Consider the following 115,343-nt stretch of genomic DNA (forward strand, 5'->3'; position numbering starts at 1 on the left):
CCCACCGGCCGAACGGCCCGGTGCGGCCGAGCTCGGCGGCTCCCCGGGTCATGCGGTCCATGGCGAGCCACGCCATGATCTTCGAGTGGACGAAGTGGCGGCGGGGGCCGCGCACCTCCCACAGTCCCTCGTCGGGCCGGTCCCAGTTGTGCTCGAGGAACTCGGCGCCCTTCACCAGCAGCGACCAGGTGTAGTCGTCCCGCGGCATGCCCCGCTTGCGCGCCCGGTAGAGGGCGTTGACCACCTGGCCGTAGACGTCGAGCTGGAACTGGCCGGCGGCGCCGTTGCCGATCCGCACGGGGGCCGAGTTCTCGTAGCCGGGCAGCCAGTCGAGCGTCATCTCCGGCAGCCGCCGCTCGCCGGCCACGCCGTACATGATCTGGTGGTCCTCGGGGCGGCCCGCGATGGCGCGCAGCAGCCACACGCGCCAGGCGTCCGCCTCCTCGACGTACCCCGCCCGCAGGAGCGCGTCGAGGGTCATCGCCGCGTCGCGCAGCCAGCAGTAGCGGTAGTCCCAGTTGCGCACGCCGCCGAGGTGCTCGGGCAGCGACGTGGTCGGGGCGGCCACGATGCCGCCGGTCGGGCTGTAGGTCAGCGCCTTGAGCGTGATGAGCGAGCGGACGACGGCGTCGCGCCACGGACCCCGGTAGCCGCACCGGGAGACCCAGTGCCGCCACGCGTCGACGGTCAGGCCGAGCTCGGCGAGGGGGTCGATGGCCGGGGGCTGCGGCTGGTGGGAGGGGTGCCAGGTGAACACGAACGGCAGGCGTTCACCTGCGGCGACGGTGAACGTCGCCTCGTGCCGGTAGTCGCCGCCGCGCAGCGGGACGGGGGAGTGGATCCACACCGAATCGGGGCCGCCGACCGCGTGCAGATGGGCACCTGTCCGGCGGGCCCACGGCACGATGCGGCCGTAGTCGAAGCGGATGCGGATCTCCGTCGTCATCTCCACCGTCCCCGACAGGCCCTCCACCATCCGGACCAGGTCGGGGTTGCCGGAGCGGACCGGCATGAAGTCGACCACCCTGACCGTCCCCGTGGGGGTCTCCCAGTCGGTCGCGAGCACCAGCGAGTCCTCGAGATACGCCCGCCGGGCGGCCGTGTCCCGCCCCACGGCGGCCATCCGCCAGAAGCCGTTGGACTCGTCGCCGAGCAGGCGGGCGAAGCACGAGGGGGAGTCGAAGCGCGGCAGGCACAGCCAGTCGATCGAGCCGTTCCGGCCGATCAGGGCGGCCGACTGCGTGTCGCCGATCAGTGCGTAGTCCTCGATCCGCATGCGCTCACCTCCCCCGCGCCGTACGGCGTGTCCCCTCAGCGCCGGGCGTGGGCCTCCTCCCTGGGCAGCGGCCCGGCGCCGGTGTGCCGGCCCGGGCGCGTCCGCGCGTGCCGCTGCCCGGGGCCCGGTCCCGTACGGCCGGCCAGGGCGTCGGCCACGACCCCCGTCGCGAAGGCGTAGACGGCCTTGTGGAGCAGGTCCACGCCCAGTTCGAGGCGGGGCCAGGTCGGGGGCGGCGCGCCGACCCCGGTGGCGTTCTCCAGGATCTGGTCGTTGGTGAGCCGCACCACGGCGAACTTCACCGACGACCACGGGCCCCGCAGCCCGGCGTGGGCCATCACGGACCGCAGGATTCCCAGCAGCGCGCCCTCGCCGTAGTGCATGGCCCAGTTGACGGCGTCGGACGCGCGCCCGGACCGCTCGGCCATGCCGGTCAGGCGTTCGAGGACCCGTGCCGGGACGTAGGAGTTCGGCCGTCCGGTCAGCCGCTGCTCCAGCTTCTCGCCGAGGGTCATCACGGCCGCCCCGGCCGCCCCGGCGACCAGGCCTTCCCACAGCGCTCGCCTCATCATGCAGGCTTCGTACCCGGTGGCCGGGCGGAGTCCCCGGCGGGAGCCCACAGCTTCATGAAGACCTGCGTCGCCGGGCCGATCGTCAGGGCGAAGACCAGTGTGCCCACGCCCACCGTGCCGCCGAGCAGCCAGCCCACGGCGAGCACGGTGATCTCGACGACGGTGCGGGCGGCCCGGATCGACAGGCCGAGCCGGTTGAGGCCCGTCATCAGGCCGTCGCGCGGCCCGGGGCCGAAGCCCGCGTGGATGTAGAGCCCGGAGGCGGCGGCGATGGCGAGGATGCCGCCCAGGAGGAAGGCCCACTGCACCGGCCAGGCCGCGGGCGCGGGGACCAGGGCCATCACGCCGTCGGCGCTGGTGCCGACCACCAGGACGTTGCTGATCGTGCCGAGGCCGGGCCGCTGCCGCAGGGGGATCCACAGCAGCAGCACCAGCGCGCCCACCAGGTTGATGCACAGGCCGATCGACCACCCGGTGCGCACCGACATGCCCTGGTGGAAGACCTCCCAGGGGTCGAGGCCGAGCCCGGACCTGACGAGCAGCGCGATGCCGCCGCCGTAGAGCACGAGGCCGGCGTAGAGACGGACGAGCCGCAGCGGGAGCGAGCGGGGGCGCGGAAGGGAGAGTTCGGTCATAGTCGGCCCATCGTGCAGGCCGGTGGGGTTGCGAGGAAAGGGCCAATCAGAGAAATTGGCCTTCATGGATCGGTATCTCAGCGCTCCCCAGCTCGCCCGGCTCGTCCGGGTGCCATCGGACGCCCGGCCCTACTACCGGGCGCTCGCGCAGGCGGTGCGCGGCCTGGTCCTCGACGGGCGGCTCGCCGTCGGAGTGCGCGTGCCGGCCGAGCGGCATCTGGCCGAGGCGCTCGGTGTGAGCCGCACCACCGTGACCGCGGCGTACGACCGGCTGCGCGAGCAGGGCTACCTGGAGAGCAGGCAGGGGTCCGGCAGCCGTACGGCCCTGCCCGACGCCGGTGCGCTCGGGACCGACAACCCGTGGCTCGCGTCCGACGACGACGGGCTGCTGCCGCTGCACGCGGCCGCGCCCCCGGCGACCGCCCTGCTCGGCGAGGCCCTCGAGGAGGCGGGCCGGGCCTATCACCGGTACGCGCTGGGCATGGGCTACCACCCGGCCGGGCTCGCGCCGCTGCGTGAGGCGATCGCCCGCAGGTACGGCGAGCGGGGGCTGCCCACCCGGCCCGAGCAGATCCTCGTCACGGCCGGGGCCCAGCACGCTGTCCACCTGCTGATGTCCGCGTTCGCCGAGCCGGGCGGCCCGGTGCTGGTCGAATCGCCGACCTACCCGCACGCGATCGACGCGGCGCGGCTGCGGGGAGCCCGCCTGGTGCCGGTGGGCGTCCAGGAGGACGGCTGGCACCTCGACCTGGTGACCTGTGCGATGCGGCAGTCGGCGGCCCGCCTCGCCTATGTCATCCCCGACTTCCAGAACCCGACGGGCCACCTGATGTCCGACGCCGATCGCGGCGCGCTGGTGGACGCGGCCCGCCGGCACGGGGTCACGCTGATCGCCGACGAGAGCTGGGCCGAGATCGCGCTGGACGACACCGCGCGCGCGGCGCCGCTGGCGGCGTTCGACACCGACGGCCGGGTGATCAGTGTGGGGTCGGCCTCGAAGCTGTGGTGGGGCGGCCTGCGGGTCGGCTGGATCCGGGCGAGCGCCGCGACCGTGCGCCGCCTGGCCGTGCTCCGCGCCGCCGTCGACATCGCGGGCGGGGTGTTCGAGCAGCTCGTGGTGGCACGCCTGTTCGGGCGGATCGAGGAGGCGCGCGCCGAGCGCCGCCGAGGGCTCGGCGCGTCGTGCGCGGCGCTCGCCGGGGTCCTGCGCGAGGAGCTGCCGGGCTGGGCGTTCACGGTGCCGCGCGGTGGCGGCTCGCTGTGGGTGCGGCTCGACGGGCCGGTGGCGGACGCGGTCGCCGAGGCCGCCGCCGCCCGGGGCGTACGGCTGGCCCCGGGACCGTGGTTCGGCGTGGACGGCGCTCTGGAGCGGTATCTGCGGCTGCCGTTCACCCAGCCCCCGGCCGTGCTGGAGGAGGCGGTGCGCCGCATCGCCCGCGATCCCGCCGGTTACCGGCCGCGCGAGCCGCTCACGCCGATCCTGTGACCGGTCCTCAGCTGGGCGCGGGCACGGGCGGCACGTGGTCGTGCTCGGCCATCAGCACGCGGAGTTTGCGGACGAACACCAGCATGACGAGCCCCGCCGCGATCGCGGCGAGCGCGAGGGCGAGGTAGTACGCCGGCATCGGCACGACCCTGGTCAGCCGGTAGGCCTGGCCGCCGACGGAGTCGCCGAGGGCCATGGAGAGGAACCACAGGCCCATGAGCTGGTTCTCGAACGCCCGGGGGGCGAGCTTGTTGGTGACCGACAGCCCGGCCGGGCTGAGGAACAGCTCGCCGACGGTCTGGATGAGGTAGACCGACAGCAGCCACATGACCGAGACCTTCACGCCGCCCGAGGCGATGCCGGCCGCGACCGACATGACGACGAAGCTCAGCCCGACGACCACCAGGCCGACCGCGAACTTGAGCGGCGTGCTGATCCGGGTGCCGGCCTTGAGGAACATCTGCGCGAAGAGGGGGGCGACGAGGATGATCGCGAGCGAGTTGACGTTGCCCACCCAGCCCGGCGGGATCGAGAAGCCGAACACGTCCAGGTCGGTGTCGTGCTTGGCGAACAGCAGCAGCGCGCTGCCGGCCTGATCGTAGACGAGCCAGAAGATCGCGGCGGCGAGGAACAGCCACACATAGGCGAACAACCCGGTCCGCTCCTCGGCGGTGATCTCGCGTGAGGAGAAGAGGAAGGCGAAGTAGGCGATCGGCACGGCCGCCGTCACGACCGTGAGCACGAGGGCGAACCGGTCCACGGTCAGCGTGCCGCTGAGCGCCCACAGGGCCAGCGCGGCCGTTCCCGCGCTGAGCCCGACGCCCGCGACGAGCTTGAAACGCCGCTGCTCCTCGGGTGTGAGCCGGTGGTCCGGCTCCTCGCCGGCGCCGCACAGCGTGGCCCGGCCCCGGATGTACTGCGCCAGGCCGATGGCCATGCCGACCGCCGCCGCCCCGAAGGCGAGGTGCCATCGGCCGCCCGTCTGGAGCCAGGGCACGACCATGATGCCGAGGAACGCGCCCAGGTTGATGCCCATGTAGAAGACCGTGTAGCCGGAGTCGCGCCGGGCGTCGTCCTCGTGCCGGTACAGCTCGCCCACCAGCGCCGACATGTTCGGCTTGAGCAGCCCGCTGCCCAGCGCGATCAGCACGAGGCCGAGCCAGACGAACCCCCCGGCCATGGGCATCGCCATGCTGACGTGGCCGGCCATGATGATCAGGGCGCCGGCCAGCACGGTCCTGCGCGCGCCGAGCAGCCGGTCGGCCAGCCACCCGCCCACGAGGGCGAGCAGGTAGACCGAGGCGATGTAGACGCCGTAGACGCCGACGGCGGTCGTCTCGGGCAGGCCCATGCCGCCGCGCGCGACGGGCGCGGTCAGGAACAGCACGAGGACGGCGCGCATGCCGTAGTAGCTGAAGCGCTCCCACATCTCCGTGCCGAACAGCGTGGCCAGCCCCCGTGGATGGCCGAAGAAGGTCCGCTCTCCCACCGGCGGACCCGATCTTCCGGATGCCATGCGTTCTCCCCCCCGCATCGTTCTCGTACCTTACCTGCCTTTATGTCTTATTTGTCCGATTGTGGTGGCAGGCCATACCACATCCGGTCGCGCTTCTCGCCACCGGGGTCTTGTCCGGAGCTGATCTTTTGTGATGCGATGCATGCCACGCGTGCGAGATGCCCCTTGGGAGGCGCGATGACCGGCGTACTTGAGGACCGGGCGGCGATCGAGCGGGAGATCGCGGGCAGAACGGTGTGCGAGCAGCTCAGCTGGGCCGCGCGGGAGCATCCGGACGCGCCGGCGTACTCCGATCCCGCGGGAGACGAGTGGACGACGCTGACCTACGCCGAGGCGCACGGGCGCGTGCTGGAGATCGCCGCGGGCTACGCCGCGCTGGGCCTGCGGCCGGGCGACGCCGTCGCGCTGATGCTGGTCAACCGTAGCGAGCACGTGCTCGCCGATCTCGGCGCCGTCCACGCGGGAGCCGTCCCCTGCTCCGTCTACGCCACCTTCGCCCCCGAGCAGGTCGCCTACGTCGCCCGCGACGTCGGGGCGCGGATCGCGGTGCTCGGCGGCCCGGCCGACCTGGCCCGCTGGGAGCCGATCCTCGGCGAGCTGCCCGCGCTGAAGAGGATCGTCATGCTGGAGGGCGCCCCCGAAGACGACGAGCGCTTCCTGAGCTGGGAGGCGTTCCTCAAGATCGGCGCCGACGCGCTGGCCGCCGACCCGGCCGCGGTGGACGCGCGCTGGCGGGCGGTGACGCCGGAGGACACGCTGAGCGTCCTGTACACCTCGGGGACGACGGGCAACCCCAAGGGCGTCCCGCTGACCCACACGAACGTGCTGTTCGAACTCGCCACGACGCAGCGGATGATCGACCTGCCCACGCACGGCACGCAGATCTCCTATCTCACCTACGCGCACATCGCCGAGCGCGTGCTCAGCCTGTACCTGCCGCTGGTCAAGGTCAACCACGTGTACTTCTGCACCGACATGGCGAACCTCGGCGCGACGCTCGGCCAGGTGCGCCCGGTGCTGTTCTTCGGCGTCCCCCGCGTCTGGGAGAAGCTGACGGCCCGGCTGCAGGCGCTGCTGGCCGGGCAGCCGCCCGAGCAGCAGGAGAACGTGCGCGCCGCGATGGCCGCCGGGCTCGCCTACATCGAAGGGCTGCAGTACGGCCACACGGTCACGCCCGAGGTGCGGGAGGCGTACGAGCGGGCCGACGCGGCGCTGCTGTCGCTCATCCGCGGCATGATCGGGCTCGACCGGGCCCGCTGGTGCGCCACCGCCGCCGCGCCGATGCCGATCGAGGTGCAGCGGTTCCTCGCCGGCCTCGGCCTGAAGGTCATCGACGTGTACGGCATGACCGAGACGACCGGCGCGTTCACCGCCAACTCGCCGGACGTCTTCAAGCTCGGCACGGTGGGCCGGGCCGAGCCGGGCGTCGAGGTGCGGATCGCCGAGGACGGCGAGATCCTCACCCGCAGCCCCCTCAATACGCGGGGCTACCTCGGCCTCCCCGAGGCGACCGCCGAGCTGCTCGACGCCGACGGCTGGCTGCACACCGGCGACGTGGGGTCGATCGACGAGGACGGCTTCGTGCGCATCGTCGACCGCAAGAAGGAGCTGTTCATCACCTCGGGCGGGGAGAACGTGTCCCCGGCCGTCATCGAGGGGCACCTGAAGGAGCACGCGCTCATCGGGCAGGCCCTCGCGTACGGGGACCGCAGGCCGTACCCGGTGGCGATCCTCACCCTGGACGGCGAGGTCGCGCCCGAGTGGGCGCGGGCGCGCGGCATCCCCTTCGGGTCCCTGGCCGACCTGGCCGGGCATCCGGACGTGCTCGCCGAGATCGAGGCGGCCGTCGAGGCCGCCAACCGCAGGCTCGCCCGGGTGCAGCAGATCAAGAGGTGGCGGCTGCTGCCCGCCGAGTGGACCGCCGAGACCGAGGAGCTCACCCCCAGCCTCAAGCTCAAGCGCCGCATCGTCCACGCGCGGTACGCCGACGTGATCGAGGAGCTGTACGCGGCCGGCTGAGCGCGGGGAGGTTCTCACCGGGCCGCACGACCGGACCGGGTTTCACCGGCCGTCTTTTTACCTGCCCGGGAGTGTGTCGGGGGCGGGGCGGCCCCCGGTCGTGCGTACGGTCACGGGGCATGATGAGACCTCTGTTCGCGACGCTGGCCCTCGCGGCCGCGACGACGGCGGCGGCCGCGCCGGCCCCCGCCCCCGGTGACCTGGCCATCCGCTCGGTCGAGGTGCGCCCGTCCGATCCGGTGGTCGGCCCCAGCGGGTCGGTGCGGCTGGTCGTCGACGTGGTGGCGCGCGGCGCGGAGCGCGTCTCCGTCGTCCTGGAACCCGGCCGTGCTCCCGCGGACGAGGACGAGCCCGGCAAGGAGCCGCCCGAGCCGGACGTGTCCCCCTCGCCGCCGTCGGGCGACGCCGTGCCGGTGCCGTCGGCCCCTCCGGAGTCCGGCCTCCCGGCTCCCGGCGTGCCCGGTTCGGTGCCCGGTTCGGTGCCCGCTGTCGGGCCCCTGCCGGGCTTGGGCGGGCTGGCGTCCGCGATGCCCGGAATGGTGGGGGTGTCGCGTGCGGGGGGCCGGCCGGCCTGGCGCGTCTCCCCGGCGTCGCCGGGGGAGTGGGAGACCTGGCGGTTCCTCCCGGACAAGCCGTTGTCGCGGTGGTATCGGAGCGGCCCCTGGACGGTCACCGCGACGGCGGTGAACGCGCGGGGCGAGCGGGCCGTCGCCCGGGCGGGCTTCAACCTGCGCCGGGCGACCGAGATCGAGGGACTCAAGGCGGTGCGCGACGGCGAAGCCGTCCGGGTCACCGGGACGCTGCTGCGGGTGGACCCGGTCGGCAAGGTCGACTACCGGCCCTTCGCGGGGCAGCGGGTCGAGGTACGCTTCCGGCCCGCCGGGTCGCCTCGCTGGAGGACCGTGGGCGAGGCGGTCACCCGCAGGGACGGCTGGTTCAGCGCCCGGGTCCGGGTGGACGGAGAAGGCGCGTGGCGTGCCGAATATGCCGGTACGTCCAGATATGCCGCCGACACAAGTCCGCAGCGCGAGGCATAAAAGCCGCTCTATGTCTTGTGAGAGCATAAAGTCGGACATAGTGGTCAGTTACCATTTTGTAATCTTTTAAGCCCAAGAGTGAGGCAACTTTTCTCCTCCTTGTGACGTCTATGACGTAGGTGCGCCCCAAACCGGGGCGCGATCCTTGAAACGGGGAGAGGATTTAGCCTCATGGAGAAACGAGTCGCTACCGCTCTGGTAGCGGTCGCCATGGGCGCCACGGCGCTCGCGACTGCGCCCGCGTACGCGGACCCTGTCGCGCCTTCGCCGACGCCCAAGTCGGACTCCACTCCTTCGGACAACGCCCGCAAGCCGTACACGCCGGACCCGCGCATCCTGTCGGTCGACGTCGACCCGAACGTGGTCGTGGTGAACAAGGGCCGGTCGGCCCAGGTCACCGCCCGGGTCACGACCAGGGACGTCAAGAGCGTCGACATCGACCTGTGGGGTCCCAGGGGCCGCAGCGACCACGGCGGCGACCACTGGTTCGGCAAGCGCAAGGGCGGCCCGAACGACGGTCCGAAGTTCGACCACGCGTCGCGGTCGTGGCGCTTCGACTGGAGCGACCGCACCGGCACCTACAAGGTGCACGTGGAGGCGATCGGCCTCGACGGCAAGAAGTACACCGCCGACCGGACCTTCACGGTGAAGCGCAACGAGTGGCACGCGCCGCGCCCGTCGGGCCCGAAGGCGACCCGCATCGCCGGCTTCGACGCCACGCCCGAGCCGGTCCGCAAGGGCCGCTCGCTGACCCTCAAGGGCACGCTGCAGGTCGCCAAGTGCTGGGGTGACTGGTACTACGACGACTGGAACGACTTCTCCGGCCGTCGCGGCGGCGACCGCTACTGCTCCGACAGCCGCAACTACTGGAACGACTGGCGCTGGCTGGGCTCCCAGGACGTGGAGGTCTACTTCCAGCCCTCGGGCTCCCGCCGCTGGCAGTACGTGGACACCATCGAGACCGACGGCGACGGCGACTTCGCCGCCACGGTCCGGGCCTGGCGGTCCGGCACCTGGGCGGTGCGGTTCGACGGCAACCGCCGTCTCAAGGGCTCCGAGGCGACCGACTACGTGAAGGTCTGGCGCCACTAGGAATCCCTCCGCGACGCCCGGCTCCCGTACGGGGGCCGGGCGTCGGCTTTTTCTCTGACGTGGTTCCTGATTAAAGGTGACAGTTGGGGTAGAGAGGTCCCGGCGTGCGCGTGAAACCTGCATAGTGAGTGGAGCGCCGCGGTCACGAACGGCGAGCACCCGCTCGCACCGCGTGTAGGGGGGTCTGGCTTGATCCGACTGATGCTCGCCGAGGACATGCACCTCATCCGCAAGGCGCTGGTCGCTCTGCTGTCGAGCGAGGACGACCTCGAGGTGGTGGCCGAGGCGGACAAGGGTGAGGACATCGTCCGGCTCGGCTGCCTGCGGCGTCCGGACGTCGCGGTGCTCGACATCGGGATGCCCGGTGTCGACGGCCTCACCGCGGCGGCCGAGCTGCACCGCCGATTACCCTCCTGCAAGACCGTCGTGCTCACCGGTCTCGGCACGCCCACCGCGCTGCGCAAGGCGCTGGACGCCAACGTGCGCGGCTTCGTCGTGAAGGACGCCTCGCCGGGCCACCTCGTGGACTGCATCCGCCGCGTGTCGAAGGGGGAGCGCGTCATCGACCCCGAGCTCGCGGTGGCCGCGCTCGACGCCGACGCCAACCCGCTGACCGCGCGCGAGCTCGACGTCCTGGAGACCGCCGCCGGCGGCGCGACCGTCGGCGAGATCGCCGACCGCCTGTCGCTGTCGCGCGGCACGGTCCGCAACTACCTGTCCCGCATCCTCACCAAGGTCGGCGCCCGCTCACGCGTCGAGGCGATCCAGATCGCCTCCGAGTGCGGCTGGCTCTGGCCCGCGGCCGGGCGCGACATCGGCATCCTGCGCTACCGCTCCCGCCGGTAGCGGCCCCGGCGCCTCCCAATGGCCGACCAGGTCCGCGTACAGCGGCGAGGCGGCCACCATCTCCGCGTGCGTGCCGAGCAGGACGCGGGTGCCGTCCATGACCAGCACCCGCCGGGCCCGCAGGGCCGAGGAGATCCGGTGCGCCACGACGATCAGCGTGCCCTCGCGCGCCGCGAACGCCGCCTCCGCCCGCGCCTCCGCCGCCGGGTCGAGATGGCAGGTCGACTCGTCGAGCACGACCAGCCGGGCGGGCGACAGGTAGGTCCTGGCCAGCGCGACGAGCTGCCGTTCGCCCGCCGACAGCTCGGCCGGGTCGAGCGGGCCGCCCGCCGTGCGCCGCGCGAGATCCGCCAGCCCGAACGCCGCCACCGCCTCGTCCACCCGCTCCGGCGGCGTCCCCGGCGCGAGGTAGGTCAGGTTCTCCGCCAGGGTGCCGGGGAAGACGTACGCCTCCTGGGGGATCAGCGCGCGGGCGGCCGGATGGACCTGTGCGGCCGGGACGCCGCCGACGAGGACCTCGCCGTCGTCCGGGCGCAGCAGGCCGGCCACGAGCGCCGCCAGCGTGGACTTGCCGATCCCGCTCGGGCCGACGACCACCAGGTGGTCACCCTCCGGCACGACGAGGTCCAGGCCGTCGATCACCGGCTCGGCGGCCTTCCGGCCGGCGGCGCCGTAGGCGAAGCGCACCCCGCGCAGCTCCAGGCGGACGCCGCCGGGCCGCCGGTCGCCGTGCCGCACGGGCGGGCCGGGGGCGTGCAGGATGCGCTCCAGCGTGACGGCCAGACGGACGCCGCTGACGCCGAGGCCCTGCACGAGGCCCCCGAGCGCGGGGGCGAGCGACTGCATCACGTAGGTCAGCGAGCCGAGGATCACCCCGCCGGTGACCCCCTGGCGCACCAGCCAGGGCGCGCCCGCGAGCAGGAGCACGACCGGCAGCCACGCGCCCACCGCCAGCGACAGCGTCCGCGACGCCGTCACCCGGGCCAGCGCCCGCGCGGCCCTCGCCTGCCGGAAGACCTCCCGTCCGACGCTCGCCGCGACGCGCTCCTCGCCGCCGCAGGCCGTCACGTCCCGCAGGCCGCTCGCCATCGCCGCCACCGCGGCCGCCGTACGCTCGTCGGCGACGATGAACTCGCGCTGACGCCGGGCGAGGGCGGGCAGGGAGACGAGGAACAGGCCGAGGCCCAGGGCCACCGGCGGCAGCACGAGCGGGACGACCTGGGGGGCCAGCGTCGTGAGCCCCACCGCCACGCTGACCAGCGTGAACACGAAGGTCCTGACCACGGTGATGATCGCGCCCAGGGCGTCCCTGGCCAGCTCCACCTGATGGTTCATCCGGGCGACGGCCGCGCTGTCGCCGCCCCGCCCGGCCCGCAGCGCCCCGGTCACCACGCGTTCCAGCAGATCGTCGCGGAAGGGCTCGACGATTCCGGCGATGAGCAGCAGCACCCGCCGGGCGGCCACCGCGGCCACCGTCCACGCGGCCGCGAGCACGCCGAGCCAGGCCAGACCCGCCAGTGGCCGCCCGGCGGCGAAGCCGTCGTCCACCGCGCGCGCGACGGCGTACCCGCCGCACAGCGCGGGCAGGGTCTCACCGACCGACCAGGCGGCCAGCAGCAGCAGCCGGGACGGCTCTCGCGTCAGCGCCCCCGTGACCACGCGCCGCGCGCCGGCCCTGCGCGTATCGGCGCCCCGCATATCGGCCTCCTGTCTGTCGGCCCCCTGTCTGTCCGCGCGGCGCGTGCCGGCCTGCCACGCGTCCGCCTGCCGCGGCATCCCGGCGAGGGTGCGCCGCCTCACGAGTCCTCCTCCGCCTGGAACACCGCCCGGTAGCCGGGGTCGCGCCACAGCCGCTCGTGTGTGCCGGTCGCGCGGACCCGCCCGTCCTCCAGCCACACGACCTGGTCGGCCTGCGCCGCCGTCGTCACCCGGTGGGCCACCACCAGCCGGGTGCGGTCGGACAGGCTCCCGGTGAGGGCGCGCGCCACCTGCCGCTCGGTCACGGTGTCGAGGCTCGACATGGCGTCGTCCAGGATCAGCAGCCGACCGGCCTGCGCGAACGCACGGGCGAGCCCGACCCGCTGCATCTCGCCGCCGGACATCGGCGCGTCGCCGACCGGAGTGGCGTACCCGAGGGGCAGCCGCCGGATGAAGGCGTCGGCGCAGGCGGCGGCCGCGGCGGCCCGCACGGTGTCCTCGCTCCGCACGGTGTCCTCGCTCCGCACGGTGTCCTCGCTCCGCTCGCCGGGGGCGTCCCGGGCGCCCAGCCCGAAGGCGACGGCCTCGCCCAGCGTCTCGCCGAACAGCGCGGGCCGCTCGAACGCGTACCCGACCGCGCGGCGCAGCGGCTCGCGGCCGATCTCCCGCAGGGGCACCCCGTCCAGCAGCACGGCGCCGCGTTCGGGATCGACGAGCCGGCCGGCCACGGCGGCCAGCGACGACTTGCCCGAGCCCGAGCGGCCCACGACCGCCGTGCACGTGCCGCCCGGCACGACCAGGCTGACGCCGCTCAGCAGCCGCACGCCGTCGGCCCGTACGGTCACCTCGCGCAGCTCCAGGGTGCCGGGGCCGGTCGGCAGCGTGCGGTCCCCATACGCGGGGGCCGGCACGGCGAAAAGCTGCTCCAGCCGCATGGCGGCCGACCGGGCGCGGGCGATGCGGGCCGCGTAGCCGAGCGCCGACCCCAGGCCGGCGCCGAGCACGACGTAGCGCGCGGCTGCGAGCAGCTCGCCGACTGTGAGGCCGCCCGCCGCCAGGCGCAGTCCGCCGACGCCGAGCACCGCGATCTCCAGGAACGGGATGACGACGGCGGCCTGGACACCGGCCCGCGCCTGCAGCCGCCACAGCGCCAGCCCGTGGGCGCGCAGTCGGGGGAGCGGGGCGAGCACGCGCGCGGCCTCGCGGTCCTCGCTCCCGGCCGCGGTGATGGTGCGGGCCCCGGCGAGGGCGCCGACGAGCATGGCGGCGATCTCCCCCTGGGCCTGCTGGTAGCCGCCGGAGGCCGCCGTGGTCCTGCGCATGAAGGCGCGCAGCACGGCCACGATCAGAAGCAGACCGGCCACCAGCGTGACCGCGAGCCACGGGTCGATCAACGCGAGGGCGACGACGCTGCCGGCCGCCGGAACGATCAGCGTGGCGGCCGTGACCACCGCCTCGGGGGTCCGCCCGGCCTCCTCCACGTTCACCCCGGCGCGGGTGACGAGCTCGCCCGGCGTGAGGTGGCGGGTCATGCCCGCGCCGACGGACAAGGTGTGGGCCACGACCCGGGAGCGCAGCCACTGCGCGGCCCGCGCGCCGCTCACGCCGGCCGCGAGCACGCGCAAGGTGTCGCAGGCGACCACGAGCGCGACGAGCAGCGCGGCGGCCACGAGCGGGCCGGTGAGCCCGGCGCCGGCCCTCGGTCCGCTCCCCGCCTGGGCCCCCACCACGGCGTCGACCGCGCGGCCGAGCGCCGCGGGGAGCAGCAGGTCGGCGGCGGCGCCCAGCAACGCCGCCGCCGCCAGCGCCGCCAGCCACGGGCCGCCGCGCCGTACGGCCCGCGCGATAAGCAGGTCCGCCGAACGAGAGCTCACGTGGTCCTCCAGGAGTGCGAGGGCGGGACGGGGCCGCAAACGCGGAAGCCTGGGCGGCCGCGACGACCGCCCAGGACTCCGTTGCGCGTGCTATCAGCCGCAGATGAGGCTGAGGCTGCTGTTCTCGTGCGGGGTGCAGGCCAGCAGGGACAGGTTGCTGCCGCCGCCGCCCTCGTGGCCGCCGGGAACCTCGAGGGTCTGCAGGTCGAGAAGCGCCATTTCGATCATCTCCTTGTATGAGTGCCGTCAGCCCCGGTTGAGGCCGATGTTCGTGGTCCGGATGGTCGTCAGCCGCAGACGATGCTCAGGCTGCTGTTCTCGTGCGGGGTGCAGCCCAGCAGGGACACGTTGCTCCCGTGGTCGCCGCCGCGCTCGGTCGGGGCCTCGAGGGTCTGCAGGTCGAGAAGCGCCATTTCGATCATCTCCCTTGTATGGATGAGCCAGCCCGGATGAGGCTGAAGATCGTGTTCGCCGGAGGGTCCGTCAGCCGCAGACGATGCTGAGGCTGCTGTTCTCGTGCGGGGTGCAGCCGAGCAGGCTGATGTTGCTGCCGGGGTAGTCACCGCCGCCGCCGGGGGTCTCGAGGGTCTGAAGGTCGAGGAGCGCCATGGGTGTGTTCACCTCCTTCCGGTGCTGGTCGGGATGCGGGACCCGGCGGCGGTACGCAGGGGGGCCTGCGCCTGGGGCCGTCCGGGGGGCTCGAGGAACGGGAGACGGACCGGCTCGTCGTGCAGCGCGGTGCCGAGTGCGAGCAGCACTCCGGCGCTCCCTGTGGCGAGGTCCATCGACAGACGGAGCAACTGGGCCCCGGGGAAGGCCAGCCCGCCCCGATGGGGAAGCTCGTGCCAGGCCAGCCGGGCGATCTGCGCCTCGGCGGCCCGCGGGTCGGGGCTGCTGCAGGACGCCAGGCAGGCGATCATGCCGGCCCGGCCGGCGAACAGGCCCGACTGGACGTAGTACGGCAGCGTCAGCACCGACCGGATGGCGGCGAGCGACTCGGCGAGGGTCTCGTCGTGCCGGTGGGCGAGATAGCGGTCCAGCACCAGGCCGATGCCGGCCGACCCCTCGTCGAGGTAGGGGTTGGTGCGCCAGCCCTGCTGCACCTGGAGCTGGCCGTCCTCGCGGCCGACGCACCGGCGCAGGTCCTGCCGCAGCGCGGTGGCCGCGAGGTCGAGCAGCCCGGGGTCGCCGGTGCGCTCGTAGGCGTGCAGGAACATCAGGGCGGGTCCCGACGAGCCGTACATCAGGCCCGCGTGCGGGTACCGGCCGCCGCTGATCTCGGGCACGTCGTCCGGGCCGCCGAGGCGGTCGGCCACCTCCGCCACGACGCGCGCCGCCCGGTCGCGGAACTCCGGCTCACCGGTCCTGTCGTGCAGGTGCATCAGGGCGAGGGCGATGCCGGACAGGCCCCGGTAGAGACTCAGGTCGAGCCCTTCCCCCGGCTGCCGCACGCAGCGCTCGGCCACGTCGAGCGCGTCCCGGCGGCGGCCGAGAGCCTCCAGCGCGTACGCCACGCCGTGCAGGCCGTTGTAGAAGCCGATCCCGACGCCGGGCTTGGCGGCCTGCCGGACGAGCCACTCCTCGTGCTCGGGGAACCGTCCGGCCCCGGTCGCCGCCAGCGTGTACAGGACGCCGGCCGCGCCGTTGGCGAAGCTCACGCCGCCGCCCGGCTCGAACTGGACGATGTCGCCGGGGAACAGCCGGTCCTCGCGGTCCGGTGTCGCCGAGGCGAGGATCGCCCTGGCCAGCGCCTCCCGGACCGCGGGCCAGTCCTCCCTCATCCGGCCCGGCCGCGGGAGCAGACTCGGCTCGGCCGCGGGCGGGTCCTGCCCGAGGATGGTCCGTACGGCTCCCTCGATCAGCGCGGGAGGCACCGGGAACGTCTCGGTGATCAGCCGGCCGAGCTGGGCGGCCTTGGGCCGGTGGACCTGCAGGAGCATGGTGGTCATCGGGGCGAACACGCCCAGGTGCAGGCAGGCCAGCGCGTACTCGTCGGCCTCGGCTCCGGCCAGTCCGCGTGGCGGCATGAAACCGGGGTTGGCGAGCGTGGGCCGCCTGCGCTCCTCGATCGGCGAGGAGACCTCGAAGTCGATCAGCACCACCCGCTCGCCCTCGACCAGGATGTTGAAGGGATGCAGGTCGCCGAACACCACGCCGCGCTCGTGCAGCGCCGAGACCGCCGCGCGCACCTTGGCGAGCATCCCGACGGCCCACCCGGCGTAGTCCGCGGTCATCTCGGGCGTGCGGTCGGCCCGGGTCAGGGGGTGCTTCTGGGCGATGAGCTGGCTGAGCGAGGTGCCGTCGATGTACTCCTGCACCAGGAAGTGGTGCTCGCCGACCGTGAAGTAGTCGCGCAGCGCCGGCACGGCGTCGAGGCCGGCCAGGCGTTCCATGATCGCGGCCTCGTGCCGCAGGCGGGTGACGGCGTCACGTCCCTCGACGTCGAGCCCGGCGTGCGGACGGGCCTCCTTCAGCACCACCTTCTCGCCGGTGCGCCTGTCGCGCCCGAGGTACACGCCGCCGCCGTTGGAGAAGTGCAGCACGCTCTCCACGTCGTACGGCACGCCTTCGAGCGTCACCGCGTTGCGGGCGGCCAGGTGTGGTTCGAGGAACGCCGGCAGGGTCACCCAGGAGGGCAGGGCGAACGCCGGGCCGCGCACGTCGGGGACGAGGTTGCCGTCGGCGTCCTCGATCGCGAGCACCCGCTCGCCGCTGTCGTCCAGGCAGTGGCGCTCGGCGAAGCCGCCGTACCGGACGAACAGGGGGCCGTCGCCGTAACGCAGGTCGCTGAGGATGTACGGGCCCTCGACGCCGTCCAGGATCTCGGCGAGCTCCTTGAGCGTCAGCTCCAGCTGGGCCTCGTCGACGGGGTAGATGGTGACCAGCTTGCCGCTTGACCCGCGGAACGCGTACTTGGAGTTCTGCATGGTCATCACGCGCCGGCCGCGCAGGAATTTGAAGGCCAGCCCGCGCGGCGCGCAGTAGTCCCAGGCCGCCGCTATCACCCGCTCCGCCTCCGCCAGGGAGGACGAGATGTGGATCTTCCATCCCTGGCTGGGCAGCCTGGCGCCGATCGGCGCGTAGTGCAGCCAGGTGTCGGTCGCAAGATGGGCCCATCCCTCGGGCGCGGGCCGGGCGGCGATCGCGAAGTCGGGATGCTCCGCGCGCTTGCTGTCGAGCTTGTCGTAGAACAAGGGATCTGCGAGGCAGTAAATCTCGTACTTACTAATCACCAGATGTCCCCTTAGGCCGGTCACGTCAAAGAATTCCGGAAATAACGAGAAGGGCCAAGTTACGCCCGTCAACTGCGCTATGTGAAATCTGCACATAACGAACCGTGACGTGGTCATGGGTGGGTGGTGATGCCATTCACGGCCGTGTCCGGGACGTCGCGGGGACCATCTGGTCAGATCGCTGGTCAAGGGCGCGCGGCGCCCGCCCGCCGCCGAAAGGGGTGGCGCAGGGCGGCGATCAGGCGCCGGGCGCCGGGTCCCGTCGCCGCGCGCACGGCGGCGATCGGAGTCGCGCAAAGGGGCCCGGGCCGCGGATGGGCCGGTGGACTGCCGGGGCCCCGGAAGCCGGGAGCGGGCGCGCGGGCCGCACGCGACTGGACAGGAATGCCGGCGCGCCCGGGTTCGCGGAGGCCCGGGCAGGGGGCGGCCGGAAGGCGGCGCGCGGCGCGGCGGAAGCCGAGCGAGGCGCCGTGGGCGCCGGAGGCGGCGGGCCGGGTGATCCCGGCCGCCGTCAGCGGCGGTCTCAGCCCCTGCGGGGAATCTCGACGATGATGCGGAACCAGCCGTCCGGGTCGAGGATCGTTCCCACCATGCCGTCGAGCGCCGCCGCCCGGTTGCGCAGGTTGTCCAGGCCGTTGCCGTCGCCCGGCGGGACGGAGGGATCGACGCCGTCGTTGGCGATGGTGAGCGTCACCACGCCGCTCCGCACGACGATCTCGATCGTGCACAGGGTCGCCCTGCTGTGGCGCAGGACGTTGGTCACCGCCTCCCGCACCGTGATCGCGAGCACCGCGCTCACCTCGTCGCCCAGCTCCGCGTCCGCGACCTCGATCTTGCAGTCGGTGCCGTACGCCCGGAGCACGGCCCGCGCGTTGGCCAGTTCTGAGGCGAGTGAGACGTCCCGGAAGGAGCGGGTCACGTTGCGGATGTCGGCGGACGCCTGGCGGATGGCCTGCACCACGTCGGCGAGCGCCGGTCGCAGGGGGCTGTCGTCGTCGGCGAGCCGGTAGGCGAGTTCGCTGCGCAGGGTGGCCAGCCACAGGCGGCTGCTCACGAGGTCGTGCACGTCGCGGCCGAACTGCTCGCGCGCTTCCGCCGCCGCCTGCCGTACGGCCTCGGCCTGCATGGTGCGCAGCCGGCGCAGGCGGACCGCGAGGATCACCAGCGCGGCGATCAGGAGCGTACCGAGCAGGACGAGCAGGGCGATGAGGGCGAAGTGAGGCAAGTAACGACCCTCCAGTCATCCTCGCCGTAACATCGGCCTCGCCATTAGATGCACACGTTAGATCTTTGCATACCGGTCACGAAATATGGCTACTTCATTGGTGTCGAAGGAGGTTCTATTACCACTGCATATAGGGGTTGCCAGGGGCGTCCTAAAAACGGGCGTTCATCAACTGTGAATCCGGCTGTAACAATTCCGGGCCCCTGCCTGTTTCGGTCACACCGGGGTCAGGCGAGCGCCCGCACCGCCGCCTCGAAGACCACGGGCAGGCGCCGCGCGGCCGGCACGATCATCCGGGCCGCGAAGGGCTGCCGCCGGGCCCGCACGAGCGCGGCCGTCAGCAGCCGGGAACGCCACGACAGGCGCCGCCAGGCGATCTCGTAGTCCTCGGGGCGGCCCGCCCGCAGACAGCCGACCAGCGCGCGGGCCGACAGCAGCGCGAGAGAGATCCCCTCGCCGGTGAGCGCGTCCACGTAGCCCGCCGCGTCGCCGACGAGCAGCACCCGCCCGGCCACCCGCCGCCGCACCCGCTGGCGCAGCGGTCCCGCCCCGCGCACGGGGGTGACGGGCGGGCCGTCCAGCCGGGCGAGCAGACCGGGGAACTCGGCCAGGTGCTCGTCGTAGGTCCGCCGCTCGCCGCTCAGCACCGCCACGCCGACCAGGTCGTCGCCCACCGGCGTGACGTACGCCTCGCCGCCCGGAGCCCAGTGCACCTCCACGAAGTCCGTCCACGGCGCGACCCGGTAGTGGCGGCGCAGGCCGTACCGGCGGGGACCCGCGGCGGGCAGTTCCAGGCCGAGCCGCGCCCTGATCGGCGAGTGCAGCCCGTCGGCGGCGACCAGCCACCGCGCGCCGAGCACGGCTCCGCCCGTCAGCTCCACGCGGACGGCCTCGCCGGCGGCGTGCGGCACCTCCACCCGCCCGGGCACGACGCGGACGCCGAGCTCCCGCGCGCGGAGGGCGAGCGCGGCGTGCAGCGCCGTGCGGCGCACGCCCAGCCCGGGGCCGTCCCGGAACTCCGCCTGCACCCGGTGCCGCCCGTCCACGTAGCGGATGCCGAGGAACGGCCTGCCGTCCGGCATCGCCACCCCGAGATCGGCCAGCGCGGCGGCGCCGCTGGGCATCAGCCCCTCGCCGCACGCCTTGTCGACCGGGACGGGCCGCGGCTCGACCACGACCGCCTCCATGCCGGCCAGGGCCGCGTGGACGGCGGTGGCCAGCCCGGCGGGCCCGCCACCGGCGACCAGCACGTCGATCACGCCGCGGTCCCCGCCCCCGCGTCACGGGCTGCGGGACCGGGGGCGGCGGTGGCGAGCGCGGCGTTCTCGCAGCGCAGGCGCACGGCCATGAGCGGCACGTTGAGCACGGTGAAAACCAGTGCGGTCAGCCAGGCCGAGTGCACGAGCGGCAGCGCCGCGCCCTCCACCGCCACCGCGACGTAGTTGGGGTGGCGCAGCCAGCCGAACCGGTACGGCCCGCGCCGCACGAGCGGCATGCCGGGCACGACGACGACCTGCGTGTTCCACTGCGGGCCCAGCGTGGTGACGCACCACCAGCGCAGCCCCTGCGCGGCCAGGACCAGCCCGAACATCGGCCAGCCCAGGCCCGGGACGAACGGCCGGTCCGCCAGCCACACCTCCAGCAGGCATCCGGCCAGCAGGCCGGTGTGCAGGGCGACCATCCAGGGATAGTGGCCCTGCCCGTACACCACCCCGCCCCGGGCGAGGCTCCAGCGGGCGTTGCGGCGCGCGACGACGAGTTCGGCGAGCCGCTCCACCGCGACGAGCGCGACGAGCAGCGCGTACGAGAGCGACACGGGGGTCTCCCTACCAGCGCAGCAGGACCAGTTCGGAGCAGAATCCCGGGCCCATCGCCAGCAGCAGGCCCGGGGTGCCCGGCGGCGGTGGCCGCAGGGTGAGGGTGTCGCGCAGCACGTGCAGCACCGAGGCGGACGACAGGTTGCCGTTGGCGGCCAGCGACCGCCAGGTGAGGTCGAGCGCGCCGTCCGGCAGCGCGAGCGTCTCCGCGACGGCCTCCAGCACCTTGGGGCCGCCGGGGTGGCAGACCCAGGCGGTGACGTCGCCGGCGGTCAGGCCGTGGTCGGCGAGGAACCCGTGCACGTCGTCGCCCAGGTGCGCGCGGACGACGTCGGGCACCCCGGCGTCGAGCACCACCCGGAAGCCGCTGTCGCGGACGTCCCAGCCCATCACGCGTTCGGAACCGGGATACAGACGGCTGCGCGTCGCGACGACCGCGGGTCCCGCGACGCCGTCCGCCACGGGCGGCTCGCGGTCGTCCCCGTACGCGACCACGGCGGCGGCGCCGTCCCCGAACAGGGCGCCCGCCACGAGGTTGGCCGTGGAGGTGTCGTCGCGCTGCAGGGTGAGGGAGCACAGCTCGACCGAGAGCAGCACCGCCACGTGAGCGGGCCAGCCGCGCAGGTAGTCGTGCAGCCGGCCGATCCCCGCCGCGCCCGCCACGCATCCGAGGCCGAACACCGGCACCCGCTTGACGTCCGGGCGCAGCCCGATCCGGTTCACCAGCCGGGCGTCCAGCGACGGCGCGGCGACGCCGGTGACCGACGTGCACATGATCATGTCGACGTCCGCGGGGGTGAGGCCGGCCGCGTCCAGCGCCGCCGTCACGGCCTGCGCGCCCAGGTCGAGCGCGGCCTCGATGAACAGGTCGTTGGCCGCGCCGAAACCGTCGAGCTTGCCGTACTGGTCGAGCGGCAGCACCAGGTTGCGGTGCTCAACCCGGGCGCCGGCGTGCAGCCTGTCGAGAAGCCGGCGGTCGGCGCCCGGAGGAAGACACACCCTCGCCAGGGCGTCCGCGATCTCCGCCTGCGAGTGGCGATGAGGGGGGACGACACCGTGGACGGCCGCGATCCGCGTCATCTCACATCCTCGGGCTGGCGAAAATCGTGACAAGTCCCTCTTGCCCGTTGAGGGCCGCCGCATACCCTCCGAGCTCGATGATGATCCGCATCCGTAAGGTCCGGTTACGCTCGGGGTCGTGACCGGCTCAGGGGCCCTTCCCGACGAAACGGCGCCCGCGACCGGCCCGGGCGCCGCCGCGCCGGGTCGCGGCGCGCGTCCCGGCGGCACCGCCCCGGCGGACGCCGCGGGCGAGCCGCCGGCCGGGCCGCGGCGGACGGTGACCGGGCTGGCCCTGGCGTGCCATCCGGGTCCGGCCGCGGCGGTGACCGCCCTGGTCACGGCGCTCGTGGCGCTCGCCGGGTGGGGCCCGGCGGGGACCGCGCTCGCGGCTCTCGCCGTGCTGAGCGGCCAGTTGTCCGTGGGCTGGTGCAACGACGCCGTGGACGCCGCCAGGGACGCCGCGGCGGCGCGGGCCGCCAAGCCGATCGTCGCGGGCCTGGTGACCGCGCGCACGGTGCGCGCCGCGGCGTTCGCCGCGCTGGCGGCCTGCGTGCCGCTCTCGCTGGCCTGCGGCCCGGTCGCCGGGGCTACGCACCTGTTCGCCGTGGCCGCGGCCTGGGCGTACAACCTGTGGCTCAAGGGCACGGCTGCCTCGTGGGCGCCGTACGCCGCGGGGTTCGGCGTGGTGCCGGTGTTCGTGACGGCAGGAATGCCGGGCGCCGTGCCGCCGGCGTGGTGGGCGGTGCTCGCCGCGGCGCTGCTCGGCTGCGCGGCGCACCTCGCCAACGTGCTGCCCGACATCGAGACGGACGTCGCCACGGGAGTGCGCGGCTGGCCGCAGCGTCTCGGCGCCGCCCGGGTGCGGGCCGTCCTGCCGCTGCCGCTGCTGGCCGCGTCCGTGCTCCTGGTGGCCGGGCCGCCGGGACCGGCCGGCCCGGCCCGATGGCTCGCGCTCGCGGGGGTGGCCGCGTGCGCCGCGGCCGGCCTGCTGCTCGGGCGGCGCGTGCCCCGGGCGCCCTTCGCCGCCGCGATCGGCGCCGCGGGCATCGACGTCCTGCTGCTGGCCGCCACACCGGGCGTCGTCACCGGAGGCTGAGGCGGGCGAGCGCCCGGCGGGCGTCACCTTCGGGGGAGGAACAGCCCCAGCGCCACGGCCGCGACCGGCACCACGCAGAGGATCGTGAAAACGCCCTGCGGGCCGTACGCCTCCGCCGCGACGCCCAGCACCGGTGCGGCGAGCCCGCCGACGCTCACAGCGAGCCCGAGCGTGACACCGGCCGCGGTGCCCGGCCGGTTCGGCAGGTAGTCCTGTCCCAGCTTGACCAGCACGGCGAACGGGATGTTGATCGCGATGCCCGCCAGCACGGCGAACAGCAGCGGCAGGTAGGGCCCCGGCAGCAGACGCAGCCCGGCGAGCGCCGGTATGGCCAGCAGGCCGCCGATCTGCACGGTCCGCACGAGCCCGATCCGGTCGGCGAGGCGCCCCCCGGTCAGCGTGCCCGCGACCCCGCCGACCAGGAAGCAGGCCAGCGCCGTGCCCGCGACGCCGCGTCCGGCCCCCAGGTGCCTGATCCAGAACAGCTCGATGAAGGTGAGCACGCCGAAGAACGTCACCGACCTGACGATCTCGACGCCGGTGAGGACCATGAAGGGCGCCCACCTGTCGGCGCCGGCGCGGGTGCCGGCGGCGGCCGCCCGGGCCGAGGGCCGCTTCCTGAGCAGCGCGAACGCGACGAGCAGCGCCGGCGGGATGAACAGCGCCGTGGCGCCGACGCCCATCGAGATCAGGGCGGGCGTGGCCAGCACCGGCGCGAGGAAGAAGCCGACGCTCCCGCCCGCCGCGAAGACGCTCATCGCCGTGGCGCTGTCTCCCGCCGTCTCCCTGGCCCCCTTGCCCGCCGCCGGGTGGAACATGGCCACCCCGAGCCCGGACAGCAGGACGAGGGTCCAGACCGCGGCGTACGGCTCCACCAGCCCGGACAGCCCGAGGCCGAGGCCGGCCAGCGCGACGCCGGCGGCGGCCAGCCAGCCGAGGCGGAAACGGTCGACCGCGAGGCCGATGAACGGCTGCGGGATCGAACTGCCCAGCGCCGCGGCCAGCGTCAGCCCGGAGGCCGCCACGTAGCCGTAGTGCCGGTCGAGCACGAAATAGGGCACACAGGCCGGCACCAGTCCCTGGTAGAGGTCGTCGACGGCGTGCGCGGCCGCCCACAGCCACATGCGCCGCCACGCGGACGTCGCCCGCGCCGCCGGCGCCGAAACGGTTGTCTCTGTCACTGATCGTCTCCTCGAGAGGCTCCGTCGAGCATCCCGGAGGACCGAGTCGGCGAACTAGCGATACTCTGCCGAGTCATGTCGGCAACCCGCCATCCCGCGAGCGGCGGCCCGTCCCGCGTGCCGCTGGCCCACCGCCAGCGCATCGACTGGCACGACCACGCCTCGCACCAGCTCATCCATCCGCACCGCGGAGTGTTGCGGATCTCGACCCCGCTCGGCGACTGGGTGGTGCCGCCGCATCGGGGCGTGTGGATACCGGCGGGGGTGGCGCACGCGCACGAGGCGTACGGGCCGACCGAGATGCGGGCGCTGATCTTCGATCCCCCGGTCAACCCGCTGCGGCTGGACCGGCCCACGGTCCTGGCGATCACGCCGCTGCTGCGGGAGGTGGTGGTCGCCCTGACCGGCGACGACGAGCCGACCGAGCGGCAGCGGGCCAACCTGGAACGCGTGCTGCTCGACCAGCTCCGCGAGGTCGAGGCGCTGCCGCTGTGCCTGCCGACGCCGTCCGATCCCCGGCTGCGCGACGTGGCCGCGATCCTGGAGGCGGACCCGGCGGACGGCCGGACGCTCGCCGCGCTCGGCGCGGTCGTGGGCGCGTCCGAACGCACGCTCAGCAGGCTGTTCCGGGCGGAGACCGGCATGAGCTTCCCGCAGTGGCGGACCCAGCTGCGGCTGCATCACGCGCTCATCCTGCTGGCCGGCGGCCGATCGGTGACCTCGACGGCCGCCGCCTGCGGTTACAGCGGTCCGAGCGCCTTCATCCAGTCGTTCAAGCACGCCTTCGGCACGACCCCGCACGCGTACGTGCGCGCGTGAGGCGGCCGGCTACGGCCGGGTGAGCACCACGTATCCGGCCTCCCGGAACACCACCCGGTAGCCCCGCTCACGCAGGGCCTCGACCCGGGCCACCTGCGCGTGGACCGAGCCGAAGGGGAACGCCCTGGCGCCCACGTCGGCGGCGACCCACGGCGCCCCGCGCGGCGTGCGGTCCCACAGCAGGGTCCGCGTACGCGGCGACAGGGCCGCGGCGAGGGAGTCGGCCGCCTCGACCAGCGCGCCGTCCGGCACGGCCGCGACGGCCCGCCCGGCCGCCCGGGTCCGGGCGGTCTCCACGTAGAAGCCGGGCGTGAACAGCGCGCCGAACGAGAAGAACGGCACGAGCGCGAACGCGACGGCGAGCGCCAGCAGCGCCCACCCCCGCAGGAGCACCCCGGCCCTTCCGGGAGAACGCGAGGCCGCCCGCAGCGCGCCGTCGGCCCCGGCGGCGAAGACCACCGCGACGACGAAGGCCGTGTAGTGGTACCGCGGCGTCCACCAGTTCGGGTAGGTGCTGGCGAGCATGCGTTCCACCAGCGGCGGCAGCAGAGCCAGCCCCAGCGGGGACAGCGCGGCGGTGAACAGCACGGGAGCCAGCGTCAGCACGAGCGTCCGCAGCTTCAGCGGCGGGTCGGCGAGCAGCGCGGCGACGTCGCCCGGGCGCGTGACGGCACGCACCACGGCCCGGGGGAGGTCCGGACCCAGCGTCCAGTACGCCCAGTAATAGTCGGCCCTGCCCCCGAAGTGCGGGATGAGGATGCCCGTCGCCACCAGGGTCGCGGCCGCGCCGCCCGCGACGAGCAGCGCCCCCGTGATCCGGTCGCCGCGGCGGGTGAGGAGGAACAGCCCGAACCCGGCCAGCAGCAGGCCCATGTCCTCCTTGACCAGGAGAAGGGCCAGCCCCGCGAGGAGCGCCGCCCGCCTGTGCCCGGCCCGGTGCCGCTCCAGCATGGCCGCCGTGAGCAGTGGCACGAACGCCACCTCGTGGAAGTCGAAGGCCACGGCCTCGATGATCGGCCACGACAGGGCGTAGGCGACCGCGACGGGATGGGCCACGCGCCGTCCGGCCGTGACCGCCGAGGAAGCGCGGAAGGCGTACGCCCACACGAACGGGATCGACAGCGCGAGGAGAACGGCCTGCGCGACGAGCAGGGTCGCGGGCCCGTCGTGGATCCGGTACAGCGGCGCCAGCAGCGCGAGCGCCGGAGACCAGTGGTCGCCGAGCACGCAGAACCCCGGCCCGAACCCGTTGTGCACTCCCTTCAGCATCGAGACCGGCGGCTGGAGACGCGCGTACGAGCGGATCGCCTGGTCGAATATCACCAGGTCGTAGGCGCCCGCCCGGAAACGCGCCAGCCTCAGGCACGAATAGAACGCGTAGAGCGCCGCCGCCGCGACGGTGAGGGCGCAGACGAAGGCGAGGTCCGCGCCGGTCCACCTCACGCCCGCCCGTTCTCCGGCGGTGGGGCCCCGGCGGGCGAGGCCTCGATCCCGTGCCCGCGACGGGCCTGCAATCATCCAGGTGACAATCCGCGCGATCCCGGGCATTGGTGTCGTCCGCTTCCGCCTGCTTTCCGCGCAGGCTATCGGCGGCGCCGCCGCACGGACCGGGACCGCCGCCCCGTTTCCCCTCATCGGCCGGCAAAGCTCCGGCCCGCCTCACCGGTGCGGGGTCAGGACGGAGAACCAGCGGCCGGCCTCGCTCCACGTCTCCACCGGGCGGAAGCCGGTGCGCCCCGCGAGCGGGCCGATGTCCGACACGCTGACCCGCCCCCAGGCGAACCACGCGGTGGCCCTGCCCTCCCGGCGCAGCCGGACCCGCTCCGTACGGGTCGCGGTGCCGGGTGAATCGAGCTCGGCGACGACCTCGCCGCCGGGCCGCAGCAGCTCGCGGACCCGGCGCAGCAGGGCGTCGGGGTCGCCGCCGATGCCGATGTTGCCGTCGGCCAGCAGCACCGTGCCCCAGCGGCCGGCGCCGGGCACATGCCCGAAGACGTCACGGCACAGGGCCCGCCCGCCGGCGAGACGGGTGAGCCGGACCGCCCGGGGAGTCACGTCGATGCCGAGCGCCCGCACCCCCCGCCTCGTCAGGGCCACGGTCAGCCGCCCCGGTCCCGAGCCCACGTCGAGCGTGGGGTCGGCGCAGCGGGCGAGCATCGCCTCGTCCCCCTCCGCGCCGTCGATCCACCGCCACGCCTCCAGCGGCCACGTCCCGCCGTCCGCCGACTCGACCTCGACCCGCGCGCCGTCCAGCGACTCGGCGTACAGGGGCCCGATCACGCGGGGACGTCCGTGCCGAGGGCCGCCAGCGTCGCCGCGAACCGCGAGGAGGGGGCCAGCGCGGCCACCGCGCGCGCGTCGGCGGCGGTGTCCACGTCGGTCAGCTCGGGCAGCAGGGCGGCCCGCACGCCCGCGGCGCGGATCCGCTCCATCAGCAGCGCGCCGGTGTCGGGCCGGGACATCGGCAGCCCGGCCAGCAGGGCGGGGTCGGGCCTGCGCTGCCCGAGCAGCCAGAACCCGCCGTCGGCGGCCGGGCCGACCACGACCTCGTGCTCGCCCAGCAGCCGCCCCGCCTCGGCCAGCAGAGCGGGAGTGACCTGCGGGGTGTCCATGCCGATCAGCACCGGCGGGACGGGCAGGGCCGCCCAGGCGTCGGCGAAGGCGGCGGCCAGCCGTGCGGCCAGGTCGTCCCCGCGCTGCGCGACCACGTCGCACCCCGCGGGCAGCCACGGCCCCGGCTCGCCGAGCAGGGCCAGCACCCGGCGCGCGGCGGGGGCGGCGGCGACGGCCGCCAGGGTGTCGCGCAGCGCCGCCTCCGCGAGCGCGGCGGCCTCCCGCGCGCTGTAGGGCGGCGTGAGCCGGGTCTTGACCGCCCCGGGCACGGGCGACTTGGCGATGACGACGAGCTGCGCCGAGGCCGCGGCCCTCACGCCGCCCGCCACATGTCCCGCACGGTCCTGACGGTGCCGCGGACGGTCCCGGTCACCTTGGACCGGCCCACCCTCGGCAGGTAGTCCACCTCGACCTCGCCGACGCGCCAGCCCGCCTCGCTCGCCCGCAGCACCATCTCCAGCGGGTAGCCGAACCGCCGGTCCCGCAGGTCCAGGGCGAGCAGCGCCGTACGGCGGGCCGCCCGCATCGGGCCGAGGTCGTGCAGCGGGGCGCCGGTGCGGCGGCGCAGCCGCCAGGCGAGCACCCGGTTGCCCAGCCGGGCGTGCGCGGGCCACGCCGACCCGGTGACGGGCCTGCGGCGGCCCAGCACGAGGTCGGCGGCGCCGCTCACCACCCCCTCCGCGACGTACGGCACCTGCCGGGGGTCGAGGGAGGCGTCGGCGTCCATGAAGCACACGACGGGGGCGGTCGCCGCGGTGAGGCCCGCGTGGCAGGCGGCGCCGAAGCCCGGCCGCGGCTCGGTCACCACGAGCGCGCCGTGCCGGGCGGCGACCTCGGCCGACCCGTCCGTGGACCCGTTGTCCACCACGATGGCGCGGCAGCCGTCCGGCATCCGGCCGAGCACCCAGGGCAGCGCCGCCGCCTCGTCGAGGCAGGGAAGCACCACATCGATCTGCATGCCGCAGAAGCTAGGGCCGCCGGCGCCGCGCAGTTCTTACGAAGTGACTACGGCGGGGGTGGGCGGCCGCCGGCGAACCTAGCCTGTGGGCCGTGACGACACGACGGCGGGCACTGGCGGCCTGGGCGGCGCTGGTGGCGGGCGCGTTCGCGGTGGGCGGCCTGCTGCACGCCCGAGGCGTGCTGCGCATCGACCACCTCCCGCCGCTGCACGCGCTGGCGCGCCTGCCCACGGCCGCGCTGCTCCCGGCGGCGGCCTTCGCCGTGGTCGCGGTCCCCGTGCTGCCCCGGCTGATCGCGCATCTGCCGATGCGCGCCGCACTGGCGGCGGCCTTCGCCGCGTCGCTCGCCTGGACGGTCCTGCTGGCCGTGTCGGGGGAAGGGCTGGCGTGGCCGTTCACCCACCCGCAGGAGTACCTGGCCGGGCTCGGGGCCGTGGGCGACGACCCCCTCGGCTGGCTGGCCCGTTTCACCCGCGACCTGCCGGCCTACCCCACGCACGTGCGCGGCCATCCGCCGCTGCCGGTGCTGGTGCTGTGGACGCTGTCGGCCGCCGGGCTGCCGGGACCGTTCCGGGCCGCCGTCCTCGTGGTCGTGACGGGGTGCTCGGCCACGGCCGCGATCGGGCTGGCCGTGTGGCGCGTCGCGGGGGAGGAGGCGGCCCGGCGCGCGCTGCCGTACCTCGCCCTGTCCCCGGCGGCGGTGTGGATCGCGACGACCATGGACGCGTTCTTCGCGGGCGTGGGGGCGTGGGGGACGGCGCTGCTGGTGTTCGGCGCGCGGAGCCGGGCGGGCCGGGTCGCGCTCGGCCTCGGCGCGGGGCTGGCCCTGGGCGCGCTGCCCTACCTCAGCTACGGCCTGGTGCCGTACCTGCTCGTCCCCCTCGTCGCGGCGATCGCGGTGGGAGTGCCGCGGACGACCGTGGCCGCCTGCCTGGCCGGGATGGCCGCGGTGAGCGCCCTGTTCGCCGCCGGGGGGTTCTGGTGGCCCGCGGGGGTGCTGGCCACCCACGCCGAGTGGGCGGCCGACCCCGGCGCGGCCCGGCCGTACCTGTACTTCCTGGTCGCGAACCTGGCCGTGCTCGCCCTGGTCACCGGTCCCGCCACCGCCGCCGGGCTCGTGGCGCCGGGACGGTCCCGCGACGCGATCCTGCCGCTGACGGCGCTGGCCGCGGTGCTCGCCCTCGACGTCAGCGGCGTGACCCGGGGCGAGGTGGAGCGGATCTGGCTGCCGTACGCCCTGTGGGTCGCCGCCCTCGGAGGGCGCACGCGGGACTCCCGCCTGCTCGCCGCGCAGGCGGCGGTCGCCCTGCTGCTGCAGGGGTTCGTCCGGTCGCCCTGGTGACTCAGCCCGCCGTCCCCAGCGGGGCGTGCGCGAACTCCCGCATGCCGTCGGCGAAGCGGATCCGCGCCCGGAAGCCCAGATCGGCGGCGGCGCGGTCCGGGGAGGCCACGATGTGCCGCACGTCGCCCAGCCGGTAGCGGCCGGTGACCTCGGGGGCGGGCCCGCCGCGCGCCGCGCTGAGCGCCTCCGCCAGGTCGCCGATCGTGCGGGGCTCGCCGCTGGCCACGTTGTACGCGCGGAGCCCGCCGGCTGGGGCGGACTCCAGCGCGCCGAGCGCGGCGAGGTTGGCCGCCGCCACGTCCCCGACGTGGACGAAGTCCCTGCGCTGGCCGCCGTCCTCGAACACCAGCGGAGCCCGCCCGGCCTCCAGCGCGGACCGGAAGATCGCGGCCACGCCCGAGTAGGGGGTGTCGCGCGGCATGCCCGGCCCGTACACGTTGTGGTACCGCAGGGCGATCGCCGCGCCGCCGGTCTCGCGGGCCCAGCCGGCCGCCAGGTGCTCCTGGGCGAGCTTGCTCGTGGCGTACGCGTTGCGCGGATCGGGCGGGACGTCCTCGTCCACGGTTCCCGGCGTCACCGCCCGCCCGCAGCGCGGGCACACCGGTTCGAACCGGCCGGCCGCCAGGTCCGCCACGCCCCGGGGGCCGGGGCGCACGGCGCCGTGCTCCGCGCAGTCGTAGACGCCCTCGCCGTAGATCACCATCGACGACGCCAGGACCAGCCGGGCGACCCCGTGCCGCGCCATCGCGGCGAGCAGCACCGCGGTCCCGAGCGCGTTGACCGACACGTACGCCGGCAGGTCGGACACGTCGACGCCGAGGCCGACCTTGGCCGCCTGGTGCACGACGGCGTCGGCTCCGGCGAGCGCGCGGCCGACGGCGTCCTCGTCCCGCACGTCACCCGCGGTGACGCCCGCGCCGCCGCGCAGGTCGAAGCCCCGAACCTCGTGCCCGGCGTCCCGCAGCAGAGCGGCGACACGGCTACCGATGAAGCCGGCCGAGCCGGTGACCATGATCTTCATCTCGCCACGGTAGCGACGGCCCGCCCCGCTGAAAGTTTCACAATTCTTACGGAACGAGCGGCGGGGACGCGGGCGGTCCTTTGACCGGCTCCTTGGGCCGGCCGATCATCCGGTCTACATCGTTGGCGGACTTCGTCTCCGGAGGTTCGAACCGTGCCCAGACTGTCCTGGCCGGCCGCGTGGGCCGCGGCGGGCGCCGTCGCCGGCGCGCTGCTGGGGGCAAACATCGCCGCGCCGCCCGTGCTCGCGGGCGGCGCGGCCCAAATGCACGCCGCCCGCGCGCTCTACACGACACCGCCGCACCCGTCGCCCTCGCCGGGGTCGGACGTGACACCGCCGACGGCGCCGGGCGACCCGCGGGCGTGCCCGCCGCCCCCGCCGCCGAGCGGGAGCTTCCAGGGCGTGGCCGGCCTGTGCTGGACGGCGTCCTCCGACGCCGTCGGGGTCGCCGAGTACAGGGTGATGATGCTCACGGCGGACGGCTTCATCGAGGTGGCCTCCACCTCCCGCACGACGGCGGTCGTCACCGGGCTGGGCGGCGACCGGACCTACACGTTCTACGTCGTCGCCAGGGACGTCGCCGGCAACGTCAGTCCGCCCAGCGCGCTGGTCAGCGCCCCGGCGCTGGGTGCGGGACCGACGCCGACCCCCGCCACGGGCGACACCACGCCGCCGACCGGGCCGGCCGGGACCCAGGCCGACTGCGTGCCCGACTTCAACGGGACGTCGTTCTGCTGGACGCCGTCCACCGACGACGTCGGCGTCGCGGGCTACGACGTCTACCGGCGTGCCGGCACCGGCTGGACGCGGGCGGGCCGGGACCTGCCCGGCACGGCGCGGTCCTTCATCGAGGCCGGCTACAGCTCCGTCCCGGGTCAGCAGTACACGTACTTCACCCCCGGTAACTCGTACGTCTACTTCGTCGTGGCCAAGGACGCCGCGGGCAACGTCAGCCTGCCGTCCGACCTGGTGACCTCCACGGTGCCGGCGGACTACCCCACGCACTCGGCCTCTCCGTCCCCTCCGGCGACGTGCCGGGTCGATTACGACACCTGGACGTGGCCCGGCGGCTTCGCGGCCACCGTGAAGATCACCAACATCGGTTCCGCCGACATCGACGGGTGGGAGCTGCGCTTCGCCTTCCCCGAGCAGGGCCAAGAGCTCACCAGCGGATATTCGGCGACGTGGTCGCAGTCGGGCAGGGACGTCAAGGCCGTGAACGCGGACTGGAACGCGAGGATCAAGCCCGGTGCGTCCGTGCAGATGGGGTTCAACGGCGCCCACACGGGTGCCAACCCCGATCCCCGGAGCTTCACCCTCAACCTCCGCGACTGCGTGGTGAGCTGATCCCCGCCGCTGAAAGTTTCACAATTCCTACGGAACGACCGGCGGGGACGGGGCCGGTCCTTTGACGGGCCCGCACGGCCGACCGATGATCCGGGCGACATCGTCGCCGGATCATCGTCTCGGAGGGGTGGAACCGTGCCCAAAGTGTCATGGCAGGCCGCGTGGGCGGCGGCGGGCGCCGTCGCCGCCGCGCTGCTCGCGGCCAACATCGCCGCGCCACCCGTGCTCGCGGGCAGCACGGCCGGAACGCAGGCCGTCCGCGCGCTGACCACGGTCTCGCCGACGCCGTCGCCCTCGCCGGGGGCGGACGTGACGCCGCCGGCGGCCCCGGGCGACCTGCGGGCGTGCCCGCCGCCCCCGCCCCCGAGCGGGAGCTTCCAGGGCGTGGCCGGCCTGTGCTGGACGGCGTCGTCCGACGACACGACCGAGTACAAGGTGTTCCTGCTCAGGAGCGACGGCTTCTCCGAGGTCGCCTCCACCTCCCGTACGACGGCCGTCGTCCCCGGGCTGGTCCACGGCCGGACCTACACCTTCTACGTCGTCGCCAGGGACGCCGCCGGGAACACCAGCCGGCCCTCCGAACTGCTCAGCACCCCGGCGGTCTCCGGCGCGAACGCGACGCCGACCCCGCCCACGGGCGACACGACGCCGCCGACCAGGCCGACCGGCATACAGCCCAACTGCCTGCCCGACTTCAAGGGGACGTCGTTCTGCTGGACGCCGTCCACCGACGACGTCGGGGTGACGGGCTACGACGTGTACCGGCGCACCGCCGTCGGCTGGACGCGGGTGGGCACGCCCATCGGCACGCATTTCACCGAGGGCAATCTCGTCACCGGCCAGTCGTACGTCTACTTCATGGTGGCCAAGGACGCCGCGGGCAACCTCAGCCTGCCGTCCGACCTGGTGACGGCCACGGCGTCGGGCGGCTACCCCACCTACTCGCCGCCCCCGGCGACGTGCGCGGTCGACTACGACACCTGGACGTGGCCCGGCGGCTTCGCGGCCACCGTGAAGATCACCAATCTCCTCCCGGTGGACGTCGAGGGCTGGGAGCTGCGCTTCGCCTTCCCCGAGCCCGGGCAGAAGATCACCAGCGGCTATTCGGCCACGTGGTCCCAGTCGGGCAAGGACGTCAGGGCCGTGGGGATGCCCTGGAACAGGGTGATCAAGGCCGGCGCGTCCGTGCAGATCGGGTTCAACGGCACCCACACGGGCGTCAACCCCGACCCCCGGAGCTTCACCCTGAACCTCCGCGACTGCGTGGTGAGCTGATCCGGCCGCCGTACGGCCCGCCCGCGATGTGGGAGGGCCGTACGGCGCAACCAGTTTCTCCGCAACGGACGCGGGCAGTCAGGACGTATGCCGCTGCTCGACACCACGCTGCTCCTGCTGCTCGAGGGCTACGCCTGGCTGCCGGCCCGATGGCGGGAGACCCAGGGAGAGATGGTCCACACCCGGCTGATGGGCCAGCGCGCCGTCGTGCTGCGCGGGCCGGACGCCGTCCGCTTCTTCTACGACGACAACCACGTCCAGCGGGCACCCGCGCTGCCCGAGCCGATCAAGAGCACCTTGTTCGGCCACGGCGCGGTGCACACGCTGGACCAGGCCGCGCACCGGGCGCGCAAGGGCATGTTCATGTCGCTGATGACGCCGGAAAGCGTCGCCGCCCTGGTGGACGGAACCACCGCGGCCTGGGACGCGGCGGTCGCGACGTGGCCGGACAGGGGACACGTCGTGCTCTTCGACGAGGCCGCCCGCGTCATCACCCGGGGAGCGTGCCGATGGGCCGGCATCCCGCTCACCGAGGAGGAGACCGGGCCGCTCGCCGCCGACCTCGTCGCGCTGGTCGACGGCTTCGGGTCGCCCGGCCCGCGGCACTGGCGGGCCCGCACCGCCCGCAGGCGCCGCGAGGCGTGGCTGGCGGGACTGGTCGAGGACGTGCGGCGCGGCGCCCTGCGGGTGCCGGACACCTCGGCGCTCGCCGTGGCCGCCCGCCACCGGGAGCCGGACGGAGAGGTGCTCGCGCCCCGGATCGCGGCGGTGGAACTGCTCAACCTGGTGCGCCCCACCGTGGCCGTGAGCTGGTTCCTCACGTTCGCCGCGCACGCGCTGCACTGCTGGCCGGTCAACCGCGTCCGCCTGGCCGAGGACGCCGACGGCACGTACGCCGAGGCGTTCGCCCACGAGGTGCGGCGCTTCTATCCCTTCGCGCCGTTCGTCGCGGGGAAGGCCGTCAAGGACCTCACCTGGAAGGGCGAGCCCATCCTGGCCGACTGGCTCGTGCTGCTCGACATCTGGGGCCAGAACCACGACCCGGCGCTCTGGCCGAACCCGTGCGCGTTCGACCCGCGCCGTTTCGCCGGGCGGGAGATCGGCCCGTACGACCTGATCCCGCAGGGCGGGGGCGACCCGGCGGCCGGCCACCGCTGCCCGGGCGAGCCGGTCACGGTGGGCCTGCTGGAGGCCCTCGCGCCGCGGCTGGCCCGGCTGGACTACACCGTGCCGGAGCAGGACCTCACCGTCTCGCCGTACCGGATCCCGGCCCGGGTGGCGAGCGGCTTCGTCCTGCGTCCGGCCGGCGCCCGTCCGGACGGGTCGGCGCCCCGCGAGACCGTGGGCGCGGAACGGCGGCGCCCCTCCGTTCATCCCTTGTAGTTGAAGACCTGGCGCAGCGTGTGCCGGACCTCCACGAGGTCCTTCTGGTCCGCCATCACCTGGTCGATCGGCTTGTACGCCTCGGGGTGCTCGTCGACCAGCGCGGCGGCCCGGTCGGAGTTCCAGGTCCGGCCGCGCATCGCCTCTTTCAGCGATGCCGGCGACAGCTCGCGCTTGGCCCGGCTCCTGGACATCCTGCGTCCCGCGCCGTGCGAGCAGGAGTTGTACGACAGCGGGTTGCCCCGCCCGCGCACGATGTAGGACCGGGTGCCCATCGAGCCCGGGATGACGCCCTCGTCCCCGGCGTCCGCCTTGATCGCTCCCTTACGGGTGATCCACAGCTCCTTGCCCTGATGGCTCTCCATCTGGGTGAAGTTGTGGTGGCAGTTGATCGTCCGGACCCGGGCGCCGGCGCCGGCGACGCGGAACAGCGCCTCGCTCAGCACCCTGTCCATCCGCGCGCGCGAGGCCATCGCGTACCGCTGTGCCCACAGCATGTCCTCGATGTACGCCGTGAACTCCCGGGTGCCCTGGGTGAAATAGGCGAGGTCGTAGTCCTCCAGGCCGATCGCCAGGCTGCGCATGAGCCGCTTCGCGCCGTTGATGTGCGCGGTGGCGAGCTGGTTGCCGATCCCGCGCGAGCCCGAGTGCAGCACGGTCCAGACCCGGTCGCGCTCGTCGAGGCAGACCTCCACGAAGTGGTTGCCCGAGCCGAGGGTCCCGAACTGACAGGCCACCGTGTTCTCCTGCTTCGGGGTGAGCGAGGTGTGCGGCCGGCCCAGCTCGCCGAGCGCGCGGTCCACCGCGCGGTCGTCGTGCCCCTTGCCCACGCCCGCCGGGATGCGCCGCTCCACGAGCCGCATCAGCGGGTCGAGCGAGTCGGGCAGGTCGGCGGCGGTGAGCGTGGTCTCGGTCGCGACCATTCCGCAGCCGATGTCCACGCCGACGGCGGACGGGATGATCGCGCCCTCCGTGGGAATCACGGAACCGACCGTCGCGCCGATGCCCACGTGCGCGTCGGGCATGAGCGCGACGTGACCGGGCACGAACGGCAGGCGCGCCGCCCGGGCGGCCTGGTCGATCGTCCCGTCGTCGATCTCGCTCGCCCAGGACAGCACCTTCGGGGCGATGTGCTTCGGCATGGTGGTTCTCCTCCTCGATCGAGATCCACTGTGCCGGGCAGCGGCCGGAATCCCAACCGAATATCGCGCGGAAAGTCGTTTGCCGCCCTACCCGCCCGCCGCGCATCATGCCGCAATGCGCGACGATTCCCGGGAGCCCGGAGACCAGGGGGAGGAGCGGCGTCGCCGTCGCGGTGAGGACGGCCCGCCTCCGCCCGCGAGAGGCGTGCGACTGCCGTGGGCCGCGGTGCCCGCCCGCCTGCGGCTGGCCGTCGAGACGCACCTGGGCGACCGCGTGACCGAGGCCGTCACCCAGCCCGGCGGCTTCTCCCCGGGTGTGGCGGCCCGCCTGCGGCTCGCGGGTGGCGGCAGGGCCTTCGTCAAGGCGGTCGGGACCGAGCCGAACCCGCTCAGCCCCGGCATGCACCGGTCGGAGGCCCGGGTGGCCGCCGCGCTGCCGGCGACCGCGCCCGCGCCCGGGCTGCTCGCGTCCTTCGACGAGGACGACTGGGTGGTGCTGCTGTTCGAGGACGTCGAGGGGCGGCAGCCTGCCCAGCCCTGGGTCCCGGCGGAGCTGGACCTCGTGCTCGGGGTGCTGGCCGGGCTGGCCGAGTCGCTCACCCCCGCGCCCGTGGCCGTCCCGTCCGCCGCCGAGCGGCTCGGGGAGGACTACCGAGGCTGGCGGCGTCTGGCGGCAGGGCCGGACGGCCTCGGCATGGACGGAGCCGATGCCGAGTGGGCCCGGCGCCACCTGGACCGGCTGGCGGAACTGGAATCCGCGTGGGAGGCAGCGGCGAAGGGCGACACGCTCGCCCACGCCGACCTGCGGGCCGACAACCTGCTGCTCACGGCGGACGGCGAGTGGTCGTCGTCGACTGGCCCTGGGCGTGCCTGAGCACGCGGTGGTTCGACCTGCTGCACATGCTGCCCAGCGTGACCATGCAGGGGGGCCCGCCCCCGGCCGAGGTCTTCGACGGCCACCCGGTCGCGACGAAGGCGGACGGCGACGCGGTCACCGCGGTCCTGGCCGCCGTGACCGGTTTCTTCGTGCAGCGGAGAAGCCTCCCCCCGCCGCCGGGCCTGCCCACGCTCCGCGCGTTCCAGCTCGCCCAGGGCCGGGCGGCGCTCGCCTGGCTGCGGCAGCGGACCGGCTGGCGGCGCGCACCCTGACGCGGGCACCGGGCGGGACGCGTGCGACCCTGGGCGAGGGCGGCGGCGCACGCCGTAGGGACGACGCCAGGAGTGCCCCCGCCGATTCGCGCGTGCGGAAGGAGAGCGACGATGAACCCCGCCTCGGCCGCCGTGGGCGGCGCGGCCACCTTCGTCTGGCTCGGGATGGTGCTGGCGATCTCCTTCCTGGAGGCGCCGCTGAAGTTCCGCGCGCCGGGGGTGACGATCCCCATCGGGCTCGGCATCGGCCGCCTCGTCTTCCGCGCCCTCAACGCCGCCGAGGCCGTGCTGGCGGTCGTCGTCATCGCGGCGGTCGCGACCGGCTCGCCCGGTCCCGCCGTGGTGGCGCTCACGGCCCTCGCGGCGGCCGTCCTGGTGGTCCAGATCGCCGCCGTACGTCCGCCGCTGAACCGCAGGTCCGACCGCGTCCTGTCCGGCGAGGACCCGGCGCGGCACAGGTCGAGGGCGCACCTGTACTACGTGGCGCTGGAGGCCGTGAAGGTCCTGTCGCTGCTCGCCCTGGGCTGCTTCCTCCAAGCCGTGTAGCGGTTCCTCCCGCCCGCCGGCCGCGTGCCCGGGGAAGACCGCAGGGCGGGCGCGATCAGGGACGTCGGGCGACGGTGAGCAGGACCGCGCTGTCCTCGACGGCGTCGAGCGCGTGCCGTGCGTCGGGAATGGCGAGCAGGTCCCCGGGCCGCCCCTCCCAGACGGCGTCGCCGCTGCTCAGCCGTACATGGCCGCGCAGCACCAGCAGGGTCGCCTCGCCCGGGCTCTCGTGCTCGGCGAGGCCGCTCCCGGCGGTGAGGGCGAGCAGCGTCTGGCGCAGCGCGCGCTCGTGGCCGCCGTGCACGCTGTCGGCCGCGCGCCCGCTGGAAGCGGCGGCGGCGCGTTCGAGTAGTTCCCTGGCCCGTACGTCGAGGGAGATAGGCTCCATGCCCCCAGTCTGTGCCCCCAGTCTGCCCCGCGTTCCGCGCGGTGCCCGGAAAGGCGATGGCCGTTCCGGGGACGGCGCCGTTAGGCTGGGGCACGCACACGAAAACGCGGTCCCGGTTGGTAGCCCGGGCGCCCGCCGGCCTTCGGGCCCGGTGGTTTCCGTATCCGCCTCTCGTGTCCCCTCGGGGAGCCTCGGAGGATGTCCGGTGTGCCGGAAAGCGGCTTCGCCAAGCCGCCTGTCGGCATACCTGTGGAGGGCACCCGTGGCATCCCTGTCCGTGTATTTCGAGAACCCGTTCTGGGTGGGCGTACTGGAGATCGTCGAGGACGGCGAGCTGCGCGCGACCCGGTTCGTCCTCGGCTCCGAGCCCACCGACCCCGAGCTGTACGCGTTCCTCATGCGGCACGGGGTCGCCCTGCTCGAACGCGCCGAGGCCGCCCCCGCCGTGCCGGTGGACGGGCGCGGGGAGCGGCGGGTCAATCCGAAGCGCGCGGCCAAGCTGGCCGCGCGTGCGGCGGAGCGGGTCACCCGGCGCGGCACGGCCGCGCAGGAGGCGCTGCGACTCGAGATGGAGAAGAACAAGGGCGAGGCGCGGGTGGACCGGCGCGAACGCGAGCGGGCGCTGGCCGAGCACCGGCGCGAGGTCGCCCGGCGCAAGCGGATCGAGCGCCGTCGCGACCGCTGACCCCGGGGCGCCCTTGCGGTACGGCCGCCTATGCCGCGGTCACGGCCTCGCCCACTTCCCTGTGCGCCGCTTCCGCGATGCAGAGCATCATTTCCGCGTAGGGCAGCAGGCGCGTTCCCGCCTCCGTAAGGGCGATCCGGCGGCCTCTCCGGTCGAACAGGACCGCCCCGACGGCTTCCTCGAGATTTCTGATTTGCGCGGTGACGCTGGACTGGGCGTAGTGCATCTTCTTCGCGGCCAATGTGAAGCTCAGCTCGGCTGCGACCTCACAGAAAGTGCGTAGCTGCTGCAGGTTCACGCAGAACGACAAAGTCCCCCCTATAACCCGAGATCAGCGTATGGTCAAGGTGGTGCGCGCTCATTTTCCAGCGATTACTTTCCATGCCCATCGGCATTCTGTCACGCACGAGGCGATGCGTGAGAAACGGACCCCGGGCGCGGGATTTCCGGTTTATTCACCGCGCCTCGGGATCACCTCTTGCGGAGCCGAAAATAGAACGCCTCTTTGCCGGACCTGTTCGTGAACGGACGCCGGCGATTTGTCGTCCGGTGCCGTGCGCCGGCGGTTCTAGTAATCCGCCATCGCCGCCGGACCCGCGACCCGGCGCCGTGCGGAGGCGCGCAGGGCCGCGACGAGGGTGAGCAGCATGGTCACGACGGAGATGCCGGTGACGACGTAGAGGCCGTTGTGGTAACCGGACAGGGTCGCGGCCGCCTCGCCCCCCGCGCCGCCGGCCGACATCGTGGCGGTCACGATCGCGAGGACGATCGCCGCGCCGACCTGGTATCCCGTCTGCAGCACGCCGGCCGCCAGCCCCTGCTCGGAGTCGGCCACACCGGTGGTCGCCTGCACGTTCGCGGCGGGGAAGGAGAAGGGGAAGGCCACGCCGATGAGCAGGATGCTCGGCAGGATCACCCAGACGTACGGGGACGCCTCGTCGATCCGCAGGAAGAGCAGGTACGAAGCGGTGTAGGCGACGAATCCCGCGAAGATCATCCACCGGACCCCGAACCGCGAGATCAGCTTGCCGGCCCGCGGCGCGATCGTCGCGATGAGCAGGCCGATGGGGAGGAAGGCCAGCGCCATCTGCATCGGCGACCAGCCGCGCAGCGACTGCAGGTAGAGGCCGCCGATGAACTGGAAACTCATGTAGGTGCCGAGGATCGCCGCCGCGACCAGGCTCGCGCCCACCAGCGCGCCGTTGCGCAGCAGGCCCAGGCGCAGCAGGGGCTGTGCCGTCCGGCGCTCGATGACGACGAAGGCCAGCAGGAGCACCACCGAGGCGGCGAACATCCCCAGAGTGCGCGGCGACGTCCACCCCGCGTTGGGCGCCTCGACGATGCTGTAGACGAGCAGCAGCATCGCGGCCGTCACGGTGACGGCGCCGGCGAGGTCGAACGAGCCCCCACGGCGGCCCGACGCGGCGTCGCGCGGCACGAGCGCCAGGGCGCCGGCGAACGCGATGAGCGCCACGGCGACCGGGAGCAGGAACGTCCAGCGCCAGCTGATCTCGGTGAGCGAGCCGCCCACGATGACGCCGGTCGAGTAGCCGACCGCGCCGCACGCGGTGTAGATGCCCAGCGCGCGGTTGCGCTGCGGGCCCTCGGCGAAGCTGGTGACGATGATGGACAGGCTCGCCGGGGCGGTGAACGCGGCGCCGACGCCCATGACGAACCGGGCGACGATCACCACCAGTCCCTCGTCGGTGATGCCGCCGACCAGCGATCCGACGGCGAAGACGGCGACACCCGCCAGGAACATGCGGCGACGGCCGAGAAGGTCCGCCATGCGCCCGCCGAGCAGCAGGAAGCCGCCGAAGCCGAGAACGTACGCGCTCACGACCCACTGCACGGACTCGGTGGTCATCCCGAGGTCCGCCTGGATCGGCGGCACCGCGATGCCGACCATGATGTTGTCGAGAGCGTCGAGGAAGAAGGCGGCGCAGACGCTGACGAGCAGGCCCCACTCGCGGAGCCCCCACGAGCTCCCCTCCGCCGGCGCCTCAGCCCGGGCTTCGGCTAACGTCTGGACTTTTTCTTCTGGTGAAGTCGTCATGACTGTCCTAATCCACTCCGGTCGAATTGTCGCTGCCGCCGCGCCGAGGGGATGGGAAGCGCCGATCCCGAGCCTGGAGCGGAGGCTCTTGCCGCCCGCGTCGGATGCCGCCCGTCGATGCCGGCGGTGAGCCGGGGGCGAGGGGATGCCGGCCCTCGCCCCCGGCCGGCTTCACCGTCGCGGGTCAGCCCTTGAGCCCCAGCGGGAAGGGCGCCAGAGGCGTCCCGCCGAGGAGGTGGGCCCCCGCCGACTGCACGATCTGTTCCTGGGCGAGGATGTGCTGGCACATGGTGTGCAGGTCCCGCAGCCAGCGGTCCAGGGGAGAGGTCCGGTAGATCGAGGCGGTTCCGACGAGGTCGGACAGCCGGGAGACGATCGAGCGAGCCGTCCTGAACGCGTTGACCCGGGCCAGCGCCGAGGAGACCTGCTGGTCCGGGGTCGGTTCGACGCCGGACTGCAGCCGGTTCCACAGATCGTGCAGGGTGCCGTAGACCGCGTAGCGCGCCGCGGCCAGCTCCATCTCCGCCTGGCCGATGGCGGTCTGCACGCGGTAGCTGTCCGACCACGGCGTGCCGGTCGCCTTCTCGACCCGGCCGGCCGCCAGCTCGCGTACGTGGTCCAGGGCCGCGCGGGCGACTCCGAGCGGCACGCCGGGCACGTTGCTCAAGAAGGCGTCCGGAGCGGTGAACGGTCCCGACCGCTGCGGCTGGGTGAAGTCGAAGGAGCGCTCCTCGGGGACGAACAGGTCGGTGACCTGGTAGTCCATGCTGCCGCTGCCGGCCAGCCCGGTGGTGTGCCAGGTGTCGACCTTCTCGAAGTCCTCGCCGCGGGCCAGTATCAGGCGCCAGTTCATCGGCGCGCCGCCGGGCCCCGGCTCGGGCTCGCCGTCCTGGTGGACGACGCATCCGCCGACGACCCAGTCGGCGTGCGTGACGCCACTGCCGAACGGCCAGCGGCCGGTGACGCGATAGCCGCCGGGCACCCGGTCGGCACGGCCGACCGGGAAGATCAGGCCGGCCGTGATCGCGTCGGGGTTGGCCCGCATCTCCTTGACGACGAACTCGTTCAGGTAACCCGCGTAGATCCAGGTGTCCATACCGATCATGGCGCACCAGCCCGCCGCGGCGTCGCCGTAGGAGAGGGCCTCGATCACCTCGGTCTGCTGGGCGAAGGTGAGCTCCGGGCCGCCCCACTCGTTGGGCATGCCGATGCGGAAGACGCCGGTGTCGCGGAGCAGCTCCACGACGTCCTTGGGGAGGTGCCTGGTGCGCTCGATCTCCTCGGAGCGTTCGCGCAGCAGGGGAGCCGCCGCTTTCGCTCGCGCCAGGATCTCCTCCGGTGAGGCGGGAACCTGCTCGCGCCCTGCCACGGGCCGCAGAGTCTCCGGCATGGTCATGTGAAAACCTCCTGTTCGTGGCTTCGTCTCTGGTCCGATCGCAGCGACGGACTGCCGCCGTCCGCTGGTGACTCCAGGCCGCCGCGGCCTGTACAGCGGGACGGTGGGACAGCCCTGGCCACTTCGCAGCGGGTCCCACGCTAGGAACGGAGGCGCCGCACCGTTCGCCCGAACGCGCACGCGATCTGGTACGTCCGCACACGCCGGACGCGACCGACTCACCCCATGCCCGACGAGGGCCCATGTGACCGGCAGTGACATGGCCCCTCTCCCGAGCGCTCAGGCAGTGCTCCCTATAACCGTCATCGCAGACTTTAAGGGTTAGAAACGCGGCGCTGCAACCGGTCATTTATGATTGAGTGGTTAGAGCAGGCGGTAGTTGGAGGATGTCGCCATGACCGAGCCCGACCCGCGTCCGTTCGTCCGGGAACCCCTCGCCCTCGACCTCCTGAACACCCGGTGGAAGGAGTACGGCCGGCTCAACGACCTGCTGGACTCGCCCTCCGGGCTGCGCGTGTGGCTGGCCGGCCACGGGCTGGCCGACCGCTTCGCCGCGGACGAGGAGTCGCTGAAGGCGGTCGTCCACGCGCGCGGCGTGCTGGCCGCGGTGGTCTCCGGTCCCGGGGATCCCGCCGTCTACCGGCAGGTCGACGACGTCCTCGCCCATGGGCGCATCCGGCTCACCCTCGGCGCGGAGGGACCCGGCGAGACGGCGGAGTTCGACGACCCGGCGTGGGGGGCGGCGTGGACCGCCGTCCGCGACTACCTGGACCTGCTGGCCGCGGCTCCGGAGCGCATCCGGCTGTGCGCCCAGCCGGACTGCATCCGCTACTTCCTCGACACGTCCCGCAACGGCACCCGCCGCTGGTGCTCCATGTCCCTGTGCGGCAACCGGGTCAAGGCCGCCCGGCACTACGCGCGGGCACGCGACGCCGGCGTCTGAACCGGCCATCCGACGGTTCCGGTCTCGAAAGGTCTCCGCTCATGTCCCGTGGCCCTCTGCCCGAGCACATCGCCGCGCTCCTCGCCCGTCCGAACCCCTGCGTCATCAGCACCGTCCGCCAGGACGGCGCACCGGTCTCCGTGGCCACCTGGTACCTGTGGCAGGACGGGAGGGTGCTGGTCAACATGGACGCCGGGCGCAGACGTCTGGACTATCTGCGCGACGATCCCCGGGTGTCCCTGACGGTGCTGGACTCCGACGGCTGGTACCGCCACGTCAGCATGCAGGGGTGGGTGGTGTCGCTGGAGGACGACCCGGACCTGGAGGACATCGACCGCCTCGCCGTCCACTACACCGGTGAGCCGTACCCGAACCGCGTACGGCCGCGGGTGAGCGCCTGGATCGAGATCGACACCTGGCACGTGTGGGGGATGCCCTCCGGGTCCTGAGCGCGGGGCACGCGCCGGCGCCGGCCGGCCCGGGGCGTCCGCGCGGCGGACGACGGGTGCCGCCGGGGGAGCGGTTCCCCGGCGGCACCGGCGTCACGGGCCCGGCCGGGTCAGGAGCGCCGCGTGAACGCGACAACGCGGCCGGTGTCGCGTGCCGCCTCGAACCGCTCACGCAGGTGCGCCCTGCGGAGCTTGCCGATGCCGGTCTTGGGGATGTCCTCCCTGCCGACCGGCACGACGTGCGTCACGCCGACGCCGAACGCGTCGGCCACCCGGCCGCGGATCAGGCGCTCCGCCTCGGCGGCCGGCATCCCGTCGCGGGGGTGGAAGAACACGGCGAGCTCCTCGGTCTCCCCGTCGTTCCCGGTCACCAGGCAGGCCACGGTGTACGACGGCTCCACGAACGGGAGCTCCTCGACCCGGGCCTCGATCTCGTGGCCGTGGTAGGTGACGCCGTCGAGCTGGATGACGTCGTCGGCCCGCCCGGTCACGGTGAGGATCCCGTCCTGGATGTAGGCGAGGTCGCCCGACTTGAACCAGCCGTCGGCGGTGAACGACTGGCGGTTCTGCTCCGGGTTGCGGTAGTAGCCGGCCGTCACCGGGGCACCGCTGACCTGCAGGTTGCCGATGGCGCCGGGGGGCACGAGCGCGTTGTGCTCGTCCACCACCCGTACGGACGTGCCGGGCTGCGGCCGTCCCACCGGGACGTACCGCTCGTCGCCGCCGTCGCCGGCCGAGAACCGGCAGTCCACCACCCCGGCGGAGGTCTCCGACATGCCCCAGCCCGGGTACATCGCGTCCGGGGGAAGCCCGAAGGGGGCGAGCAGCTCCAGGAAGCGGCGGACCACGCCGTTCCGGATGGCCTCGCCGCCGTTCATGATGTACCGCAGGCGGCTGAGGTCCCAGGACTGCTCCTTCAGCCGGTCCGCCTGGTCGTTGATGAGCCCGAAGGCGAAGTTGGGCGCCCATGTGGTGTCCGCGCGGTGACGGTCCATCGCGGCGATCCAGCGCAGCGGGTCTTCGAGGACCCACTCGATCCGGGCATGGACCTGGTGGCAGCCGAGGTAGACGTCGCGGACGTGGAACATGACGAGACCGCCCACGTGGTCGAGCGGCATCCAGTTGAAGGTGCGGTTGCCCCCGCCCAGCCGGTTCACCCGGGCGGTGGCCGCGGTGCGGCTCAGCACGTTGCCGTGCGTGAGCACCACGGCCTTGGGCACGCCGGTGCTGCCGGACGTGAGCAGGTACATGGCCGGGTCGCCGGGTTCGGCCCGGTGCCTGCGGTCGTCGGGAGAGTGCGCGAGCAACCGGCGGGTGTCCCCCAGCCACGCGGTCCGCCAGGCCGGATCGGCGAGGACCTCCCGGGACAGCGGCTGGTCGGCGCCGGTGATCACCCACGGCTTCCCGTAGCCGTTCCAGACCCGCTCCAGCAGCCCGGGCGCGGCCTCCCGCTGGGCGGCGGTCGCGCCGGCGTTGACGGGCATCGGGACGAAACCGCCCAGGACGCAGGCCCAGAAGGCGACCAGCAACTCCGGGTCGTCGCCCACCTGCAGGACGACCGTCTCACCGGGCGCGACACCGGCCGCACGGATTCCCGCGAGCATGCGCGAGGCGGCGTCCAGCAGCTCCCGGTACGTCATCCGGGACTCCGCGCCGTCCGGGTGGATGAAGCGGATCCCCTCGGCGCTTCCCGCCCGCGCCGCCCGGACGAGCGCCTCACCGAGATCGGGGACGTCGGGGGCGAGGGCGGGGCCGCCGTCGAGAAGCGAGATGCCGGCGTTCGTCACAGCGCCCCCGCCCCCTCCGCGGTCGCCACGATCACGACAGGCCCGCGCCCGTGCGGGGGGACCTGCTCCTTGCGGAAGCCGCCGTACTCGGCCGAGACGTGGAGGCCGGCGTCGGCCAGCAGCTCGCGCACCTCCGGCCCGGTGAGGACCGCCTGGTCGAAGAAGTTGTCGTACATGCTCACCCGGCCGTCGGCCTCCCGTACGAGCAGGGTCTCCTCGTTCCTCCAGTTCGCCGCGCGGGGGTTGAGCGACTGGCGGGCGAGCCGGGTGACGAGCACCCCGTCACCGCGGTGGTGGGCGACCGTGTACGGCTGGTAGCTCTCCACGAAGTTCAGCAGGTGGCCGAACTCGAGGACGACGTGCCCGCCGGGCAGCAGCAGGCCGCGCATCTTCCGCAGGACGCGCCGCAGCTCCGCCCGCGGGAGGTAGTTGAGCGTCATGAAAAGGCAGTAGACGAGGTCGAACCGGTCCTCGCTCTCGAAGTCCTCGACCCGCTCGTGCACGTACTCGACGCCCTCACCGCCCATCCGCCGCGCGTACTCGACGAAGCTGGCGCTCTGGTCGACGCCGACGCCGCAGTAACCGCGCGCGCCGAGTTCGCGGAGGTTGGTCCCGGTCCCGCAGCCGAGATCGAGAGCCCGCCCGCCGTCCGGCAGGAGAGAGGCCAGGAAATCCGTCTCCGCGGCGAGGTTCCGGAAATCCCTGCGCATCAGCTCGTAGTACTGTCCGGGGAATTCGAAGCTTGTCACTGCGTCACCTTTCCGCTGGTCGGTCGAATCGGTGCGGGGCTGCCGGTGAATTCGGCGGGATTCACGTTCCGCTGCTTCCGGAACTCCCTGGGGGTGATGCCGTAGCGGTCCCGGAAGAGGCGGCTGAAATGCGAGGCGCCGTAGAATCCCGATCGCTCGCCCACGGCCGCGATGGACAGGTGGTCGAGCCCGGGATCGGCCAGCTCGGCCCTGCAGCGGGCCAGCCGCTCGTCCCGGATCCAGCGCGCCGGGCTGATGTTGTGTTCCTGGAATATCTTCTGCAGATAGCGGAGCGAGACGTTGTGCCGCTGGGCGACGACGGCCGGGGTGAGGTCCGGGTCGGCGAGCCTTTCCCGGATGAACGCCTGGATGCTCAGCATCAGCGCCTGCCTGCCCGCGTCGGCGTCGGCGGCCAGCGACCGCATGCGCTCGGCGAAGAAGGCCGCGGCCAGGCCCGCCACGCTTCCGCCCAGCAGCTCGATCGCCGTGCCCACCTTCCCGCTGTGCTTCTCGAGCCCGATGAGGAGATTGGACATGAGCGCGCCGAGCCCCTCTGAACCGGTGCAGGATCTCGCCGTGAGGAGTTCGGTGTCCTTCGGCGTGAGGCCCATCAGACGATGCGGAAACAGCAGGGTCGCCATACGGAACGGCTCCGGCATGACGATTTTGTAGGGCCGCAGACTGTCATAGCAGACGAATTCCGGATCACGGACGACCGCGTGCCGCCCGTCCTGGAAGACCCATATCTCGCCGTCCATCGGACGGCACACCCTCAGGTATCCCTCGGCACTCTGGTCGATCAGCCTGCTGGGCCGGATGAGTTCGCGGGGCCCTCCGTCGACCAAGGAGAACCGCACTTCACCGAACTGCCTGACCGCCGTGGTCCCGTCGAGTTCCGCCCGGTGATCACGAATGATCTCCAGGTGACCCTGCGACCGTGCGATCGGTTTCGTGTGGACGACGGTTCGACGTGCATTCGGTACTTGGACAGGCAGCATCGATCAATCACCTCGTCGGTAAGACCTAGTGGTAGACGTGCCGTTCCGCGAAGGCACAACCGCGACCTCTTCATACGGGGCTTAGTCCTTGAACGGATTGATGGCGCCCCGGGGTCCGCTTCGCCCGCAAGACATGAGAACACGCGCTTTGCCGGATTTTCTATGGCGATCGAAGTTTTCGATGACTGCCACACGTGCCTCGGAAACATCGCCTGCGGGCCGCGGACGCCGCCCACCTGGATGCGGTCATGCCGCCGGCCGCCGAACCGTACTACCGCGCGCGGTCACAGGCGATTTACGTGCGTATCTGCGCAAGGAAACGTGCGCGATCCGCCAAGTGGGCGGACGGCGGCGTCGCTAGCGTCCAGTCGTCGCCCGGGCCTTTCCGCCTGCGCGGCGCGTACCCCGCATCGGGCGACGGCGACAGCGCGGGCCGGCGCCGGCGGCGCCGGACGGAGCTTCCTGCGGACACGAGGAGATCGACGTGGTAAAGACGCGCCACCACGAGGGCGAACAGGCCGTGCAGAGGCGGGCGGGCGAGGGGCACGCGGGCTGGGGGTCTCCCATGTTCGACGACGTGATCCAGCCGGCGTTCGCCCACTTCCTGAGGCGGCAACGCATGCTCGTCCTCGGCGCCGCCGATCCCGGGGGCGCGGTGTGGGCCTCCCTCGTCACGGGAGACACGGGGTTCGCCGATCCGGTCGGCCCCACCGATTTGGTGATCGCCGCTCTGCCCGTAGCCGGCGACCCCCTGGAGCGCGCCTTCGAGACGGAGCGCGCCGTGGGGACGCTGGCGATCGAGCCGCAGACGATGCGCCGCATCAGGGTGAACGGCGTGGCCAGGCGGCACGAGGACAGGCTCCATCTGCGGACCGAGCAGGTGCTGGGCAACTGTCCCAAATACCTCCGGCAGCGTGTGCCGCTGGGGGACGACCCGGGCTCCGTACGGCCCGCCGCGGCGAGCCGGCCGGACCTCGGGCCGCGGCAGCAGCGGTGGATCGCCGAAGCGGACACCTTCTTCGTCGCCAGCCACTCCCCGGAGCACGGGGCGGACGCCTCGCACCGAGGCGGGGAACCGGGCTTCGTGACCGTCGAGGGACCGCGCAGGCTCTCCTGGCCCGATTACGTCGGGAACTCCTTCTACATGACGTTGGGGAACCTGCATCTGAACCCCTCGTGCGGCCTGCTCTTCCCGGACTGGGAACGGGGCCACACCCTGCAGCTGACCGGCCGCGCCCGGGTCGACTGGGACACGCGGCGGAGCGCGGCACTGCCCGGGGCGCTGCGGATCGTCGAATTCGACGTGGAACGCGCGGTGGAGATCCGTCACGCGACCGCGCTGCGCTGGGGCCCAGGCGCCTTCGTCCCCCCGCGGCCCGGCGCCCGGCGACACTTCCCCCGGCGCTGATCCCGCGCCTGCGCGCTTTCCGGAGAAACGCGAACGGCGTTGCCCGGCGCCACGGCCCGGTCATCCCGGAATCGTCGTGCACCGGCAATCTCCGGTGCGCACTCCGGCAAATGTCCGCGCCGCCGCCGGGTAACGTCGTCGGTGTCGAGCCGATTCGATTTCGCTTTTCAGGCCGTCGAGGGCCAGTCCCGCGGGGGCCGTCATTTCCTGAGCATGCGTTGAATATTTCGTGTCCGATGCTCCCCGGGAGGACCAACGATGGGTGAGGCGCCAACGGCAAATCAGGTGGCGGTCGCCGTGCAGGACGATCTGCGCACGGTGATGCGCAATTTCGCCACGGGCGTGTGCGTGGTGACCACGTTCTCCGGCACCGCTTCACTCCGCACGCACAACGCCCTCACGATCAATTCGCTGACCTCGGTCTCGCTGGACCCTCCGCTGATATCGCTGAGTATCCGCCGCGAGTCGACGTTCCTGGCCGATCTGATGGAGTCCCGGGTGTGGGCGGTTTCCATCCTCGACGCCGAAGGCGAGGATCTGGCCCGGATATTCGCCCGCCCCGAACAGGAAAGGAAAAAGGCCCTGAGCAGTCTTCCCGCGAAGCCGGGCGAGCGGACCGGCGCCCTGCTCCTCGATTCCTCGGCATGGCTGGAATGCCGGTACTGGAATCACCTCGTGGCCGGCGACCATCTGCTGCTCGTCGGGGAGATAGTCGGGCTCGGCACGAACCACTCGCGGGCGCCGCTGGTTTTCCTGCAGGGGGCATTTCATCGGATCGAGCTGAACCGGATCGTCTAGCGCCATTCCTTCTCCAATAATCGACAGGCGGGGCTGACACATGTCTGGAATCTCAATCGGTGTGATCGGAGGCGGCGCGTCCGCGGTCTGCCTCATCGACGCGTTGGCCCGGGAGCGGGGAAGGCCGGGCAGCATCACCGTGTTCGAACCGTCCCCCAACCTGTGGCGGGGCCGGGCCTACCAGGTCGACACCGAGGTCATCAAGGTCAACGCGACCCCGGACGACATGTCGGCACGGGTGGGCGACCTGCACCACTTCGAGCGCTGGCTGGAGCTGCGGGAGCGCGTCGCCGACGACGCCGGGCACGTCGACGCCTACTCGGGAGCCCGTTTCGTGCCGCGCACCGTCTACGGCGAATACCTCGAGCAGACGGCGTACGCCGCACTGGGCGAGCTGCGCAGACAGGGCTGGCGGGTCGACCTCGTCGGAGCCGCGGTCACCGGGGCCCGGCGGACCGCCGACCACGTGCTGCTGAGCACGGGCGGCACGAGCGCGGGCGCGTTCGACTACGCGGTTCTGTGCGTGGGCGGCGACGGCCCCAGGGACATCTACGGGCTGACCGGCGCTCCCGGCTTCGTGGCCGACCCGTACCCCGTCTCCGGCAGTCTCCGCCACGTCGGGGAACGGCAGGACGTCGCCGTCATCGGCAGCGGCCTGACCGCGGTCGACGTCATCCTCCATCTGGACGCGCAGGGGCATCAGGGACGGATCACCCTGCTGTCCCGGAGGGGGGTGCTCCCCGCCGTCCGGCAGCGGCCGATCGAGCTCGAACTGCGCCATCTCACCAAGCACCACATGCGCGCACTGGCCCGGCAGCGGCGGGAGATGTCCGTGGAGGACTTCACGGCGGTCGTCCGGGCCGAACTCGTGGACGCCGGCGCGGACCTCGACGCGATACGCGCCGAGATCGCCGACGTGGACAGGGAGCCGCCGGTGCGACGCCTGCGCCGTCATCTCGCCGCGGTGGACTCGCCGGACCCGGGCATGCGGATCCTGCAGCGCGCGGTCCCGGACATCGGCCCCGACGTCTGGCCGTTGCTGACGGAGCGGGACAGGGCGGCGATGCTGCGGTCCCACTACCGCACCGTCATGAGCCTGTGCTGTCCCATGCCGCCGGGCAGCGCGGCGCGGCTGCTCGAGCTCGTCGACGCCGGCCGGCTGGACGTGCGGTCCGGGCTCCAGAAGGTCGCCGTACGCTCCGGTGGCGGCTTCGAGCTCGCCACCTCCGACGGGGAGGTCATCGGCGCGGACATGGTGATCAACGCGGTGAACGCGTCCGAGGACCGCATCCCGGCCGCCGCCCGGTCCCTGGTGACCGCGCTCACCGCCGGCCGCGCCGCGAGCCCCCATCCGCACGGCGGACTCCGGCTGGCCCGGGAGACGAGCCGTCTCATCGCGGGCGGCGCACCGGACCCGCGCCTGTACGGACTCGGCACCATCGGGGCCGGAGCGCTCTTCTTCACCTTCGGCATCCCGTCCCTGGTGGACCGCAGCGAGGACATCGTCGCGGCCATCCTGCAGCACGCGGAGGCCGGAAACGCCGCCCGGTCCGAGGACGTCCTGCTCCCCGCGTAGCGGGTCCCCGGGCGCCTGCGCCCGCTCACCAGCTCAGCACGGACCGCCCAGCAGTAGAGAGGGGAAACGACCATGACCATCACGACGGCCGCCGAGCCGCGCCCGGCGTACCTCGCGGACACCGCGACGGGCCTGCCCATCCCGGGCGAGCCGGTCTTCGACAACCCCGACGACACCCGCCGCCACCGCAAGCAGCGCCTGGCGGCCGCCCTCCGGCTGTTCGGCAAGTACGGGTTCGGGGAAGGCATCTCGGGCCACATCTCCGTACGCGACCCGGAGCACCACGACCGTTTCTGGGTCAACCCCTTCGGAGTCTCCTTCAACCGCGTACGCGTGGCCGACCTGATCTGCGTCGACTCCACCGGACGGGTCGTCCACGGCAGGCACCGGGTCAACCCCAGCGCGTTCGTCATCCACTCGCAGATCCACGAGCTCCGGCCGGACGCCACCGCCGCCGCGCACGGGCACACGGCGCACTCGCGCGCGCTGGGCGCGCTCGGCCGCCTGCTGGAGCCGATCGACCAGGAGTCGGCCGCCTTCTACGGCAGGCAGACCCTGTACGAGGCGTACGAGGGCCCCTCGGTGTCCCTCGAACAGGGCCGGGACATCGCCGAGAAGCTCGGCGACAACCGCGCCATCCTGCTGCGGCACCACGGGCTGATCACGGTCGGCGGGTCGCTGGACGAGGCGGTCCACTGGTTCTTCACCTACGACAGCTGCGCCCAGGTGCAGCTGCTCGCCCTGGCGGCCGGCACCCCGCGGACGTTCACGCGCGAACAGGCCGAGGCCGCGGGCGCCGGATTCGGCGATCCGCAGCTCGGCTGGTTCAGCTTCCAGCTGCTCTGGGACGAGATCGTCGCCGAGCAGCCCGACCTGCTCGAGGAGTAGCACGCCCGCCGGGTCCGGTGCGCGCGGAATCCGGACCCGGCACACACACCCGTGAGGCAGAAGGTGCGACCCAACGCGTGCAACGCCATCGAAAGCACGGACGATCTCGTCCCCAGCCGGAAGACACCACAGCCATGAATTCTCCGCAGAGTGCCCCGGTGGGCCGGTCCTGGCGGGACCTGCCCGCGGCGCAGCAGCCCGAGTACCCCGATCGCGAGGCTCTGCGCGGTGTGATCGCGGACCTCGAGTCGTACCCCCCGCTCGTCTTCGCCGGCGAGTGCGACCAATTGCGCGCCCGCCTGGGAGCCGTCGCCAGGGGCGAGGCGTTCCTGCTGCAGGGCGGCGACTGCGCCGAGACCTTCGGCGGGGTCTCCGCCGACCAGATCCGCAACAAGCTCAAGACGCTGCTCCAGATGAGCGCGGTCCTCACGTACGCCGCCTCCGTGCCCGTCGTCAAGGTGGGCCGGATCGCGGGGCAGTACTCCAAGCCGCGTTCCAAGCCCACCGAGACCCGCGACGGCGTGACGCTCCCGTGTTACCGGGGCGACTCCGTCAACGGCATGGAGTTCACCCCCGAGGCCCGCACGCCCGACCCGCAGCGGCTCAAGCGGATGTACCACGCGTCCGCCTCGACGCTGAACCTGGTGCGGGCCTTCACCACCGGCGGGTACGCGGACCTGCGCCAGGTGCACTCCTGGAACCAGGACTTCGTGAAGTCGTCGCCGGCGGGCCGGCGCTACGAGACCCTGGCCCGGGAGATCGACCGTGCGCTGAGCTTCATGCACGCCTGCGGTGCGGATCCGGAGGAGTTCGGCTCGGTCGAGTTCTACTCCTCCCACGAGGCGCTGATCCTGGACTACGAGTCGGCGCTGACCCGGACGGACTCGCGCACCGGGCGGTCGTACGACGTGTCGGCGCACATGGTGTGGATCGGGGAGCGCACCCGGCAGCTCGACCACGCGCATGTCGCGTTCGCCGCCGGGATCGGCAACCCCATCGCGGTGAAACTGGGCCCGTCCAGCACACCGGAGGAGGCGCTGGCCCTGATCGACCGGCTCGACCCGGAGCGGGAGCCCGGACGGCTGACGTTCATCACACGGATGGGCGCGCGCGGCGTCCGGGACCGGCTGCCCGAGCTGGTGGAGAAGGTGAGCGCCGAGGGCGCCCAGGTGGTGTGGGTCTGCGACCCGATGCACGGCAACACCTTCGAGGCGGCCTCCGGGCACAAGACCCGCCGCTTCGACGACGTCCTCGACGAGGTCAGAGGCTTCTTCGAGGTGCACAGGGCGCTGGGCACCCATCCGGGCGGCATCCACGTGGAGCTCACCGGGGACGACGTCACCGAGTGCCTGGGCGGCGGCGACGAGATCCTCGTCGACCACCTGCACCGGCGCTACGAGACCGCCTGCGACCCCCGGCTCAACCGCAGCCAGTCTCTCGAACTGGCCTTCCTCGTCGCGGAGATGCTCCGTCAGGATCCGGCGGGGAGCGGTGGCTCCCCGGACGGGACAGGGCTGACGGTCCGGGCGGTGCGGGGCGCCATCCAGGTCGAGCGGGACGACGAGCCGCACCTCCTGGAGAGCGTCCAGACCGTGCTCCGCCGGATCATGGATGCCAACGACCTGTCGCCCGACGACCTCATCAGCATCGTGTTCACCGCCACCCCGGACCTGGTGAGCGCGTTCCCCGCCGCGGCGGCGCGCGCGATCGGCCTCACCCACGTCCCCCTGATGTGCGCCCGGGAACTGGACGTGAAGGGGGCGCTGCCCAGAACGGTGCGGGTCCTCGCGCACGTGCGGACGGCTCGGGCCGCCCGCGACGTCCGGCACGTGTACCTGGGAGGCGCGGCGGCGCTGCGCGAGGACCTGGCGCAGCCGGGAGAAGGGGGCGTGACCCTGTGATGCGCACCATGGCGGTGGTCGGCACAGGTTTGATCGGTACGTCGGTGGGGCTCGCGGTGAGCCGGCACGGCGTCATGGTGCATCTGCTGGACCAGGACGAGACGGCGGCCCGCACCGCGGCGGCGCTGGGCGCCGGCGTGGCCGGCGCCCCGGCGGAGCGGGTGGACCTCGCCGTGATCGCCGTACCGCCCAGCAAGGTCGGCGCGGTGCTGGCCGAGCAGCAGCTGCGCGGCCTCGCCCACGCCTACACGGACGTGGCGAGCGTGAAGTCCGCCCCGGCCCGCGACGTGCTGCGCACCATCTCCGATCCGGTGACGTTCGTGGGCGGGCATCCGCTGGCGGGCCGGGAGCGGTCGGGCCCGCTCGCGGCCCGCGCCGACCTCTTCGAGGACCGGTCATGGGTGCTCACGCCCACGCAGGCCACTTCGCAGCCGGCCCTGAACCGGGTGCTCGAGATGGTGGCCCTGTGCGGTGCGATCCCCGTGGTGATGGAGGACCAGGCGCACGACGCCGCCGTGGCGCTGACGTCCCACGCCCCGCACGTGGTGGCGAGCCTGATGGCGGCGCGGCTCCAGTCCGGGCCCGAGGAGGCCTTCCGGCTCGCCGGTCAGGGCCTGCGCGACGTCACCCGCATCGCGGCCGGTGATCCCCGGCTGTGGACCGACATCCTCCAGGCCAACGCCGCCGCGGTCGCCAGAGTGCTGCGAGCGCTGAACGACGATCTGTCGGCCGTGCTGGCCGCACTCGACGACCTCGCGGCGGCCGAGCCGGTGCGGGAGGGGCACAGCGTGATGAGGATCGAGGACCTGCTGCGGCGGGGGATCGCCGGACTCGACCGGATCCACGGCAGGCGCCCCGGCGCGCCGCCGGGCCAGGTGCGGTTGCGGGTCGCCGTGGGGGAGCGGCCGGGGGAGCTGGCGCTGCTGCTCGCCAGGCTCGCGGAGCTCGGAGTCGGCCTCGACGACGTCGCCGCCACGGCGTCCCCGGATCGAGGGGTCCTCTTCGCGGAGTTCGGCCTGTCCGCCGTGCGGGCGGAGTCCGCGTGGCGGGCGCTGACGGAGGAGGGCTGGGCCGCCGAACGGCTCCATGCGATCACGGTGCCGGAGGGCCCGGGCGGTGCGGCCGCCGTCGCACCCCTGCCGCCCGCCGGCTCCGGCGCGCCGTCACTGGATCACCAGGTGGAGGAGGAGCGGCAGGAGGCCTTGAGCAAGCCGTGAGCCCTGCGGCGGCGAAGCCCGTCGGTGCCCGGGGAATCACGGCGGGCACCGAGAGGTTGTCGCCGTCGTGACGGCAGGGCTTAGGCTTGAGGCTCTCTGGGGTTGGAGGTCCTCTCGTGCTGGTTGACTCGTTCGGCCGGGTCGCGACCGATCTGAGGGTGTCGCTGACCGACCGGTGCAACCTGCGGTGCGCGTACTGCATGCCGCCCGAGGGCCTCGACTGGCTGCCCAAGCCCGAACTGCTCACCGGTGCGGAGATCGTCCGCCTGGTGACGATCGGCGTGGAGCGGCTCGGCATCCGGGAGGTCCGCTTCACCGGTGGCGAGCCGCTGCTGCGGCGGGAGCTCGTCGAGATCGTGACCGCGACCGCCGCGCTGCGCCCGCGTCCCCAGGTGTCGCTGACGACCAACGGCATCGGCCTGGCCCGCCTCGCGGAGCCGCTCGCGCGGGCCGGCCTCGACCGCGTCAACGTCTCGCTGGACACGCTCGACCGCGACGTGTTCGTCCGGCTCGCGCACCGTGACCGGCTGCGCGACGTGCTGGACGGGCTCGCCGCGGCGACGGCGGCGGGGCTGACGCCGGTCAAGGTGAACGCCGTGCTGATGCGCGGAGTCAACGAGCACGAGGCCGTGCCGCTGCTGCGCCACTGCCTCGACCGGGGATACGAGCTGCGCTTCATCGAGCAGATGCCGCTCGACGCCCAGCACGGCTGGCGCCGCGACGACATGATCACGGCCGACGAGATCCTCGGGCTGCTAAAGGACTCCTTCGACCTCACCGAGGACGACCCGCGCGAGCGGGGCAGCGCCCCCGCCGAGCTGTTCCTGGTCGACGGCGGCCCGCAGCGGGTGGGGGTGATCGGCTCGGTCACCCGGCCGTTCTGCGGCGCCTGCGACCGCGTGCGGATCACCGCCGACGGCCAGGTCCGCAACTGCCTGTTCGCCACGGAGGAGTCCGACCTGCGTGCGGCGCTGCGCTCGGGCGCCTCGGACGAGGAACTGGCGGAGCGATGGGTCGCGGCGGTGCGGGGGAAGAAGGCCGGGCACGGCATCGACGATCCCGCGTTCCTGCAGCCGGCCCGTCCGATGTCGGCGATCGGCGGCTGACGGAGCCCCCGAGAGCCCCCGAGAGCCCCCGAGAGCCCCCGAGAGCCCCGGAGTCCGCCGTGCGTCCCCGTCCCGAGACCGGAACAGGAGCGGCGGCGTACGACGCCGTGATCCTGGCCGGGGGCCGGGCCGAGCGTCTCGGCGGGGCGGACAAGCCGGGCGCGCTCGTCGGCGGACTGCCCCTGGTCGAGCGCGTGGCGGCGGCGGTCCGCGACGCCCGCGCCGTCGTCGTGGTGGGCCCGCCGAGAGACATGCCGGGCGTGCTGTTCACCCGGGAGCACCCGCCGGGCGGCGGGCCCGTGCCGGCGCTGCGTGCCGGGCTCGCCGAGGTGACCTCCCCACTGGTCGTCCTGCTCGCCGCCGACCTGCCGTTCGTCGCCGCCGGTCACGTCGGGGCGCTCCTTGCGGCCGTGCCCGAGGGCGGCGCGGGCGCGGTGCTCGTGGACGACGAGGGCCGTGAGCAGTGGCTCACCGGAGCGTGGCGGACGGCGGCGCTGCGGGCGGCGCTCGGCGCGTACCGGGGACGGTCGCTGCGCGGGCTGCTCGGCCCGCTGGCGCCGGCGCCCGTGCGCCCGCCGGTGGCGCCCGGCGAGATCCCGCCGTGGTTCGATTGCGACACCGTCGACGATCTGCGCGCGGCCCGCGAACGGGCCGTGGGACGTGGGTGAAGGGAGCGCGCGTGAACGTGCTGGAGGAATGGACGGCGCTGGTCTGCCGCGAGCTGGGCATCGACCCCGCCCGGGTGGACCGGACCGCGGTGCTCGACCTGACCAGGGACGTGGCGCACGGAGTGGCGCGGCCGGCCGCCCCGTTGACCGCCTATCTGCTGGGGCTGGCGCAGGGGGCCGGCACCGCGCCGCCGGACGCGGCGGAGCGGCTGTCCCGGATGGCGAAGGACTGGGCTGAGGCGGCCGCGGAAGCGCCCGCGACCCCTGACACCCGTGCTCCCGACACCCGAGCTCCCGACACCCCTTGCTCCTGACATCTGCCGCCACGGCCCCGGCGCGCCGCGGGAGGGGAAGGGCGGGCGCCGGGGGCCGTTCGGCGGCAGGGCCGTCTCCTGGGAGACGACCGCGACGGCCGGTCCGTGAGATCCGTGCAAAGGTCTTGGAAAAGGGCGACGCCGGGTGGTTACGGGGGCAAACCACCCGGCGCCGCTTCATCGGCGTTCCGACGGGGGCCCGGAACGCCGGCACCAGCGCTCCGACGGGGGACCAGAGCGCTTGGCTAAACTGTACACCTCCAACCCTTGGGTTGCGTCAAGACTTTGTCACGACCCGATCTCGCGTCGATGGCGTGGTATCTCGCTTTGGTCAGGTGAGGTAAAGCCGGGGGGCGGCGGAGGCTCGTGACCTCTCTGATTGGCCCCGATTACGGCAAGGTATGGCAAAAGAACGGCCCCCGCGACGAACAGGGCCTTGACGGGCCAGGGGGCCGGTACCGCCACCGCCAGGATCAGGCAGACGAGCCGGATGCCCATCTTGATGAGGTAACTGATCTCCCGCTTGCGCACGTCGTCGGTCAGCGACGGCTGGGCGTCCGTCACCTGGTGAACGACCGGGCGGTCTTTTCTCAACCAGCGCCATGGATTCACGGTTTCCACGGTAGACCCCGGGTGAGGCGGGGTGACGCCCGCAGGGCGCTACGATCACGCGACAGGCACAGGCAGGAGGACGTGATGTCGGATCGCACCTACCGGGTGACCGAGATAGTGGGCACCTCGGCCGAGAGCGTCGACCAGGCCATCCGCAACGGCGTCAGGCGGGCCGCCCAGACGCTGCGGCACCTGGACTGGTTCGAGGTGACCGAGGTGCGCGGGCACATCGTGGACGGCGAGGTGGCCCACTTCCAGGTCGGCATGAAGGTGGGCTTCCGCCTGGAAGACGCCGAGTGAGGCGATGTGAGGTCCCGGCGCCGGCCGCCGGATCGCCCGTCCGCTCCGCCGGGCGGTGACGATCGGCGGCGGGACGGGCGCTCCGGGCGTGGTGGCTGATGCCTAGCTGGCCTGGCTGACCGTCGACATGTTGAAGTCGGGTACGCGGACCGGCGGCATGACGGCGCGGGTGAACCAGTCGTTCCACTCGCGCGGCAGCGTCTGCTCGCTCGCGCCCACCTCCGTGAGGCGGCCGAGCAGGTCGACCGGCGACTCGTTGAACCGGAAGTTGTTGACCTCGCCCACGACCTCGCCGTTCTCGACGAGGTAGACGCCGTCCCTGGTCAGTCCGGTCAGGAGCAGCGACTGCGGGTCGACCTCGCGGATGTACCACAGGCAGGTCAGCAGCAGGCCCCGCTCGGTCGAGGCGATCATCTCCTCCAGCGAGCGGCCGCCCTCGGGCCCCGTCATGATCAGGTTGTCGATCTGCGGGGTGGTGGCGAGGCCGGTGAGCTCGGCCGAGTGCCGGGTCTGCACGAGGTTGGCCAGGGCGCCGTCGCTGATCCACTCGGTGCGGGTCAGGGGCAGGCCGTTGTCGAAGACCGACTGCTCCCGGCCGGAGGAGTGGGCGACGACGAACGGCGCGCACTCGACGCCGGCCCGCGCCGGGTCGCTGTGCAGCGAGATCGGCAGCGGGGACAGGCGCTCGCCGACCCGGGTGCCGCCGCCGGGCCGGGAGAACACCGTGCGGCCGTCGGCGGCGTCCCGCGCGCCCGCCGCCCAGTACAGGTAGATCAGCAGGTCGGAGACCGCGGTCGCGGGCAGGAGCGTCTCGTAGCGGCCCGGCTCCAGGCTGATCCGCCGCTTGGCCCAGCCCAGCCGCCGGGTGAGCGTCTCGTCCAGGGCGGCCACGTCCACGTCGGAGAAGTCGCGGGTGGCCACGCCCGTCCACGCCGAGCTCGACATGTCCGCCGACTTGGCGTTCAGTTCGAGCCGCCCGGTCGGCTGGTCGTGGCGCAGCCGCAGACCGGTGGACGAGCCGACGAACGTCGAGGTCACGATGTGCTCGGCGAAGCCGTACAGCCTGCGGCCGGAGGCGTCGGCGGCGGCGAACGCCTCGCCGAGCGCGGGGGCGAAGTTCCGGAACACGTCGATGGAGGTCGGCTCCACCGGGCGATCCCAGCCCTCCCCGGCGGTTCCCTCCACCAGCGCCCGGGCGTCCTCCGACGGCCGGGCCTCCCGCGCGGCGCGGTCGGCCTCGGCCACCACGTCCGCGAGCTGGTCGGCGCGTACGGCCGAGCGTGAGACGACTCCCACCCCGGCGCCCACGACGGAGATCACGGTGAGCCGGGACGAGCGCGCGACCCCGTTGGTCGTCAGCGTGTTGCCGGCGAAGCGCAGATTCGCGGTCGAGCCCTCGTCCGCGATCACGACGCAGCCGTCGGCCCCGCTCAGCGCGAGCGCCCGCTCCACCGTCTCCTGCGGTGTGATCACCCCGTCGCTCACTTGCCACCCTCCTGGACGGTGTTGAGGATCCGTACGCCGCGGAACAGGGCCGCGGGGGCGCCGTGGCTGACCGGCGCGACCTGGCCCGGCTGGCCCTTGCCGCAGTTGAAGGCGCCGCCGAGGACGTACGTCTGCGGACCGCCGACGGCCTCCATCGAGCGCCAGAAGTCCGTGGTGGTCGCCTGGTAGGCGACGTCGCGCAGCTGCCCGGCCAGGCGGCCGTTCTCGATCCGGTAGAAGCGCTGGCCAGTGAACTGGAAGTTGTACCGCTGCATGTCGATCGACCAGCTCTTGTCGCCGACGACGTAGATCCCGCGCCCGACCCGGGAGATCAGCTCGTCGGTGGACGGGCCGTCCGCGGCCGGCTGGAGGGACACGTTGGCCATCCGCTGGATCGGCACGTGGCCGGGGGAGTCGGCGAACGCGCAGCCGTTCGACCGGCCGAGCCCCTTGAGCAGCGCCATCCGCCGGTCGAGCTGGTAGCCGACCAGCGTGCCCTCGCGGACGATGTCGAACGACTGGCCGGCCACGCCCTCGTCGTCCCAGCCGACGGTGGCCAGGCCGTGCTCGACCGTGCGGTCGCCCGTCACGTTCATCACCGGCGAGCCGTAGTGCAGGGTGCCGAGCTGGTCGAAGGTGGCGAACGAGGTGCCGGCGTAGGCCGCCTCGTAGCCGAGCGCCCGGTCCAGCTCGGTCGCGTGGCCGATCGACTCGTGGATCGTGAGCCACAGGTTCGACGGGTCGATCACCAGGTCGTACGGCCCGGCCTCGACCGAGGGCGCCTTGAGCTTCTCGTCCAGCAGGTCGGGGATCTCGGCCAGCTCGGCGGGGAAGTCCCAGCCGGTGCCGGTCAGGTACTCGTACCCCCGGCCGGCCGGCGGGGCCAGCGTGCGCATGTCGTCGAACCGGTCGCCGTCGGCCCGCATCGCCGTCAGCACGGGGTGCAGCCGCACCCGCTGCTGCGTGGTCACCGTGCCGGCCGTGTCGGCGTAGAACTTCTGCTCCTTGACCTGCGTCAGCGAGGCCGAGACGTGGTCGACCCGGCCGAGCAGCCCCGACGACCACTCCGCGAGCAGCGCCGCCTTGTCCGGCAGCGGCACGTCGAACGGGTCGACCTCGTAGGACGACACCCAGGTCACGTCGTCGTACACCGGCTCGGGGGCGAGCTCCACCGGCTCCCGGTTGATGGGCGCGCTGACCGCCGCCACCCGCACGGCCTCCTCGGCGGCCCGGGCCGCCGCCTCCGGGGTCAGCTCGATCCCGGACGCGAAGCCCCAGGTGCCGTCCTTGACGACCCGTACGGCGAAGCCGAGGTCGTCGGCGTCCGAGGAGCCTTCGAGCCGGGCGTCGAACAGGCGCAGCGTCTCGGCGCGTACGCGTTCGAGCCGGAACGAGGCGTGCTCGGCTCCCAGGTCACGGGCGCGCTGCAGGGCCGCGTCCGCCAGCCGCCGCAGCGGCAGGGCGAGGAAGTCGGGGTCGATCTGGCGCATGTCCACGATCCTAACCCTGTGATCTTGTGCCCAGCGGACAAGTGGGCTACCCCCAAGTAGCCGATACCGTCGGTCGCATGGTTCGCTCTGTACTCGTCACCGGCGGAAACCGCGGCATCGGTCTCGCGATCGCCCGTGAGCTCTCCGCCGCGGGGGACGCCGTCGCAATCACCTACCGTTCCGGCGAGCCGCCGGAGGGGTTGTTCGGGGTCCGCTGCGACGTGACGAGCTCCGCCGACGTCGACGCCGCCTTCGAGAAGGCCGAGGCCGAGCACGGCCCGGTGGAGGTGGTCGTCGCGAACGCGGGGATCACCAAGGACACGCTGCTGCCGATGATGAAGGAGGAGACCTTCACCGACGTCATCGACACGAACCTGACCGGCGCGTACCGCGTCGCCAAGCGGGCCGTGCGGCCCATGCTGCGGCTGCGGCGCGGGCGCATCATCCTGATCTCCTCGGTCGTCGGCCTGTCCGGCTCGGCCGGCCAGACCAACTACGCCGCCTCCAAGGCCGGCCTGGTCGGCTTCGGCCGGTCGCTGGCCCGCGAGCTCGGCTCGCGCGGCATCACGGTCAACGTGGTCGCGCCGGGGTTCGTGGAGACCGACATGACCGCGGTGCTCGACGAGGCGCAGCAGGAGCAGATCCGCAAGAGCATCCCGCTGGGGCGGCAGGCGCACGCGGAGGAGATCGCCCGCGTCGTCAGGTTCCTGGCGAGCGACGACGCCTCCTACATCACCGGGGCGGTCATCCCCGTCGACGGCGGCCTCGGCATGGGCCACTGAACAGGCCACCGAACAGGCCACCGAGCGGACGAAAGACTGGAGCTGGACATGGGTTTGCTGGACGGTAAGCGACTGCTGGTCACCGGCGTCCTCACCGACGCGTCGATCGCCTTCAACGTGGCGAAGCTGGCCCAGGAGGAGGGCGCCCAGGTCGTGCTGACCGGCTTCGGCCGCCTCAGCCTGGTCGAGCGCATCGCCAAGCGGCTGCCCGAGCCGCCGCCGGTGATCGAGCTGGACGTCCAGAACGACGACCACCTCGACACGCTCGCCGACCGCGTCGGCGCGCACCTCGACGGGCTGGACGGAGTCGTCCACTCGATCGGGTTCGCCCCGCAGTCCTGCCTCGGCGGCAACTTCCTCAACACCTCGTGGGAGGACGTCGCCACGGCGGTCCACGTCTCGACGTTCTCGTTCAAGTCGCTCGCCGTCGCCTGCCTGCCGCTGATGAAGGAGGGCGGCGCGGTCGTCGGCCTGGACTTCGACGCGACCAAGGCGTGGCCGGTCTACGACTGGATGGGCGTGGCCAAGGCCGGGCTCGAGTCCTGCTCCCGCTACCTCGCCCGCGACCTCGGCAGGCACGGCATCCGGGTCAACCTCGTCGCCGCCGGCCCGCTGCGCACGATGGCGGCCAAGAGCATCCCCGGGTTCAAGGAGTTCGAGGACTCCTGGCCGGAGAAGGCCCCGCTCGGGTGGGACCTGGCGGACACCGCCCCCGCCGCCAAGGCGTGCGTCGCGCTGCTGTCGGACTGGTTCCCCGCCACCACCGGTGAGATCGTCCACGTCGACGGCGGCGTCCACGCGATGGGCGCCTGAGCGTCAGCGGGACGGGGCGCCGGCGAACGGGATGGCGGCGGGAGCCGGGTCCTCCGGCGTGTCCACCGGGTGCCGCCACAACCCCCTGCGGCGCAGCAGGGGCAGGACGCCCTCGCCGAACCAGTAGGCCTCTTCCAGGTGCGGGTGACCGGACAGCACGAACTCGTCGATCCCGAGCGCGTGGTACTCCTCGATGCGCTCCGCCACCTCCGTGTGGCTGCCCACCAGCGCCGTGCCCGCGCCGCCGCGGACCAGGCCGACCCCGGCCCACAGGTTCGGCGAGACCTCCAGCGCGTCGGTGCGGCCCCCGTGCAGGGCCCGCATCCGCCGCTGCCCCTCCGACCCGCTGCGCGCGAGGCCGGCCTGCACCGACGCGATGACCGCGGGGTCGAGCGCGGACAGCAGGCGCTCGGCCTCCGCCCACGCCTGCGCCGAGGTGTCCCGGCTGATGACGTGCAGCCGGATCCCGAAGCGCACCTCGCGACCGGCCGCGGCCGCCTCCCGGCGGATCCAGCCGATCTTCTCCGCCACCTGCGCGGGCGGCTCGCCCCAGGTCAGGTAGACGTCGCAGTGCCGCGCCGCCACCCGCCCGGCCGCCGGGGACGACCCGCCGAAGTACACCGCCGGGACCGGGGACGGCACCCGGCTCAGCGCGGCGTCCGTGACGCCGACGTGCCTGCCCGCCAGGGTGACCCGTTCCCCCCGCCACAGGGCGCGGACGACCGTGAGGAACTCGTCGGTGCGCTCGTAGCGCTCGTCCTTGGCGAGGAAGTCGCCGTAGGCGCGCTGCTCGTGGTCCTCGCCGCCGGTGACGACGTTGACCAGCAGACGCCCGCCCGAGTGCCGCTGGAACGTGGCGGCCATCTGCGCGGCGAGCGTGGGCGACAGCAGCCCCGGCCGGAAGGCGACCAGGAACTTCAGCCGCTCGGACCCGGCGACCAGCATGGCGGTGGTCAGCCAGGCGTCCTCGCACCAGGCCCCCGCCGGGGTGAGCGCGCCCTCGAAGCCGAGGTGCTCGGCGGCGCGCACGATCTGGCCGAGGTAGGCCAGGGAGGCCGGACGGTCCCCGCCGGCCGTGGTGACGTCGGTGCCGTGCCCGCCGCCGACGAGGTGGCGGCTGTCGCCGTACGTGGGCAGGAACCAGTGGAACGTCAGCGTCATGACAGTCCCTTCAGGACGCGGCCAGCAGCGGGCGGCGCGCGGCAACGGCCGAGGCGAAGGCGTCGACCACGCGGTAGAGCGGGGCGGCGTGCTCCGGGTCGAGGCCGGCCTCGCCGTCACGGACCGCGATGTGCCGGTCGAGGACGAACCATCCCGGCACGACGTGGTCGGCCCCCAGCGAGGTCAGGACCGGGCGGAGCGCGTAGTCGATGGCCAGCACGTGGGCGGGGCTGCCGCCGGTGACGACCGGCAGCACGACCTTGCCCGCGAGCGCGAACTGCGGCAGCAGATCGAGCACCGTCTTCAGCAGCCCGCTGTAGGCGGCCTTGTACACGGGGGAGGCGACCAGGACGCCGTCCGCCTCCTCGACGAGGCGGACGACCTCGGCGATGCGCGGATGCCGCGTGTCGGCCGACAGCAGCGCCTCCGCGGGCAGGTCGCGCGCCCGCACGCCGTCGACCTCGTGGCCGAGGCGGCGCAGCCGGTCGGCGAGGTGCGCGCAGAGGGCGGCGGTACGCGAGACCGCCGAGGGGCTGCCGGACAGGACGACGATGGTGGACATGGCGGAACCTCCGTCAGATGGGACCGGATCAGATCAGGCCGTGCCGCGGGGGCAGGGTCCGGTTCAGCGCGTACCTGCCGATGTGCTGGATCTTCCAGCGCACGGGATCGTGCAGGGTGTGGGTGCGGGCGTTGCGCCAGTGCCGGTGCAGGTTGAGCGAGTCCAGCGCCGACCTGGTGCCGGACACCTCGAACAGCGCGCCGCTCACCTCGACGGCGGCCGGATCGGCGAAGGCCTTCGCCGTGGCGACCGCGATGGACGCCGCCGCCGCGGTCTCGTCGTCGAGCCGTTCCCGCGCGCGGTCGACCGCCCGCCCGGCCTCGGCCAGCAGGGCCTCGGCGGCCCGTACGGAGACCTCCAGCTCGCCGAACCGCTGGATCGTCAGGGGGTCGTCGGCGGCGTGGCCGGCCCCGCTCTCGAACCACGGCCTGCTGCGGGTGCGGACGAACTCGGCCGCCTCGGTGAGCGCGGCGCGGGCGATGCCCACGTCGATCGCGGCGTGCAGCAGCTGCGCGTGGGCGCCGTGCAGCTGCGGCCCGGTGAAGGTCAGGTGGTGGGGGACGACGCGGCCGGCGGGCACCCGCACGCCCTCCAGCCGGACCGTGCCGCTGGCCGTGGTGCGCTGGCCCATCCCGTCCCAGTCGTCCACGACCGTCAGGCCGGGCGCGCCGGCCGGCACGTACGCGACGACGAGGCGGTCGGCGGGGTCCTTGGCCAGCACGGTGATCCAGTCGGCGAACAGGGCGCCGGTCGAGTAGTGCTTGACGCCGTCGAGGACGAAGCCGCCGTCCTCGGCGGGACGCAGCCGGGTGCGGTAGTCCTGCACGTGCCTGGTGCCCGCCTCCGACTGGGCGTTGCCGAACCGCCTGCCCGCCAGGACCTCGGCGAAGAAGAAGTCCCGCTGCGCCGCCGACCCCTGCTGCCGCAGCACGTTGACGTACACGAAGTGGCTCTGCGGGATCTGGGCGATGTTGGGGTCGGCGGCGGCGAGCAGGCGGACGACCTCGGCCAGCGTGGCGGTCCGCACGTCGGCGCCGCCGTGCTCACGGGGGACGGTGATGCCGAGCAGGCCGCTCAGCGAGAGCTCGGCAAGCTCGGCGACCGGAAGCACGCGGCGGGCGTCCCGTTCGGCGGCGCCGCCGGCGAATTGCCCGGCCAGTTCGGCGGCGACGGCGAGGGCCTCCTCGTCGCCGGTGACGACGTGCGCGGTCCGGGGGGTGTCGACGAGATCGGTCATGGGATCAGGCCCTGGCCGGTTCCACCGGGACGGCGCCCTTCGCCGCGAGTTCCGCCTCCAGCTCGCGGATGATGGGCAGCACGTGGCGGCCGAAATACTCGACCTCCTCGTGGTAGTGCAGGAAACCGAGCAGCAGCAGGCCGACGCCGCGCTTCTTGTACTCGATCGCCCGGTGCGCGATCTGCTCCGGCGTGCCGATGAGGCGGGTGCGGAAGCCGTCGTTGTACTGCACCAGGTCCTCGAAGGAGGAGTCGGCCCACATCCCCCGTCCGTCCTGGGTGGACCTGCCCGCCTGCCGGACCGCGTCGCGGAACCCGTGGACGGCCTCGACATCGGCCTTGGCCACGATCTCGCGCAGCGTCTCGCGCGCCTCGGCCTCGGTGTCCCTGGCGATGAGGAAGCCGTTCAGGCCGAAGCGCACCCGGCGGCCGTGGGCCCGCGCCACCGCGCCGACCTCCTCGATCTGCTCGGTGACGCCGTCGAAGTCCTTGCCGTTGCTGAAGTACCAGTCCGACACCCGGCCGGCCATGGCGCGCGCGGCGGTGGAGTTGCCGCCCTGGAAGATCTCGGGGTGCGGGCGGTCCGGCACGGAGAGGGGTTTGGGCTGCAGGTCGTACCCGTGCAGCCGGTAGAAGTCGCCCTGGAACCTCGCCTTGTCCTCGGTCCAGCTCGCCCGCAGGACGCGGATGAACTCCTCGGCCCGGCGGTAACGCTCGTCGTGCTCCAGCCACGGCTCGCCCAGAGCGGTGAACTCGCCCTTGTACCAGCCGCTCACCACGTTGACGGCGGCCCGGCCGCCCGAAAGGTGGTCGGCGGTGCTGACCAGCTTGGCCAGCACCGCGGGGTGCCACAGGCCGGGGTGCACGGCCGCGATCACCTTCAGCCGCTCGGTGGCGAGCAGCAGCGCGAGGCTGAAGCTCGTCGACTCCTGCTGGAACGCCGCGCCGTAGCTGGCCATGTAGCGCACCTGGGACAGCGCGTACTCGAAGCCGTTGTTCTCCGCGAGCACCGCCAGCTTCCGGTTGTAGTCGTAGCTCCAGTCGGTGCGCTGCTCGATCGTGCTGGTGACGAGCCCGCCGCTGACGTTGGGCACCCAGTAGGCGAACCGCAGCGGCTCTGGACTGACGTTCGCGGACACGACTGACCCCTTCCAGGCATTTCCTACTAAGACAATGGGGATAGTACGGCGGCGGCGTCCGGAGTTCCACACGCGATCGGCGGGGGCGTGATAGGGCCGCCCTGTCACCCGGCCCTGTCATCCGGCGGCGCGGGCCCGCGCGCCGGCGCGGCACTCGCGTGCCCGGTCCAGGAGCAGCCGGTGCAGGTCGCGGGCCACCCGGGGGCCCGAGGCGGAGCGCTGCGACTGGATGACCAGGAGGACCTCCGCCACGCGCTGCGCCAGCGGCCGGTAGATGATGGCGCCGTTGCGCAGGAGAGGGTCGCCGGCCACGCTGAACTCGGGAAGCACGGTGGCGCCGAGCCCCTCGGCCACCATGAGCTTGCCCATCTCGGCGCCGTCGGTCGAATACGAGAACGACGGCGCCCGCCCGCCGAGGAGACGGTGCACCAGGCGGTGCATGACGTAGCCGGCGCGCATCACGATCAGTGGCTCGCGGAGCAGGTCGGCGACCTCGACCGCGGGCAGCGAGGCCAGCGGGCTGTCCGGCCGTACGCACACGACCGGGCGGCCGCGCAGCAGCTCGGTCGTGGCGAGGTCGGGCGGCAGGTCGTCGCCGCTCAGGTAGTTCACCAGGCCCAGGTCGAAGCTGCCCTCCCGGATGCGCCGGTGGATCTCGGCCTGCTGCGCGCCCACGACCTCGACCTGTGTGGCGGGATGGGCCTCGCGGAAGGCCCGCACGGCGGGGATCAGCAGCGGGACGGTCGCCGCGTTGACCGTGCCCAGCCTGACCATGCGGGCCGTGTGGTGCTGCTCGTCGGCCGCGCCGCGCAGGCGGTCCACCGCCTCCAGCACGCCGTTGATGTACGGCAGCAGCTCGCGGCCCTTGTCGCTGATCGTGGCTCCGGAGCGGCGCCGCTCCAGCAGGTCGACGCCGAGCTCGCGCTCCAGGTTGCGCACGGTCTCGCTCAGGGCCGGCTGGGACAGATGCAGATGGTCGGCCGCCCGGCGCAGCGAGCCGAGGCGGGTCACCGCGCGGATGTACTCGAGCTGTTCGATGCGCATCGTCGTCCACCTTGTCCGGGGGTGTGCAAGGGCGACCCTACCGGCCGTTCGGCGATTTACCCACTTAACAAGTAGAGAATGTTGCCTAACCTGGTGGGCGACAGCCGGCGCGACGCGCCGCACACGAGAGGAGACGACACGTGACCATCGCTCACGCCAGCCGGACGGACTGGACGGACGGCCCCGCGCCGAGCACTTCCGGCGAGTGGATCGCGCGCGCCGGCGAGGTGGCGGCCGTGCTCGCGGTCGACGCCGCCGAGCGTGACAGGGCCGCGAAGACCCCGTACGCCGAGATCGGGCTGCTCAAGGACTCCGGCCTGGTCACGCTGCTCGGCCCGGCCGGGCACGGCGGCGCGGGGCAGGACTGGCCCACCGCCTACCGCGTCGTCCGTGAGGTGGCCGCGGCCGACGGCTCGATCGGCCAGCTGCTCGGCTACCACTACCTGTGGAACTGGGCGGCGCGCCTGGTGGGCACCCGCGAGCAGTGGGAGCGGATCGAGGCCGACGCCGCGCGGCACCGGTGGTTCTTCGGCGGGGCCGTCAACCCCCGCGACCGCGACATCGTCGTGCGCGACGAGGGCGACACCCTCGTCTTCGACGGCCGCAAGACCTTCTCCACCGGCAGCAAGGTCTCCGACGTCACCGTCCTGGAGGGCGTGCTGGAGGGCACGGACAAGCACGTCTTCGCCGTCGTCCCCTCCGGCTCCGAGGGGCTGACCTTCCACGACGACTGGGACAACATCGGCCAGCGGCTGACCGAGAGCGGCAGCGTCACGGTCTCCGGCGTGCGCGCGCCGTGGAGCGACGCCCTGGGATACGTGGACAAGGAGTTCCGGCCGCGCGTCTACGGCACCCTCAACGTGCCGACCATCCAGCTCGTGTTCGTCAGCTTCTACCTGGGCATCGCCCGCGGCGCGCTGGAGACCGGGCTGGCGTACACGAGGGAGCACACCCGCCCGTGGCTGCACGGCGGACACGAGCGCGCGGTCGACGAGCCGTACGTCATCGACCTCTACGGGGACCTCACCGCCAAGCTGTGGGCGGCCGAGGCGCTCGCCGACGAGGTCGCCCGGGAGGGCCTGTGGTTCCACCTCAACCCGGACGAGGTCACCCCCCGGCTGCGCGGGGAGCACGAGGTGCGGGTGGCCGCGGTCAAGGCGCACGCCACCGACGTGGCCCTGGAGGTCACCTCTCGTGTCTTCGAGGCGACCGGCGCCCGCTCGACCGCGTCCCGCTACGGGCTCGACCGCTTCTGGCGCAACGTGCGCACCCACACTCTGCACGACCCGGTGGCGTACAAGCGCCGCGAGGTGGGCGTCTACCGGCTCCGGGACGAGATTCCCGAGCCCACCTGGTACTCCTGAGCGCGGGGGAGGCCGGGCTCAGGCGAGCCGGTGACGGCCCGACCTGCCGGGCAGCCGCAGGCCGCCCTCGAGCGGGATCGACTCGCGCGGCTCCTGCTGCCCGGCCCGCGCCCGCCGTGCCGAGACCACGCGGGTGGCCAGCAGCGCGGACAGCAGCAGCGCCGCGGTGAGGGCCGTTCCCGCCGCGTCGTAGGACCGGGAGACGCGCGCCGGCGCCCCCGTGGGGCCGCCGCGCAGCTCGGGCAGCCCGGGCAGCTTCTGCCCGGGCCACAGGAGGGGGATCACGCCGTCTTCGTCGGGGTCCACCGTGGACCGGTGATGCGTCTGCGGCGCGTCCTCCTGCGCCGCGACGAGACGCGGCCGGTACGGCTCGCGCGGAAGGGCGCCCTCGGGAGTCAGGGACGCCTTCGGCCGCGCCGGCTTCTTGCCGGCCGGCCGTGCGTGCCGCGCGCCGTCCGCCTCCTCGCCGCCCTCGCGGTGCCCCTGGGACCCGCAGTCCTCGCCGGCGACCAGGGGCAGGCAGGTGCTCTGGACGGCGCGGGTCAGCCCGTCGGTGAGCTTCTGGACGCTCGGGGCGGGGCTGTGCGTGGCGGGGGACTCGCCCTTGGCGCCCCCCGTCACCGCCTGCGCCGCCGCTCCGGTCGCGGTGCCGGCGGCTCCGCCGGCCGCGCCGACCGCGGTGTCCGCCGCTCCGGTCAGCGTCTGGCCGGCCTTGTCGACCGCCTTGCCGACGTCGTGGACCGCCGTGCCCGCGGCCCCGGTGGTCGTCTCCAGCGTGTCGTCCACGACCTTCGTGACCGGTGCCGTCAACCCGCCGGTGGCCTTGTCCGCGACGTCGGTCACGCCGTCCGTCAGCGTGCCCACGCCGTCGGCGAGGGAGCAGACACCGCCGGTGACGCCCGAGAGCAGTCCGCCGCCTCCCGTGCAGTCGAGCGCCTGTGCCGGGGATGCGGCGAGAGGGAGTCCTCCGGCCAGGGCGATCGCGAGAGCCCCGGCGGAGATCGCGGAGGCCTTGCCTACGATGCCCATGTGTCCCCTTCCGCAGTCTCTGGTCCATCCCCCGACATACCCGTCACTCTTCGCCAGAGCGCGGGGTTATGCAGTAGAAAGTTGCAGTTCGGTATCGATGTGTGATACGTGAGGACGATTCTCGTTCGCCTCGCGACCGGGCGCGGCGCTCACGGGTCGGAGACGTCGTCCAGAGCCTCGCGGATCTCCCACGGCAGCGTCAGCTTCTCGGCCTGCAACACGCCGAGGAGCTGCGCGTGGGTGCGCGCGCCGACGATCGCCGACGACACGCCCGGGCGGTCGCGCACCCAGGCGAGCGCCACCGCGAGCGGCGACACGCCGAGCCCCTCGGCCGCGGTGGTCACCGACTCCACGATGCTGCGGCACCGCTCGTCCAGGTAGGGCCGGACGAACTCGGCGAAGTGCGGGGTGGCGGCGCGGGAGTCGGCGGGGATCCCGGTGCGGTACTTGCCGGTCAGCACGCCGCGTCCGAGCGGCGACCAGGCGAGGACCCCGGCGCCCACGTGCGCGGCGGCCGGCAGCACCTCCTCCTCGGCGTCCCTGGCCAGCAGGGAGTACTCCACCTGCGCCGCGACGATCGGGGCCCGCGAGTCGCCGCACCGCTGCCAGGTGGCGGCGGCCGCGAGCTGCCAGCCGGTGTAGTTGCACACGCCGGCGTAGGCCGTACGGCCCGTGGAGACGGCGAAGTCGACGGCGGCGAGCGTCTCCTCAATCGGCACCCGGGGGTCGAACGCGTGGAGCTGCCACAGGTCGACCTCCTCCAGCCCGAGCCGGGCCAGGGAGGCGTCGAGCGCCTGGATGAGGTGACGGCGGGAGGCGTCCCGCTCCCCTCCGGGGGTGAGCACCGCCTTGGTGGCGATCACCAGCTGCCTGCGCGGCACCACGTCGCGGATGAGCCGGCCGATCAGGCGCTCGGCGTCGCCGCCGCCGTACACGTCCGCGGTGTCGATCAGCGTGCCGCCGGCCTCGGCGAAGGCGGTGAGCTGCGCCGTCGCCTCCTCGGCGGAGGTGTCGCGGGCCCAGGTCATCGTGCCGAGCCCGATCCTGGACACCGACAGACCGCTGCGCCCGACTAGTCGCTGGTCCATGGTGCGGACAGACTAGCCGATAGGCTGTCCGCACCATGGACGTACTACAGGCGATCGTGCTCGGGCTCGTGCAGGGTCTCACCGAGTTCCTGCCCATCTCCAGCTCGGCGCACCTGCTGATCGTGCCCAAGCTGGCGGGATGGGACGATCCCGGCGCCCCGTTCACCGCGGTGATCCAGCTCGGCACCATGCTCGCGGTGCTCATCTACTTCTGGCGGGACATCGTCCGGATCACCTGGACGTGGTTGCGCAGCCTGTGGACGCCGGAGCTGCGCGGCGACCTCGACGCGCGCATGGGGTGGTACATCGGCCTGGGCACGATCCCGATCGGCGTCGCCGGCCTGCTGTTCAAGGACGCGATCGAGGGCCCGGCCCGCAACCTGTGGCTGAACGCGGCCATGCTCATCGTCTTCGGCCTGCTGCTGCTCGCGGCCGACCAGATGGGCCGCAAGAAGAAGGAGGTCGCCGACCTCAACATGCGCGACGGCCTGATCATCGGCGCGTGGCAGATGCTGCCGCTGATCCCGGGCGCCTCCCGCTCGGGCTCCACGATGACCGGCGCGATGTTCCTCGGGTACACGCGCGAGGCCGCCGCCCGCTACTCCTTCCTGCTGTCGATCCCGGCGGTGATCCTGTCGGGGCTGTTCGAGCTGCGGCACGTCGGCGACGGCGGCGGCCCGCCGGTGGCGCCGACCCTGATCGCGACCGTCGTGTCGTTCGTCGTCGGGTACGCCTCGATCGCCTGGCTGCTGCGTTACGTCGCGCGCCACTCGACCATCGTCTTCGTCGTCTACCGCGTCTTCGCGGGGACGTTCCTCCTCACGTTGCTGGCCCTCGGGGTGGTGCAGTCATGACGACCGTATTGTTCGTACGGCACGGCCTCACCGCGATGACCGGCCCGGTGCTGGCCGGCTGGACCCCGGGAGTCCACCTCGACGAGCGCGGCAGGGAGCAGGCGCGTGCGGTGGCCGAACGGCTCGCGCCGCTGGAACTGGACGCCATCGTGTCCAGCCCGCTGGAGCGGTGCCGGGAGACCGCCGCCGCCATCGCGCAGGGCCGCCCCGTCTCGGTGGAGACCGACGACAGGTTCGGCGAGTGCGGCTACGGAGACTGGACCGGCCGGCCGTTGAAGGAACTCGCCGAGGAGCCGCTGTGGCGGGTGGTGCAGGCCCATCCCAGCGCGGCGGTGTTCCCCGGCGGTGAGGCCCTGGCGGAGGTGCAGAACCGCGCCGTGCGGGCCGTACGCGACTGGAACGAGCGGCTCGGGGAGAAGGCCACCTACGTGGTCTGCAGCCACGGGGACGTGATCAAGGCGATCGTGGCCGACGCGCTCGGCCTCCACCTGGACCAGTTCCAGCGCATCACGGCCGACCCCGCCTCCGTCACGGTGATCCGCTACACCCCCCTGCGTCCCTTCCTGCTCAGGGCGAACGACGTGGGCGGGGGAGTGGCCAACCTGGTGCCCCCACCAGGGGTGTCGGAGGACGAAGACGGGGGAGAAACCCTCACCGGAAGCGACGCCGCCGTCGGCGGCGGAGCCGGGACCACATAAGGTCGGGCTATGCCGGTCTTCGACTACGATCCGCCTGACAGGTTCGTGGCCGGTGCCGTGGGGCAACCGGGCGCACGAGCCTTCTTCCTGCAGGCCCGAGGCCAGGGCAGGATCACCACGGTGGCGCTCGAGAAGTTCCAGGTCGCCGTGCTGGCCGACCGCCTCGACGAGCTGCTCGACGAGGTGCTGCGGCGCAGCGGGGGGCGCGCGCCGGTCCCGGCCATGGCCCCCGCGGAACTGGCCGACGAGGGTCCCCTCGACCTGCCGATCGACGAGGACTTCCGGGTGGGGACGATGGCGCTCGCCTGGGATCCCGAGACCGCGCAGGTGATCATCGAGGCGCAGGAGGCGACGGAGGGCGACGAGGAGGACGAGCCGCCGCTGGACGACGACCGGCCCGAGCCCGCCGTCCTCAGGGTGCGGATAAGCGCCGCCGCCGCCCGCGCGTTCAGCCGCCGGGCGCTCGAGGTGGTCGCCGCCGGCCGCCCGCCGTGCCCGCTGTGCGGCCGGCCGCTCGATCCCGAAGGGCACATCTGCGTCCGCCTCAACGGCCACCATCCCGGGGTGTTCTCGGCATGAGAGGCACGGCGTGAACGGCTGGAAGCGCGGCGGCGCGCCGCGCGGGCGGGGAACCGGATGACGGCGGAGGACGAGGCGAGCATCAGCGACGTGGACGGGCCGGGGCTGGACGACGTGGCGGCGATGCGCCTGCTGCGGGAGGGCACCTTAGAAGTGGCCGGGCGACTCGTCGAGGCCACGAACATGACGCTCTACTGCTCCATCAGGGACGGTGAGCACGCGGCGGCGTGCGTGTACAAGCCGGTGCGCGGGGAGCGCCCCCTGTGGGACTTCCCCGACGGCACGCTGGCGGCCCGTGAGGTGGCCGCCTACGAGGTGGCCGCCGCCACCGGATGGCGCATCGTGCCGCCGACCGTCTACCGGGACGGCCCCTTCGGCCCGGGCATGGTGCAGCTGTGGATCGACGCCGATCCCGAGGCCGACCTGATGGCCCTCATGCGCAGCCGCAACCCCGCGCTTCGCCGCATGGCCGTCTTCGACGCGGTGGTGAACAACGCCGACCGCAAGGGCGGCCACCTGCTGCCGCTGCCCGGCGGGCACGTCTACGGGGTCGACCACGGGGTCTGCTTCGCGGTCGAGGACAAGCTGCGCACCGTGCTGTGGCAGTGGCGCGGCAAGACGCTGCCGCGCGAGTCGGTCAACGTGCTGGTGCGGCTGGAGCGCGAGATCGAGCGGGGCCGCCTCGGCCGGCGCCTGCGCGAGCTGCTGACCCAGGCCGAGGTGGAGGCCACGTGGGAGCGGGTCAAGAGGCTGCTGGCCACCGGGGTCCACCCGCACCCCTCCGAGGACTGGCCCGCGATCCCGTGGCCCCCGATTTGATCGCCGCAGACAGGCTTGCGCAAAACGCGTGGATTGTGCACTCTGCAGGGGTCTCTACCGATATTGGAGGGAACACGCATTGTGTACGGTCATCGTGAGCGTCGAGCCGGAGTCCGGCGCGCCGGTGCTCCTCGCGGGAGTGCGTGACGAGATCGTCACGCGGCCGTGGATGTCGCCGGACCGGCACTGGCCCGCGTACCCCGGCCTGGTCGGCGGCCGCGACCTGGAGGCGGGCGGCACCTGGCTGGCCGCCGACCCCGCGGGCCGGCGCGTGGCGGCGCTGCTCAACGGCGAGGGGACGGCGGCCCCGGCGGGCCGGCGTCACTCGCGCGGCGAACTGCCCCTCCTGGCCGCCGCCACGGGGGAGCTCCCGTCGCTCGACCTGTCCTGGTACGACCCCTTCCACCTCGTCCTCGGCGGGCTCGACGGCGTACGGCTGTGGAGCTGGGACGGCGACATCCTGACCGAGGAGAAGCTGCCCGAGGGCGTGCACATGATCGTGAACACGGGCTGGGACCGCGGCGAGAGCGCGCCGCGCACCGCCTGGTTCCGGCCCCGGTTCGCCCGGGCCGCCCGGCCCGGATGGACCACGGGCGGCTCGTCCGAACGGTTCTGGGGGGAATGGCTCGACCCCGCCTCCGGCGCCGGGCTGCCCTGGGACGATCCCCGCGCGCTGGTCATGCGGCGGCGGCTGCCGGACGGCCGGGTCTTCGCCAGCCTGTCGGTCACGCTGGTCGCCCTCGCGGAGCAGGGGCTGCGCTACGACTTCTGCCCGCAGCCGGATGATCCGGACACCTGGCACGAGATCGACACCTCGTGGACCAGACCGGCTGAACCGGTCCGCCGGCCTCGCGGATAGGCTTCACACCATGCGATCGTGGTCTGCTCCGAATGTCCCCAGGTTGCCTGGTCCGGGCCTTCCGCTCCGTCTGTACGACACCGCCGCCCGAGAGGTGCGGGAGACGGCCCCCTCCGGCGAGGCCCGTCTGTACGTCTGCGGCATCACGCCGTACGACGCCACCCACCTCGGGCACGCCAACACCTACCTCGCCTTCGACCTGGTCAACCGGGCGTGGCGGGACGCCGGCCACGACGTGCACTACACCCAGAACGCCACCGACGTGGACGACCCGCTGCTGGAGCGCGCCGAGGCGACCGGGACCGACTGGCGCTCCCTGGGCGAGCGCGAGATCGAGCTGTTCCGCTCCGACATGGAGGCGCTGCGCATCCTGCCGCCCCGCGAGTACGTCGGGGTCACCGAGACCGTCGGAGAGATCGCCGATCTGATCGTCCGGCTGGCCGAGCGGGGCGCCACGTACGAGATCGACGGGGACGTCTACTTCTCCGTCGCCGCCGCGCCCAAGTTCGGCGCGGTCTCGGGCTACTCCGAGGACACCATGCTGGAGCTGTTCGGCGAGCGCGGGGGCGACCCCGGCAGGCAGGGCAAGCGCCACCCGCTCGACTGGCTGCTCTGGCGGGCGGAACGGCCGGGAGAGCCGTCCTGGGAGTCGCCGTTCGGCCCCGGCAGGCCCGGCTGGCACGTCGAGTGCACCGCCATCGCCCTGCGCAACCTGGGCAGCGGCTTCGACGTCGCCGGCGGCGGTTCGGACCTGATCTTCCCCCACCACGAGATGGGCGCCTGCGAGGGCCACGTGGCCACCGGTGAGTGGCCGTTCGCGCGGGCGTACGTCCACGCGGGCATGGTCGGCCTGGACGGCGAGAAGATGTCCAAATCCAAGGGCAACCTCGTGTTCGTCTCCCGGCTGCGGCAGACGACCGACCCCATGGCCGTGCGGCTGGCTCTGCTGGCGCACCACTACCGTACGGACTGGGAGTGGACGCAGGACCAGGTCGTCGCGGCGGAGGAGCGGCTGGCGCGGTGGCGGGCGGCGGTGGCGCGGCCGGCGGGCCCCGCGGGCGGCCCGGTGCTGACGGCGGTGCGCGAGCGCCTCACGGACGACCTCGACGCCCCGGGCGCGCTCGCGGCGATCGACGCCTGGGCGGCGGCGGAGGGCGACGACGCCACCTCGCCGGCGCTGGTACGCGACATCGCCGACGCGCTCCTCGGCGTCGCGCTCTGACCCCTCGCGCTCTGACCCCTCGCCCTCCGGCCCTCGCGCTCACCCTCGCCCTGACGGCACGGGCCGTCCCCGGGCCGTGGCCACGACGGCCGGACCCGGGGACGGCGACCGCGCCGGACACTCCCTACGGCACGGGAACCGGGTCGCGGGCGGCGTCGGGACGGTCGACGAAGAGCCCGCCGGCGAGGTCCCCCGCGCGGAGGGCGGAGCCGGCGAAGTTCGCCTCGACCGCGCTTTTCTCCGCCGCGCTGGGGGTGGCGTTGGTGCAGCTCACCGGGGCGCTGTGACCGGACATCAGGTCGGTGCAGCGGCCGGTGCGCCGGTCGGGCAGACCGAGGATGTGGCCGATCTCATGGGTGGCGATCCGCAGGGGATAGTAGCCCTCGGCGGTCGCCTCCCTGCCCATCCAGATCGTGCCCCGGCCCAGCCTGGTGACGCTGGTGCGGGGCCAGCCGTTGTCGGCGAGCACCACGAAGTCGGCGGGTGTGCCCGCCACGAGCCGGACGCCGGTGACGGAGGCGTTCCAGACCTGTGCGGCCTGGTCCATCACCGCGCGGAATTCGGCGGCCTGGCTCGCGTCGTACCGCAGCACGCGCACCGCCGCGCTCGCCGCCGTGTCGCGGGCCGGCTCGGCCGCCCGGGCCGGCGACACCGTGAGCAACACGGCCGTTCCCGTGAGCAGGGCCGCGACGGTCCGGAGGAACCGTGACATCCACATCGGGGTCTCCTCAGCTGGGGGATGACCACCACGAGACGCGCCGGTGATCGGGGTGTCTCGGGTGGGGCTGCCGCAAACGTACGTTCGGCGGGCCCGGCGGGGGACAGGCCAGTTCTCCCCTACTGCCGCGTTATGGAAGGCGGGACGTTCACCCGAGCGGCACCCGGGGGGCCAGCCAGGGGAACACGACGTACCACAGCGCGGCCACCGCGGCGCCGGTCAGCAGCAGGACGACGGCCAGCCGCAGCGCGGTGCCGCCGGGCAGCCGCCGCCAGAGGAATCTGTACACGCCGGGCCTTCCTCGTTCAGCTGCGGCGTTCCTCGCGGCGGACGAGCACGCCCTGGACGACCAGGCGCTGCGCCGCGGAGAACTCGGGATGACAGGTGGTCATGGTCATCAGCGCGGTCGTGGGCCGCCGCCCCGGATGGCCGGGAACGGGGTCGACGACGCCGACATCCCCGGGATCGACGACCTCCTTGCGTGTGACCTCGTAGGTGTAGCGGGCGTCCCGCGCGTCCACCACGATGTCGTCGCCGCGCCGCAGCTCGTCGAGCCGGTTGAACGGCGCGGCGTAGGTGGTGCGGTGCCCGGAGAGCACGAAGTTGCCCACCTGGCCGGGCAGCGCCGTGCCGGGGTAGTGGCCGGGGCCCTTGCGCAGCTCCGCCGGCCCGACGCCCTCGACGACCGCGTACCGGTATCCGGCGCCCAGGCGGGGGATGCGCAGCAGCGCCAGGGCGTCGCCGAGCCTCACCGCGCCGGGGCCCGCGTGCCCTCGGTCCCTGTCGAACACCTCGCCGAGCCTCTGCTGGAGCACACGCTGCTCCCGCTCGGTCTCCGCGCCGGTGCCCCAGAGCAGGTACGCGTAGAACAGCAGCAGGACCAGCCCCGCCGGCACGCACAGCTCGCCGACGACCCGCACGGCCGTCATCGCGGCCCCGTTGTCTTCCCCGCGCACGCACCGAAGTATCGCCGCCCGCCGCGCCCGGCCGGGGCCATATGAGGGCCATTGGCGAATTCTTTGGCAGGCCGGTCCCGCGAGCGGCAGTGGTGCGGTCGTGGTCAACGAAGCGAAAACCTGAACGATCCTTCGGTAAGCACCGTGCGCCGGAATGAGGCGGCTTCGCGAGGGGCGCATACAACAGTCGAGCAGCGAAATGTCGCTGGCAATCCGGGCAAATGCTCTATCAATTGAGCGACCGTTATCGGGAGTCCAAAGTGGCGCGAAAAAATACTGTACCTGTTCTTCTGGCGGTGACGGTCGCGGGCGGCCTGACACTCGGCACCCATGGGATCGCCAATGCGCAGACCCACGCACCCGAGCCGACGTCCGCCACTCAGCCGGAGCAGTACTCGCCCCCGCTCGACACCCCCGAGGGAGCGCAGAACGGAAACGAGGGCGGCGCGGTCCAGGGTGTGAAGGACTCGGCCACGACGGACCCGAACACGGACGATCCGGCCGGCGGCGCGGCCACGACGCTGGCCGCGGACGCGCAGTCGGACGCGGTCACGGACGCGGTGCCGGTAGTGGCGGACGCGCAGTCGGACGCCGTCACGGACGCGGTGCCGGTCGCCACGGACGCCGACCGCGCCTGCGACGACCAGGTGGCGGCGGACGCGCAGGCCCCGGAGGCCGCCGAGGGCGAGCCGGTCAAGGAGGCGGTGCCGGTCAAGGAGGCGGCACCGGTCAACGAGGCGGCGCCGGAGGCGGAGCCCGTCAAGGAGGCGGCGCCCGTCGCCGCGCCCGCCGCCCAGAACGCGGCGGACGTCAAGACGGTCGCGGCGGCCGCCCCGGTCGTGGCCCCCGCGCAGGAGCCGGCGACCGCCGACGTACTGGCGGCGGCGGGTGAGTACGGCCCGGTGGGGAACGACGGCCTGCGCGCGGACGGCACGTTCGAGGACGGCGCATCGTTCGAGGACGAGTCCCAGGACGCCGAGGACGCCGAGGGCACGGAGGACGCCGCGAACGCGGCGGACGCGGACGACGACACGGTCGAGGACGCGGTCGAGGACGGCGTGCGGCGTCCCGGCCACGACACCGAGCCGGTCGTGGAGACCGAGCCCGCAGTGCAAACCGAGCCAGTGGTGCAGACCGAGCCCGCGACCGTGACGCGGCAGGTCGCGGAGCCGGAGGTGGTGGAGAACACCAACTGCCCGAACGGCAACTGCAACAACAACAACTGGTTCCAGCCGAGGAACTGGTCCTGGAGCAACTGGCCCCAGACCTACACCTACAACGACACCCAGAACAACAACGGCGGTCAGGCCCAGCCCGTCGTGGCGCCCGCCGGCGCGGGGGGCAACGGCGGGGTCCTTCCCGTGCAGAACGCCGTGCAGCAGGCCGCCGCCTCTCCCACGGGGCCCGTCACGCCCGAGGAGATGCCGGCTGAGGCGTCCCTCGAGGAGCCCGGGGAGAGCGCCGAGGGGGAGTACGAGAACGAGCCCGAGGAGTCCGAGCCCGAGGAGTCCGAGCCCGAGGAGTCCGAGTCCGAGTCCGAGAACGAGGACGAGGACGTCTCCTGGGAGGAGCAGGCTCCGCCGATGATGGGCGGCGCCCCCGCAGGCCCCCCCGCCGCCGGCCCCGCCGGCCCCGGCGGCCCGGGCTTGCCGTTCACCGGGGCCCCCGTGGGAGTGGGTGCGGCGGGAGCGGGCCTGCTGGCGTTCGCTCTCGGATGCGCCCTGCTGCCGGGGCGGCGCCGCAGGGCCACGGAGTAGACCGGCGCCGGTGCGGCCCGGCGGGCCGGCCGGAGCATGCGGGGCGGGCCGTTCCTGTGCCGTTGGGAAACCACGGCGACGGCGGCCCGCCCCGGACTTCGGCCCCGAGCGCGCCGCCGCACACGGACGGAAGCCGGGCGCGCGAAGCGTCGTCGCTACGACACGACGGAAACGGGCGGCCCCCCGAGGGGCCGCCCGTTTGCGTTGCCACCGGCGTCGCCGGGTGTCGCTCGCGCCGTCCCCGGAGCGACCCCCGCCCGCGCACGGGCGGGTCGCGGCTGAGCGGTGTCAGGCGCGGTCACGCCTCGTCAGGTCGTGCGGGCCCACCGCCGGACCGTGCTCGTACGGCAGGTCACCGATCAGCGCGGCCCCCTCGTAGGCGCCGTCCGACAGCGCGAGCCGCGGCGGCGGGGGCTCGTCCCGTCCGGATCCGCGACCGCCGAGACGGCGGGCGACGTCGTCCCGCAGCCGCGGCAGGTACGCGTAGAGGCGGTCGCCCGGGCAGGCGGTCCGGTTGAGGTCGCGGTGGCCGACGACGGCCTCGTGCGGGTCGAGGTCGTACACGTCGCACAGCCAGGCGAGCAGCGTGGTGAGCGCGGACAGCTGCCGGGCCGGGGGCAGGACGGAGGTGTAGGTCCCCTCGGTCTCGATGCCCAGCGTGTGGTCGTTGTGGTCGGCCGCCTGCGCGCCCAGCACGTGCCTGCCCGCCTCGACGGCCGGCAGCGAGCGGTTGCGGCCTTCCATCACGTATCCGCCCCGGCTGACGGTGAACTGCTCGCCGATGTCCTCCCAGCCGTTGCGCCGCATGTGGTAGCGCTGGATCGACCGGGACAGCCGGAAAGCGGCATCGAGGTCGGCCGGGCCCGTGTTCGCCGTCGCCGTGTGGTGGACGACGAGCCGGTCGGGCGCCCGGTCGAGCACCTCGGCCTTGCTCCTCGGCGGGTCGGCCTTCCAGTCGGACCGGGTGTACACGCGCGGCCGGCGCGGGCGGCCGCCGGCCCAGACGGGCGTGGCCGTCGCGGCGATCCCGCCCTGCACGGCCAGGATCGCCGCGGGCAGGCGGGCCGACCACAGGAGCCCCGTCGAAAGAAACGAGCGGCGTGAGACCGCTGACATCCGTCCTCCCCGAGTGCACGCGGGCCCTCGGGGGCCCTCGTCCGGCGGGAGGCGGCATCGGTATCCCCTTTCTCCGCCGCGGATATTCCTGCGGGCGGAAAACCGGTCACATGTCAACCGAAATGTCCGCGCTATTTCCCGCGGAGAAACGCCGTAGTCCGGTCATGGAATGGCAGTCCCGCGATCGCGGGAATGTCGCGAAATTTCCCGTACGGGCCCGGATGCGGGCGGCACTGACCTTGCGTGACGACGGCGGGCCGGGCGGGGCCGCCCGGCGTCACGCGGACGAAACGCGGGCCACACGAGAGGCGGGCCCGTGTTAACCCGATGTTGCATCCGTTATGCCTGTGGATTGCGTGTTTCGCGGGTGCGGCACATGTAACGGCCGCACGGTCACGCATGGTCAAAGTGCGTAACGCGCTCTTCCTAGCTTCTGGTACCGGCCCCAGATGCCGAAGACGCGGGAGGAACGATGACGGCGACGCAGGCGGCGACTCCAGGGAAGGGCCGCTGGATAGGTGACTGGCGACCGGACGATTCCGCTTTCTGGGAGAGCTCCGGCAAGAAGGTGGCCCGGCGGAACCTGGTGTTCTCGATCCTGGCCGAGCACCTCGGGTTCACCCTGTGGACCGTGTGGAGCATCGTCTCCGTCAAGCTCGGCGCCTACAAGTTCTCCACCGACCAGCTCTTCTGGATCGTGTCGCTGCCCAACCTGGTGGGCTCCGCGCTGCGCATCCCCTACACCTTCGCGCCCGCCCGGTTCGGCGGCCGCAACTGGACAGTGGTCAGCGCGCTGCTGCTGCTGGTGCCCGCCGGCCTGCTCGCGGTGGCGGTGAACGACCCCGGCACGCCCTACTGGGCCTTCCTGGTGATCGCGGCGACGGCCGGGCTCGGCGGCGGCAACTTCGCCTCCAGCATGGCCAACATCACCTACTTCTACCCGCAGAACAGGCAGGGCGCCGCCCTCGGCCTGAACGCGGCCGGCGGCAACATCGGCGTCAGCTCCGTGCAGTTGCTGATGCCGCTGGTCATCGCGGGGTTCGGGCTGGCCGCCGCCGGGTTGTTCTGGGTGCCGTTCATCCTGGCAGCCGCCGCCGGGGCGTACTTCTGCATGGACAACCTCACCTCGGCCAAGGCGGAGCCGAGGGAGATGGCCAAGGCGGCCGGCCGGGCGCAGACGTGGATCATGTCGGTCCTCTACATCGGCACGTTCGGCTCGTTCATCGGCTACTCCACGGCGTTCCCGCTGCTGATCAAGTCGCAGTTCCCGGAGCAGGCCGCGCTGACCTCGCTCGCGTTCCTCGGCCCGCTGGTCGGCTCGGTCATCCGGCCCGTCGGCGGCTGGCTGTCGGACCGCCTCGGCGGGGCCTCGGTGACGTTCTGGAACTTCGCCGCGATGATCGTCTCGGTCCTGCTCGTGTGGCAGGCCATGACCGCGCACAGCTTCGCGCTGTTCTTCGCCGCCTTCATGCTGCTGATCGGCACCGCGGGCGTCGGCAACGGCTCCACGTACCGGATGATCCCGGCGATCTTCCGGGCGAAGGCCGTCGGCGGCGTCGAGCCCGGCACCCCGGAGTACGAGGCGGCGCTGGCGACCGGCAAGCGCGACGCGTCGGCGGCCATCGGGTTCATCTCCGCGATCGGCGCCTTCGGCGGGTTCTTCATCAACCGCGGATTCGGCAGCTCCATCGCCGCCACCGGCGGCGCGGGGGCCGCGCTGGCGGCCTTCGCCGCCTTCTACGCGATCTGCTTCGGGCTCACCTGGTTCTGCTACATGCGCACCCTCGGCGCGAAGGCCGCGCCGAACCTGGCGGCCGCCCGCGTCTGAACTGCCGATGCGGGCGCCCGGGCGGCGCCCGCTTTTTCCGGACCGATGCCTCACAAGCGGCGACAGCACAAGTGAGCTTCCGAGACGACGGGGTCTCTCACACGCCGCGCTCACCGAAGTTAGCGCGGTTGGCGCCTTGTAGCACAGCGGTAACAGAAGGGACCCAGCGGTGAAACCGCCTGTCAGCACCATCGGATCCATGCCGATCTCACTCCACGCTCCCGGGCCTGTGATCTCACGGGCCGCCGCGGACACGACCGTGGGCCCGGCCACGCACTGCCCGTACTGCGCCCTGCAGTGCGGCATGTACGTCAGAGAAGGGGAGATCACCCCGCGGGAGGACATCCCGGCCAACGCCGGCGGCCTGTGCCAGAAGGGCTGGACGGCCGCCGAACTGCTGACCTCGCCCGAACGGCTCACCACTCCGCTGCTGCACGGCGACCCGGTGAGCTGGGACGAGGCGCTCGACTACGTCGCAACCCGGATCGAGGCCGTCAGGGCCGGGCACGGGCCGGACGCCGTGGCGGTGTTCGGCGGCGGCGGGCTGACCAACGAGAAGGCCTACCAGCTCGGCAAGTTCGCCAGGGTGGCGCTGCGGACCAGCCAGATCGACTACAACGGCAGGTTCTGCATGTCGTCGGCGGCGGCCGCGGTCAACCGGGCCTTCGGCATGGACCGGGGTCTGCCGTTCCCCATCACCGACGTCGCCCGCGCGGACGCCGTCCTGTTCGCCGGGGGCAACGTCGCCGAGACCATGCCCCCCTTCGTGCGGCACCTGACCGCGATGCGGTCCGGGGGCGGCAGGCTCGTCGTCGTCGATCCGCGTCTCACCCAGACCGCCAAGATGGCCGACCTGCACCTGCAGGTCACCCCGGGCACCGACCTCGCGCTGGCACTCGGCCTGCTGCACATCGCGATCGCCGACGGGTACGCCGACCTGGACTACCTGGCCGCCCGCACGACCGGCTTCGAGGCGGTGCGCACCTCCGTCTCCGCCTGGTGGCCCGAGCGGGTGGAGCGCGTCACCGGCGTCCCGGTCGCGCGGATGCGCGAGGCCGTACGGATCCTCGGCGAGGCGGAGCGCGCGATGGTGCTGACCGGCCGGGGCGCCGAGCAGCACGCCAAGGGCACCGACACGGTCACCGCGTTCGTCAACCTGGCGCTCACCCTCGGGCTGCCCGGCCGTGCGGGCTCCGGCTACGGCTGCGTGACCGGCCAGGGCAACGGCCAGGGCGGCAGGGAGCACGGTCAGAAGGCCGACCAGCTCCCCGGCTACCGCAAGATCGACGACCCGGCGGCGCGGGCGCACGTCGCGGCCGTCTGGGGGATCGACCCCACCGACCTGCCCGGCCCCGGCCGGTCGGCGTACGAGCTGCTGGACGCGCTCGGCACGCCACGGGGACCGAAGGCGCTGCTGCTGTTCGGCTCCAACCCCGTCGTCTCGGCGCCGCGCGCCGGGCACGTCGCGCGGCGGCTGGAGGCGCTGGACCTGCTCGTGGTCTGCGACTTCGTGCTGTCGGAGACCGCGGCCATGGCCGACGTCGTGCTGCCCACGACCCAGTGGGCCGAGGAGTCGGGCACGATGACCAACCTGGAGGGCCGGGTCCTGCTGCGCCGCCGGGCCGCCGCGCCCCCGCCCGGCGCGCGCACCGACCTGGAGATCCTGCGGGGCCTCGCCGAGCGGCTCGGCTGCGGCGAGAAGTTCCCCGCCGACCCGCGCACGGTCTTCGACGAGCTGCGCCGGGCCTCCGCCGGGGGCGTCGCCGACTACTCCGGCATCACCTACGAGCGGATCGCGGCCGAGACCGGGGTGTTCTGGCCGTGTCCCGAGACGCCGGGGGAGCCCCATCCCGGCACCCCGCGGCCCTTCCTGGACGGCTTCGCCACCCCGGACGGCCGGGCACGCCTCGTGCCGGTGGACCACCGCCCGCCCGCCGAGGACGTGGACGAGGAGTTCCCCCTCTACCTGACCACCGGGCGCGTGCTCGCCCACTACCAGTCGGGGGCGCAGACGCGCCGGATCCGCCCGCTCACGCAGGCGTCGCCGGAGGTGTTCGTGGAGCTGCACCCGGACCTCGCCGAGCGGCTGGGCGTCGTCCCCGGCGACCGCGTCCGGGTGCGCAGCCGCCGGGGCGCCGCCGAGGGTGTCGCCCGGGTGAACGCCTCGATCCGGCCGGACACGCTGTTCATGCCGTTCCACTGGGAGGGCGTCAACGTGCTCACCAACCCGGCGCTCGACCCCACGTCGCGGATGCCGGAGTTCAAGGTCTGCGCCGCCGCCATCGAGCGCTGCGAAGACGGGGAGCGTGTCGCGTGAGGCTTGTCGTGGTGGGGAACGGGATGGCGGGCTCGCGCCTGGTGAGCGAGGTCCGCGCCCGGGACAAGGCCGTGAAGATCACGGTGTTCGGCGCCGAGGCCTGGCAGCCGTACAACCGGGTCCTGTTGTCGAACGTGGTGGCCGGCACGTCGAGCCCGGACCAGGTCCGGCTGCTCGACCCCCGCTGGTACGGCGAGCACGGCGTGACCGCCCGTCTCGGCGTCGCGGTCACCGCCATCGACCGGGACTGCCAGACGGTGGTCGCCGCCGACGGGACGCGTGAGCCGTACGACGTGCTCGTGCTCGCCACGGGCAGCGAGGCGGTCGTCCCGCCGATCCCCGGAGTGGAGCGGGCCACGGCGTTCCGCACGCTGGACGACTGCGAGCGGATCAGGGAGGCCGCCGAGAGCGCGCGCAGCGCGGTCGTGGTCGGCGGCGGGCTGCTCGGCATCGAGGCGGCGCGCGGGCTGGCCGGGCGGGGCGTCCCGGTGACGCTGCTGCACCTGGCCGGCCACCTGATGGAGCGCCAGCTCGACGAGGAGGCCGGGCTCATCCTCCGCGAGACGCTCGACGCGCTCGGCGTGTCCATCCGCACAGGCGTCACCGTGAGCGCGATCCGCGAGCGGCACGTGGAGCTGGCCGGCGGTGAGCTCGTCGACGCCGGCCTGGTGGTGCTGGCCTGCGGCGTACGCCCGGTCGTCGGGCTCGCCCGCGACGCCGGTCTGGAGGTGGAGCGCGGCGTCGTCGTGGACGACGAGCTGCGCACCGACGACCCGTCGATCTTCGCGATCGGGGAGTGCGCCCAGCACGCGGGCCGCGTCTACGGACTGGTCGCCCCCGGCTGGGAGCAGGCGTCGGTCGTGGCCGACCTCGTCACCGGCGCCGACAAGGGCGCGCGTTACCGCGGCTCGCGGCTGGTCACCCGGCTGAAGGCCAAGAGCGTGGAGCTGGCGGCCATGGGGGAGACCCAGCTGACCGAGGACGAGGCGGAGATCGTCCGCTTCTCCCACCGGCACAAGGGCACCTACCGCAAGCTCGTCATCCGCGACGGCCGGCTGGTCGGCGCGATCCTGCTGGGCGAGACCTCCGCCGTGGGCACGCTGACCCAGCTGTTCGACCGGGGCGGACCCCTGCCCGGCGACCGCACCGGGCTGCTGTTCCCCGACATCGCGGGCGTGGGCGGCGCGGCCGTGGCCGACAGCCCCACCCGGATGCCGGACTCGGCCCGGGTCTGCCAGTGCAACAACGTGACGAAGGGCCAGATCAGGGCGTGCTGGGAGTCCGGCGCGCGGGACGTGGAGGCCGTGGCCGCCGCGACGCGGGCCACCACCGGGTGCGGCGGCTGCCGCGACGCGGTGGAGGGCATCGTCGGCTGGCTGTGTGAGCAGGAGGGCGTAAGCGCATGAGAGTCGTCGTAGTGGGACACGGCCCGGCGGCACACCGCCTGATCGCGACGCTGGCCGACCGGGGCTTCGACGGGACGGTCACCGTGTTCGGGGAGGAGCCCCGCCCGGCGTACGACCGGGTGGCGCTCACCTCCTACCTGAGCGGCAGGAGCGTCGAGGACCTCACCTATCCGGTGCCGGGCGGCGTCACGGTCAGGACCGGCGTCCGCGTCACCGGGATCGACCGCGCGGACCGCGTCGTCACCACCGACGCCGGCGACAGCGAGCCGTACGACGTGCTGGTGCTGGCCACCGGGTCGGCGCCGTTCGTGCCGCCCGTGCCGGGCGGGGACCTGCCGGGCTGCTTCGTGTACCGGACGATCGACGACCTGGACGCCATCAGGGAGGCGTCGCGGGACGCCCGCGCCGGTGTGGTCATCGGCGGCGGGCTGCTCGGCCTGGAGGCGGCCGACGCGCTGCGCGGGCTCGGGCTCGACACGCACATCGTCGAGATGAGCGGGTGGCTGATGCCCCGCCAGGTGGACGAGGGCGGCGGCTCGGTGCTGCGCGGTCACATCGAGGGGCTCGGGCTCACCATCCACACGGGCGCGGGCGTGCGCTCGATCGAGGCGGGCCCGGACGGCCGGGTCGCCTCGCTGGTGAAGCCCGGCGGCGAGGCGATCGACACGCAGGTCGTCGTCTTCTCCGCCGGCATCCGGCCGCGCGACGAGCTCGCCCGCGCCTGCGGCCTGGAGGTCGGCGAGCGCGGCGGCATCGTGGTCGACGCGGGCATGCGCACCTCCGACGAGCACATCTACGCCATCGGCGAGTGCGCTCTCGCGGGCGGCGTGGTCTACGGCCTCGTCGGGCCCTGCAACACCCAGGCGGAGGTGGCCGCCGAGCGCATCATGAGCGGGCCGGCCGCCTTCACCGGGGCCGACATGTCCACCAAGCTCAAGCTGCTCGGCGTGGAGGTGGCGCAGTTCGGCGCCATGTCGGGGGCGCTCGACGTCACCTACATGGACCCCGTGGGCGGCGTCTACAAGCGGCTGTTCATCAGCGACGACGCCAAGACCCTGCTCGGCGGCATCTGCGTCGGCGACGCCGGGCCGTACAACGCGCTGCGGCCGTTCGTCGGCAAGCCGCTGCCCGGCGCGCCGAGCGACCTGCTGTTCGCCGGCGCGGGCAAGGCGTCGGTCGACCTGCCCGACGACGCGCAGGTCTGCTCCTGCAACAACGTGACGAAGGAGAGGATCTGCGCGGCCATCGCCGACAAGGGCCTGACCGACGTGCAGGGCATCAAGGACTGCACCCGGGCCGGCACCACCTGCGGCAGCTGCGTGCCGATGCTCAAACAGATCCTGGTGAAGTCGGGCGTCGACGTCGGCAAGGCGCTGTGCGAGCACTTCCCGCACAGCAGGGCCGAGCTGTTCGACATCGTCAACGTCCGCGGCATCACCACGTTCTCCCAGCTCATCGCCGAGCACGGCACCGGCCGCGGCTGCGACATCTGCAAGCCGGTGGTCGCCTCGATCCTCGCCTCCCTCGGTCGCGGCCACATCCTCGACGGTGAGCAGGCCGCGCTGCAGGACACCAACGACCAGTTCCTGGCCAACATCCAGAAGAACGGCACCTACTCGGTCGTCCCGCGCATCCCGGGCGGCGAGATCACGCCAGACAAGCTCATCGTGATCGGCGAGGTGGCCCGGGAGTTCGGTCTCTACACGAAGATCACCGGAGCGCAGCGCATCGACCTGCTCGGGGCCCGGGTCGAGCAGCTGCCCGCCATCTGGCGCCGGCTCGTGGACGCCGGCTTCGAGTCCGGGCACGCGTACGGCAAGGCCCTGCGGACGGTGAAGTCCTGCGTCGGGTCCACCTGGTGCCGGTACGGCGTGCAGGACTCGGTCGGCCTGGCCATCGCCCTGGAGCTGCGCTACCGGGGGCTGCGCTCGCCGCACAAGCTGAAGTCGGCCGTCTCCGGCTGCGCCCGCGAGTGCGCCGAGGCCCGGTCGAAGGACTTCGGCATCATCGCCACCGAGCAGGGCTGGAACCTCTACGTGGGCGGCAACGGCGGCTTCAAGCCCCGCCACGCCGACCTGCTCGCGTCCGACCTGTCCACCGACGACCTGGTCAGGACCATCGACCGGTTCCTGATGTTCTACATCCGCACCGCCGACCGGCTGCAGCGGACCGCGGCCTGGCTGGAGAACCTGGACGGCGGGCTCGACTACCTCCGCGAGGTGGTCATGGAGGACTCGCTCGGCATCTGCGCGGAACTCGACGCGCAGATGGAGCGGCACGTGTCCACGTACGTCGACGAGTGGCGCGCCACCATCGAGGACCCCGACAAACTGCGCCGCTTCGTCAGCTTCGTCAACGCCCCCGGCGTTCCCGACCCCTCGATCTCCTTCGAGACCGAGCGCGACCAGATCAAGCCGGTGCTGATTCCCCTGGAGGTGACCCGCACATGACCATCCTCGACGAGATGCCGGCCCTTGCCGGCCACTGGACCCCGGTCTGCACCTACACCGACCTGCTGCCCGAGCGGGGCGCGGCGGTCCTCGTCGGCGACCGGCAGGTGGCCGTCTTCCGCGCCTTCGACGGCGCCCTGTACGCCCTGGGCAACCTCGACCCGTTCAGCGGGGCGCAGGTGATGTCCCGGGGGATCGTCGGCACCAGGAACGGCGAGCCGACCGTGGCCTCGCCGATGCACAAGCAGGTGTTCTCACTGGTCACCGGCGTGTGCGTGGACGACCCCGGCGTCGCCGTGCCGACCTATCCCATCCGAGTGACGGACGGAACCGTGGAGGTGAGCGTGGTATGACCATGCTGCTGGAGGAGGTCCCGATGACCCTTGAGACCGCGCCCGACGCGCTGGCCGGGTTCACGATCGGGGTGACGGCGACCCGCCGCAGCGAAGAGCTCGCCGCGCTCCTGGAGCGGCGGGGCGCCCGGGTCGTCCGGGCGCCCGCGATCCGCATCGTGCCGCTCGCGGAGGACGCCGGGCTGCTCGCCGCGACCCGGGCGTGCCTGGAGGCGTCCGTCGACGACGTGGTCATCACCACGGGCGTCGGCTTCCGGGGGTGGATGGCGGCGGCCGAGGGCTGGGGCCTGTCCGCCGACCTCAACGCCCACCTCGGGAACGCGCGGCTGCTCGCCCGGGGCCCGAAGGCGCGGGGGGCCGTGCGGGCCGCCGGCCTGGTGGACTTCTGGACCCCGGCCACCGAGTCGTGCGAGGAGGTCAAGGAGTACCTGCTCGCCCAGGACCTGCGCGGCCGCCGTATCGCGGTGCAGTTGCACGGCGAGCCGCTGGACGGCTTCGTCGCGTCGCTGCGGGAGGCGGGCGCCGAGGTGATCGAGGTGCCGGTCTACCGGTGGCTGCCCTACCGCGACACCTCGCCGCTGCGCCGCCTGATCAGCCAGGTGATCACCGGCTCGGTCGACGCGGTGGCCTTCACCAGCGCTCCCGCGGTGCTCGCGATGCTGGGCGCCGCCCGCGCCGACGGGCTGGAGGACGCGCTGCTGGCCGCGTTCGACACCCGCGTGGTGGCCGCCTGCGTCGGCCCGGTCACGGCCGGGCCGCTGACCCAGCGGGGCGTGCGGGCCGTCCAGCCCGACCGGGCCCGCCTCGGCGCGCTCGCCCGGACCCTCGCCCGCCACCTGCCGGAAAGCGGCGTCACACGGCTCGTCGCGGGCGGGCACGACCTGGAGATCCGCGGCCACGCCGTGGTGGTCGACGGCGAGCTCAAGCCGCTGCCGCCCGCCCCGATGGCCGTGCTCAAGCGGCTCGCCGCCCGCCCCGGGCACGTCGTGAACCGGGCCGACCTGCGGGTCGTGCTGCCCGGCGGCCCCTCACGCGACTCGGCCGAGCACGCGGTCGAGATGGCCATCACCCGCCTGCGCCGGGCGCTCGGCCCCGCGGGCATCGTCGAGACCGTGGTGAAGCGCGGCTACCGCCTGGCCTGCGGCCGGGACGAGCGTTGACGCCGGAGCCGGGGACCCCGACGCTGGTGATGGCGGCGCACGGCGCCCGCAGCGGCCACTGGGAGTCGGTGATGGACTCCCTGGCGGCCCGGGTGCGCCGTGCCAGGCCCGCCGCACGGGTCGAACTCGGATTCCTGGAGATCAGCGCGCCGCTGCTGTCCGACGTGTTGTCGCGGGTGCCGGGACCGGTCGTGGTGGTCCCCATGCTGCTCGCCGGGGGATACCACGCGCACGTCGACCTGCCGGCCGTCGTCGCCCGCACCCGGCCCGGCGCGGTCGTCGCCGGGCAGCTCGGGCCGCACCGGCTGCTGACCTCGGTGCTGGCCCGGCGCCTGGCCGCGGCGGGCCTGCGGCCCTGTGACACCGTGATCCTGGGCGCCGCCGGCTCGTCCGACCCCGCCGCGCTGGACGACGTCCGCGCCGCCGCCCGGCTGCTGTCCGTACGGCTCTCGCGTCCCGTCGCCGCCGCGTTCGCCTCGGCCGGGACGCCCACGATCGCCGAGGCGCTGGAGCGCGCCAGGGCCGGCCTCGCCCCGCGCGTCGCCGTCGCCTCCTACCTGCTCGCGCCCGGCTTCTTCCACGACCGGCTGCTGACGAGCGGCGCGGACCTGGTCGGCGCGCCCCTGGGCGTCGACGACGACCTGGCCGCCCTCGTCTGGGCCCGCTTCGACGAGGCCGTCCTCCGCCGCGCCGCGGCCGTCCCGCCCGCCCACTCGCCGTACGCCTCCGGCGCCCGGGGCTGAACGGACCACGTCCGCGCCCTGCGAGGGGCCGCCGTCCCGGGGGAGCGCACGCAGGGAGATGTGCGCGGAGCCGCGAGCACACCACCATGATCGGCATGTCCACGTCCGCTCCTCCGCGAACCGGCCGGCCCCGGGGCCGTTGAACGCCTGCGACGCCGGGCCGGCCGGACGGCCACCGATCCGTCCGGCGGGGGGAGTGGCCGGGGCGCGGCATGCCCGTGACCACCGGAGTGGACCGCGGCCCGTGCTTCACGAGCGGCGAACCCCGCCGCCGCGCCCTCCGGACGAGGAGGCCATGTGACCTTCGACCACGAACCCCAGGCGAGTGCCCAGGGCGTCATCGCCGCCGCGCGCCCCCAGTCCGGCGGCGCCTGCCTGCCGGACCTGCTCCGGGAGCACGTGCGGGCACAGCCCGGCCGCACGGCGTGCGTCTACGGCGGCGAACGCCTCACCTACCGCGAGCTGGCCCGGCGTAGCAGCGCCCTGGCCGCCCGCCTGCGACGTCTCGGTGTGGCCGCCGACGAACGCGTCGGCCTGTTCGCCGAGCCGTCGACCGAGCTGATGACGGGCGTGTGGGGCATCCTGTGCGCCGGCGGCGCGTACCTGCCGCTGTCCCCGGAGTATCCGGAGGAGCGGCTGCGCTACATCATCGAGGACTCCCGGACCTCGGTGATCCTGACCCAGCGGGCGCTCGCCGCGCGGCTGGCGGAGCTGGCGCCGCGGGGCACGACGATCGTCGTCCTGGACGCGGCCGACGGGCCCGCCGCGTCGCCGGCCGGCGACCCCGGGGACGCGGCCCGCATCAGTCCCGGCGACGCGGCGTACGTCGTCTACACCTCCGGAAGCACCGGCAGGCCGAAGGGCGTGGTGATCGAGCACCGCGCCATCGTCAGCCAGATGCGGTGGCTGCACGCCGTCCACGGGATCGACCGGGACCGGGTCATCCTGCAGAAGACCCCGTTGAGCTTCGACGCGGCGCAGTGGGAGATCCTCGCGCCCGCCTGCGGCAGCACCGTCGTCATGGGGGCTCCGGGTCTCTACCGCGACCCCGAAGCGCTCATCGACACCGTCGTCGCGTGCGGCGTGACCACCCTGCAGTGCGTCCCGACCCTCCTGCAGGCGCTGCTCGACACCGAGCGGCTGGGGGAGTGCACCTCGCTCACCCGGCTCTTCAGCGGCGGGGAGGCCCTTTCCCGGCGCCTCGCGCTGCAGTGCCTGGACGCGCTGCCGCACTGCGAGCTGGTCAACCTCTACGGGCCGACCGAGTGCACCATCAACTCCTCCAGCTTCGCCGTCGACCGGCGGGCCGCCGCGGACGGCCCGCAGACGATCCCGATCGGCACGCCGGCCCACGGCACCTGGTTCCGCCTGCTCGACGGCGACCGCCTGCTGACGACCCCGGGGGAGATCGGCGAGCTGTACATCGGCGGCGTCCAGCTCGCGCGGGGGTACCTGAACCGGCCCGACCTGACCGCGGAGCGGTTCGTCGCCGACCCGTTCGGCGACGGCCGGGAGTCCTCCCGGCTCTACCGCACCGGCGACCTGGCGTACTGGAACGCGGACGGCACCCTCCAGTTCGCGGGCCGGGTCGACAACCAGGTGAAGCTGCGGGGATTCCGGATCGAGCTGGACGAGGTCAGGCTGGGCATCGAGAGCCACGACTGGGTCAGCAACGCCGCGGTCGTCGTCAAGGACGACTCCGCCACCGGGGACCGGCAGCTCGTCGCGTACGTCGAGCTGAACCCCAGGGAAGCGGCCCTGATGGACCAGGGCGAGCACGGCGCCCACCACCTGTCGAAGGACAGCAGGCTCCAGGTGCGGGCGCAGCTGTCGGACGGAGGGTGCCGCGACGAGGCGGAGATCCGCGGCAAGGCGGTGACCCTTCTACCCGGCGCGACGGCGACGGCGGAGCAGCGCCGGCGGGTGTTCGCCCGCAAGACCTACCGCTTCTTCGAGGGCGGCGACGTCACGAAGGACGACATCGTGCGGCTGCTGGAAAGGACGGGCACGGCCACCCGTCCGCGCGCCCTCGACAGCCTGGGCCTCGCCGAGCTCGGGGAGATCCTGCGGTATTTCGGGCAGTTCTCCAGCGACGAGCGGATGCTGCCGAAGTACGGCTACGCCTCGCCCGGGTCCCTCTACGCCACCCAGATGTACCTGGAGATCGGCGGCCTCGACGGCGTGCGGCCCGGATATCACTACTACCACCCCGTCCGGCACCAGCTGATCCTCATCCGGGAGACGCCGGCCGCGGCGACGCCGCGGCTGAGGATCCACTTCGTCGGCAAGCGACGGGCGATCGAGCCGGTCTACAAGAAGAACGTCCGCGAGGTCCTGGAGATCGAGGCCGGCCACATGGTCGGGCTGTTCGAGGAGATCCTCCCGGAACACGGTCTCGACATCAGGGCCGCCGGCTACCTGCCCGAGACGAAGGACCACCTGGAGTGCGCGGACGAGGACGACTACCTCGGCACGTTCGCCGTGGTGCCGTACGCCGGGCCGCGGCCGGAGGACTCGCTCGACGTCTACGTGCAGGCGCACCCCGGCAGGGTGCGGGGGCTGGACGAAGGCCTCTACCGGTACGCGGCCGGCGACCTGCACCGGATCTCCGGCGACGTGATCCTGAAGAAGCACGTCGTGGCCATCAACCAGGAGGTCTACCGGCGGTCCCGCTTCGGCGTCGCACTGGTCGGCAGGCCCGGCCCGGACTGGCTCGGCTACCTCGACCTCGGCCGCAGGCTCCACCGCCTGCAGATGAACGACCTGGGCCTGGGCCTCATGTCGTCCGGTTACAGCTCGAAGACCGGCGACGACCTGCCGTCGGCGCGGCGCATGGAGAGCATCCTGCGCGCCTGCGGCCGGGAGCCCGGCCCGTTCTACTTCGCCGTCGGCGGCCGCGTCAGCGAGGAGCAGCTGCGGAGCACGGGGATGAAGGAGGACACCGTCCACATGAGGGGCCCGACGGAGATCGTCAGGGACGACCTCATCGGGTTCCTGCCGGACTACATGCTGCCCAATCGGGTCGTGATCCTCGACCGGCTGCCGCGCACGGCCAACGGGAAGATCGACACGAGGGCGCTGGAGGCGCTGGACCTGGGCGGTCCCGACCTCACCGGCGAGCCCTTCGTCGCCCCCCGCACCGAGGACGAGGAACGGATCGCCCGCGTGTGGGGGCGGGTGCTGAAACGGGAGAAGGTCTCCGTGCGGGACGACTTCTTCGTCTCCCGGGGAAACTCGCTGACCGCGATGGCGCTCGTGAAGGGAATCAACCGGGAGTTCGGCTGCTCGCTCCCGCTCCAGGTGGTGTTCCGGGCGCCGACCGTGGAGAAACTCGCGATCGAGGTCCGGGCCGGCGGCGCGAGGCCCTCCTCGCGTCTGGTCAGGCTCAATACCACGGGCTCGGGAAATCCCGTCTTCTGCTGGCCCGGTCTGGGTGGTTATCCCATGAACCTCCGGTCACTGGCCGAGGGAATAGGGGTTGACCGGCCGTTCTACGGCCTTCAGGCTTACGGCATAAATAAGGAAGAGGTTCCGTATTCCACGGTACGGGAGATGGCCGAGGAGGATAACCGGGCGCTGCGGCGGGTCCAGCCGGAGGGGCCGTACACGCTGTGGGGATACTCCTTCGGCGCGCGCGTCGCCTTCGAGACGGCGCGCCTGCTCGAAGAGGCGGGCGAGCAGGTCGAGCGCCTGCTGCTCATCGCTCCCGGGTCGCCGCGGGTGCGCGCGGGCGGCGATCGCGGCGGTGGTGACGAGCCCGTCTACACCAACAGGAAGTATCTCGCGATTCTGTTCTCGGTTTTCGCCGGGCGGGTGGACGGGCCATTGCTGGAGGACTGCCTGAAGGAGGTCGGGGACGAGGACGCTTTCGTGTCGTTCGTCGGCACGCATTTCCCGGATATCGACCCCGATCTGGTGCGGAGAATCGTCCGGACCGTGGCCCGGACGTATCAGATGAGAATCCAGATCGGAGGTGGAGCGCAACGGCCGGTCAACGCGCCGGTGACGATAGTGAAAGCCCGGGGGGACGAACCGTCGTTCGCCGAGGACGGGCACGGATTGTTCTCCGGGCCACCCTCCGTGATCGAGCTCGACGCCGACCATTACGGCATTCTCAAGGAGCCGGGCCTGGGGGAGCTGCGGCGAGCCCTGGGCCGCGTGCCCGGCCTGTGATCCCATCGACACCAGCTGTTCGCCCCGGTGAACGCGAGGAGGCGAAGATGCCGCACGTCAATATCAAATACTTTCCGCGCCCCCTGACCGGTGAACAGGAGGCCGCGCTGATCGCCGCGGTGAGCGGCGCCGTACGGGAGGCCTTCGAGTGCGACGAGGGCGTCGTCTCGATCGCGCTCGAACCGGTCGCGCAGGAGGAGTGGGACCGGCTGGTCTACCAGCCCGAGATCGTCGGACGCGGGCATCTGCTCCGTAAGACCCCGAACTACTGATGAACGACGACCAGGCGCCCGCGCCGCGCGGACAGCGGACCCCGGGACTGCTGCGCATCCTGGCCGAGGACCTGCGGACGATCGTCGAGCGGGATCCGTCCGTCCTCGACCGGAAGGAGGCGTTGCTGCACCCGGTGCTTCCGGCGCTGTGGCTGCACCGCGTCGCCCACCGGCTGCACCGGCGCGGCCGGCGGCTGACGGCCCGGTTGCTGATGCTCCTCGCGCGCGCCGTCACCGGGGTGGAGATCCACCCGGGCGCGGTGCTCGGGCGCCGGGTCTTCCTCGACCACGGCGCGGCCGTGGTGATCGGGGAGACCGCGGTCGTGGGCGACGACGTGACCATCTACCACCAGGTGACCCTGGGAGCGGTCGGCTGGTGGCGCGACAACCTGCGTCCGGACGGGGAACGGCGGCACCCGGTGATCGGGGCCCGCGTGGTGCTGGGCGCCGGCGCGACCGTTCTCGGCCCGGTGCGCGTGGGCGACGACGCCGTCATCGGAGCGCGGGCGCTGGTCGTCGGCGACGTGCCCGCCGGCGCGCGCGCCCTCGCCCCCCTGGGTGCCGTTTCCGAGCCTCGCGACAGGGCCGTTCAGGCCCGCCCGGCCCCACCACCTGACGAAAGGAATGGATCGATGAATCCGGACAGCACGGTCCTGATCGTCGGCGCCACCGATGAGACCGTACGCACGGCCAAGGAACTCGGCCTGAGCGTGCTGCTGCTCCAGCACCCCACCAAGGTCAACGCCGAGCAGGAGAGGCTCGCCGACGTCCTGCGCGTCCTGGACTACACCGACTGGGCGGCCGTCGAGCCCGTCGCCAGGCAACTGCGGGAGGAGCCCGGCTTCCGCGTCGCGGTCTCCATCACCGAGCCGGGACTGGAGAACGCGGGACGGATCAACGACCTGTTCGGCCTGGGCGGCACCGGTTACGAGGTCACGCGCCTGTTCCGCGACAAACTGGCCATGCGCCGCCACCTGGCCGGCCTCGACCCGTCCGCGGTGGCCGCCGCGCCCCTCCTGCGGCGCGGCGACCTCGACGCCTTCGCGGCCGCCCACGGCTACCCGTTCATCGTCAAGCCGACCGACGCGACCGCGAGCATCGGCGTCTTCCGGGTCGCCGGGCCCGAGGACGCCGAGCGGGTCTGGGCGACCGTGGAGGGACTGCGCGGCACGCGGACCGACCGGGTCTCGACGATGTACCTCCTGCAGGACTTCTTCATGGAGGAGTACGTGGAGGGGCCGGAGTTCAGCGTCGAGGCGTTCAGCTTCGCCGGCCGCCACGTGGTCGTGGCGATCACCGAGAAGTTCGGCCACCACGACAGCTTCGCCGAGCTCGGCCACGCCGTGCCCGCCCGGCTCGCGGAGCCGGAGCAGGAGCGGATCCGCGCCGCCGTCGCCCGCTTCCTCGACCGGATCGGGCTCAGGGACGGCGTCACGCACACGGAGGTGCGGCTCGGCGCCCGCGACGCGGTCATCATCGAGAGCCACAACCGCGTCGCCGGCGACATGATCCCCCAGCTCGTCCGCGCCGCGTACGGCATCGACATGATCGAGTACGCGCTCGGGTGGCCGTTCGGACTGGTTCCCGAGTTGCCCGACCGGCCCGAGGCGCACGCGGGGGCCTGCGTCCGGTCGCTGGTGAGCGAGCCGGGACGGGTCGAGTCGGTGGAGGGCGTCGCCGAGGCCGCCGCGCTGGAGGGCGTGCTGAACGTGCACGTCACCGCCAAGCCCGGCGACACCGTGCACGCCATGCGCGACAACTGGGACAGGCTCGGCCTGGTGGCCGTGACCGGCCCCGACACGACCGAGGCGATCCGCCGCGGCGAGCGGATCGCGGGGGACGCCATCCGGATCCGGGTGGCCGGCGAGGACGGACGGACCTGGCTCGCGCGCGTGGCCGAGGTCCGATCGCTGACGGAGGCGCCGGCATGAGCGTCGTGATCCTGCACCGCAACCCGCTGGAGCCGTTCCCGTACGACCGCTGGCTGCGCGACTACGAGGGCCCGGTGGTGATCCTCGCCGCCCGCGACAGGTTCGAGCCGTTCGGCGAGCCGATTCCCGAGGGCGACCTCGGCTACACGCACCTGGAGCTCTTCGACCACGACGACGAGGTGCCCGGGCGGATCGCCCGGCTCGCCGCCGAGTACGGCGCCACGCACCTGATCGGGGAGCACGAGGCCGACGTGCTGCGCGTGGCGACCCTGCGCGAGGAGCTCGGCCTGCCCGGTCCCCTGGCCGGCGACGTGCTGCCGTTCCGGGACAAGGCCCTGATGAAGGAGCACGCCGCGCGGGCCGGCGTGGAGGTCGCCCCGCACACCGTGCCGGAGACCGCGGCGGACGTGCTGGCCTTCGCCGACGTCCACGGGTTCCCCCTGGTGTTCAAGAACAGGTCCGGGTTCAACTCCATCGGCCTGCGCATCCTGCGCGACCGGGAGGCGCTGACGGCCTTCCTCACCGAGGCGTACGGCTCGCGGCGGGACGACCTGCTGCTGGAGGCGTACGTGCCCGGCCGCATGTGCCACGTCGACGGGCTGGTGGTGAACGGCGAGGTCGTGCTGGCCTGGCCCTCCCAGTACCAGTACGAGCTCGCCTCGTTCGGCACCGACCCCGGCTCCCGGGTCGACCTGGCGCTCGACCCCGGCGACCCGCTCACCGGCCGCCTGCTGGAGCTGACCGGGCGGACGCTGGCGGCGCTGCGCCGGCCCGGCGGCCGGCTGCGCGACCACGCCTTCCACGCGGAGATCTTCCACACGCCCGACGATCGGCTGGTGCTGTGCGAGATCGCCTGCCGGTCCGGCGGCGGGAAGATCCGCGAGGTCTTCCACACCCTGTTCGGGGTCAACCTCGCCGAATGCTCCATCCGGGCCCAGCTCGGCCTGCCTCTGCCGGACGTGGAGCGGGCCGTACGCCCCGGGCGACGGCCGGAGCCGGCGCGGATGGCCGGCCAGGTGCTGATGATGAAGCGGCCGGGACTGATCCAGGCCCTGCCGGACGCGCCGCGGGAACCCTGGGTGGAGCACTTCTGGCTCTACGCGCGGCCGGGCCAGGTGGTCCCGCCCGCCTCGGGCTCCGCCGACTTCCTGACCGTGGCCATCGCATCCGCCCCCACCCGCGCGGAGTGCGAGCGCAGGCTCCGGTCGCTCGGCGCCCGGCTGGAGGAGCAGGTGCGGATCGAGGCGGTGCCGTCGTGACCCGCCCGTCGACGCGGGCGCGGTACATGGCCGGAATGGTGATCGACGCCACCGGCAGCGGCATGTACCTGCCCCTTTCCCTGCTGTTCTTCCACCACGTCACCGGGCTGCCGATCGAACGGGTCGGCGTGATCATGACCGTGGCGGCGCTGTTCAGCCTGGTGGGCAACCCCGTCGCGGGCATGCTGGTCGACCGGTTCGGCGCGCGCGCCGTCGTCGTCGGCGGCTACCTGGTGCGTGCCGCCGGGTTCGCGACCTACCCGCTGGTGGACTCGCCGCTGACGATGTTCCTGGCGGTGGCGCTGGTGGCCTTCGGCGACGGCTCCTACCCGCCGTCGATCCAGTCGTTCGTCGCCGCGATCGCGCGGGGCGCGGACCGGGACAGGCTCCTCGCCGCGCAGCGCAGCCTGCGCAACGCCGGCCTCGGCGCGGGCGGCCTCATCGCGGGCGCCGCCCTCGGCCTCGGCAGCGACGCCGCCTACCGGGTGATCGTCCTGGTCAGCGCGGCCGCGTTCGTCGGCGCCGCGCTGATCCTCCGCACGATCCCGGTTCCCGGCGGACAGGCGCGTACGGCGGGGCGGGCGGCGCCGGCCCGGCGGGGCGGGGGATACCGGCTCGTCCTGCGCGACCGGACCTTCCTCGCGCTGACCCTGCAGAACGTGCCGACCGCCTTCGGCTACATGGTGCTGTCGGTGGCGCTGCCCGTCTACGTCACCCAGGAACTGGGCGTCCCCGCCTCGCTGGTCGGCGTGCTGTACGCGGTCAACACCGTGGGCATCGCGCTGCTGCAGATACCGGTGACGCGGCGGCTGATCCGGTATCGGCGCACCCGCACCGTCGCGGCGGGCGCCGCCACCTTCGCGGCGTCGTTCGCGGTGTTCGCCCTGCTGGCCGGGGTCACCGTCCAGTCGGTCGCCCTCGCCGGGGTCTTCGCCGCGACGGCGCTGTTCACCCTGGGGGAGATGCTGCACGGCGCGCCGCTGTCCGCGCTCGTGTCGAGCGCGGCCCCCGAGGAGACCCACGGCAGATACATGGCGACCTACCAGTTCTCCTGGGCCATCCCGACCACACTGGCCCCGGCCGTGCTGACCGCGCTGCTGAGCCTGTCGCCGGCCTCCATGTGGCTGCTGCTCGCGGCGGGCGTCGCCTGCTCCGCCCTCACCATGCTCCGCCTGGAGTCCCGGCTGCCCGCCCAGGCCGTCCACCCGCGGATACCCGAGGACCCCGAACAGACGCAACCGGATGACCGTCGCGCCGCGACGGCGACACAGAAGGCTGGTGTGGACTGATGGGAAGATCGAGTTGGCACGTGCTGCGGGGAGAGGACCCCGCGTACGCGCTGCCGGAGGCCGCGGGGCAGTGCGGCTGGGTCAGCCAGTTGCGGCCGCTGATCGCCGAGATGACCGAGCCGGGCGACGTCGTGCTCGACCCGTTCGCCGGCTGGGGCACCACGCTGGTGGCGTGCGCGGTCGAGTCCCGCAAGGGCATCGGCCTGGAGGTCTCGCCCGAGCGCGCGGAGCAGGCCCGCCGGCGTCTGGAGGCGTATCCCGGCCAGACGATGCTGTGCGCCGACGCCCGCAAGCCACCGCTGCCCGAGGAGTCGGTGGACTTCGTCCTGGGAGACCTGCCCTACTTTGGCACCAACCTGGACACCGACTCCACGGTGGACGGTCAGCTCTACGCGCTGCGCGACTACGAGGACTACCTGAGCGCGCTCGACGACGTGTTCGCCGCGGTGACGAGGATCATGCGGCCGGGCGCGCGTGCGGTGCTCGCCGTGCAGAACCGCCGGCTGGGCGGCAGGTTCGTGCCGCTGGCCTGGGACGTCGCCCGGGTGCTCGGCAGGCACCTGACCCTCGGGGACGAGCGGATCCACTGCTACGACCGGCCGGTGAGCGACGACGACCCGATGGTGACCAACCGCTCGCACGAATACCTGCTGGTGGCCGCGAAGGAGCAGGCATGATCCCCCTCGTCCGCAGTGACATAGCGACCAGGATCGACGACCTCATCGGCAACACCCCCCTGCTCCGGCTCGCCCTCGACGGCCTGCCCGCGGGCGCCACCGTGCTCGCCAAACTCGAGGCGGCCAACCCGCTGTCGAGCATCAAGGACCGGGTGGCGCTGCGCATGATCGAGGAGGCCGAGGCGTCCGGCGCGCTGACCCCCGGCGCGACCGTGATCGAGTCCACCTCGGGCAACACCGGCATCGCCCTGGCTGCGCTCGCGGTCAGCAGGGGTTACCCGTGCATCGTGGTGATGCCCGACAACGCCTCGAAGGAGCGCGCGCTGACCCTGCGCATGCTGGGCGCCCGGGTCGAGTTCACCGACCACGTCCTCGGCTTCCAGGGCTGCGTCGACCGGGCGCTGGAACTGCACGCCGCCGTCCCGGGATCCTGGTACGCCCGCCAGCACGAGAACCACGCCAACGTCATGGCCCACTACACGACCACGGGACCGGAGATCTGGGCCGCCACCGGCGGCGAGGTCGACGTGCTGGTCTGCGGGGTCGGGACCGGCGGCACGCTCACCGGAACGGCCCGCTACCTGCGCGAGCGCAACCCCCGACTGCGCGTGGTCGCGGCCGAGCCGGAGGGCTCACCCCTGCTGTCCGGAGGTCCCCCCGGGCCGCACCGCATCCCCGGCCTCAACGGCGGCTTCATCAGCCCCGTCACCGACGTCACCCTCATCGACGACGTGATCACCGTGCCGGACGCCGAGGCGGCCCGCATGACCCGCCTCATCGCGGCCACCACCGGGCTGCTGGTCGGGGTCTCCTCGGGCGCGGCGGCGTACGGCTGCGCGGAACTCGCGCGCCGCCGGGACCTGTCGGGGCAGACCATCGTGACGATCTTCCCCGACACCGGTGAGCGCTACCTCAGCTGGTGGCCGGCCTGACCGCCGCTCCGGCCGCCACGGCGCCCGGAGGTCAGCGGTCGGTGCCGCGGTCGCGGCGGCGCAGGTAGCGCTCGAACTCCGCGGCGATGGCGTCGCCGCTGGCCTCGGGCAGCTCGGCGGCGTCCTTGCGCTCCTCCAGCTCCCGCACGTATTCGGCGACCTCGCTGTCCTGGGCCGCCAGCTCGTCCACGCCGTGCTCCCAGGCCCGGGCCTCCTCGGCCAGGTCGCCGTACGGCATCGGGATGTCGAGCATGTCCTCGATGCGGCGCAGCAAGGCCAGGGTGGCCTTCGGGTTGGGCGGCTGGGCGACGTAGTGCGGGACCGACGCCCACAGGGACACCGTACGCAGCCCCGCGGTGCCCAGGGTGTGCTGCAGCACGCCCACGATGCCCGTCGGGCCCTCGTACTTGGTCATCTCCAGGTTGAGCGCGCGGGCCATGCCGGGGTCGCTCACCGAGCCGGTGATCGGCACGGGCCGGGTGTGCGGCGAGTCGTTGAGCAGCGCGCCGAGCAGGATGGCCAGCTCGATGCCGAGATCGTGGCAGAGCCCGACGATCTCGGCGCAGAACGACCGCCACCGCATGTTCGGCTCGATGCCGCGCAGCAGCACCACGTCGCGCTTGGCGCCCTGCGGGCGGGCCAGCAGCAGCCGGGTCGTCGGCCAGACGATCGAGCGGGTCAGGCCGTCGCCGAGCTCGACCACCGGCCGGGTCACCTGGAAGTCGTAGTAGTCCTCCGGGTCCAGCTCGACCAGCGGGGTGGCCTTCCACTCGGACTCGAGGTGTGCGAGCACGCCGCTGGACGCCTCGCCGGCGTCGTTCCATCCCTCGAACGCGGCGATCAGCACCGGGTCGACGAGCTCGGGGAGCCCTTCGAACTCGATCACGCGCCGCCTCCTCACTGGCCTTGTGCAGTATGGCTCAGTCCAAGACTATTCGGTGAGGGGCCCCGTACGTCACCTCCGCCGGGCACCGGCCCGTCGCGCTGCCCCGACCTGCGGCGCCGCTCCGGCGGCCGGGAATCGGCCGCCCCTTACCCGGCCGGTATTCCCGTTTCGCGCGCACGATCCGTGTTCCGTCCGGCGGGGCCGATAGGCTTGGTCCATGACCAGCAGACCGTCGTTCCGAGAAGTGCTGTCCGAGCGAGTTCTGATCGCCGACGGAGCGATGGGGACGATGCTGCAGTCCTACGACCCCACCCTTGACGACTTCCAGGGCCACGAGGGCTGCAACGACGTGCTCAACGTGAGCCGGCCCGACATCGTGCGGGCCGTGCACGACGCGTACCTGGAGGTGGGCGTCGACTGCGTCGAGACGAACACCTTCAACGCCAACCGGGCGGCCCTGGGCGAGTACGGCATCGAGGACCGCATCTTCGAGCTGTCCGAGGCCGGCGCGCGGCTGGCCAGGGAGCGGGCCGACCACTGGTCGACGCCGGACAGGCCCCGGTTCGTCCTCGGCTCGATGGGTCCCGGCACGAAGCTCCCCACGCTCGGCCACCTGCCGTACGAGACGCTGCGCGACGCCTACCGCGACAACGCCGCAGGCCTGGTCGCGGGCGGGGCGGACGCCCTGATCATCGAGACCTGCCAGGACCTGCTGCAGGTGCGGGCGGCGGTCGTCGGAGCGAAGCGGGCGGTCGAGGCCGCCGGGCGGGACGTGCCGATCATCGCGCAGGTCACCATCGAGACCAACGGCGCGATGCTGCTCGGCTCCGAGATCGGCGCCGCGCTGACCGCGATCGAGCCGCTCGGCGTCGACCTGATCGGCCTCAACTGCGCCACCGGCCCCACCGAGATGAGCGAGCACCTGCGCTACCTGGCCAGGCACGCGCGGATCCCGATCTCCTGCATGCCGAACGCCGGTCTGCCGCAGCTCACGGCCGACGGCGCGTACTACCCGCTGAGCCCGGCGGAGCTGGCGGACGCGCACGAGGCGTTCACCCGCGACTACGGGCTCGCGCTGGTGGGCGGCTGCTGCGGCACCACCCCCGAGCACCTGCGCCAGGTGGTCGAGCGGGTGGGCGGCCGCGCCCGCGCCGAGCGGCGGCCCCGTCCGGAGGCGGGCGCGGCGTCGCTCTACCAGCACGTGCCGTTCCGCCAGGACACCTCCTACCTCGCCATCGGCGAGCGGACCAACGCCAACGGCTCCAAGGCGTTCCGCGAGGCGATGCTGGCCGGGGACTACGAGGAATGCGTGGAGATCGCCCGGGCGCAGGCCCGCGACGGCGCGCACATGCTCGACCTGTGCGTCGACTACGTCGGCCGTGACGGCGTGACCGACATGAAGGAGCTGGCCTTCCGGTTCGCCACCGCCTCGACGCTGCCGATCGTGATCGACTCCACCGAGCCGGCGGTGCTGGAGGCCGGGCTGGAGATGCTCGGCGGCCGGGCCGTGGTCAACTCGGTGAACTACGAGGACGGCGACGGCCCGGACTCGCGCTACCAGAAGATCATGCGCCTGGTGAAGGAGCACGGCGCGGCCGTGGTCGCGCTGACCATCGACGAGGAGGGCCAGGCCCGCACCGCCGAGGCGAAGGTGCGGATCGCCACCCGCCTCGTCGAGGACCTCGTGAACTCCTGGGGCATGCGGGTCGAGGACATCATCGTCGACTGCCTCACGTTCCCCATCGCCACCGGCCAGGAGGAGACCCGGCGCGACGGCCTGGAGACGATCGAGGCGATCCGCGAGCTCAAGCGCCGCTACCCGGGTGTGCAGACCACGCTGGGCGTCTCCAACGTGTCGTTCGGCCTCAACCCGGCCGCCCGCATGGTGCTCAACAGCGTCTTCCTGAACGAGTGCGTCAATGCGGGGCTCGACTCCGCGATCGTGCACGCCTCCAAGATCCTGCCGATGAACCGGATCCCGGACGAGCAGCGGCAGGTCGCGCTCGACCTGGTGTACGACCGCAGGCGCGAGGGCTACGACCCGCTGCAGCGGTTCATGGAGCTGTTCGAGGGCGTGGACGCGGCGTCCATGAAGGCCGGCAAGGCGGCCGAGCTGGCCGGGCTGCCGCTGTGGGAGCGGCTCAAGCGGCGCATCATCGACGGCGAGCGCAAGGGCCTGGAGGCCGACCTCGACGAGGCCCTGGCCCAGCGGCCGGCCCTGGAGATCATCAACGACGTGCTGCTCGACGGCATGAAGGTCGTCGGCGACCTGTTCGGCTCCGGCGAGATGCAGCTGCCCTTCGTGCTGCAGTCGGCCGAGGTGATGAAGACGGCCGTCGCCTACCTCGAACCGCACATGGAGAAGGTCGAGGGCAGCAGCAAGGGCCGCATCGTGCTGGCCACGGTCAAGGGCGACGTCCACGACATCGGCAAGAACCTCGTGGACATCATCCTGTCCAACAACGGCTACGACGTGGTGAACCTCGGCATCAAGCAGCCGGTGTCGGCGATCCTGGAGGCCGCCGAGGAGCACCGCGCCGACGTGGTCGGCATGTCCGGGCTCCTGGTGAAGTCCACGGTGGTCATGAAGGAGAACCTCGAGGAGATGAACTCCCGGGGGATCGCCGACAAGTATCCGGTGCTGCTCGGCGGCGCCGCCTTGACCAGGGCGTACGTCGAGCAGGACCTGGCCGACCTGTACCGGGGCGAGGTCCGCTACGCGCGTGACGCGTTCGAGGGCCTGCGGCTCATGGACGCCTTCATGGCGGTCAAGCGCGGCGAGGACGGCGCGACGCTGCCGCCGCTGCGCGCGCGGCGGGTGAAGACCGGGGCGGTGCTCACGCGGACCGCCGAGGAGGACCTGCCGGCCCGCTCCGACGTCGCGGCGGACAACCCGGTGCCCACCCCGCCGTTCGTCGGCGACCGGGTCGTGAAGGGCGTCCCGCTGGCCGACTACGCCGCCTTCCTGGACGAGCGGGCGACGTTCATGGGCCAGTGGGGCCTCAAGGCCGCCCGGGGCGGCGACGGACCGTCGTACGAGGAGCTGGTCGAGACCGAGGGCAGGCCCCGGCTGCGCATGTGGCTGGAGCGGCTGCAGACGGAGAACCTGCTGGAGGCGGCGGTGGCCTACGGCTACTTCCGCTGCGTCAGCGAGGGCGACAGCCTGATCATCCTGGACGACGACGGGAAGGAGCGGACCCGCTTCACCTTCCCGCGCCAGCGTCGCGACCGGCACCTGTGCCTGGCGGACTTCTTCCGCTCCCGCGAGTCCGGCGAGACCGACGTCGTCGCCTTCCAGGTCGTCACGATGGGCAACCGGATCAGCGAGGCCACGGCGGAGCTGTTCGCGAAGGACGCCTACCGCGAATACCTGGAGCTGCATGGCCTGTCGGTGCAGCTCACCGAGGCGCTGGCCGAGTACTGGCACGCGCGGGTGCGCTCGGAGCTGGGCATCGGCGGCGACGAGTCGCTGGCCGACATGCTCAAGGTGAACATCGCCGGCTGCCGCTACTCCTTCGGCTACCCGGCCTGCCCCAACCTGGAGGACCAGGTGCAGGTCATGGAGCTGCTCGACCCGTCGCGGATCGGCGTGACGCTGTCGGAGGAGTTCCAGCTGCACCCCGAGCAGGCCACCTCGGCCCTGGTCGTCCACCATCCCGAGGCGAAGTACTTCAACGTCTGACCGGCCGCATCGGCGTCCACGGGCGCCCCTTACCATGTTGGTCCCCCCTGATCGGGGGTCTCACCGGGGGAAGGGGCCACGTGGACGCCGTGCTGTTCGACATGGACGGATTGCTCGTCGACACCGAAGGGGTGTGGTTCGAGGTCGAGACCGAGGTGGTCACCCGCCTCGGCGGAGCCTGGGGCCCGGAGCACCAGGAGCAGCTCGTGGGCGGCTCCTGGGACCGCACGGTCGCGTACATGCTGGAGCTGACGCAGGCCGACGTCGACCCCGCGGTGGTGGGGGAGTGGCTGATCGACGGGATGGAGAGCCGCCTGTCGAGAGGCGTCGAACCCATGCCGGGAGCGCTCGACCTGCTGCGCGGGCTCGGCGACCACGGGGTGCGCACCGCGCTGGTCACCTCGTCGCTGCGGATCATCGCCGACGCCGTGCTGAAGGCCGTGGGCCGGGAGCACTTCGAGATCGTCGTCACGGCCGACGACGTCACGAACACCAAGCCGCACCCGGAGCCGTACCTGACCGCGGCCGGCCTGCTCTCGGTGGACCCAGAGCGGTGCGTCGCGCTGGAGGACTCGCCGAACGGCGTCGCCTCGGCGACCGCGGCGGGCTGCCGGGTGGTCGCCGTGCCGGGCGTCCTGCCGATCGCCCAGGCGCCCGGGCGGGTCGTCATGCCCTCGCTGGTCGACGTGGACGTCGAGTTCCTGCGGGCGCTCGTCCGGTAGCGCGGGCCCCCGCATGATCGCGCCGCGGGTGCCAGGATGGGGGTACACCGTGGACTAAGGGGGCCCCGTCATGACATTCAACGACATCGCCTGGCTGCCGCTGTGCGCCGGCCTCACCGCGGTGGGAATCGGGCTCAGTTACCTGGCCTTCCGGCGCCGGGGGGTGACCGCCGGCCTGCGGGCCACCGCCTGGTCCCTGCTGCCGTTGGCCGCCTATCTCACCGGCGCGCTGCAGACGCTCTGGAACATCGGCGCGGCGGCGGTGGGTTTCGTGACCGGCCTGGTCCTGTCGCCCTCCGTCTGGGCCGGAGTGATCCTGGCCGGGCTGTCGGCGCTGCTGTTCGTCGTCTCCGGCACGCTGCGCGGTCGTGCCCTGTCCCGGTCGCGTACGGCACGGCCGGAGCCGGGCGGCGCCACCGCGGCGCCCGGGCGGGCCGCCACGCCTGACACGGTCACCCCTAAAGCGGCACAAACCGGGAAGACGGCACCGCGTCAGGTCGAACAGACCGCTGCGGATGATTTCTCGGACATCGAGGACATCCTGAAGCGCCGCGGGATCAGCTGATCATCCCACATTGTGGGACCAAGTTACCGGCCAGTGCAATGTCACAGTCCCAAGACATAATCGGAACGCGACTCCGACAAACCCTTCAAGATCAACACGAATGAGTTTCGCGTGAATCACAGTTGAGCCACAGGGCGCCTCTGGGGACTGGTCAGCCCAGCTCAGACCATAGATTCTGCCTCCGGGGGTCGCACACCACGCGGGCCCCCTACGGACAATGTCGTCTGGGATCCAGGGGGCCTGCACCAAATGGCCGTGCGAGGCAAGGTCGTGAGCGGCCACCGCTACTCCGCCGCCGGATCGATCCCGGGCTTCCCCGAGCATGTCACCGCGGGCGCGGTCGGCTCGGGCAGGGCGAAGGAGGATCGATGACCGCGCCGATGGACGTCACCGGTGGGGACGCAAAGGCCACCCCGGAGGCCGTCGTCGACGGGGCGGGCAGGAAGGCGATCCAGGGCCGGTCCCTCGGTCAGATCGCCTGGATGCGTCTCAAGCGCGACAAGGTCGCGCTCGCCGGCGGTCTGATCGTCATCTTCCTGATCCTGGTCGCGGTCTTCGCCCCGGTGATCGCCGGAGCGTTCGGGCAGGACCCCACGCAGTTCAACTCCGATCTGATCGACTCCTCCACCATGGCGCCCAAGACGGGCACGGGCATCAGCGCCGACCACCTGTTCGGCATCGAGCCGGTCAACGGCCGCGACATCTTCAGCCGGGTCGTGTACGGCGCGCGGATCTCGCTGCTCATCGCCTTCCTGGCCACGCTTCTCTCGGTGGTCATCGGCACCCTGCTCGGGGTCACCGCGGGATACTTCGGCGGCCTGGTCGACTCGATCATCAGCAAGGCCATGGACGTCTTCCTGGCCTTCCCGATTCTCGTCTTCGCGATCGCGCTGGCGGGCGTCGTCCCCGACTCGGCGTTCGGCCTGACCGGCGACACGCTGCGCGTCTCGCTGCTGGTGTTCATCATCGGCTTCTTCAACTGGCCGTACATCGGGCGGATCATCCGGGGGCAGACGCTGTCGCTGCGCGAGCGGGAGTTCGTGGACGCGGCGCGCAGCCTCGGGGCGCGGGGGCCGTACATCATCTTCCGCGAGCTGCTGCCGAACCTGGTCGCGCCGATCCTCATCTACTCGACGCTGCTGATCCCCACGAACGTATTGTTCGAGGCGGCGCTGTCGTTCCTCGGGGTCGGCGTGCGCCCGCCCACCCCCACCTGGGGTGGCATGCTCGCCGAGGCGGTGCGGTTCTACACGATCCCGCACTTCATGTTCTTCCCCGGCATGGCGATCTTCATCACGGTCCTGGCGTTCAACCTGTTCGGCGACGGCCTGCGGGACGCTCTCGACCCGAAGGCCCGCTGAGCCCTCCCTTTCCCCGTAAAGTCCCCCGGCTCCTATCACCAAGGGGTTTGCAATGCTAAGAAGAAGACTGGGTATGGCGGCCACCGGCGCCGTGCTCGCCCTCGCCGTGGCCGCCTGCGGCGGCGGTTCGGGCAGCAGCACGCCGTCGTCCTCCGGCGGCGCCGCCGACGGCGGCGCGAACGCCACGGGTGAGTTCAACGCCGCCCTGACGGGGGTGGTCAACCCGTCCGACAAGAAGGGCGGCATCCTCAAGTTCGCCAACGGCGGTGACTGGGACTCCCTCGACCCGGGCGACACCTACTACGGCTACTCCTGGAACTTCATCCGCCTGTACGGCCGGTCGCTGCTGATGTTCAAGTCCGCCGTGGGCAAGGAGGGCAACCAGCTCACCCCCGACCTCGCCGAGGACCTGGGCACGCCCAGCGACGACGCCAAGACCTGGACCTACAAGCTCAAGAAGGGCATCAAGTTCGAGGACGGCACCCCGGTCACGTCCAAGGACGTGAAGTACGCGGTGGAGCGGTCGTTCGACAAGGAGGTGTTCCCCGACGGATACACCTACTTCAACGACTTCCTCGACTGGCCGAAGGGCTACAAGGGCGCGTACAAGTCGAAGGACGTCAACACCGACAGCGCCATCGAGACGCCCGACGACTACACGATCGTCTTCCACCTGAAGCAGCCGCTGAGCAACTTCGACTACTTCGCCCAGCTTCCCGCCACGATCCCGGTCCCCAAGGACAAGGACACCGGCGCGAAGTACAAGGAGCACATCATCTCCACCGGGCCGTACAAGTTCGAGAAGAACGAGATCGGCAAGGGCTTCACGCTGGTCCGCAACGACCAGTGGGACCCGGCGACGGACCCGAACCGCAAGGCGCTGCCGGACGGCTACGAGGTCTCCACCAACGTCAACGCCGACGACATCGACAACCGGATCATCGCCGGCGACCTCGACGTCGACGTCGCGGGCATCGGCATCCAGTCGGCGGCCCTCGGCCGGGTCCTGTCCGACCCCGCCATGAAGGCGAACTCCGACAACCCGACCAGCACTCGCCTCTGGTACACCTCGATCAACGGCAACGTCGCGCCGCTCGACAACATCGACTGCCGCAAGGCCGTCCAGTACGCCACGGACAAGGTCGCCCTCCAGACCGCCTGGGGCGGCGAGTTCTCCGGCGGTCAGATCGCGACCAGCCTGCTGCCGCCGGCGATCCCCGGTCACGAGGACTTCAACCTCTACCCGCCGGGCGCCGACAACAAGGGTGACCTGGCCAAGGCCAAGGAGGCGCTGACCGCCTGCGGCCAGCCGAACGGCTTCGAGACCAACATCTCCTACCGCGCCGAGCGGCCGAAGGAGAAGCAGGCCGCCGAGGCGCTGCAGCAGTCGCTCGGCCGGGTCGGCATCAAGCTCACGCTCAAGCCGTTCCCGCAGGCCGACTACTTCGCCCTGTACGCCGGCAAGCCGGGCTACGCCAAGGAGAACAAGATCGGCCTGGCCATGAACGGCTGGCAGTCCGACTGGCCCGACGGCTTCGGCTTCCTGCAGCAGATCGTCGACAGCCGCGTCATCCGCGAGACCGGCGGCTCCTCCAACATCAGCGTCCGCGACCCCGAGGTCGACAAGCTCGTCGACCAGGCGATGAAGGAGACCGACACCAACGCCCGCAACGCGATCTGGACCCAGATCGACAAGAAGGTCATGGAGGACTCCTTCATCCTGCCGAACGTGTGGACGAAGACCCTGCTCGTGCGCAGCAAGAACGCGACGAACATCTTCGTCAACGACGCGTACGGCATGTACGACTACCTCGGCATGGGCGTCAAGTAAGCGCCCGCCGAGACCAGAAGATCCGATAGACGCGTGAACGCGGCAAGGGGGCCGGTCCCACAGGGCCGGCCCCCGGAGCCGGGGGGACTGTGGTCACATACATCATCCGGCGGCTGATCTGGGCGGTCGCGATGCTCACCATCGTGAGCATCGCCACGTTCGCCATCTTCTTCCTGGTGCCCCGCCTGGCGGGCGCCACCTCGGAGAGCCTCGCCGCGCGCTACGTGGGGCGCACCGCCTCCGCGGAACAGGTGAAGATCGCGGCTGAGAAGCTCGGCTTCAACGATCCGCTGATCGTGCAGTACGGGCGGTTCGCCAAGGGCATCGTCGCCGGAGCCGACTACGACTACGGTCCCGGCGTGGAGCACTGCCCGGCGCCCTGCTTCGGCTACTCCTTCCTCACCCGGCTTCCCGTCTGGCCGGACCTGCTCAACCGGCTGCCCGTGACGATCTCGCTGGCCATCGGGGCCGCGGTCATCTGGGTGATCGCCGGTGTCGCGACCGGCGTGCTGTCCGCGCTGAGACGCGGCAGCTTCTTCGACCGGGCCGCGATGAGCGTCGCCCTGGCCGGCGTGTCACTGCCGATCTTCTTCACCGGCATCGTCTCGCTGGTCGTCTTCAGCTACGGCACACCGTTCCGCATCACCGCGCCGGGCGGGAGTTTCACGCCGTTCGAGGAGAACCCGGCGATGTGGGCCTACAACCTGATCCTGCCGTGGATCACGCTGGCCTTCCTGTACGCCGCCGGCTACGCACGGCTCACCCGGGCGGGCATGCTGGAGACGATGAACGAGGACTACATCCGCACCGCCCGGGCCAAGGGCCTGCACGAGCGGACGGTCGTGGTCAAGCACGGCCTGCGCGGCGCGCTGACCCCGATCATCACGATCTTCGGCCTCGACCTCGGCCTGCTGCTCGGCGGCGCCGTGCTCACCGAGAGCACCTACTCGCTGCCCGGCATGGGCAAGTACGCGATCGACGCGATCCTCGCGCAGGACCTGCCGAAGGTCATGGGCGTCGTGCTCGTCGCCGCGTTCTTCGTGGTCTTCGCGAACCTGATCGTCGACCTCCTGTACGCCGTCGTGGACCCGAGGGTGAGGCTGGGATGAGCTTCCTGGAACTGAAGGACCTGCGGATCCACTTCCCGACCGACGACGGCCTGGTCAAGTCCGTCGACGGGCTGTCGTTCACGCTGGAGCGGGGCAAGACGCTCGGCATCGTCGGCGAGTCCGGCTCCGGGAAGAGCGTGACCAGCCTCGGCATCCTCGGCCTGCACAAGGGCGGGCGCGCCCGCATCTCCGGCGAGATCTGGCTGGACGGCGAGGAACTCGTCGGCGCCAGCCAGGAGCACGTGCGGACGCTGCGCGGCAAGAAGATGGCGATGATCTTCCAGGACCCGCTGTCGGCGATGCACCCGTTCTACACGGTCGGCAACCAGATCATCGAGGCCTACCGCATCCACAACGACGTCAGCAAGAAGGTCGCGCGCAAGCACGCGATCGACATGCTCGGCCGGGTGGGCATCCCGCAGCCGGAGCGGCGCGTGGACAGCTACCCCCACGAGTTCTCCGGCGGCATGCGGCAGCGCGCCATGATCGCGATGGCGCTGAGCTGCGACCCCGAACTGCTGATCGCCGACGAACCGACGACCGCGCTCGACGTGACCGTGCAGGCGCAGATCCTCGACCTGATGCGCGACCTGCAGCGCGACTTCGACGCCGCGCTGATCGTCATCACCCACGACCTCGGCGTCGTCGCCGAGCTGTCCGACGACATCCTCGTGATGTACGGCGGCAAGTGCGTCGAGTACGGGACGTCCGAGGACATCTTCGAGCGGCCGGAGCACCCCTACACCTGGGGCCTGCTCGGCTCGATGCCGCGGCTGGACCGCGAGCCGACGGAACGGCTGCTGCCGATCAAGGGCTCGCCGCCCTCGCTGATCAACGTGCCGTCCGGCTGCGCCTTCCACCCGCGCTGCGCGTTCGAGGAGCGTACGGCCGGGCGGGCCGCGACGGAGGTCCCCGAGCTGCTGGAGACCGAGGGCGGCCACCTGGTGCGCTGCCACCTGACGCGCGAGCGCAGGCGCGCCATCTGGGACAACGAGATCAAGCCGAACCTGGAGGCTTCGTGAACGAGGAGCCCTTGCTGTCCGTACAGGGGCTGGAGAAGCACTTCCCGGTCACGAAGGGCCTGCTCAAGCGGCAGGTCGGCGCGGTCAGGGCCGTCGACGGCATCAGCTTCGACGTGAGGAAGGGCGAGACCCTCGGCCTGGTCGGCGAGTCGGGATGCGGCAAGACCACCACCGGACGCCTCATCACCCGGCTGATCGAGCCCACCGGCGGCAAGATCGTCTTCGAGGGCAACGACATCTCGCACATGTCCCAGGGCCGGTTGCGCCCGCTCCGCAGGGACGTGCAGATCATCTTCCAGGACCCCTACAGCTCGCTCAACCCCCGGCACACGGTCGGCGCCATCGTGGGCGCGCCGTTCCGGATCCAGGGCATCAAGACCGAGCAGGGCACCAAGAAGGCGGTCCAGGAGATCCTCGAGCTGGTCGGCCTGAACCCGGAGCACTACAACCGCTATCCGCACGAGTTCTCGGGCGGCCAGCGCCAGCGCATCGGCATCGCCAGGACGCTCGCGCTCAAGCCCAAGCTGATCATCGCGGACGAGCCGGTCTCCGCGCTCGACGTGTCGATCCAGGCCCAGGTCGTCAACCTGCTGGAGGACCTGCAGAGCGAGCTCGACCTGACGTACGTGGTGATCGCGCACGACCTGTCGGTGGTCCGGCACATCAGCGACCGGGTCGCGGTGATGTACCTCGGCAAGATCGTCGAGATCGCCGACCGCAAGGGCCTGTACGAATCGCCGATGCATCCGTACACCAACGCGCTGCTGTCGGCGGTGCCGATCCCGGACCCGAAGCGGCGCAAGGAGCGGGAGCGCATCCGGCTGCAGGGCGACGTGCCCTCCCCGCTCAACCCGCCGCCCGCCTGCCGGTTCCACACCCGGTGCTGGAAGGCGCAGGACATCTGCCGGCAGGTCGAGCCGCCGCTGCTGACGCTGGCCCCCGGCCACCAGGCGGCCTGCCACTTCCCGGAGAACGCGCCGTCCGGGAGCGCCGCCGCGGCGCAGCAGGAGCCGGCCGCCGCGCCCGCGGACTGAGCCCGGCCACGCCCCCGGCCCGGCGACGCCGGGCCGGGGCGGTCAGGAGAAGGCGCCGGGGACGATCAGGCCGGTCTCGTAGGCGAGCACGACGGCCTGGACCCGGTCGCGCAGCCCCAGCTTGGTCAGCACGTTGCCGACGTGGGTCTTCACGGTCGTCTCGCTGACCACGAGCTGGGCGGCGATCTCGGCGTTCGACATGCCCTTCGCGATCAGGCGCAGCACTTCGAGCTCGCGCTCGGTGAGCCGGTCGAGCCGCGCCGGGGTGGCCTGCTGGTGCGCGGAGGGCAGCCGGGTGGCGAACCTGTCCAGCAACCGCCGGGTGACGCTCGGCGCCACGATCGCGTCGCCCGCCGCCACCACGCGGATCGCCTGGACCAGCTCGTCCGGCGGCACGTCCTTGAGGAGGAACCCGCTCGCGCCCGCGCGCAGCGCCTCCACGATGTACTCGTCCAGGTCGAACGTGGTCAGCACGAGCACCTTCGGCACGTGGGCGCTCGGCGCGGCCTCCCGCACGATGCGGCGGGTCGCCTCGATGCCGTCGGTGCCGGGCATGCGGATGTCCATGAGCACCACGTCGGGCAGCAGGGCCCGGGACTGCTCCATGGCCACCGCGCCGTCGCCCGCCTCGCCCACGACGGTGACGTCCGGCTCCGCCTCCAGGATGAAGCGGAACCCGGTGCGCAGCAGCGGCTGGTCGTCGACCAGCAACACCCGGATCGTCATGATGCGGCCGTCCCGGGGGAGGCGGGCCGCCGGGCGGAGGGGGACACCCTGATCGTCATGCTCTGTCCTCGAGGGGGCTCTGCTTGAGCGGGCTGTGGTCGAGCGGGCTGTGGTTGAGGGGACTGTGGTTGAGGGGACTGTCACCGAGGGGCCTGTTGCCCAAGGGGAAATGGGCGCGGACCTCGAATCCGCCTCCGGTGCGGGGACCGATCCGCAGGACACCACCATAGAGTGCGACGCGCTCGCGGATGCCCACCAGCCCGTGGCCCTTGCCCCCGATCCGCAGCGACTCCTCCGCCGCGCCGCGCCCGTCGTCCTCCACGTTGATGCTCAGCTCGTCCGGCTCGTGCCGTACGGTGACCCAGGCGCGGGCGGAGGGCCCGGCGTGGCGCAGGCTGTTGGTCAGGGCCTCCTGCACGAGCCGGTAGGCGGCGAGGTCGACTCCGGGCGGCAGGCCGCGCCGCTCGCCCTCGATCCACAGCTGGGTCCGCAGGCCCGCCTCGCGCATCTGCTCCACCAGCGCCGGCAGGTCCTGCATGCCCGGCTGCGGCCCGCGCTCGGCCGGGCCGTCGGTGCGCAGCACGCCGACGATGCTGCGCATCTCCGCCATCGCCGTGCGGCCCATCTCCTCGATGGCGGTGAGGGCGTCCCGCGCGACGTCGGGCTTGGTGTCGAGCATCTTGCGGGCGGCGGCGGCCTGGACCGTCATCACGCTGACGTGGTGGGCCACGACGTCGTGCAGCTCCCGCGCGATGCGGGAGCGCTCCTCCGCCCGGGCGGCCCTGGTGTCGGCCTCCCGCGCCCGCTCCAGCCGATCGGCCCGCTGGACCAGCTCCGAGAGGTAGGCGCGGCGCAGCCGCAGCGCCCGGCCGCACACCCAGCACAGCAGCAGGACGGCGATGACCACGACGTGGTCGGTCCAGGACGGGGTGATGATCCCGGTGAGGGCGCTCGCGAGGTAGGAGCAGAAGGAGACGAGGAGGGCCGCCGCGCTCAGCGTCAGCCCCCGGTAGGCGGCGACCGAGTAGAGCAGGACGAGGCCGCCGAACTCGCTCAGCCCGGGATCGTAGTGGAGCGCGTCCAGCACCGCCTGGGGGACGCAGGTGGCCACCAGCAGCACGAAGGGCCGGTCACGGCGCAGAGCCACCGGCAGCGTGCAGGCCGCCGCCAGGATCAGGTTCAGCGCGTCCGCCGGGCGCGGCGGCGCGGACCGCAGCCAGCCGGCATCCCCGGCCGAGACGATCCACCACAGGGACGCGGTCGTCAGCACCACCGCGAGGATCGAGTCGGAGACCAGGGAATGGGCCCGAAGCCAGGACCGCGTACTGCCGGGGGTGGTGCGCA

104 protein-coding genes and 1 pseudogene (1 of these 105 running past the window's edge) are annotated in these 115,343 nt (G+C 72.9%); 60 read left to right on the top strand and 45 right to left on the bottom strand.

All coding sequences use genetic code 11. From position 1 onward, the window contains the following. The 3 genes from AAH991_RS19060 to yczE form a co-directional block, all read right to left on the bottom strand. The coding region (locus AAH991_RS19060; protein ID WP_346227203.1) for a glycoside hydrolase family 15 protein at positions 1-1,276 on the bottom strand (1,276 nt) is incomplete at its 3' end. Positions 1,277-1,311: 35 nt separating this feature from the next. Further along, positions 1,312-1,848, bottom strand: coding sequence for a hypothetical protein (locus tag AAH991_RS19065; protein WP_346227204.1), 537 nt, complete (start codon positions 1,846-1,848; stop codon positions 1,312-1,314). Continuing rightward, positions 1,845-2,483, bottom strand: a complete 639-nt coding sequence (gene yczE / locus AAH991_RS19070) for a membrane protein YczE (RefSeq protein ID WP_346227205.1) — start codon at positions 2,481-2,483, stop codon at positions 1,845-1,847. The genes AAH991_RS19065 and yczE overlap by 4 nt, the downstream gene beginning before the upstream one ends. Positions 2,484-2,547: 64 nt before the next feature. On the opposite strand from yczE, the gene yczR reads away from it, so the two are divergent. After that, entirely contained in the window at positions 2,548-3,969 is a 1,422-nt protein-coding gene (gene yczR / locus AAH991_RS19075) for a MocR-like transcription factor YczR (RefSeq protein ID WP_346227206.1), read from the top strand. Positions 3,970-3,976: 7 nt separating this feature from the next. On the opposite strand, the gene AAH991_RS19080 is transcribed toward yczR, so the two are convergent. After that, complete coding sequence (locus AAH991_RS19080) at positions 3,977-5,485, bottom strand: peptide MFS transporter (protein ID WP_346227207.1); 1,509 nt, start codon at positions 5,483-5,485, stop codon at positions 3,977-3,979. A 177-nt stretch (positions 5,486-5,662) separates the two neighbouring features. Here AAH991_RS19080 and AAH991_RS19085 point away from each other — a divergent pair, with 177 nt between their 5' ends. The 4 genes from AAH991_RS19085 to AAH991_RS19100 all read left to right on the top strand — a co-directional run bounded on the left by AAH991_RS19085 (position 5,663) and on the right by AAH991_RS19100 (position 10,479). After that, the gene (locus AAH991_RS19085) at positions 5,663-7,504 is read left to right on the top strand and encodes an AMP-dependent synthetase/ligase (RefSeq protein WP_346227208.1); all 1,842 of its coding nucleotides are present in this window, start codon (positions 5,663-5,665) and stop codon (positions 7,502-7,504) included. 119 nt (positions 7,505-7,623) lie between these two features. After that, entirely contained in the window at positions 7,624-8,541 is a 918-nt protein-coding gene (locus tag AAH991_RS19090) for a hypothetical protein (protein ID WP_346227209.1), read from the top strand. A gap of 171 nt (positions 8,542-8,712) precedes the next feature. Then, the gene (locus AAH991_RS19095) at positions 8,713-9,633 is read left to right on the top strand and encodes a hypothetical protein (protein ID WP_346227210.1); all 921 of its coding nucleotides are present in this window, start codon (positions 8,713-8,715) and stop codon (positions 9,631-9,633) included. A 189-nt stretch (positions 9,634-9,822) separates the two neighbouring features. After that, the gene (locus AAH991_RS19100; protein WP_346227211.1) at positions 9,823-10,479 is read left to right on the top strand and encodes a response regulator transcription factor; all 657 of its coding nucleotides are present in this window, start codon (positions 9,823-9,825) and stop codon (positions 10,477-10,479) included. Here the strand turns inward: AAH991_RS19100 and AAH991_RS19105 are convergent. The 10 genes from AAH991_RS19105 to AAH991_RS19150 form a co-directional block, all read right to left on the bottom strand. After that, positions 10,381-12,279: an ATP-binding cassette domain-containing protein gene (locus AAH991_RS19105; RefSeq protein ID WP_346227212.1), complete on the bottom strand. Its 1,899-nt coding sequence runs from the start codon at positions 12,277-12,279 to the stop codon at positions 10,381-10,383. The two genes, AAH991_RS19100 and AAH991_RS19105, sit on opposite strands and share 99 nt — an antisense overlap. Further along, the gene (locus AAH991_RS19110) at positions 12,276-14,051 is read right to left on the bottom strand and encodes an ABC transporter ATP-binding protein (protein ID WP_346227213.1); all 1,776 of its coding nucleotides are present in this window, start codon (positions 14,049-14,051) and stop codon (positions 12,276-12,278) included. The genes AAH991_RS19105 and AAH991_RS19110 overlap by 4 nt, the downstream gene beginning before the upstream one ends. 93 nt (positions 14,052-14,144) lie before the next feature. Then, positions 14,145-14,270: a SapB/AmfS family lanthipeptide gene (locus AAH991_RS19115; RefSeq protein ID WP_346227214.1), complete on the bottom strand. Its 126-nt coding sequence runs from the start codon at positions 14,268-14,270 to the stop codon at positions 14,145-14,147. Between the two features lie 68 nt (positions 14,271-14,338). After that, positions 14,339-14,464, bottom strand: coding sequence for a SapB/AmfS family lanthipeptide (locus tag AAH991_RS19120; RefSeq protein ID WP_346227215.1), 126 nt, complete (start codon positions 14,462-14,464; stop codon positions 14,339-14,341). A gap of 70 nt (positions 14,465-14,534) precedes the next feature. Continuing rightward, positions 14,535-14,672, bottom strand: coding sequence for a SapB/AmfS family lanthipeptide (locus AAH991_RS19125; RefSeq protein ID WP_346227216.1), 138 nt, complete (start codon positions 14,670-14,672; stop codon positions 14,535-14,537). Continuing rightward, entirely contained in the window at positions 14,669-17,284 is a 2,616-nt protein-coding gene (gene lanKC / locus AAH991_RS19130) for a class III lanthionine synthetase LanKC (protein ID WP_346227217.1), read from the bottom strand. The genes AAH991_RS19125 and lanKC overlap by 4 nt, the downstream gene beginning before the upstream one ends. 523 nt (positions 17,285-17,807) lie before the next feature. Then, positions 17,808-18,509, bottom strand: coding sequence for a sensor histidine kinase (locus AAH991_RS19135; RefSeq protein ID WP_346227218.1), 702 nt, complete (start codon positions 18,507-18,509; stop codon positions 17,808-17,810). A gap of 227 nt (positions 18,510-18,736) precedes the next feature. Then, the gene (locus AAH991_RS19140; RefSeq protein ID WP_346227219.1) at positions 18,737-19,768 is read right to left on the bottom strand and encodes an NAD(P)/FAD-dependent oxidoreductase; all 1,032 of its coding nucleotides are present in this window, start codon (positions 19,766-19,768) and stop codon (positions 18,737-18,739) included. After that, a complete protein-coding gene (locus AAH991_RS19145) occupies positions 19,765-20,325 on the bottom strand; it encodes an isoprenylcysteine carboxyl methyltransferase family protein (protein ID WP_346227220.1) in 561 nt (186 codons plus the stop codon). Before AAH991_RS19145 ends, AAH991_RS19140 begins: the two co-directional genes overlap by 4 nt. A 10-nt stretch (positions 20,326-20,335) precedes the next feature. Beyond that, the gene (locus AAH991_RS19150; protein ID WP_346227221.1) at positions 20,336-21,406 is read right to left on the bottom strand and encodes a type III polyketide synthase; all 1,071 of its coding nucleotides are present in this window, start codon (positions 21,404-21,406) and stop codon (positions 20,336-20,338) included. A 118-nt stretch (positions 21,407-21,524) separates the two neighbouring features. Between AAH991_RS19150 and AAH991_RS19155 the strand changes: the two genes are divergently transcribed. Beyond that, complete coding sequence (locus tag AAH991_RS19155; protein WP_346227222.1) at positions 21,525-22,484, top strand: UbiA family prenyltransferase; 960 nt, start codon at positions 21,525-21,527, stop codon at positions 22,482-22,484. A gap of 23 nt (positions 22,485-22,507) precedes the next feature. Here the strand turns inward: AAH991_RS19155 and AAH991_RS19160 are convergent, their stop codons facing one another. Then, positions 22,508-23,665 carry an MFS transporter gene (locus AAH991_RS19160; RefSeq protein ID WP_346227223.1) on the bottom strand — a complete coding sequence of 386 codons (1,158 nt, stop codon included), beginning with the start codon at positions 23,663-23,665 and terminating at the stop codon, positions 22,508-22,510. A gap of 75 nt (positions 23,666-23,740) precedes the next feature. Here AAH991_RS19160 and AAH991_RS19165 point away from each other — a divergent pair, with 75 nt between their 5' ends. Continuing rightward, positions 23,741-24,484, top strand: a complete 744-nt coding sequence (locus AAH991_RS19165) for an AraC family transcriptional regulator (RefSeq protein ID WP_346227224.1) — start codon at positions 23,741-23,743, stop codon at positions 24,482-24,484. Between the two features lie 9 nt (positions 24,485-24,493). On the opposite strand, the gene AAH991_RS19170 is transcribed toward AAH991_RS19165, so the two are convergent. The 4 genes from AAH991_RS19170 to AAH991_RS19185 form a co-directional block, all read right to left on the bottom strand. Beyond that, positions 24,494-25,927 (bottom strand): DUF2079 domain-containing protein, encoded by a 1,434-nt coding sequence (locus AAH991_RS19170; protein ID WP_346227225.1) that lies wholly within the window; start codon positions 25,925-25,927, stop codon positions 24,494-24,496. Positions 25,928-26,143: 216 nt separating this feature from the next. Continuing rightward, on the bottom strand, positions 26,144-26,764 hold the full coding sequence (locus AAH991_RS19175; RefSeq protein ID WP_346227226.1) for a methyltransferase domain-containing protein: 621 nt from the start codon (positions 26,762-26,764) through the stop codon (positions 26,144-26,146). Continuing rightward, complete coding sequence (locus AAH991_RS19180) at positions 26,761-27,414, bottom strand: TIGR04282 family arsenosugar biosynthesis glycosyltransferase (RefSeq protein ID WP_346227227.1); 654 nt, start codon at positions 27,412-27,414, stop codon at positions 26,761-26,763. Before AAH991_RS19180 ends, AAH991_RS19175 begins: the two co-directional genes overlap by 4 nt. After that, the gene (locus AAH991_RS19185) at positions 27,411-28,055 is read right to left on the bottom strand and encodes a glycosyltransferase family 2 protein (protein ID WP_182905429.1); all 645 of its coding nucleotides are present in this window, start codon (positions 28,053-28,055) and stop codon (positions 27,411-27,413) included. The genes AAH991_RS19180 and AAH991_RS19185 overlap by 4 nt, the downstream gene beginning before the upstream one ends. A gap of 92 nt (positions 28,056-28,147) precedes the next feature. Between AAH991_RS19185 and AAH991_RS19190 the strand changes: the two genes are divergently transcribed. Then, the gene (locus AAH991_RS19190; RefSeq protein WP_346227228.1) at positions 28,148-29,398 is read left to right on the top strand and encodes a hypothetical protein; all 1,251 of its coding nucleotides are present in this window, start codon (positions 28,148-28,150) and stop codon (positions 29,396-29,398) included. A gap of 1 nt (position 29,399) precedes the next feature. On the opposite strand, the gene AAH991_RS19195 is transcribed toward AAH991_RS19190, so the two are convergent. Continuing rightward, the gene (locus AAH991_RS19195) at positions 29,400-30,419 is read right to left on the bottom strand and encodes an NAD-dependent epimerase/dehydratase family protein (protein ID WP_346227229.1); all 1,020 of its coding nucleotides are present in this window, start codon (positions 30,417-30,419) and stop codon (positions 29,400-29,402) included. A 153-nt stretch (positions 30,420-30,572) separates the two neighbouring features. Between AAH991_RS19195 and AAH991_RS19200 the strand changes: the two genes are divergently transcribed. The 3 genes from AAH991_RS19200 (at position 30,573) to AAH991_RS19210 (ending at position 34,424) form a co-directional block, all read left to right on the top strand. After that, a complete protein-coding gene (locus AAH991_RS19200) occupies positions 30,573-31,766 on the top strand; it encodes a cellulose binding domain-containing protein (protein WP_346227230.1) in 1,194 nt (397 codons plus the stop codon). A 135-nt stretch (positions 31,767-31,901) separates the two neighbouring features. Then, positions 31,902-33,041 (top strand): cellulose binding domain-containing protein, encoded by a 1,140-nt coding sequence (locus AAH991_RS19205; RefSeq protein WP_346227231.1) that lies wholly within the window; start codon positions 31,902-31,904, stop codon positions 33,039-33,041. Between the two features lie 87 nt (positions 33,042-33,128). Further along, a complete protein-coding gene (locus tag AAH991_RS19210; RefSeq protein WP_346227232.1) occupies positions 33,129-34,424 on the top strand; it encodes a cytochrome P450 in 1,296 nt (431 codons plus the stop codon). On the opposite strand, the gene AAH991_RS19215 is transcribed toward AAH991_RS19210, so the two are convergent. Beyond that, positions 34,412-35,566, bottom strand: a complete 1,155-nt coding sequence (locus AAH991_RS19215) for an RtcB family protein (protein ID WP_346227233.1) — start codon at positions 35,564-35,566, stop codon at positions 34,412-34,414. The genes AAH991_RS19210 and AAH991_RS19215 overlap by 13 nt on opposite strands. 115 nt (positions 35,567-35,681) lie before the next feature. Here AAH991_RS19215 and AAH991_RS19220 point away from each other — a divergent pair, with 115 nt between their 5' ends. The 3 genes from AAH991_RS19220 to AAH991_RS19230 all read left to right on the top strand — a co-directional run bounded on the left by AAH991_RS19220 (position 35,682) and on the right by AAH991_RS19230 (position 37,261). Further along, positions 35,682-36,440, top strand: a complete 759-nt coding sequence (locus tag AAH991_RS19220) for a phosphotransferase (RefSeq protein ID WP_346227234.1) — start codon at positions 35,682-35,684, stop codon at positions 36,438-36,440. Continuing rightward, entirely contained in the window at positions 36,407-36,715 is a 309-nt protein-coding gene (locus tag AAH991_RS19225) for a hypothetical protein (RefSeq protein ID WP_346227235.1), read from the top strand. Before AAH991_RS19220 ends, AAH991_RS19225 begins: the two co-directional genes overlap by 34 nt. Positions 36,716-36,826: 111 nt before the next feature. After that, complete coding sequence (locus tag AAH991_RS19230) at positions 36,827-37,261, top strand: hypothetical protein (RefSeq protein ID WP_346227236.1); 435 nt, start codon at positions 36,827-36,829, stop codon at positions 37,259-37,261. A gap of 55 nt (positions 37,262-37,316) precedes the next feature. Here the strand turns inward: AAH991_RS19230 and AAH991_RS19235 are convergent, their stop codons facing one another. After that, positions 37,317-37,649: a cupin domain-containing protein gene (locus AAH991_RS19235; RefSeq protein ID WP_346227237.1), complete on the bottom strand. Its 333-nt coding sequence runs from the start codon at positions 37,647-37,649 to the stop codon at positions 37,317-37,319. A gap of 262 nt (positions 37,650-37,911) precedes the next feature. On the opposite strand from AAH991_RS19235, the gene AAH991_RS19240 reads away from it, so the two are divergent. Next, complete coding sequence (locus AAH991_RS19240) at positions 37,912-38,334, top strand: YjdF family protein (RefSeq protein ID WP_346227238.1); 423 nt, start codon at positions 37,912-37,914, stop codon at positions 38,332-38,334. Positions 38,335-38,362: 28 nt separating this feature from the next. On the opposite strand, the gene AAH991_RS19245 is transcribed toward AAH991_RS19240, so the two are convergent. The 3 genes from AAH991_RS19245 to AAH991_RS19255 form a co-directional block, all read right to left on the bottom strand. Then, complete coding sequence (locus AAH991_RS19245) at positions 38,363-38,632, bottom strand: LysR family transcriptional regulator (protein ID WP_346227239.1); 270 nt, start codon at positions 38,630-38,632, stop codon at positions 38,363-38,365. Positions 38,633-38,902: 270 nt separating this feature from the next. After that, the gene (locus AAH991_RS19250; RefSeq protein WP_346227240.1) at positions 38,903-40,390 is read right to left on the bottom strand and encodes an MFS transporter; all 1,488 of its coding nucleotides are present in this window, start codon (positions 40,388-40,390) and stop codon (positions 38,903-38,905) included. Between the two features lie 184 nt (positions 40,391-40,574). Then, entirely contained in the window at positions 40,575-41,786 is a 1,212-nt protein-coding gene (locus AAH991_RS19255; protein WP_346227241.1) for an acyl-CoA dehydrogenase family protein, read from the bottom strand. 394 nt (positions 41,787-42,180) lie between these two features. Here AAH991_RS19255 and AAH991_RS19260 point away from each other — a divergent pair, with 394 nt between their 5' ends. Beyond that, positions 42,181-42,729, top strand: a complete 549-nt coding sequence (locus AAH991_RS19260; protein WP_346227242.1) for a CGNR zinc finger domain-containing protein — start codon at positions 42,181-42,183, stop codon at positions 42,727-42,729. Positions 42,730-42,770: 41 nt separating this feature from the next. Beyond that, the gene (locus AAH991_RS19265; protein WP_346227243.1) at positions 42,771-43,178 is read left to right on the top strand and encodes a PPOX class F420-dependent oxidoreductase; all 408 of its coding nucleotides are present in this window, start codon (positions 42,771-42,773) and stop codon (positions 43,176-43,178) included. Positions 43,179-43,288: 110 nt separating this feature from the next. Here AAH991_RS19265 and AAH991_RS19270 read toward each other — a convergent pair whose 3' ends face one another. From AAH991_RS19270 to AAH991_RS19280, 3 genes are read right to left on the bottom strand one after another with little or no spacing between them, the layout of a single operon-like run. Then, entirely contained in the window at positions 43,289-44,965 is a 1,677-nt protein-coding gene (locus AAH991_RS19270; protein ID WP_346227244.1) for an AMP-binding protein, read from the bottom strand. Further along, positions 44,962-45,714 (bottom strand): class I SAM-dependent methyltransferase, encoded by a 753-nt coding sequence (locus AAH991_RS19275; protein ID WP_346227245.1) that lies wholly within the window; start codon positions 45,712-45,714, stop codon positions 44,962-44,964. The genes AAH991_RS19270 and AAH991_RS19275 overlap by 4 nt, the downstream gene beginning before the upstream one ends. Continuing rightward, positions 45,711-46,712, bottom strand: a complete 1,002-nt coding sequence (locus AAH991_RS19280; RefSeq protein ID WP_346227246.1) for a helix-turn-helix domain-containing protein — start codon at positions 46,710-46,712, stop codon at positions 45,711-45,713. The genes AAH991_RS19275 and AAH991_RS19280 overlap by 4 nt, the downstream gene beginning before the upstream one ends. Positions 46,713-47,196: 484 nt before the next feature. On the opposite strand from AAH991_RS19280, the gene AAH991_RS19285 reads away from it, so the two are divergent. The 10 genes and pseudogenes from AAH991_RS19285 (at position 47,197) to AAH991_RS19330 (ending at position 56,588) form a co-directional block, all read left to right on the top strand. Further along, a complete protein-coding gene (locus tag AAH991_RS19285; protein WP_346227247.1) occupies positions 47,197-48,120 on the top strand; it encodes a pyridoxamine 5'-phosphate oxidase family protein in 924 nt (307 codons plus the stop codon). Positions 48,121-48,378: 258 nt separating this feature from the next. Next, entirely contained in the window at positions 48,379-48,918 is a 540-nt protein-coding gene (locus tag AAH991_RS19290; RefSeq protein ID WP_346227248.1) for a flavin reductase family protein, read from the top strand. 40 nt (positions 48,919-48,958) lie between these two features. Further along, positions 48,959-50,494, top strand: coding sequence for an FAD/NAD(P)-binding protein (locus tag AAH991_RS19295; RefSeq protein WP_346227249.1), 1,536 nt, complete (start codon positions 48,959-48,961; stop codon positions 50,492-50,494). A gap of 72 nt (positions 50,495-50,566) precedes the next feature. Next, positions 50,567-51,382, top strand: coding sequence for a class II aldolase/adducin family protein (locus tag AAH991_RS19300; protein ID WP_346227250.1), 816 nt, complete (start codon positions 50,567-50,569; stop codon positions 51,380-51,382). A gap of 134 nt (positions 51,383-51,516) precedes the next feature. Beyond that, positions 51,517-52,845: pseudogene (locus AAH991_RS19305) on the top strand (class II 3-deoxy-7-phosphoheptulonate synthase); the annotation flags it as partial. A gap of 51 nt (positions 52,846-52,896) precedes the next feature. Continuing rightward, a complete protein-coding gene (gene aroH / locus AAH991_RS19310) occupies positions 52,897-53,283 on the top strand; it encodes a chorismate mutase (protein ID WP_346227360.1) in 387 nt (128 codons plus the stop codon). Continuing rightward, the gene (locus AAH991_RS19315; RefSeq protein WP_346227251.1) at positions 53,283-54,500 is read left to right on the top strand and encodes a prephenate dehydrogenase; all 1,218 of its coding nucleotides are present in this window, start codon (positions 53,283-53,285) and stop codon (positions 54,498-54,500) included. The genes aroH and AAH991_RS19315 overlap by 1 nt, the downstream gene beginning before the upstream one ends. A 116-nt stretch (positions 54,501-54,616) precedes the next feature. After that, the gene (gene moaA, locus AAH991_RS19320; protein WP_346227252.1) at positions 54,617-55,606 is read left to right on the top strand and encodes a GTP 3',8-cyclase MoaA; all 990 of its coding nucleotides are present in this window, start codon (positions 54,617-54,619) and stop codon (positions 55,604-55,606) included. 59 nt (positions 55,607-55,665) lie between these two features. After that, a complete protein-coding gene (gene mobA, locus AAH991_RS19325; protein WP_346227253.1) occupies positions 55,666-56,274 on the top strand; it encodes a molybdenum cofactor guanylyltransferase in 609 nt (202 codons plus the stop codon). An 11-nt stretch (positions 56,275-56,285) separates the two neighbouring features. Next, a complete protein-coding gene (locus tag AAH991_RS19330) occupies positions 56,286-56,588 on the top strand; it encodes a DUF6457 domain-containing protein (RefSeq protein ID WP_346227254.1) in 303 nt (100 codons plus the stop codon). A 288-nt stretch (positions 56,589-56,876) separates the two neighbouring features. On the opposite strand, the gene AAH991_RS19335 is transcribed toward AAH991_RS19330, so the two are convergent. Next, positions 56,877-57,200: a DUF3099 domain-containing protein gene (locus AAH991_RS19335; RefSeq protein ID WP_346227255.1), complete on the bottom strand. Its 324-nt coding sequence runs from the start codon at positions 57,198-57,200 to the stop codon at positions 56,877-56,879. Between the two features lie 84 nt (positions 57,201-57,284). Here AAH991_RS19335 and AAH991_RS19340 point away from each other — a divergent pair, with 84 nt between their 5' ends. Then, entirely contained in the window at positions 57,285-57,500 is a 216-nt protein-coding gene (locus AAH991_RS19340) for a dodecin (RefSeq protein ID WP_079314915.1), read from the top strand. Positions 57,501-57,602: 102 nt separating this feature from the next. Here the strand turns inward: AAH991_RS19340 and AAH991_RS19345 are convergent, their stop codons facing one another. Both AAH991_RS19345 and AAH991_RS19350 read right to left on the bottom strand, forming a co-directional pair. Continuing rightward, entirely contained in the window at positions 57,603-58,985 is a 1,383-nt protein-coding gene (locus AAH991_RS19345) for a metallopeptidase TldD-related protein (RefSeq protein WP_346227256.1), read from the bottom strand. After that, positions 58,982-60,475: a TldD/PmbA family protein gene (locus tag AAH991_RS19350; protein ID WP_346227257.1), complete on the bottom strand. Its 1,494-nt coding sequence runs from the start codon at positions 60,473-60,475 to the stop codon at positions 58,982-58,984. The genes AAH991_RS19345 and AAH991_RS19350 overlap by 4 nt, the downstream gene beginning before the upstream one ends. Before the next feature lie 77 nt (positions 60,476-60,552). Here AAH991_RS19350 and AAH991_RS19355 point away from each other — a divergent pair, with 77 nt between their 5' ends. Beyond that, the gene (locus AAH991_RS19355) at positions 60,553-61,257 is read left to right on the top strand and encodes a beta-ketoacyl-ACP reductase (RefSeq protein WP_346227258.1); all 705 of its coding nucleotides are present in this window, start codon (positions 60,553-60,555) and stop codon (positions 61,255-61,257) included. Between the two features lie 48 nt (positions 61,258-61,305). Next, the gene (fabI, locus tag AAH991_RS19360; protein WP_346227259.1) at positions 61,306-62,070 is read left to right on the top strand and encodes an enoyl-ACP reductase FabI; all 765 of its coding nucleotides are present in this window, start codon (positions 61,306-61,308) and stop codon (positions 62,068-62,070) included. A 3-nt stretch (positions 62,071-62,073) separates the two neighbouring features. Here the strand turns inward: fabI and AAH991_RS19365 are convergent, their stop codons facing one another. From AAH991_RS19365 to AAH991_RS19385, 5 genes are all read right to left on the bottom strand, one after another. After that, positions 62,074-63,231 (bottom strand): LLM class flavin-dependent oxidoreductase, encoded by a 1,158-nt coding sequence (locus AAH991_RS19365; protein ID WP_346227260.1) that lies wholly within the window; start codon positions 63,229-63,231, stop codon positions 62,074-62,076. 10 nt (positions 63,232-63,241) lie between these two features. Beyond that, positions 63,242-63,793 carry an NADPH-dependent FMN reductase gene (ssuE, locus tag AAH991_RS19370; RefSeq protein WP_346227261.1) on the bottom strand — a complete coding sequence of 184 codons (552 nt, stop codon included), beginning with the start codon at positions 63,791-63,793 and terminating at the stop codon, positions 63,242-63,244. A 28-nt stretch (positions 63,794-63,821) separates the two neighbouring features. Then, positions 63,822-65,030: an SfnB family sulfur acquisition oxidoreductase gene (locus tag AAH991_RS19375; RefSeq protein WP_346227262.1), complete on the bottom strand. Its 1,209-nt coding sequence runs from the start codon at positions 65,028-65,030 to the stop codon at positions 63,822-63,824. Positions 65,031-65,034: 4 nt separating this feature from the next. Next, the gene (gene sfnG / locus AAH991_RS19380) at positions 65,035-66,168 is read right to left on the bottom strand and encodes a dimethylsulfone monooxygenase SfnG (RefSeq protein ID WP_346227263.1); all 1,134 of its coding nucleotides are present in this window, start codon (positions 66,166-66,168) and stop codon (positions 65,035-65,037) included. 117 nt (positions 66,169-66,285) lie between these two features. After that, positions 66,286-67,212 carry a LysR family transcriptional regulator gene (locus AAH991_RS19385; RefSeq protein ID WP_346227264.1) on the bottom strand — a complete coding sequence of 309 codons (927 nt, stop codon included), beginning with the start codon at positions 67,210-67,212 and terminating at the stop codon, positions 66,286-66,288. A 140-nt stretch (positions 67,213-67,352) separates the two neighbouring features. On the opposite strand from AAH991_RS19385, the gene AAH991_RS19390 reads away from it, so the two are divergent. Then, a complete protein-coding gene (locus AAH991_RS19390) occupies positions 67,353-68,576 on the top strand; it encodes an acyl-CoA dehydrogenase family protein (protein ID WP_346227265.1) in 1,224 nt (407 codons plus the stop codon). An 18-nt stretch (positions 68,577-68,594) separates the two neighbouring features. Here the strand turns inward: AAH991_RS19390 and AAH991_RS19395 are convergent, their stop codons facing one another. Together AAH991_RS19395 and AAH991_RS19400 are read right to left on the bottom strand one after the other, a co-directional pair. Next, positions 68,595-69,605 carry a hypothetical protein gene (locus tag AAH991_RS19395; RefSeq protein ID WP_346227266.1) on the bottom strand — a complete coding sequence of 337 codons (1,011 nt, stop codon included), beginning with the start codon at positions 69,603-69,605 and terminating at the stop codon, positions 68,595-68,597. A gap of 149 nt (positions 69,606-69,754) precedes the next feature. Next, on the bottom strand, positions 69,755-70,693 hold the full coding sequence (locus tag AAH991_RS19400) for an aldo/keto reductase (RefSeq protein ID WP_346227267.1): 939 nt from the start codon (positions 70,691-70,693) through the stop codon (positions 69,755-69,757). A gap of 35 nt (positions 70,694-70,728) precedes the next feature. On the opposite strand from AAH991_RS19400, the gene AAH991_RS19405 reads away from it, so the two are divergent. From AAH991_RS19405 to mshC, 6 genes are all read left to right on the top strand, one after another. Further along, the gene (locus AAH991_RS19405) at positions 70,729-71,547 is read left to right on the top strand and encodes an undecaprenyl-diphosphate phosphatase (RefSeq protein WP_346227268.1); all 819 of its coding nucleotides are present in this window, start codon (positions 70,729-70,731) and stop codon (positions 71,545-71,547) included. Continuing rightward, entirely contained in the window at positions 71,544-72,245 is a 702-nt protein-coding gene (locus AAH991_RS19410) for a histidine phosphatase family protein (protein WP_346227269.1), read from the top strand. The genes AAH991_RS19405 and AAH991_RS19410 overlap by 4 nt, the downstream gene beginning before the upstream one ends. 9 nt (positions 72,246-72,254) lie before the next feature. Next, positions 72,255-72,824 (top strand): DUF3090 family protein, encoded by a 570-nt coding sequence (locus AAH991_RS19415; protein ID WP_169985798.1) that lies wholly within the window; start codon positions 72,255-72,257, stop codon positions 72,822-72,824. A gap of 57 nt (positions 72,825-72,881) precedes the next feature. Then, entirely contained in the window at positions 72,882-73,643 is a 762-nt protein-coding gene (locus AAH991_RS19420) for an SCO1664 family protein (RefSeq protein WP_346227270.1), read from the top strand. Between the two features lie 94 nt (positions 73,644-73,737). Then, a complete protein-coding gene (locus AAH991_RS19425) occupies positions 73,738-74,502 on the top strand; it encodes an NRDE family protein (RefSeq protein ID WP_346227271.1) in 765 nt (254 codons plus the stop codon). A 10-nt stretch (positions 74,503-74,512) separates the two neighbouring features. Further along, positions 74,513-75,724, top strand: coding sequence for a cysteine--1-D-myo-inosityl 2-amino-2-deoxy-alpha-D-glucopyranoside ligase (gene mshC / locus AAH991_RS19430; protein ID WP_346227272.1), 1,212 nt, complete (start codon positions 74,513-74,515; stop codon positions 75,722-75,724). A 124-nt stretch (positions 75,725-75,848) separates the two neighbouring features. Here the strand turns inward: mshC and AAH991_RS19435 are convergent, their stop codons facing one another. From AAH991_RS19435 to AAH991_RS19445, 3 genes are all read right to left on the bottom strand, one after another. Next, on the bottom strand, positions 75,849-76,442 hold the full coding sequence (locus AAH991_RS19435) for a snapalysin family zinc-dependent metalloprotease (RefSeq protein WP_346227273.1): 594 nt from the start codon (positions 76,440-76,442) through the stop codon (positions 75,849-75,851). 148 nt (positions 76,443-76,590) lie between these two features. Next, positions 76,591-76,731 (bottom strand): hypothetical protein, encoded by a 141-nt coding sequence (locus AAH991_RS19440; RefSeq protein WP_179155138.1) that lies wholly within the window; start codon positions 76,729-76,731, stop codon positions 76,591-76,593. 16 nt (positions 76,732-76,747) lie between these two features. Further along, the gene (locus AAH991_RS19445; protein WP_346227274.1) at positions 76,748-77,398 is read right to left on the bottom strand and encodes a class E sortase; all 651 of its coding nucleotides are present in this window, start codon (positions 77,396-77,398) and stop codon (positions 76,748-76,750) included. A gap of 296 nt (positions 77,399-77,694) precedes the next feature. Here AAH991_RS19445 and AAH991_RS19450 point away from each other — a divergent pair, with 296 nt between their 5' ends. Beyond that, positions 77,695-79,155, top strand: a complete 1,461-nt coding sequence (locus tag AAH991_RS19450; RefSeq protein WP_346227275.1) for a hypothetical protein — start codon at positions 77,695-77,697, stop codon at positions 79,153-79,155. A 288-nt stretch (positions 79,156-79,443) separates the two neighbouring features. On the opposite strand, the gene AAH991_RS19455 is transcribed toward AAH991_RS19450, so the two are convergent. Continuing rightward, positions 79,444-80,271, bottom strand: a complete 828-nt coding sequence (locus AAH991_RS19455; RefSeq protein WP_346227276.1) for a peptidoglycan recognition protein family protein — start codon at positions 80,269-80,271, stop codon at positions 79,444-79,446. Between the two features lie 472 nt (positions 80,272-80,743). Between AAH991_RS19455 and AAH991_RS19460 the strand changes: the two genes are divergently transcribed. From AAH991_RS19460 to AAH991_RS19525, 14 genes are all read left to right on the top strand, one after another. After that, a complete protein-coding gene (locus AAH991_RS19460) occupies positions 80,744-82,099 on the top strand; it encodes an MFS transporter (protein WP_346227277.1) in 1,356 nt (451 codons plus the stop codon). Positions 82,100-82,298: 199 nt separating this feature from the next. Beyond that, a complete protein-coding gene (locus AAH991_RS19465; RefSeq protein WP_346227278.1) occupies positions 82,299-84,416 on the top strand; it encodes a molybdopterin oxidoreductase family protein in 2,118 nt (705 codons plus the stop codon). Continuing rightward, on the top strand, positions 84,413-85,822 hold the full coding sequence (locus tag AAH991_RS19470; RefSeq protein WP_346227279.1) for an FAD-dependent oxidoreductase: 1,410 nt from the start codon (positions 84,413-84,415) through the stop codon (positions 85,820-85,822). The genes AAH991_RS19465 and AAH991_RS19470 overlap by 4 nt, the downstream gene beginning before the upstream one ends. Further along, complete coding sequence (gene nirB, locus AAH991_RS19475) at positions 85,819-88,272, top strand: nitrite reductase large subunit NirB (protein WP_346227281.1); 2,454 nt, start codon at positions 85,819-85,821, stop codon at positions 88,270-88,272. The genes AAH991_RS19470 and nirB overlap by 4 nt, the downstream gene beginning before the upstream one ends. Beyond that, positions 88,269-88,625 (top strand): nitrite reductase small subunit NirD, encoded by a 357-nt coding sequence (nirD, locus tag AAH991_RS19480; RefSeq protein WP_346227282.1) that lies wholly within the window; start codon positions 88,269-88,271, stop codon positions 88,623-88,625. The genes nirB and nirD overlap by 4 nt, the downstream gene beginning before the upstream one ends. Then, positions 88,622-89,785: a uroporphyrinogen-III synthase gene (locus tag AAH991_RS19485; protein ID WP_346227283.1), complete on the top strand. Its 1,164-nt coding sequence runs from the start codon at positions 88,622-88,624 to the stop codon at positions 89,783-89,785. The genes nirD and AAH991_RS19485 overlap by 4 nt, the downstream gene beginning before the upstream one ends. After that, positions 89,782-90,528 (top strand): sirohydrochlorin chelatase, encoded by a 747-nt coding sequence (locus AAH991_RS19490; protein ID WP_346227284.1) that lies wholly within the window; start codon positions 89,782-89,784, stop codon positions 90,526-90,528. Before AAH991_RS19485 ends, AAH991_RS19490 begins: the two co-directional genes overlap by 4 nt. Before the next feature lie 297 nt (positions 90,529-90,825). Then, complete coding sequence (locus AAH991_RS19495; RefSeq protein WP_346227285.1) at positions 90,826-94,701, top strand: amino acid adenylation domain-containing protein; 3,876 nt, start codon at positions 90,826-90,828, stop codon at positions 94,699-94,701. Positions 94,702-94,748: 47 nt separating this feature from the next. Further along, positions 94,749-94,973 (top strand): tautomerase family protein, encoded by a 225-nt coding sequence (locus AAH991_RS19500; RefSeq protein WP_346227286.1) that lies wholly within the window; start codon positions 94,749-94,751, stop codon positions 94,971-94,973. Further along, positions 94,973-96,904 (top strand): serine O-acetyltransferase EpsC, encoded by a 1,932-nt coding sequence (epsC, locus tag AAH991_RS19505; RefSeq protein ID WP_346227287.1) that lies wholly within the window; start codon positions 94,973-94,975, stop codon positions 96,902-96,904. The genes AAH991_RS19500 and epsC overlap by 1 nt, the downstream gene beginning before the upstream one ends. After that, the gene (locus tag AAH991_RS19510) at positions 96,901-98,163 is read left to right on the top strand and encodes an ATP-binding protein (protein ID WP_346227288.1); all 1,263 of its coding nucleotides are present in this window, start codon (positions 96,901-96,903) and stop codon (positions 98,161-98,163) included. Before epsC ends, AAH991_RS19510 begins: the two co-directional genes overlap by 4 nt. Further along, entirely contained in the window at positions 98,160-99,452 is a 1,293-nt protein-coding gene (locus AAH991_RS19515; protein ID WP_346227289.1) for an MFS transporter, read from the top strand. Before AAH991_RS19510 ends, AAH991_RS19515 begins: the two co-directional genes overlap by 4 nt. Continuing rightward, on the top strand, positions 99,452-100,129 hold the full coding sequence (locus AAH991_RS19520) for a TRM11 family SAM-dependent methyltransferase (RefSeq protein WP_346227290.1): 678 nt from the start codon (positions 99,452-99,454) through the stop codon (positions 100,127-100,129). The genes AAH991_RS19515 and AAH991_RS19520 overlap by 1 nt, the downstream gene beginning before the upstream one ends. Then, positions 100,126-101,061 (top strand): PLP-dependent cysteine synthase family protein, encoded by a 936-nt coding sequence (locus AAH991_RS19525; protein WP_346227291.1) that lies wholly within the window; start codon positions 100,126-100,128, stop codon positions 101,059-101,061. Before AAH991_RS19520 ends, AAH991_RS19525 begins: the two co-directional genes overlap by 4 nt. 31 nt (positions 101,062-101,092) lie before the next feature. On the opposite strand, the gene AAH991_RS19530 is transcribed toward AAH991_RS19525, so the two are convergent. Beyond that, on the bottom strand, positions 101,093-101,947 hold the full coding sequence (locus tag AAH991_RS19530; RefSeq protein WP_346227292.1) for a PAC2 family protein: 855 nt from the start codon (positions 101,945-101,947) through the stop codon (positions 101,093-101,095). A 217-nt stretch (positions 101,948-102,164) separates the two neighbouring features. On the opposite strand from AAH991_RS19530, the gene metH reads away from it, so the two are divergent. The 8 genes from metH (at position 102,165) to AAH991_RS19570 (ending at position 113,273) form a co-directional block, all read left to right on the top strand. Next, positions 102,165-105,629 (top strand): methionine synthase, encoded by a 3,465-nt coding sequence (gene metH, locus AAH991_RS19535; protein ID WP_346227293.1) that lies wholly within the window; start codon positions 102,165-102,167, stop codon positions 105,627-105,629. Positions 105,630-105,709: 80 nt separating this feature from the next. Continuing rightward, positions 105,710-106,351: an HAD family hydrolase gene (locus AAH991_RS19540; RefSeq protein ID WP_346227294.1), complete on the top strand. Its 642-nt coding sequence runs from the start codon at positions 105,710-105,712 to the stop codon at positions 106,349-106,351. Between the two features lie 70 nt (positions 106,352-106,421). Next, on the top strand, positions 106,422-106,916 hold the full coding sequence (locus tag AAH991_RS19545; protein ID WP_346227295.1) for a cellulose synthase: 495 nt from the start codon (positions 106,422-106,424) through the stop codon (positions 106,914-106,916). Positions 106,917-107,284: 368 nt separating this feature from the next. After that, positions 107,285-108,277 (top strand): ABC transporter permease, encoded by a 993-nt coding sequence (locus tag AAH991_RS19550; protein WP_346227296.1) that lies wholly within the window; start codon positions 107,285-107,287, stop codon positions 108,275-108,277. 73 nt (positions 108,278-108,350) lie between these two features. Next, entirely contained in the window at positions 108,351-110,108 is a 1,758-nt protein-coding gene (locus AAH991_RS19555; protein ID WP_346227297.1) for an ABC transporter substrate-binding protein, read from the top strand. Positions 110,109-110,197: 89 nt separating this feature from the next. Next, a complete protein-coding gene (locus AAH991_RS19560; protein ID WP_346227298.1) occupies positions 110,198-111,217 on the top strand; it encodes an ABC transporter permease in 1,020 nt (339 codons plus the stop codon). After that, entirely contained in the window at positions 111,214-112,239 is a 1,026-nt protein-coding gene (locus tag AAH991_RS19565) for an ABC transporter ATP-binding protein (protein ID WP_346227299.1), read from the top strand. Before AAH991_RS19560 ends, AAH991_RS19565 begins: the two co-directional genes overlap by 4 nt. Next, positions 112,236-113,273 (top strand): ABC transporter ATP-binding protein, encoded by a 1,038-nt coding sequence (locus tag AAH991_RS19570; RefSeq protein ID WP_346227300.1) that lies wholly within the window; start codon positions 112,236-112,238, stop codon positions 113,271-113,273. The genes AAH991_RS19565 and AAH991_RS19570 overlap by 4 nt, the downstream gene beginning before the upstream one ends. Positions 113,274-113,315: 42 nt before the next feature. Here AAH991_RS19570 and AAH991_RS19575 read toward each other — a convergent pair whose 3' ends face one another. Together AAH991_RS19575 and AAH991_RS19580 are read right to left on the bottom strand one after the other, a co-directional pair. Next, positions 113,316-113,999 carry a response regulator gene (locus tag AAH991_RS19575; RefSeq protein WP_346227301.1) on the bottom strand — a complete coding sequence of 228 codons (684 nt, stop codon included), beginning with the start codon at positions 113,997-113,999 and terminating at the stop codon, positions 113,316-113,318. 55 nt (positions 114,000-114,054) lie between these two features. Next, positions 114,055-115,343 carry the 3' portion of a sensor histidine kinase gene (locus tag AAH991_RS19580; protein ID WP_346227302.1) on the bottom strand. It continues 1 nt past the right edge of the window, so the window shows 1,289 of its 1,290 coding nt (coding positions 2-1,290); only part of the start codon is in view: it crosses the right edge, with 2 bases visible at positions 115,342-115,343; its stop codon occupies positions 114,055-114,057.

The sequence above is a fragment of the Microbispora sp. ZYX-F-249 genome, assembly GCF_039649665.1.
Classification (GTDB): Bacteria; Actinomycetota; Actinomycetes; order Streptosporangiales; family Streptosporangiaceae; genus Microbispora; species Microbispora maris.

Bases quoted from the DNA above. Each gene is read 5' to 3' on its own strand.
- AAH991_RS19065 (WP_346227204.1), bottom strand. From the start codon at position 1,848: ATGATGAGGCGAGCGCTGTGGGAAGGCCTGGTCGCCGGGGCGGCCGGG.
- yczE (WP_346227205.1), bottom strand. From the start codon at position 2,483: ATGACCGAACTCTCCCTTCCGCGCCCCCGCTCGCTCCCGCTGCGGCTC.
- yczR (WP_346227206.1), top strand. From the start codon at position 2,548: ATGGATCGGTATCTCAGCGCTCCCCAGCTCGCCCGGCTCGTCCGGGTG.
- AAH991_RS19080 (WP_346227207.1), bottom strand. From the start codon at position 5,485: ATGGCATCCGGAAGATCGGGTCCGCCGGTGGGAGAGCGGACCTTCTTC.
- AAH991_RS19085 (WP_346227208.1), top strand. From the start codon at position 5,663: ATGACCGGCGTACTTGAGGACCGGGCGGCGATCGAGCGGGAGATCGCG.
- AAH991_RS19090 (WP_346227209.1), top strand. From the start codon at position 7,624: ATGATGAGACCTCTGTTCGCGACGCTGGCCCTCGCGGCCGCGACGACG.
- AAH991_RS19095 (WP_346227210.1), top strand. From the start codon at position 8,713: ATGGAGAAACGAGTCGCTACCGCTCTGGTAGCGGTCGCCATGGGCGCC.
- AAH991_RS19115 (WP_346227214.1), bottom strand. From the start codon at position 14,270: ATGGCGCTTCTCGACCTGCAGACCCTCGAGGTTCCCGGCGGCCACGAG.
- AAH991_RS19120 (WP_346227215.1), bottom strand. From the start codon at position 14,464: ATGGCGCTTCTCGACCTGCAGACCCTCGAGGCCCCGACCGAGCGCGGC.
- AAH991_RS19150 (WP_346227221.1), bottom strand. From the start codon at position 21,406: ATGACGCGGATCGCGGCCGTCCACGGTGTCGTCCCCCCTCATCGCCAC.
- AAH991_RS19165 (WP_346227224.1), top strand. From the start codon at position 23,741: ATGTCGGCAACCCGCCATCCCGCGAGCGGCGGCCCGTCCCGCGTGCCG.
- AAH991_RS19185 (WP_182905429.1), bottom strand. From the start codon at position 28,055: ATGCAGATCGATGTGGTGCTTCCCTGCCTCGACGAGGCGGCGGCGCTG.
- AAH991_RS19195 (WP_346227229.1), bottom strand. From the start codon at position 30,419: ATGAAGATCATGGTCACCGGCTCGGCCGGCTTCATCGGTAGCCGTGTC.
- AAH991_RS19210 (WP_346227232.1), top strand. From the start codon at position 33,129: ATGCCGCTGCTCGACACCACGCTGCTCCTGCTGCTCGAGGGCTACGCC.
- AAH991_RS19215 (WP_346227233.1), bottom strand. From the start codon at position 35,566: ATGCCGAAGCACATCGCCCCGAAGGTGCTGTCCTGGGCGAGCGAGATC.
- AAH991_RS19220 (WP_346227234.1), top strand. From the start codon at position 35,682: ATGCGCGACGATTCCCGGGAGCCCGGAGACCAGGGGGAGGAGCGGCGT.
- AAH991_RS19230 (WP_346227236.1), top strand. From the start codon at position 36,827: ATGAACCCCGCCTCGGCCGCCGTGGGCGGCGCGGCCACCTTCGTCTGG.
- AAH991_RS19235 (WP_346227237.1), bottom strand. From the start codon at position 37,649: ATGGAGCCTATCTCCCTCGACGTACGGGCCAGGGAACTACTCGAACGC.
- AAH991_RS19250 (WP_346227240.1), bottom strand. From the start codon at position 40,390: ATGACGACTTCACCAGAAGAAAAAGTCCAGACGTTAGCCGAAGCCCGG.
- AAH991_RS19255 (WP_346227241.1), bottom strand. From the start codon at position 41,786: ATGACCATGCCGGAGACTCTGCGGCCCGTGGCAGGGCGCGAGCAGGTT.
- AAH991_RS19260 (WP_346227242.1), top strand. From the start codon at position 42,181: ATGACCGAGCCCGACCCGCGTCCGTTCGTCCGGGAACCCCTCGCCCTC.
- AAH991_RS19265 (WP_346227243.1), top strand. From the start codon at position 42,771: ATGTCCCGTGGCCCTCTGCCCGAGCACATCGCCGCGCTCCTCGCCCGT.
- AAH991_RS19280 (WP_346227246.1), bottom strand. From the start codon at position 46,712: ATGCTGCCTGTCCAAGTACCGAATGCACGTCGAACCGTCGTCCACACG.
- AAH991_RS19290 (WP_346227248.1), top strand. From the start codon at position 48,379: ATGGGTGAGGCGCCAACGGCAAATCAGGTGGCGGTCGCCGTGCAGGAC.
- AAH991_RS19295 (WP_346227249.1), top strand. From the start codon at position 48,959: ATGTCTGGAATCTCAATCGGTGTGATCGGAGGCGGCGCGTCCGCGGTC.
- AAH991_RS19300 (WP_346227250.1), top strand. From the start codon at position 50,567: ATGACCATCACGACGGCCGCCGAGCCGCGCCCGGCGTACCTCGCGGAC.
- AAH991_RS19315 (WP_346227251.1), top strand. From the start codon at position 53,283: ATGCGCACCATGGCGGTGGTCGGCACAGGTTTGATCGGTACGTCGGTG.
- AAH991_RS19340 (WP_079314915.1), top strand. From the start codon at position 57,285: ATGTCGGATCGCACCTACCGGGTGACCGAGATAGTGGGCACCTCGGCC.
- AAH991_RS19350 (WP_346227257.1), bottom strand. From the start codon at position 60,475: ATGCGCCAGATCGACCCCGACTTCCTCGCCCTGCCGCTGCGGCGGCTG.
- AAH991_RS19355 (WP_346227258.1), top strand. From the start codon at position 60,553: ATGGTTCGCTCTGTACTCGTCACCGGCGGAAACCGCGGCATCGGTCTC.
- fabI (WP_346227259.1), top strand. From the start codon at position 61,306: ATGGGTTTGCTGGACGGTAAGCGACTGCTGGTCACCGGCGTCCTCACC.
- AAH991_RS19365 (WP_346227260.1), bottom strand. From the start codon at position 63,231: ATGACGCTGACGTTCCACTGGTTCCTGCCCACGTACGGCGACAGCCGC.
- ssuE (WP_346227261.1), bottom strand. From the start codon at position 63,793: ATGTCCACCATCGTCGTCCTGTCCGGCAGCCCCTCGGCGGTCTCGCGT.
- AAH991_RS19375 (WP_346227262.1), bottom strand. From the start codon at position 65,030: ATGACCGATCTCGTCGACACCCCCCGGACCGCGCACGTCGTCACCGGC.
- AAH991_RS19385 (WP_346227264.1), bottom strand. From the start codon at position 67,212: ATGCGCATCGAACAGCTCGAGTACATCCGCGCGGTGACCCGCCTCGGC.
- AAH991_RS19395 (WP_346227266.1), bottom strand. From the start codon at position 69,605: ATGGGCATCGTAGGCAAGGCCTCCGCGATCTCCGCCGGGGCTCTCGCG.
- AAH991_RS19400 (WP_346227267.1), bottom strand. From the start codon at position 70,693: ATGGACCAGCGACTAGTCGGGCGCAGCGGTCTGTCGGTGTCCAGGATC.
- AAH991_RS19405 (WP_346227268.1), top strand. From the start codon at position 70,729: ATGGACGTACTACAGGCGATCGTGCTCGGGCTCGTGCAGGGTCTCACC.
- AAH991_RS19410 (WP_346227269.1), top strand. From the start codon at position 71,544: ATGACGACCGTATTGTTCGTACGGCACGGCCTCACCGCGATGACCGGC.
- AAH991_RS19415 (WP_169985798.1), top strand. From the start codon at position 72,255: ATGCCGGTCTTCGACTACGATCCGCCTGACAGGTTCGTGGCCGGTGCC.
- AAH991_RS19420 (WP_346227270.1), top strand. From the start codon at position 72,882: ATGACGGCGGAGGACGAGGCGAGCATCAGCGACGTGGACGGGCCGGGG.
- mshC (WP_346227272.1), top strand. From the start codon at position 74,513: ATGCGATCGTGGTCTGCTCCGAATGTCCCCAGGTTGCCTGGTCCGGGC.
- AAH991_RS19435 (WP_346227273.1), bottom strand. From the start codon at position 76,442: ATGTGGATGTCACGGTTCCTCCGGACCGTCGCGGCCCTGCTCACGGGA.
- AAH991_RS19455 (WP_346227276.1), bottom strand. From the start codon at position 80,271: ATGTCAGCGGTCTCACGCCGCTCGTTTCTTTCGACGGGGCTCCTGTGG.
- AAH991_RS19460 (WP_346227277.1), top strand. From the start codon at position 80,744: ATGACGGCGACGCAGGCGGCGACTCCAGGGAAGGGCCGCTGGATAGGT.
- AAH991_RS19465 (WP_346227278.1), top strand. From the start codon at position 82,299: ATGCCGATCTCACTCCACGCTCCCGGGCCTGTGATCTCACGGGCCGCC.
- nirB (WP_346227281.1), top strand. From the start codon at position 85,819: ATGAGAGTCGTCGTAGTGGGACACGGCCCGGCGGCACACCGCCTGATC.
- nirD (WP_346227282.1), top strand. From the start codon at position 88,269: ATGACCATCCTCGACGAGATGCCGGCCCTTGCCGGCCACTGGACCCCG.
- AAH991_RS19485 (WP_346227283.1), top strand. From the start codon at position 88,622: ATGACCATGCTGCTGGAGGAGGTCCCGATGACCCTTGAGACCGCGCCC.
- AAH991_RS19500 (WP_346227286.1), top strand. From the start codon at position 94,749: ATGCCGCACGTCAATATCAAATACTTTCCGCGCCCCCTGACCGGTGAA.
- epsC (WP_346227287.1), top strand. From the start codon at position 94,973: ATGAACGACGACCAGGCGCCCGCGCCGCGCGGACAGCGGACCCCGGGA.
- AAH991_RS19510 (WP_346227288.1), top strand. From the start codon at position 96,901: ATGAGCGTCGTGATCCTGCACCGCAACCCGCTGGAGCCGTTCCCGTAC.
- AAH991_RS19520 (WP_346227290.1), top strand. From the start codon at position 99,452: ATGGGAAGATCGAGTTGGCACGTGCTGCGGGGAGAGGACCCCGCGTAC.
- AAH991_RS19525 (WP_346227291.1), top strand. From the start codon at position 100,126: ATGATCCCCCTCGTCCGCAGTGACATAGCGACCAGGATCGACGACCTC.
- metH (WP_346227293.1), top strand. From the start codon at position 102,165: ATGACCAGCAGACCGTCGTTCCGAGAAGTGCTGTCCGAGCGAGTTCTG.
- AAH991_RS19545 (WP_346227295.1), top strand. From the start codon at position 106,422: ATGACATTCAACGACATCGCCTGGCTGCCGCTGTGCGCCGGCCTCACC.
- AAH991_RS19550 (WP_346227296.1), top strand. From the start codon at position 107,285: ATGACCGCGCCGATGGACGTCACCGGTGGGGACGCAAAGGCCACCCCG.
- AAH991_RS19555 (WP_346227297.1), top strand. From the start codon at position 108,351: ATGGCGGCCACCGGCGCCGTGCTCGCCCTCGCCGTGGCCGCCTGCGGC.
- AAH991_RS19565 (WP_346227299.1), top strand. From the start codon at position 111,214: ATGAGCTTCCTGGAACTGAAGGACCTGCGGATCCACTTCCCGACCGAC.
- AAH991_RS19575 (WP_346227301.1), bottom strand. From the start codon at position 113,999: ATGACGATCCGGGTGTTGCTGGTCGACGACCAGCCGCTGCTGCGCACC.